This is a genomic window from Bacillus sp. FSL K6-0994 (genome assembly GCF_038630815.1).
Taxonomy (GTDB): domain Bacteria; phylum Bacillota; class Bacilli; order Bacillales; family Bacillaceae; genus Bacillus; species Bacillus safensis.
The window spans coordinates 170,608-285,950 of the sequence record NZ_CP152043.1; the positions used below are offsets into that span (position 1 = coordinate 170,608).

Here is a 115,343-nt window from a genome sequence, read left to right on the forward strand (position 1 = left end):
TCGCATCCTGGGGCTGTAGTCGGTCCCAAGGGTTGGGCTGTTCGCCCATTAAAGCGGTACGCGAGCTGGGTTCAGAACGTCGTGAGACAGTTCGGTCCCTATCCGTCGCGGGCGCAGGAAATTTGAGAGGAGCTGTCCTTAGTACGAGAGGACCGGGATGGACGCACCGCTGGTGTACCAGTTGTTCTGCCAAGGGCATCGCTGGGTAGCTATGTGCGGACGGGATAAGTGCTGAAAGCATCTAAGCATGAAGCCCCCCTCAAGATGAGATTTCCCATTCCGCAAGGAAGTAAGATCCCTGAAAGATGATCAGGTTGATAGGTCTGAGGTGGAAGCGTGGTGACACGTGGAGCTGACAGATACTAATAGATCGAGGACTTAACCTATATTCTAATGTGAAGCATGAACATTGTTATCTAGTTTTGAGAGAACATTCTCTCCATCAGGTTTGGTGGCGATAGCGAAGAGGTCACACCCGTTCCCATACCGAACACGGAAGTTAAGCTCTTCAGCGCCGATGGTAGTTGGGGGTTTCCCCCTGTGAGAGTAGGACGCCGCCAAGCTTTTTGTTTATATCCTTCCAATGGAAGAAGTTACTTTATCATTCCGCAGTAGCTCAGTGGTAGAGCTATCGGCTGTTAACCGATCGGTCGTAGGTTCGAGTCCTACCTGCGGAGCCATGCTTCCATAGCTCAGTAGGTAGAGCACTTCCATGGTAAGGAAGAGGTCAGCGGTTCGAGCCCGCTTGGAAGCTTACCTCTATATGTTGATATGACAAGGTTTCTCGATGATGAGAAGGCTTTTTTTGTTTGTTTACATATATATTAAATTGCTCGATGATCAATAGACTGATGACTTTAAGAAAGCGAATAAAACGGCTTGCACAGCATTGTTGCATCGCTTTTTTACTTATCTCCTTCTTATTGTTCTTGATTCTTCAGTCTCTTTCTTTTATTCTTACTAAAGTGCTATCCTCTATATCAAAAGACTCTGTACGTTCCTCTTTTCCCCCGAAAGTGAAGTATCGTTTGTTTTTCCTTTCTTCATCTCCAGGTATAGTTGATCTTCTTTTTCCATGTACGGAATGTATATAAAAAGGAGTAGATGGTTTGAAAGATTTATTTGTAAAGCAAGAATGGTTTGGACATGTACGTCAGGACGTTCTTGCGGGTATATTAGTCGCACTGGCTTTAATTCCTGAAGCCATTGCGTTTTCGATTATTGCGGGCGTTGATCCGAAAGTCGGGTTGTATGCATCGTTTTGTATTGCGATTGTGATTTCGTTTGTTGGTGGACGCCCAGGCATGATTTCGGCTGCAACAGGGGCTATGGCTCTCGTCATGGTTCACTTGGTTGCTGATCATGGGTTGCAATATTTGTTTGCAGCTACGATTTTGACGGGTTTGATTCAAATTGTGTTCGGATTGTGCCGAGTATCTCGTTTGATGAAATTTATTCCGAGGTCCGTCATGGTTGGCTTTGTCAATGCGTTGGCTATTATGATCTTCATGGCTCAGCTTCCACATTTCGTTGGGGAATCATTAGCCATGTATATGATGACAGGTGGTGCCCTGCTGATCATTTATTTATTGCCTATGGTGATAAAGGTGATACCTTCCCCACTCATTGCCATTATTGTAATGACGATATTGGCTGTATTTGGACATATTGATGTTAGAACAGTTGGAGATATGGGAGAGCTTCCTAGTTCTTTGCCTGTTTTTCTGATTCCTCAAGTTCCGTTTAGCTGGGAAACACTTGCTATCATTTTTCCTTATTCTTTAGCACTTGCGATGGTTGGTTTACTTGAGTCTCTTTTAACCGCACAGATTGTCGATGATATGACAGAGACGTCTAGTAATAAGAACAAGGAAGCGAGAGGTCAAGGGATTGCCAATGTGGTTGCGGGATTCTTTGGCGGTATGGCTGGTTGTGCGATGATTGGCCAATCTGTGATTAATACGAAGGCAGGAGGACGAGGCCGGCTTTCTACCTTTGTAGCGGGTGCTTTTTTAATGGTGCTGATTTTTGTACTAGGTGATGTCGTGGTTCAAATTCCGATGGCTGCTCTTGTGGCTGTGATGTTCATGGTTTCCATTGGCACATTTGATTGGAGTTCCTTTCAGCAGCTAAAAAAGAATCCGAAAACAGATTCTATTGTGATGGTTGTCACGGTCGTGACGGTGGTGTTGACTCATGATTTATCAAAAGGCGTTTTTGCAGGTGTACTGCTTAGTGCGGTATTCTTTGTCGCAAAGATATCGAAGCTTCATATTACGTCTAAAGAAAGCCAGGCAGGTACTTGGGAATATCGAGTTAAAGGACAAATTTTCTTTGCTTCTGTCACTGACTTGATCCAAGCTTTCCATCAGGGGAAAGAACTCCAATCTGTTGTGATTGATTTGTCTGAAGCACGTATATGGGATGAATCAGGTGTATCAGCGATAGAACGTATAAAGGAAAGGTATCAAGCAAATGGCGTCCAGGTGGACGTAGTTGGAATGGATACATCAAGTCAAAAGCTTATGAAACAGGTGAGTGGTTCTTAAAAAGGCCTTTCTGTCTGTTACAATAGAAAAGGTAAGAAAGTGAAGGGATGGAGGTGGCCGGCATGCTTGTGCGTTTGAATCAAGTACTCGGCCGGATGATGCCGCTCATTACACCTTTTAGTGTGTTACTCGGTGTTTTATTGGCGGCCTATTTAAAGGATTTTACGTTTTTGGTGCCATGGGTTTTTGCTGTTATGACCTTTGCAGGGAGTTTGTCTTCTACTTTTTCGGCTTTAAAGCATACAGTGATGCACCCATTGCCTTTGATTTTATCGTTTATGATTTTGCACGTGTTGATGCCTCTTTATGCTTGGTCAGCGGGACATCTCATATTTGCGGGTGATGCTATGACGATCACCGGTTTGACACTTGCAATGGTGATTCCCACAGGAGTTTCTAGTTTAATATGGGCGGCAATGTATAAGGGGAATGTTGGGTTAACGTTATCCATTATTTTAATTGATACATTGCTTTCGCCATTGATAGTGCCAGCCAGTTTGTCACTTTTGGCCGGTACACAGGTTCATATGGACATGGTGGCGATCATGAAAGGGCTGTTTGGGATGGTGGTGCTTCCATCTATTTTAGGGATGCTCGTTCGTCACTATGCAAAGCCTGCTGTGACGAAAATGATCAGTCAGACACTGTCACCTTTTTCAAAAATAGGCTTGTTTGTAGTGGTGTCGATTAACAGTTCTGTTGTTGCACCATACTTGCGTGAACTGGATGCCGTATTTTTTAGCAAGGCAGCGACTGTGTTTCTCATTGCGATGAGCGGATATGCGTTTGCATGGTTGATTGGAAAGACGATGAAATGTACTCAAGGAGAGATTGTGGCCATCGTGTATACGGGCGGTATGAGAAACATTAGTGCGGGGGCTGTGCTTGCCATTAGCTTTTTCCCGCCTGCTGTCGCTGTTCCTGTGGTGATTGGCATGCTGTTTCAGCAAGTGCTTGCTGCCTTGTTTGGTTTCTTACTCAATCGTTTTGAGCTGAAAGCACCTGCTGTGACCAAATCTTTCTCATGAAAAAACCTCCATCCTTTGATAGATGGAGGTTTTTTCTGTGATCTTAATAGATGAGATATTTTTTTCGTTTCTTTTCGAATGTTTTGAGTTCGTGATGATATCGTTTCATCATATGTTTGACGGAAGTTCCTTTATTGATTTCTTCTTTCATCCAGCCATTCCCGATGAGTTTGTCAAAGCTGCCTGTTTGAAGGAACTCAAAGTCATTAGGGTATAAATCATGTATTGCTTTGATGATGGATAACCCCGTTTTCACCGCTTCGAAGGATGAGCGGTCTGTGACATATAACTGCACACCATGAGATAGTGTACCGGCATGTTTAGAAAATGTGGGGGTGAATGACACAGGTCTAAATTGAACGCCTTTTAGTTTTAGCTGATTTAAATGATCTGCCAGCTCGCTGCTATTGATATATGGTGCACCAATGAGCTCGAATGGTTTTGTCGTTCCTCTGCCTTCAGAGACATTTGTGCCTTCAATTAATCCTGTGGCAGGATATACAAAGGTACTATCCACTGTTGGCATGTTAGGAGAAGGAAGGACGAACGGCAGCTTTGTATCATCGAATGTCATGGACCGCTTCCAATTTTTCATTTTGATGACTGTTACATCAGCATTGATATGAAACTCTTTGTTAAACAGTTTTGCAAGCTCACCAGTAGTCATTCCATGTCTTAATGGGATGGGATAGAGCCCTACAAATGAGGCGTGTTCAGGCTCTAAAACAGGTCCTTCTACTTTTAGTCCGCCAATGGGATTTGGGCGGTCTAGGACAACAAAGGGAATGTTGTTTTCTTTAGCGGCTTCCATCGCATAGGCCATCGTGTAAATATAGGTGTAATAACGAGTACCAACGTCTTGAATATCAAACAGCAGGACATCTACATTTTTCAGCATTTCAGGAGTTGGTTTTCTTGTTTTTCCATAAAGAGAGTAAACAGGAAGCCCTGTTTTTTCATCGGTATAGGATTCGACGCCTTCTCCTGCTTGTGCATCGCCGCGTACGCCGTGTTCAGGTCCATATAAAGCAGTGAGCTTGATATTTGGATGTTCAAATAGGAGATCGACACTGCTTTTCATATTTGCATCGATGCCAGTCGGGTTTGTAATGAGACCAACTCTTTTCCCTTTTAGCCATGAAAGATTGCTTGAGAGTAGTGTTTCGATCCCTGTTTTGACTGATGCTTTTTTCCCTTTTGTGACTGTTCGTTCTTCTGCGGGAGAGGCAGCGGTCAATGTGCTCATCATGAGAAAGCTTGCGAGTATGAAACTGACTGTTTTCTTCAAGAGAATCCCTCCTATTTGATCTGTTTCCCTTTCAAGTTGAGGCCATAGCCGAATGGGTAAAGGGTTTGATTTGGATGAGTGACAGATGGGATATCAACTGGCAGTTTCCCTTTAGGTGATGCAGCTCCAAATATCACTTCTAGTCCAGCAGGAATATTTGGCTGATTGAATTGTCCGTTTGAGTAGCCTTTAAAACCGTACACAGCTAGTAAGGCATCGGCTTCTTCAAAATTTGCCGCATCATAAGGATTTCTAAGACTCATGATGACCATTTTTTTGTTTTGTGCTGCTGCTTCTTTCATGACAGCACGAGGAAAGGCGGTTGCCCATTTTTTCGGATCCTGGACATTGTCATCAATTACGCCATCATTCACTGCTGGATCATTTTGGACAACGTAAGAGCCAGTGATGACATAGTCAGCTTCTTGAATCAGTTTGGCCGAGTCTTTGGTGAACGTTTTATCCGCAAAAGCATATGACTGGATGCGTACAGGCTTAATCTTTTTTTGTTTCATGAGAGATTCGACTGTGACAGACATTGCTTTTGTCTGATCTTCGTAAGGTGCCATGACCACGATTTTGTCATTCTTTTTAGGCTTGAAAGGTAAGGTTTTTTTGTTGTTTTTAAGCAGGGTGATCCCTTCACGTGCCATTTTTTGTTCTGCTTTAAGGTGCGACTTTTTCCCAACGACTTTAGTGGCTTTTTTGATTTTTTTCTCAAGATTGATTGGTTTTTTGGAGGAAATAATGCCGCGTTTGATTTTCAATTGAAGAATTTTTTCGACAGATTCGTTGATCTGCGACATCGGAATCTCTTTCTTTAAAATCGCTTGTTTGACAGCATTGAATACATTCTCTAGGTTTTTCTCTGTTTTTAATGAGGTGACTGGTGCTGGCATGAGAGCGATGTCGACGCCTGCTTTAATGGCCATCACGACGGCTTCTTCCTGTCCGAAATTATCTGCAATCGCTTTCATATTTAGAGCGTCTGTCACAACAACACCTTGAAAGCCCATCTCTTCTTTTAATAAGTGTGTGATGACTTTTTTTGATAAGGTTGCTGGAACCATGATGTCCTCGCCATCTTTTTTGCTTCGATACGTTGTGTCATCAATGGCAGGAAATTGCACATGAGCGGTCATGACCATATCTGCACCAGCATTGATCGCTTGTTGGAACGGATACAGCTCAACCTTTTTTAAACGATCTAGGTCATGCTCTACGAGCGGCAAGCCGTAGTGACTATCAACGGCTGTATCACCATGTCCCGGGAAATGTTTTAGTGTGGAAATGGTCTTTTCCTTTTGAAGTCCTTTCATGGTTTGAAGGCCAAGTCTAGAGACAAGAGCAGGATCAGAGCTAAAGGAACGGACACCAATGACAGGGTTGTTTGGGTTATTATTCACATCAAGCACAGGAGAGAAGTTTGTATTGATGCCTAAGGCGTTTAATTCTTTTCCGATGATTTTTCCTGTGTCATATGCATTTTTTTTGCTTCTAGAGGCACCAATCGACATATTTCCTGGGAAATGTGTTCCCTTTTGTAACCTTGTGACGATTCCGCCTTCTTGATCAATGGAAATGAGTAAAGGAATGTTTGGTGATGCTTTTTGAAATTCATGGGTTAGTTTCACGGTTTGTTTTGTATCAACGACATTCTCGGCAAATAAGATGACACCGCCTAGATGATATTTTTCTACAAGATGAGATACTTCGTTATTCATCTTTGTGAAGCCTGTAGGTGCGGATTCATCTTTTGTTTGCCAGTTGCGAAAGTCCGGCATGAGCATTTGACCTATCTTTTCATCCAGTGACATGTCTTGAACCATTTGTTTAGCGGTTGGCAGAGAGGCAGAGCTAACCTTTTCCGTTGGAATGGAAGAGGTTAGCAGGGCTAAAACCAGTGCAGCGGGGAAGAGAGCTTTCAACATCGAATTCCTCCTTTTACTGAAAAGATTCGTAGATTGCGGTCATGATGCTTCCATAAGTACCAGTTGGGAACAGGTCACCTTCAAATTGATTAGGATTTGTTTCTGGTGAAACAACGGGTGAATGTTTCTTATTCGTCAGCAACACGACACCTAAATTGTGTTTAGGATCAATCAACGTCATGGTGCCGGTCCAGCCAGTATGCCCATAGGCTTCGTTACTTGCATATTTTCCAAACATCCATTCCATGTCAGTATGACCGTTTTTTCGCCAGCCTAGCCCGTAAGTTGGGTTCGTATCAGATGAGGCTGTAAAGAGATCGATAGAAGCCTGATCAAAGATGGTTGTTTTTCCATAGCCTCCTTTATTAAGCATCAGCTGAAGCAGCACGGCCATATCTGAGGTATTCGAGAAAAGTCCAGCGTGGCCGGAGATACCTGCCATTGAGTAATATGCTTTCTCGTCGTGTACTTCACCTAGCAGGGTGTACCGTCGGATGTTTTCAAAATCGATGACACCGTCTCGTGAATTGCCTAAACGTTCAGTTGCTGCAAAATGCTTCGGCTTGAACCCTTTTTGCAGTGGATTGAACATTGTATGTTTGAGACCTAGCGGCCGATAAATCGTTGACTCGACATATTGATCAAGAGGCATGCCTGTTTTCTTTTCGATGATCATGCCTAGCAGCATGTAATCAATGTCACTATAAATGTGCTGAGTACCTGGCTTGTATTGCAGCGGTACCTTTGGCAGCCATTTCATCGTTGTTTTTCTGTCTTGAGAATAAAAAGAGCCAGCTGATTCTTTGCTATAAAATAAAACACTGGAAGGGAGACCCGCAGAATGGGTGAGAAGATCTTTTACCCTGAGCTGGTCTTTACCGGTTACTTTTGCATCAGGTTCATCCTGAAAATCTGGAAGGATGGTCTGTATTTTTTCGTTGACATCAAGTTTTTTCTCGTAGACAAGCTTTTGCAGGGCATAGTTGGTCGCATACATTTTTGTATTGGATGCCAGATCGAATAGTGTATCCTTTTTCATTTTTTTATACGATTTGAGCTCTGTTGTGCCATCATATTTTTGCCGATAGCCATAGGCTTTTTGATGGACGATCTTTCCGTCCTTGATAATGATGAGAGCGGCTCCTGGAAATCCTGCTTTGATGTCATTTTGAATCATTTGATCAACCTTCCTCAGCTGCCTGGAAGAAAAACCTACTTGTTCCGGTCGTTTTGCTTTTTTTAAAACGGGATATTCTTCAGGTGCTGTTTTAGACAAAGACGATACAGGATGGGAGCTAGTTGCAAATGTTTGTACTGGTAACCCAAGGAGCATGAGCAGACATGTGATCAAAAGAAAACATTTCTTCAAGGTCTAAACCTCCTTATTGATTGTGATCCTCGAATTCAACAGCCATATCATCATGAAATCCAAATAAGTATGTGAAGAAAAATCCAGCAACATATGCGATAAATAGTCCAATTAAGTAAAGAAGCATTTGATGTGTGTGAACAATAAAGGTTAATGGAAGACCGGATACCCCGATGGCTTTCGTCGCAATTTGGAAGTAGGCTTGAAATGCGCCGCCGATTCCTGCACCAAGACAAGCGGTGAGAAATGGTCGTCCCAGCGGGAGTGTGACACCGAAAATGAGTGGTTCGCCAATGCCCAGCATCCCTGAAGGAAGTCCGCCAGCGATGGCTCTTTTGAGCTTTTTCTTTTTTGTTTTCATATAAATGGCGAATGCAGCGCCGACCTGTCCTGCACCGCCCATAGCGAGAATTGGCAGAAGCGGGTCATCTCCAATTGAATTGATGAGTTCCATATGAATCGGTGTCAGCCCTTGGTGAAGTCCTGTTACAACAAGTGGGAGGAAGGTAGCACCAAGAACAAATCCTGCGAAAATTCCGCCCATATTCAATAGATAAGTCAGTCCTGAGGTGATGGCATCAGATATAAATCCGCCGACTGGCATGAAGACAACGTACGTGAAAATGCCTGTAATGAGCAGTGTGATGGTTGGTGTGACGATGATATCAAGTGATTGCGGGACGAAGCGTCTAATTCGGGTTTCCACAAGTGCCATAAAGATGGCGGCTAGAAGAACACCGATGAGTCCGCCTCTGCCTGGTAGAATATTTGTGCCAAATAACATAATGTCTGCGGAGGCTGGGTTAATAATGAGGATACCAGCTAATGCACCTAATGCAGGAGAGCCTCCAAATTCCTTTGCGGCATTTGTTCCGACTAATATCCCGAGATAAGCGAAAAGTCCAGAACCGATAACCGTTAAAATAATCGCAGCTTGAGATTTTTCGTCAAGCCAGCCTGCTTGCACGATTGCTTTTGTTATCCCGGTAATCAGACCAGAGGCAACAAGTGCCGGAATAATTGGAATAAAAATGCTGGCAATCCGCCTTAAGAACAGCTTGAACGGTGTGCGGTTCTTTTGTGAAATGGCTTGCTTGTTTTTTTGTGCTTCGTTGTTTAAATCATAAGAGCCAGAGGCATTTAGCAGCTGTTCAAACGCACTTGATACTTGGTTGACAACGCCAGTGCCTAAAATGATTTGAAGCGTTTCTGCTTCGACGACGCCAATGACGCCATCGAGTTCTTTGATTGCTGTGACGTGAACTTTTCCATTGTCGATCGGTGTAATTCGGAGCCTTGTCATACAATGTGTATGGGAAGAGATATTTTCAGAACCACCACAGAGTGAAAGAATGTCTTTCGCCAACTGCTGATATTTCTTTTGATGACTCATGTTGAATCCCCCTTTGATTTTCGTTTCATGGAGCGGATGGCATGCCTTGTCTTGTCAATATATTGCGCTGTCTCTTCATATTGACGAGAAGCTAAACTGAGGAACAAGACATCAATTAAGTAGAGCTGTGCCATTCTAGAGGAAGTGGCAGCACTGCGAAAAGGTGCTTCATTGGAACCGGACGTCGATAGGTGAACATCACATAAAGCAGAAACGCTTGTATGACCTGGATGTGTTAAAGCAATGGTTTTCACTTGGTTGTCTTTTGCAAGCTGAAGGGCTTGAATGATGTCTAACGTTTCTCCTGAAAAGGAGATCCCAAACACAATGTCATTCTCTCCCGCATTTGCAATGACCGTAGATGCAATGTGCATGTCAGTGAAGGCTGTCGCTGCATAGTTAATTCTGAGAAATTTCTGCTGGGCATCAGCTGCGACGATGCCAGATGCACCAACACCGATAAAATGAATTTGGTTTGCATGCAGCAGTAATTGAACAGCCTTTTCTAAAGCATCTGCATTTAAAATAGAAGCGGTGTCCTTAATCGATTGAATCGAGTTTCCTGCTGTTTTTTGAATAATGGATTGAAGCGGTTCATCTTGTTCGATATCTCTGTAGCCTTGTTTATCGTCATGCATCAAATCTCCAGCGATCCGCATTTTTAAATCGTGATAGCCATCCAGCCCGAGAGATTTACAAAGACGGATGACTGCAGAGCTGCTTGCGCCGGCTGCCTGACTGATTTCGTGTACTGTGCTTTTAATGACTTTGTCAGGATGGGCAAGGATATAGTCTGCAATGATTTTTTCAGATTGGGGAAGCTTTGATTTGATTGTGTGTAGTAGGGTAAGTCCACCTGCTGACATGAGCTCTGCCTCCTTTAGGATTGATAACGTGAGATCGCTTTGTCGATGTGGCCATTCGTTTTGTTGAGTAAATCTTTGGCTGTTTTCTTGTCTGTGTTTGTTTGGAGCATGACGATGGCCGTTTTGACTTCTAAGTCAGCTGCTTCAAGAGTCTTCACGGCTTGTTCGTAGGAAGCGTTTGTCACATGTTGAATGATGGTGATGGCGCGTTCTTTTAATTTATGATTGCTGACTTTTACATCAACCATCAGGTTTTCATATACTTTGCCTAGTCTGATCATGACTGAGGTGGAAAGCATATTTAAAATCATTTTATGAGCGGATGCTGCTTTCATTCTTGTTGACCCAGTGATGGCTTCTGGTCCTACAATAACCTCAATGGCGCAATCTGCAAGCTCGCTAATTTCTGCTTGTTCATTGCAGCTGAGTGCTACTGTTTTAGCTCCAATTGACTTTGCATAGTTTAAAGCGCCGATGATATAAGGTGTCCTGCCGCTTGCGGCAATACCGACGACTGTATCTTTTGATGTCAGGTGGATGTGTACTAAATCCTGTTTGCCGGCTTCTTCACTGTCTTCCACATCTTCGGCAGCTTGAGAAAAAGCTGAGTCTCCGCCTGCCATGATGCCAACAATGACATCAGGTGAGACGCTATAGGTTGGGGGACATTCGACAGCATCCATTACGCCAATTCTGCCGCTTGTTCCGGCGCCTAAATAAATGAGTCTGCCTCCATTTGAGATGGATTCATAAGCAAAGTCACTTGCTGTTTTGACATGTGGAAGTACAAGGTTGACTGCTTGAGCGACCTTCATATCTTCTTCATTGATCATCTGGAGTATTTCAAGCGGATCTGCTTGAGAAATTTCCATTGTGTTGGGGTTTCTTGATTCTGTTGTCAAAGAACGCAGTTGAGATGGCTGCATGTGACATACCTCCTTATTTCTTCATTTTCAGTATATTGAGTATGATATGAAATTTCAATATTATATTTGAATATTGAAATTATATTTCAGTCAAATTGTTGAACGAATAGGGAGTAAATAGTTAGAAAATAAAAAAAATAAAAATCCCCTTTACAAAAGGGGGACAACCTGTATATAATAACTTTTGTCAGCTTCACGGAAACAACAAACTTGACAAACTGGCCCGTTGGTCAAGCGGTTAAGACACCGCCCTTTCACGGCGGTAACACGGGTTCGAATCCCGTACGGGTCACCATGATGTGGAGGATTAGCTCAGCTGGGAGAGCATCTGCCTTACAAGCAGAGGGTCGGCGGTTCGAGCCCGTCATCCTCCACCATATGCCGGTGTAGCTCAACTGGTAGAGCAACTGACTTGTAATCAGTAGGTTGGGGGTTCAAGTCCTCTTGCCGGCACTGTTTTTTCTTTATCAATTCCATATGTGGAGGGGTAGCGAAGTGGCTAAACGCGGCGGACTGTAAATCCGCTCCCTCCGGGTTCGGCGGTTCGAATCCGTCCCCCTCCACCATTTTTGGGCTATAGCCAAGCGGTAAGGCAACGGACTTTGACTCCGTCATGCGTTGGTTCGAATCCAGCTAGCCCAGTTAAGACACCTTTTTGAAAAAGGTGTCTTTTTTTATGTTGGCAGAGGGACTGTATAACTATTCAAAATGTTGTCGAGTTGAGTCAGAAGGCATCAAGAAAGTAAAATATAAGCATGAACGGAAAGGGGATGTACATATGGGAGAGCAAAAGAAGGTCACGATTATTGGAGTTCCAATGGACTTGGGTCAAACGAGAAGGGGCGTCGATATGGGCCCGAGTGCGATTCGTTGTGCAGGCGTAAAAGAAAAATTGGAAACGCTCTCATTTGATGTGGAGGATCTTGGAGATATTCCAGTTGAACAAAGAGATGATGAGAAAGGTTTATATACAAGTGAAAAGCTGAAAAATTTGACGGAGAATGCTGGTGCAAATCAGCTGCTTGCTGAGAAGGTTGACAGTATTGTGCAATCTGGTTCGTTTCCGCTCATTTTAGGCGGTGATCACAGCATTGCGATTGGCACACTTGCTGGGGTAGCCAAGCATTATGAAAACTTAGGTGTCATTTGGTATGATGCACACGGGGATTTGAATACGGAGGAAACCTCTCCTTCTGGAAATATTCATGGCATGCCGCTTGCTGTCAGTCTCGGTTTTGGGCATGCAGATTTAACGAACATTGGCGGTTATTCGCCTAAATTGAAGCCTGAAAATGTCGTTATAATTGGTGCTCGATCCTTAGATGAAGGAGAGCGGGCATTGATCCGAGAGAAAGGCATTAAAGTGTATACGATGCATGAAATTGATCGTTTAGGGATGACAAGGGTGATGGAGGAAGCGATTGCGTATCTAAAGGAGAGAACCGATGGTGTCCATCTGTCGCTTGATTTAGATGGATTAGATCCAGCGGAATGCCCTGGTGTAGGTACTCCGGTAGCAGGCGGCATTAGTTACCGGGAAAGTCATCTCGCAATGGAGCTTTTAGAGGAGGCGGGTATTTTAACGTCTGCTGAATTTGTTGAAGTAAATCCGGTTTTAGATGAGAAAAACAAAACCGCTGAAGCGGCAGTTGCGTTAATTGGTTCATTAATGGGTGAAAAGCTATTGTAGAGCGGGACTTGTTCCCGTTCTTTTTTGTTTTGGGAAAATTTAAGGATATGTTAAGGTTTTTACCGGTTGATAAGCGTAACACACTGTCAAAAATTTGTTACACTATTTTTTAGAGGAGAATGAAACCTTTTGGAAAGAGGTTCGTATACATAAAGACCGGTGAAGGCAGAGGTTGAATATACTATGGACACAATGATTAAAAAGAGAATTAAGCAAGTGAAAAAAGGCGACCAGAACGCATTTGCAGACATCGTAGACCTGTATAAAGACAAAATTTATCAGCTGTGCTACCGTATGCTTGGGAATGCACACGAAGCGGAGGATATTGCGCAGGAGGCGTTTATTCGAGCCTATGTGAATATCGAAAGCTTTGATGTGAATCGTAAGTTTTCCACGTGGCTGTACCGCATTGCAACCAACCTGACCATCGATCGTATTCGCAAAAAAAAGCCGGATTATTATTTAGATGCAGAGGTGGCAGGAACAGAAGGATTAAATATGTATTCTCAAATTGCTGCTGATGGCATTTTGCCAGAGGATGAGGTGGTATCTCTTGAATTATCGAGTACCATTCAGCAAAAAATTCTAAGGTTACCCGACAAATATCGTTCGGTCATCGTATTAAAGTATATTGATGAACTCTCGTTAAAAGAAATAAGTGAGATTCTCAATATACCAGTTGGTACGGTGAAAACGAGAATACACAGGGGTAGAGAGGCTCTCCGGAAACAGTTGAGAGACCTTTGAGTGAGGTGATTTTGATGAGCTGTCAGGATAAAATCGTCCAGCTTATGCATCAGTATTTAGACGGGGACATTGAGCCCCAAGACGAAAAAGAATTAAAAAGCCATCTGCAATCGTGTGAGGAATGCCGTACTCATTTTCAACAAATTGAGAAATCCATCGCGCTAGTGCAGAGTACATCTCATATAGAAGCACCATCTGATTTCACTGCAAAGGTGATGGCAGGTCTTCCAAAGGAGAAAAAGCGTGTGTCGGTTCAAAGATGGATCAAAGCTCACCCGCTGATGGTAGCCGCTGCCCTCTTTCTCATTTTGATGGGAGGCAGTCTGTTTACAAGCTGGAATACCGATCATAATTTCAGTGTGTCAAAGCAGCCGAATCTCGTCGTTGAAAATGATACAGTGACCGTACCTAAAGGGGAAACCGTAAAAGGTGACATCACTGTCAAAAATGGCAAGCTGATTGTAGAAGGCAAGGTTGATGGAAATGTCACCGTCGTCAATGGGGAACAGCTGACTGCTTCTGCCGGACAAGTCACTGGTCAAATTAATGAAATTAATGAAGTGTTTGATTGGATCTGGTACAAAATGAAATCAACAGCACAAAACGTGATGCGGGTCATTGGTCCAGAGGAGCAAAAGTAACTCAAGCGGTTTAAGAGCAGTCTCTAAGGGGGGCTGCTCTTTTTCTATACATTGCTGAGATTCAAGCATACTAGCAACTTAGCCAGATATGGCAACTATTTTCCTTGCTGAAACAAAATGTGGTATAATAGCCACGCTATGTATTGATACATAGGCTCTTTTTTTATTAAAAAATGCATCAAACGAAGAATAACTGAAAATTCTGGAGGACGAGGAAATGGCTTTAGGGGATATTCCTTTTTTGCAGTACCTCGGTAATGCTGTTGATATTCTCGTTGTTTGGTATGTGATATATAAATTAATGATGGTCATCCGCGGAACAAAAGCGGTTCAGCTTTTAAAGGGAATTGTGGTCATTGTTCTCGTCAGGATGGGAAGTGCGTATCTCGGTCTTAACACACTTCAATGGCTGATGGATCAAGCGATTACGTGGGGATTCCTTGCGATCATTATTATTTTTCAGCCAGAGCTAAGGAGAGCGCTTGAGCAGCTTGGGCGCGGCCGTTTCTTCTCAAGAAGCGGGACACCTGTAGAGGAACAGCAGCAGAAAACGATCGAGGCAATTACAAAAGCAATTAACTATATGGCGAAACGCAGAATCGGCGCACTGCTGACAATTGAGCGCGATACCGGAATGAATGATTACATAGAGACAGGAATTCCTTTGAATGCAAAGGTGAGTTCAGAGCTGCTCATTAATATTTTCATTCCGAATACACCGCTTCATGACGGTGCTGTCATTATGAAGCGGGATGAGATTGCAGCTGCAGCTTGCTATTTACCGCTGTCAGAAAGCCCTTTTATCTCTAAGGAGCTGGGGACGCGTCATAGGGCGGCAGTCGGAATTAGTGAAGTGACAGACAGCTTAACTGTCATCGTTTCTGAGGAAACTGGCGGTATTTCTGTCGCAAGGAATGGTGATCTCCACCGAGAATTGACAGAAGAAGCGCTTGAAGAAATGCTGATTGCTGAATTTAGTAAGAACAGCAAAGATGCTTCCTCGACCAAATGGTATTGGAGGGGCAAGAAAAATGGATAAGATTTTGAATAATCGCTGGGCCGTTAAGCTTCTTGCATTGGTCTTCGCTTTATTGCTGTATGGTGCAGTCAATTCAGCGCAAGCGCCCACGCCGAAAAAAATCGGTGAATCCTTTTTCCCAACATCGACGACAGATGAAGCAACTTTAACCGACATTCCTGTTAAAGCGTATTATGATGACGAGAAGTACGTCGTCACTGGTGTGCCGCAGACAGTCAATGTCACGATTAAAGGATCAACTAGTGCTGTGAAAACAGCAAGACAAACAAAGAATTTTGAAATTTACGCAGACATGCAGAACTTATCGACAGGTACACATAAAGTGGAGCTGAAGGCAAGAGATGTATCGAAGGGACTCACACTATCGATTAATCCATCTGTGACGACTGTGACGATACAAGAAAAAACGACAGCCGAATTTCCTGTTGAAACCGAGTTTTATAATCAAAATAAAATCAAAGACGGCTATTCACCTGAACAGCCCATTGTGAATCCGAAAAAGGTCACAGTTACTGGATCAAAGGACGTCATCGACAAAATTTCTGTCATTAAAGCTTTTGTGAACTTAGAAGATGTCGATCAGCAAATTGAAAAAGAAGCGAAGCTCACTGTGTATGATAGCAGCGGGAATGAGCTGCCAGTTGAAGTAAGTCCGTCCGTGGTGGATATTACGGTCCCAATCTCTAGTCCAAGCAAAAAGGTCCCTTTTAAAATTGAGCGGACGGGCAGCTTGCCAGAAGGGATCAGCATCTCAAGCATTGAGACAAGCCCGAGTGAGGTCACAGTGTACGGCTCTCAAAAGGTGCTAGATGCACTTGATTTTATTGATGGCGTCAAGCTGGACTTAAGCAAGATCAAAGATGATACGGAGATTGATGCCGAAATTCCCCTGCCAGATGGTGTGAAAAAGGTATCACCCGAAACCGTTAAGATCAAAGTGAAGGTTGCAACAGCTGAAGAAAAAAAGATCGATAATGTACCGATTTCTGTCGTGGGTTTGAGCAAGGATCTCACTTCTGATTTTGTGAGCCCCTCTTCTGGACGGCTCACGTTAACAGCAAAGGGATCAAAGAGTGCGATTGATAAACTAAAGGCTTCAGATGTTGAAGCCTATATCAATGCAGGGGACTTGAACGAAGGAACTTATGAGGTCAAAGTTCAAGTGAATGGTCCTCAAAATGTGACTTGGACTTTATCGAGATCAAAGGTCAAAGTGAAACTCACTTCTACTGAAACAGAGGATCAGCCGGCTTCGACGAATGATCGGAAGAATCAAAAAGATCAACAAGATCCATCAACTGATGACGATGATCAGGATGAGAAGAGTAAAGAAGAATCCACGCAAGATAAAGCAAAGAAAGAATCGAGTCAAAGACAGCGGGTCAAAGAAGATAAAAAAGAGGACGAAGCGTCCTCTTGAATGGTAAAAAAGGAGCGATTGAAACATGGGCAAGTACTTTGGAACTGATGGTGTAAGGGGTGTAGCGAATAGCGAATTAACGCCAGAGCTCGCATTTAAGGTTGGGAGATTTGGCGGCTATGTGCTCACGAAGGATAAAGAACGTCCAAAGGTACTCGTTGGTCGAGACACACGTGTATCTGGTCATATGTTAGAAGGAGCGCTTGTTGCAGGCTTACTTTCAATTGGAGCTGAAGTGATGCGTCTAGGTGTGATCTCAACTCCTGGTGTGTCTTATTTAACGAAGGCAATGGATGCTGAAGCGGGTGTCATGATTTCTGCTTCACACAATCCAGTTCAAGACAACGGCATTAAATTCTTCGGCGGTGACGGCTTTAAGCTGTCAGATGAACAGGAAAACGAAATTGAGCAGCTGATGGATCAGCCAGTCGATCAATTACCACGCCCAGTTGGAGCCGATCTTGGAACGGTGAACGACTACTTTGAAGGCGGTCAGAAATACTTGCAATTCTTAAAGCAGACAGCGGACGAGGATTTTACAGGTATTCACGTGGCGCTTGACTGTGCACACGGTGCAACCTCTTCTCTAGCGACACATTTATTTGCAGATTTAGATGCTGATGTGTCCACAATGGGAACATCTCCAAACGGATTGAATATCAATGATGGTGTAGGTTCCACTCATCCAGAGGCACTTTCTGCTTTTGTGAAGGAGAAGGGTGCAGATATTGGTCTTGCGTTTGATGGTGACGGTGACCGTTTAATTGCAGTCGATGAAAAAGGTGATATCGTAGACGGCGATCAAATTATGTACATATGTGCACGTTATTTGAAGGATGAAGGCCGGTTAAAGGATGACACCGTCGTGTCAACGGTCATGAGTAACCTTGGTTTCTATAAAGCGCTTGAGAAACAAGGCATTAAGAGCATTCAAACAGCTGTTGGTGACCGCTATGTGGTCGAAGCGATGAAAAAGGATGGCTATAATGTCGGCGGTGAGCAGTCAGGCCATTTGATTTTCCTTGATTATAATACGACAGGTGATGGCATGCTTTCTGCGATCATGCTTGTGAATACGCTCAAAGCGACAGGGAAAACATTATCAGAGCTTGCAGCGGAAATGGAAAAATTCCCACAGCTTTTAGTGAATGTGAAAGTGTCTGATAAATATAAAGTAGAAGAAAATGAAAAAGTAAAAGCGGTGATCCAAGAGGTCGAAAAAGAGATGAATGGTGACGGCCGTATTCTTGTTCGTCCATCTGGAACAGAGCCGCTTGTACGTGTCATGGCAGAGGCGAAAACAAAAGAGCTGTGTAATGAATATGTGGCTCGAATTACAGCTGTTGTGAAAGAAGAAATGGGTATTGAGTAATAGATGAAAGCAAATCGCTAACAGCGGTTTGCTTTTTTTTCGAATAAGCGACATAAATGGATGGATTTGTACGAATCTTATAAGCGAGGGCAATTTCCCGCTGTCTTCATACATAGGAGAGCACATCAAAGGTAGAACGAGACAAGCCTCATCGCATATAGTGTATGGAGGTCTCACTTTCTCAAATGAAGGGGATTACCCGCACATTGTGATTGACGGAGGTCAGACCTTATAGTACAATCATCCTTGTGTTACTGGATTTTTATTCTATCAGGAAAGGCAGGGTAGATGTTCAGAAACTCTCTTATAATTATAGCGCCCGAACTAAGCGATCGGACGAAAGATGCTTAGTTGACGAGGATGGAGGTTATCGAATTTTCGGCGGATGCCTCCCGGCTGATCAAAAAAAGAGATCACAGCCGTAAGTGTTTCTTTAAAGCAAAGAGGTGACTCTTTGTACAAAGGGAATACACATGATCTCCCAAATTAAACATGTAGAGAGGGACGAAGAAATGTCCCTTCTATTTTAGTAGGCTTTCTTTGTCCCTTTCACATGATCGGGAGGAAGAATATTTATGTGTGGAATCGTAGGTTATATTGGTCAGAATGATGCGAAGGAAATCTTATTAAAAGGTTTAGAGAAGCTTGAGTACCGCGGGTATGATTCAGCAGGTATCGCTGTGGCAAACGAAGATGGCGTGCATGTGTTCAAAGAAAAAGGACGTATTGCTGAGCTTCGTGAAGTCGTAGATGCTAACGTGGCATCTTCAGCAGGAATCGGACATACACGCTGGGCAACTCACGGTGTACCAAGCCATCTAAATGCGCATCCGCATCAAAGTGCTTCTGGCCGTTTTACGCTTGTTCATAACGGTGTCATCGAGAACTATGTACAATTGACACGCGAATATTTACAAGACGTCACACTAAAAAGCGACACAGATACAGAGGTTGTTGTTCAAGTCATCGAACAATTTGTAAACAGAGGTCTTGATACAGAGGAAGCTTTCCGTCAAACGCTTCTTCAACTAAAAGGCTCTTACGCAATTGCCCTTTTCGATAACGAAAACAAAGAAACAATCTATGTGGCGAAAAACAAAAGCCCATTATTGGTTGGTTTCGGCGAAGATTTCAACGTTGTGGCTTCTGACGCAATGGCGATGCTTCAAGTAACAAACGAATATGCGGAATTAATGGATAAAGAAATGGTCATTGTTACTAAAGACGAGGTTATTATTAAAAACCTTGACGGTGATATCATGACACGTCCTTCTTATATCGCTGAGCTTGATGCAAGCGACATTGAGAAAGGCACATATCCTCACTACATGTTAAAAGAAACGGATGAACAGCCGCTTGTTATGCGTAAAATCATCCAAGAATATCAAGACGAAAACGGCAAGCTGTCAGTTGCTGGCGATATCGCAAGCGCAGTAGCAGAAGCAGACCGCATTTACATTGTGGCTTGCGGAACGAGCTACCATGCTGGACTTGTCGGTAAACAATACATTGAAGACTGGGCAAAAGTACCTGTAGAAGTCCATGTAGCAAGTGAATTCTCTTACAACATGCCGCTTCTATCGAAAAAACCGTTGTTCATCTTCCTTTCTCAATCTGGGGAGACTGCGGACAGCCGTGCTGTACTTGTTCAAGTCAAAGAACTTGGTCATAAAGCATTAACGATCACAAACGTACCAGGATCTACGCTTTCTCGTGAAGCGGACTTCACATTGCTTCTTCATGCAGGACCAGAAATCGCAGTGGCTTCAACAAAAGCCTACACAGCTCAAATCGCTGTACTTGCAATCCTTGCATCCGTTGCAGCTGAATTAAACGGTCAATCTCTTGACTTTGATCTTGTGAAAGAGCTTGGTATTGTAGCAAACGCAATGGAAGCCCTTGTCGATCAAAAGGATGAAATGGAACAAATCGCTCGTGACTTCTTCACAGTGACACGTAACGCATTCTTTATCGGAAGAGGACTTGACTACTATGTGTGCCTTGAAGGTTCACTAAAACTAAAAGAGATCTCTTACATCCAAGCAGAAGGCTTTGCTGGTGGAGAACTCAAACACGGCACAATTGCTTTAATTGAAGAAGGTACGCCGGTCATTGCCCTTGCAACACAAGAGCACGTGAACCTCAGCATTCGCGGTAACGTCAAAGAAGTCGTTGCACGCGGAGCAAACCCATGTGTCATCTCACTAAAAGGCCTAGAAGACGAAGGCGACCGTTTCGTCCTTCCAGCTGTACACCCAGCACTTGCACCACTTGCATCTGTTGTTCCATTACAGCTGATTGCTTATTACGCAGCCCTTCACCGCGGGTGTGATGTGGATAAACCACGTAACCTTGCGAAGAGTGTGACGGTGGAGTAGGGATTAAATAAAATTGAATTTTTGATACCCCTTTAGATATGGTTTTCTAAAGGGGTATTTTTGTGTCAAAAGAACTAAGGAATTATAGATTTGATCGTACGATGTTCATTGTTTCAGGGTACAGTATTAGAAGGCCGATTTCTTTATAAAAGATACATCCGTTATCAAGGGGGAGTTGTTATTTTTAATCGATACTTAAAAAAAGAAAAATGGGGAATTGTTTTTTTCTTAATTGGTTATATTGCATTGTTTATCATTTCTTATTGTTTAATTGGCGGTCCTGTCTCAAGCGGAGGACCAATTGGTGTATTCATTGGATTTTGCATCGTTCAATTTCTTAAATATAGGGCTTTCAAAAAAGACGAAGAGAATAAAAAGGGAAATAGTAAAGTTGTATCTCATCGTTTTTAAGTTGTATTAATAGCCTGGTTATCATGTGTAAGTACATTGCCAAAACAAAGCTTGCGCAAGCATTACAAGCTAATAGCTAATATAAAAGGAAGAGAGAAGAACTCATGACCAAACATAAAGTTTATACAATGGGCTTTTTCAAGGTTTATCCTCTCTATATCGCAAAAGCGGAAAGAAAGGGACGAACGAAAGCTGACGTCGATATGATTATTTGTTGGTTAACGGGATACAGTCCAGAAGAGCTGCAGGAACAGGTGGATCAACAGATAGACATTGAAACCTTCTTTGCTGAGGCTCCTGAGCTCCATCCTTCCCGCAGTTTAATCAAAGGAGTCATCTGTGGTGTTCGGGTAGAGGACATTGAGGAAGAAACCATGAAAAACATTCGTTATCTAGATAAGCTGATTGATGAGTTAGCGAAAGGAAAGATGATGGAAAAGATTTTGCGAGGTTCATCATGATCATCACAAGCAATCCCAGTGAACTTACTTTCACTGGGCTTTTTTATATTTATAGACCATTCGACCAATAAAAATAAAATCCATTTGAACGAATTCACTCTCCATGTCGTCAAAAGAAGTAATACCAAAACAAATTGGCGTTTGAAAAGGGAGTGGCGTGGATGGATATGAAGATGATATTACCTCTTATTTTGCTGCAAGCGATTTTGATGGTGATTGGTTTGTTTGATTTGCTTAAAAGAGATCCATCGAGGATCAGAGGAGAGGTGAAGTGGATTTGGGCTTTGGTGATTGTGTTTGTGGCCAGTGTCGGTCCTATTGTGTATTTCATTTTTGGTCGTAAACATTCTTAGTAGGGGGGATTCGCTTGAATATGTTGGAGTGTCATGGGCTGACGAAATCGTATGGCCCGAATGAAGTTTTAAAAAATGTTTCGTTTTCTGTTGGGGAGGTTGGATGTGTTGGTTTTTTAGGAGCCAATGGAGCGGGGAAGACAACGACGATCCGGATTTTGACGGGGCTTGCTCGTCCTACTTCTGGGGTTGTGAAGGTGGCGGGTATGGATGTCACAAAGGACATAGATGACATTAGTCATGTGATTGGGTATTGTCCGCAGCACCCTGCATTTTATCAGGATATGACGGGGCAGGAGTGGATGCATTGGGTTGGTGGGTTATTTCATTTAGAGAAAAAAATCATTCGCTCCAAAACAGAGGAGCTGTTGAAGCTTTGCCGTGTGTATGAGGCGAAGGATCGTGCCATTGGTAGCTATAGCGGAGGCATGAAGCAGAGGCTTGCCATTGCGCAGGCGCTTATCAACAGCCCGAAGGTTCTCATCTTGGATGAACCTGTGTCTGCACTTGATCCCATGGGGAGAAAAGACGTTCTGACATTGATTGAGCGTCTGAAACAAGAGATGTTGATCTTTATGTCGACCCATATTTTAGATGACATTGAACGAGTGGCGGATCATATTATTATGATCAACAGCGGAAAAATTGAGATGTCCTCTTCCATGAAACAGATCAAAGAAGACTATATCCAGCCGGTGATTGAATTTCAATTAGAACAACAGAATACGAAATTATTGGCTTTGTTAAAGGAGCGGGATTGGGTGGAGGAATGCATTGATGCAGGGGACGGTTATCAGGTGCGAGTAAACGATCAACAAAAGGCATTGAAGGAGCTGCCTCGTCTGATCACTGAATCTGGCGGTGTTATCCTCCATTATCGCCTATCTAAGCTGACGCTTGAAGATATTTTCATGAAGGTTGTGACTGCATGATGATGTTGAAAAAGGAATTTAGGGAGTTATTCACTAGTTATAAAATTTTATTTGTGCCGATTATTTTTACGATTTTAATGATCACACAGCCTATTACGCTCAAAATGCTTCCAGATCTTCTATCGAAATCAGCTAATTTACCTGAAGGATCTACATTTTATATACCAGAGCCTAGTGCAGGAGAGGCTTTGGCGAGTGCATTGAGTAAATTTGATTCGCTAGGTGTGTTTATCCTGATTATGATCGTGATGGGAACGATCGCAGGAGAGCGTGCCTCTGGAGTGACCGCGATGATTATGGTGAAACCGATCAGTCGAACGAGTTATTATGTTTCAAAAATATGCGCCTATGCCTGTTTGACTTTGTTTAGTTTGGTGGTGGCAGTGCTTGCCTCTGTTTATTATGTGGACATTCAATTTGGGCATGTGGATTGGGTGAATGTGTTAAAAGGAACACTTCTTTATTATCCAAATTTATTGTTGATTGTAGTATCGACCATTTGTGCTTCGGCGTTCTTTCAACGTTCTGTCACAGCTGGCGGTGTGTCGCTTTTGATCAACCTTATTCTGTTTACCGTCCCTTCATTTTACGAAGAGACATTAGGGAAGTTTGCGCCTAAAGGCGTGACAAGTGCAGCCGAAGAGATGATTCATAAGGGGACTTATTCGGATCAGGCACTTACTAGTTTTCTAGGTGTATCGGTATTGATTGTTTTCTTTTTTCTCATCGGATGGTTTCTTTTTAGAAAACAAGAATTATAGCAGGCTGTTGCGATTGTTTCTTCAGGTTTACTTTGAGCATAAAAATCTGAATATGGTAGAAAGTTTGATATGATGATAAAAATTGACTGTATTTTCAGAAAAGGGGTTTTTATTCATGAGAACATCACGTAATCCTGAGACCATTCACCCGCCAGTTGCACCATATACCCATCAAATAGAGACAACGGGACCACAGCGGTGGTTAACCTTATCAGGTCAAGTGGGGATGGAGGTGGATGGAACAATCCCCGAAAGTCCGTTGGAGCAGCTCGAATTAGCGTTAGAGAATGTGAAACGAAACGTAGAAGCGGCAGATATGGCCGTGGAAGATATAACGAAACTAGTATTTTATCTCGTGGGAGAATTCGATGCTGAGAGCAGGAAACAAATTATGGGGCAGTTTTTAGGCGATCATCTGCCTTGTATGACGATGATTTATGTGGTGGCATTGGCTTCTCCTGCTTTAAAGGTAGAGGTGGATGCTTGGGCGTGTCAGGAGATGGTATAGGGTTAATAGATAAAAGATTGGGATGCTGCAGCCCAATCTTTTTTTATTTTGTACATAATATAATTTCTTTTTCCGTTGTTTATAGAATAGATTATCTCATTCCTATTACCTTGTTATTCTCTATATGGTAATATTAGGTTGAGAGATTAGTGGGTCTAAAGACATTCGTTTTTTGATTTTATAACACACCATAGATAAGCATACATCACTCTAATCAAAGGGAGAGATTTGATGCCATTCATGGAGGTTCAGAATGTAAGCAAACGATATAGCAATGGTGATGGGGTAGAGGATTTGTCGTTTTCCATCGAAGCAGGTGAGGTTGTGGCACTGCTTGGGCCTAATGGTGCCGGGAAGACGACAACGATTCGGTGTGTAACAGGTCTATATAAACCAGATGGAGGGGAAATTCTCATAGAGGGTTTCCCGCCTGGTCATGCCCATGTCCAAAAACAAGTAGCGCTTATTCCTGATCACCCCTATTTGTATCCAGACCTAACGGTTGCTGAACATGTTCAATTCCGTGCACGTGGATATCATAAAGGCTTAAAACAGATCAAGGAAAAGGTATATGAAGCGTTGAAAGAAGTACATATGGAAAAGAAGATGAATGAACTGTGTGGAAGGCTGTCAAGAGGCCAAAAGCAGCGTGTCGTCTTAGCAGGAGCCATTGTTCAAGATGCCTCCCTTTTTATATTAGATGAACCGACTGTCGGGTTAGATATTCCATCAAAACAGTGGCTGTCGGATTGGCTGAGACAAAAAAGCAGTCAAGGTGGGGCGGTCTTTGTGTCGACTCATAGTCTGGAGTTTGTCCTTGATACGGCCAGCAGGGTGGTATTGATCCGAGACGGTGCCATCATGAAGAGTATGGATGTTCCTCAAATAAAGGAAGAACAGGTTGAGTGGAGGGCAGAAGTTATTCAACTTTTGGGGGAGTGGTCAAGTGAATAACACACTCTCCCTTTTATGGATGAAATCTCAAAGGCGCTTGATCAGTAAAAATCAAGAAAAGAAAATGCCTTTTCTGATCTTACTTCTCTTTATTGCGGCAATTGGTTTTCAGCTTAGCGCGGTTTCAAGTATGGGTGATTGGGATACGAGTGCAGCAGGATGGATCATTGTCTGTTTGTTTGTTCTTTATACGGGTTTTGGTTTGTTTACGAATCGGCTGCCTAGTCAGATGAACGATATCATTTGGTTATATGGAAATGGCGCTTCTCTATGGACAGTTGTCATCAGTGTATGGTTGTATCACATTTTTTGGCGAGGGGCACTTCTTATTGTCTCTGCTGTGGCTGCGGATCTACTTCTGCTTTTTATGACGCATCAGTACCCGTTTTTGCTTGGAAAATCACTCATCCTGACAGGGCTGTTATGTTTGGTTGAAACTTGGATGATTGCGATGTCTTGTGCTAGAACCATTCGAGTATACAAGCGTTTGCTCTTAATCAGCTTTTTATTGATGTTTTGCTGCTTTGCAGTGCTCGCTTTGAATCAGTTGATGATGAAACAGCCTTCATTGATGAACATTGCTGATTCTTTGATGTTTCAAGCTGGGCGTATGATCGAAGAGTTCTCCATTCTTTCTGTCTTCATTTTTATTGGAGTGATGTTTCTATCTTTCATGATGATGTACAAGGCTAGTCATCGTTTAGAGATGAAGGAGTCTTTAGTCAAGGAAGCAGTATTTTGGGAGGAATTTGAGGGGAAACATATTCAATCAAGTCCAATCGTTCAAAAAAAGAGCAGGACATGGTGGGGACTTCCGGCATTAACGGGCATTTGGGCTTTTCTTTGGATTGAATTATTGCTGATCAAAAAGTATAGGACCTTCCATTTGTTATCTGCCATGCTTTTAATTGGTACTTACTATGTCGTCTTTACTTATTTTTCAGATTGGCTGAATCTATTCTTGATCGTCATGGCGGCATCCGTTCTTTTTAGTTCATATTATGCAGGGATTGTAAGACACGCACAAACAGGAGTGCTCTACCTTTTTCCAGGAGCTTTATATCAAAAAATCATTCTGTTAGAAGTGTTTCAAACCTTTTGGCTGTATGCTTTCTACTTGATTTCTCTTTATTTGGTTGAGATTCAGGATGTATTGTATTGGATCTTATTTGGTGGAGGAGTTTATATATGGTTTTTGGCCATACGGCTCTTTGCCTTTATGCAGCCTCTGAGACGAGAAAGGAGTTTTGCTTTGGCCATCTATTATCGATCCTTGCTATTTGCGTCTGTGATCAGTGCTATGGTCATTATTATCGTTCATCTCATCACTGATGGCTTGTTGACTACAATTGTATCCCTAGTGGCTGGGGCTGGATTTTATGTGCTTTGTTATCGATACCGTGCGGTTCATTAAAAAGAGGAGTTGATTGTAAATGAAACCAGAAAATAAGCTGTCTCAATCAGTTCAACAATTGGCCAATACAAATGAAGTAACGATCGTTCAAGCAATAGGAGATTTAAGAAAATATGGAAAAGATGCAGTGCCCGTCCTTGTTGAGGCTTTAAAAGAAAAAGGCTCTCTGCGGAACATTGCAGCAGCTGTACTTGGTGAATTTGGAGCAGATGCGGGGGACGGCAGCAGAACCGCTAGCTCGGCTATTAGAAAGTGACGAAGAAGATACAAGAATGGCCGCTGCCATGTCACTCATGAGGATTGGGCAACCTAGCTTGCCATTTCTTCTGGCACTTGCTAAACGTTATGAGGGACCTATTTGTTTCTGGGCATCATGGTGTATCTCTTGGATTGATCCATCAAAAATTGAAAAAAACATGTACGAGTGCTTAAAACAAGAACAAGAAAATCCAACAGGCAGCGTCACTCCTTTTGCTGCTGAGGAAGCATTAGGAAAAATCATCGCCTTTCAGCTAAAAGATAAGGGGGATGTATAGTGGGAACGCAGAAACTCAACTGGCCTGAGAATCTTCCTTTGATTTACCCTTCAGATCAAAGGAGTGTACCTAAGGGACAGCATCAGCTTCTTTATTTTTGGTCAGTCAATTGTCCTCATTGTGAAGAATTAACCAATCATATCCTACAACGTGTGAATGAGCTGGGTATTCATTTAACCTGTGTCCATGTTCCATATACAGAAGAGGAAAAATCGGCAGGTGTTGTTTCAGAGTATGCAGAGGAAAAGAATATGAACGCTCCTATTGTATTGGATCAAGATTATGAGATTGTTGCAAAGTATAAGATTCAAGGATTACCTAGCTTTTGCCTCTTTGATCAAGAGGGGCAGTTAATAGATCGAAAAATGGGAGATACCGGCTGGGAAAGAATATTGAAAAAGTTAGAAAAACATTCAATTGGATAAACAGTGGAGGAGAGAGTGTTGTTTCAATCATACAAGGAATTAAAAAGAAACGTCATCTTTTTCGCAGGTGTTGGAGCGGTTTTGCTGATTTTAATGATGCTGAAATGGTTGCCGATTTCTGCAGACTTGGAAATGCGATGATTTTATTCGGCTTGGGAATGTTGTTTTATTTGAAGCGTGTGCTGCGGGAAGAAGAAAGTCATAAGTTATAAGTATTCAGTATGATACCTAGAATATAGATTCTAGGTTTTTTTATTAAATTTACCTTAAAACGCACTTTTTCACATGGGGATGGAAACCATTTTTTTAAAAGTGTGGTAGGATAAATATGCTTTATCTTTATATTGTCCGAAGGAGCTGTCGTGTTGAAGGGATCTAGGGTTGAGTTTATTGATAGTATACGTGGTTTTAGTTTATTAGGTATTTTGATTGTGAATATGCTTAATTTCCAATATGATTATGATTTTGAGAAAATGTTTGATTCGAGTTTTTGGGGACAGGAATTTGGTGTATATCTAACGGAAATTTTGTTCCAAGGGTCTTTCTATCCGATTTTTTCCTTTTTGTTTGGGTATTCTTTTATCAAGCTGATTGAATCGACGAAGGCCAAGGGACTAAATACGAATGCCATTGTCGTTCGCCGAGGGTTTGGTCTGATTGTGCTTGGGATGCTGCATTACATCTTTATTTGGAATGGTGACATTCTTCTTTATTATGGAGCTTGTATGTTTTTCTTAATGATGTTTTTGAGCAGCCGGATTAAAACAATGCTTATTTGGTCTGGTGTGTTAGGAGCGTTATCTTTAGTCGTTGTGCCATATATGATGAACCTCGTTTATGGGAACGATGAACTTTTAACTGATGTGTATGCGAAGGGTGCTTATGGGGATATTTTGCTCAGCCGGATTACGGTTGAAGACGATATGATGATTGTGACTATTATTCTGGCGATCGTGACCATTATGTTCATGCCAATACTAGGGTTTCTTTTCGGTACTATGATGGTGGGACCGTTCACCTTGCTAGGTATGGTGATTGGTAAACGAGGGCATCTCACAGAAGAAGATCGAGGGATGGCCTATCGCAAAGGCTGGGTCTGGGTCATTGTCGTCGGCCTTGCACTAAAATGTGCGACGTTCATTGATGCGCCTTGGAGTGAATTGGTGATGATTCTTGGTGGTTATGTGCTGGCGATCGGTTATATTCAGGCTTTTATTGTTTTCTACTATTCGAAGGCAGCCGAAGGCCTCAAACGTCTGCTTGCAGGGCTTGGCCGTTTGTCTCTCTCAAACTATTTGGCGCAGTCGATTATTTGTACAACGATTTTCTATTCTTATGGACTTGGTCTATTTGGACAATTGGGATCAATGTTTGGGCTGCTGCTTGCTGTCGGACTGTACACAGCACAGCTGTTCATCAGCTATCTCTATTTGAAAAAATGGAGAAGAGGTCCTGTGGAGTGGCTTATGGGAAAATGGGTATATTGGAAATAAAGCATTTTGTTAAACAACCGCATGGCTTAAGGGCTGTGCGGTTTTTTATTTTAAAAAAATGAGGAGAACATTTTTTAAAATGCTTGAATATTCTTTTAGTGTGTATATAATGTATATATAGTGTATATACAATATTTTGTTTCAACTATCTGAAAAAAGAGGTTTTTATATGCAAATTACGATTTCTAACCATTCTAAGGAGCCTATCTATGAGCAAATTACGAATCAAATCAAATCGATGATTTTAACGGGTGAGCTTGCGGAAGGTGCAGCGCTGCCGTCTATTAGAAAACTGGCGAAGGATCTACAAATTAGCGTGATTACAACAAAGCGAGCGTATGAAGAGTTAGAGAAAGCGGGATTTATTTATTCGATTGTAGGCAAGGGATCTTTTGTTGCGGAACAAAACCTAGAAGTGATGAGAGAGAAGAAGTTGAAGGTGATCGAGGAACAGCTTGGAGCAGTAGTCACAAACGGGAAAGAATTAGGCTTATCTTTTGATGAATTGCAGCAGTTATTAAAGTTCTTATATGAGGAGTGAGATGAGTGGAGCATGTGATTGAATTCAAAGGAGTATCGAAACGATTCAAGGATTTTTCCGTTCAGGATATTGATTTACAGGTCAAGAAAGGCTTTGTCACAGGGTTTATTGGAGAGAATGGAGCGGGTAAGTCGACCACCATTAAAATGATCATGAATTTGTTAAAACCCGATTCAGGTGACATAAAGGTCTTTGGATTGGATTATCATACTCATGAAAAAGAAATTAAGGAACGAATCGGATTTGTTTACGATGCCAATGTTTTTTTTCCAGGGCTGAATTTAAAGGACATCAAACGGATTGTGGCACCAGCCTATAAACGCTGGGATGACCGGCTTTTTGATCAATATATTGAACAGTTTGGTCTGCCGCTGAATAAAGCGATTAAAACATTTTCAAAAGGGATGCAGATGAAGGCTTCACTAGCGATTGCGCTGTCACATCATGCAGAGCTGATTATCATGGATGAACCAACTGCTGGTTTAGATCCGGTTTTTAGAAGAGAGCTGCTCAGCACGTTACAAGAATTGATGATTGATGGAAATAAGACGATCTTTTTCTCGACGCATGTGACGACTGATTTAGACCGGATTGCGGATTATATTGCGTTTATACAAAATGGAAGATTGGTCTTTCAACAGTCGATTCATGAAGTGGCAGAAAGTTATGCGCTTGTGAAAGGGAGCCTGGAGTTGTTGGATCGAGACACAGAAAAGGCGTTTGTCCATATCCAGCGTACAGCAGCCGGATTTGAAGCATTAACCGATCGTGTTGATGAGGTGAAACTTATTTTTGGGGATGCTGTTGTGATTGAACCGGCGTCGCTTGAGGATATCATGTTTTATTTGAAAGGCGGGGTTGCGCATGTTTCATTTAATTAAGCGTGATGTGATTTTGCAAAAGAAGCAGTTACTTATTTTTATTCCGTTTATCTTATTTTTTATTTTCATGGATGTCCATCCAGTATTGACGTTTCTAGTCGCTAGTGTCTTCATTCCATTTAACACATATGCGTATGATGAAAAGGCAGAAACGAATATTCTATTAAACTCCTTGCCCTATACACGTAAAGAAATTATCGCATCACGTTATCTTGGCGCCATTTTCTATATGAGTATTGCGATCGTGCTGACAAGTGCTGCATTACTTGTGTTTGGGAAGCTGTTTTCGCTGTCAGATATTGCGATTGGCAGCGGGTTGTTTTTATTGTTCGCGGCGTGTACGTTTCCATTGTTTTATATCTTAAAGCCTGGTTATATCACAACGGCAGTGATCATTGGCTTTATCGTATTATCTGCTATGGGACCGCCTGTTGTTCTCTATTTGGCAGAGCAATTTAGTGGGATCACTGATTTTATTATGAATTTATCGATCCCTGTTTTATATACGGGGTCAGCTGTGCTGATTATGCTCTTCTACTTGCTGTCTTGGGGACTTTCTACTGTGATTTATCAGAGGAAAGTGTTTTAGGAAAGCAATTGCTGATGTTCCTATAAATTTACAGTTTGAGCTTAGAAGACCGTGTGAGCGGTCTTTTTTTGAAGATTTTTCTGGTTATTGATTATATCAATATAAAACAATTTGAACTTAATTTTATGTCAGAATATTTTGTTAATAGTGTTTTCCTCAAAAAAACAATTGTTTTTTAAGGGTAGATTTATTATGATAATATACATCGAAAGATTGATGTTTCTCAATCAGAATGAAAATTCTGATTTTAATTTTTATGTTGTTTGTTGATGAGGGGGAAGAAAAGTGGCTCAAAAGGAATTAAAGAGAGGGTTAAGTGCCCGCCATATTCAAATGATCGCTCTTGGCGGCACAATCGGTGTTGGCTTATTTATGGGGTCAGCGAAGGCCATTCAGTGGACAGGTCCATCGGTTCTCCTAGCGTACGCGGTGTGTGGTATTTTTATCTTTTTTATTATGCGTGCGATGGGAGAAATGTTATATCTTGAGCCGAGTACAGGGTCATTTGCTACATTCGGGCATCAATATATTCATCCGCTTGCAGGGTATATGACGGCTTGGAGTAACTGGTTCCAGTGGGTCATTGTCGGAATGTCTGAAATTATTGCGGTTGGGGCTTATATGAAATATTGGTTCCCAGAGCTGCCTGCGTGGATTCCAGGGTTAATTGCGATGATCATTTTAGGAGCAGCCAACTTGATTTCGGTTAAGTCGTTCGGTGAGTTTGAATTTTGGTTTGCGATGATCAAAATTGTGACGATTATCTTGATGATTGTTGCAGGTTTAGGCATTATTTTCTTCGGTTTTGGAAATGGCGGAACTCCTATTGGGCTGTCTAACCTTTGGGCACATGGCGGGTTCTTTACAGGTGGGTTTAGCGGATTCCTGTTTGCATTGTCTCTAGTTATTGCTGCTTATCAAGGTGTCGAGCTGATTGGGATTACAGCGGGTGAGGCGCAAAATCCGCAAAAGACGCTGACAAATGCCATCAAAAGTATCATCTGGCGTATTTTGATTTTCTATATCGGTGCGATCTTTGTCATTGTGACTGTGTATCCTTGGGATCAGCTGAATACCCTTGGCAGTCCATTTGTGGCGACGTTTGCGAAGATCGGGATTACAGCAGCTGCTGGTATTATTAACTTTGTTGTCATTACAGCAGCGATGTCCGGCTGTAATAGTGGTATTTTCAGTGCGGGCCGTATGCTTTATACATTAGGTGTGAATGGTCAGGCGCCTGCTTTCTTTACGAAAATTTCGAAGAACGGTGTACCGTATTTTGGGACATTCGCTGTGCTGATTGGTTTAGCGATAGGAGTGGTCCTGAATTATGTTTCTCCGCCAAACATTTTCGTCTATGTGTATAGTGCGAGCGTCCTTCCTGGGATGGTGCCTTGGTTTGTCATTTTGATTAGTCATATTGGCTTCAGAAAGGCAAAGGGGGCAGCGCTTGAAAAGCATCCGTTCAAGATGCCGTTAGCACCGTTTTCTAACTATCTTACAATCGGATTTTTATTGATGGTTCTTGTGTTTATGCTCATTAATCAGGATACGCGTATTTCTCTTATTGTAGCAATTGGATTCTTGATTTTAGTGGCACTTAGCTTTTTTGTATTTGGAATTGGAAAACGAAAGCCGATTGAAACAGCTTCTTCTGATCAAACGGTGAAATAATCAAAAGCCTTGCGGGATGGACCGCAAGGCTTTTTTATTTAGAGTGAAGCTTTTACACGGTTAAAGACATCTGGAAAGTTGGTGAAAAGACCGGTGACGCCGTATTGCAGTAGACGGGTCATGTCTGCTTCGCTGTTGACTGTATATGGATGAAGGAGGAGTCCGTGGCTTCTGACCTGCTGGACGTTTTCAGGTGTTAATGCTCTGAAATTCGGTCCAACACCCACGGCGTACGTTTTGATAAAGTCGAGCTGATCGTCTGTGATGGATGTCATTTGGTTTCTGTCTAATAGCTGTACTTTTGGCAGGCGTGGAGCTAATTTCTGCAGCTTTATCAGGCTGTCCTGACTAAAGGATTGTATGATAACCTGCCCTTTTCTTGTGTGTTTCCCAAGAAGATGATGTTTCTTTAAGGCGGCCAATAGTTTTTCTTCCATTTGCGGATAAAGGTCTGGTTTTTTTGTTTCAATATAATAATTCTCTCGTTTGCCGAAATAGCGCAGCACCTCATCTAATGTAAGGACTCTCTGTCCGATATAGTTGGCATTTTGTCTGTCGGGATTGGCTTCGTTAAACCATGTACCAGCATCAAGCTGTTTAATTTCAGCAAGTGTGAGGTCTTTGACCCAGCCTGTTCCGTTTGTGGTCCGGTCAACGGTTTCATCATGCATCACGATGAGATGCCCATCCTTTGTCATTTGAAGGTCGAGTTCGAGGTAATCTGCATTCATCTTTGTGGCGAGCTTGTAGGAAGCCAGGGTATGCTCTGGTGCATACCCTGATGCTCCGCGGTGTGCAACGGTTAAGATGCGATCTGGAGATAAAAGGTTTTCATGTGCCGATACGGTGGCCGGCACCCACGCAAAAGACAGTAAAGCAAAAGAGAGCAACACGAAAGCAAGTAATCTACTTTTCTTCATATTTTATCCTCCTTTTACGGTAACTGCCTCCATCATAAGAAATAGATGTAAAGAGCATGTTGGGCGGATATGAATCTTTTATGTGATTTTCATTAAGCTTGCTCTACGCGCTTTCCTGTATTCCATGTCATGGCGAGGAAAACAATCGCAAGCACACAAGAACCAACCAGTAAAATGAAGCCTCCTGTCCAGTCATAGTGATCCACGACGACACCCATCATGGCATTGGCAAAGGCAGAGCCGCCAATGTAGCCGAAGAAGCCTGTCAGTCCGGCTGCAGTGCCAGCCGCTTTTTTCGGAGCGAGATCAATGGCTTGAAGTCCAATGAGCATGACAGGTCCGTAAATCAAAAAGCCGATGCTGATAAGGGCAATGTTATCGACCATTGGATTGCCTGCAGGGTTTAGCCAGTAAACGAGAACGGCAATTAACACCCCGGCCATAAAGATGACGCCAGCTGGTGCGCGGCGGCTTCTGAAGAAGCGGTCACTAATCCAGCCGCACAATAATGTACCGGGAATGCCTGCATATTCATAAAGAAAATAAGACCAGCGTGAATGCTCTGGTGAAAAGCCCTTTGCTTCTGTTAAGTAGGTCGGCGCCCAGTCAACAACACCGTAACGGACGAAGTATACAAACACGTTGGCAATGGCGATATACCATAGGAATTTATTGTTGAGTACATATTTAAATAAAATTTCTTTCACTGTTAATTCTTTTTCTTGATCCTCATAGTTTTGTGCCGGATAGTCATTTCGATATTCCTCGATTGGCGGAAGACCAGTGGATTGCGGGGTATCCCGTACAAGAAGAATGATCACGAAGGAGACGATAATGGCAATGATGGCAGGGAAGAAAAAGATGCTTTTCCACGTCGCAAACAGTACAATCCCTAATGTGATAAGCGGTGCAAGAATCCCTCCGCCGATATTGTGAGCGACGTTCCAAATGGACATTTTCGTACCACGTTCACTAACCGAAAACCAGTGCGCCATCGTACGTCCGCATGGCGGCCACCCCATGCCTTGAAACCAGCCGTTTAAGAACATGAATAAAAACATGATCCATACACTGGATGTGACCCATGGAAATGAGACAAATAGGATATTGATAAGAGCTGATAAAAAGAGTCCGGCGGCTAAAAAGTATCTGGGGTTACAGCGGTCTGAGATCATCCCCATGATGAATTTACTAAAGCCATAAGCAATGGATACGGCTGCGAGTACAAAGCCTAATTCACTTTTTGTGAACCCCTCTTCCTGTAGATATGGAATGGCAAAAGCGAAATTTTTGCGCAGCAAATAGTAGCCCGCATACCCGATAAAGATGCCTAGAAAGACTTGCAGCCGCAGCCGCTTATACGTCTCGTCTGTTTTGGCATCATCAAGCCTGTCGATATGCGGAGCAGGTTTAAACCATTTGAACATAATGATCCTCCTTTTGTAGATGTCCGATTGACTGAAGCAAAAGTACGAGAATTGCTTTTGATCCTGTACCTTTTCAGAGACAAAAGAATTGTTAGCGCTTTCTTTTGTACTCCCATCATATCGGATGGAAGAGACGTTTATGATGAGGCTTTTGTCATAAATTTGGAAAAATAGTTCATGAAGTAACAAAAAAATCCGCACAATGGCGGATTTTTTCTTAGCGGTTATAGAGAAACATTAATTTTCGCAGATTTCTTTAGTTTTTCAATTTCTTTTTGGATTTCTTTTTGCTTTTCTTGAGATTCTAGCTGTTTTTTAATTTGTGATTTAACCTCTTTGTATTCTGGTGCTTTTTGCTTTTGTTTTTTCATTTGGTCTGCGTATTGATCATAGTACGCTTTGACGTCTTTCTCAGAGACGGAGGCTGATTTGATTTCTTTATCGACATATTGGCTGTATTTGATGCTGTCGGCAATGTCACTCTTCAGCTGATCCAATGTGAGTCCGCTCTTTTTAAGTGCTTCTTCAAATTGAGCGTTGTCTTTGAACTGTTTCTTTTCTTCCTTTAGCTGCTTATCTACCTCTTTGTCAGAGGCTTTGAAGCCCTTCTTCTCAGCATCTTGCAGGATGAGCTCTTGTCCTACGAGCGCATCAATGGTTTGTTTCTTGACTGCTTTCTCGCCTTCTTTAGAAGTTGGGTCTTGCCCGGACTGCTGAAGCTGGCCTTGAATGGTAGATAAGGCGCTATTGTATTCACTGCCTGTGATTTTGTCTTTGTTGACGGTCGCAACGACCTTTTGATCATCGATTTTTTGTGCGTCTAATTTCTTTTGCATTTCTTCCATTTGCTTTTGCTGCTCTTTTTGATCAGCCTGTGTTGTTTCCTTGTTTTTGGCTGCGTCGTTTTGCTTATCTTGTTTGGCATCGTTTGACGAGCAGGCTGCAAGTCCAACAGATAACAAACAAGCGATGAGTGTGTATGATACCTTTTTCATCATTTTCTCTCCCTTCGGTATGAGAACGTCTAGTGCGCATTCTAACCGTTTTTTAGGAAAAATAAAACCGTACAGACAATTTGTTAGCGGATTGACATGTTTTTTATCTGTTTGTCCTCATTTTGTCTTCTCATAGTCATCTCATGACAAACTCAATTGTGGAATAATTGTTCCATCACTTCGTCGATATCGGTGATTGGCTGGCGGCAGCTGTAGTTTTCACAAATATACACGGTGGTTTTGCCATCGATTGTTTTGTAATCTTTTGTAAAGGGCGCGAGCTTCGCTAATTCTTTCCCTGTTTCGGCAGTCAATATGATATCAAATGGAACGAAGCGTTTTTGAAGCACCTGTAAAAGCTGTTCTTTTTGAGGGTCACCGTTTTTTCCGAGAATGATGATTTCTCTTTTCGCCGCATATTGACTTAGGAGCCCTTGTAGAAATGCTGTGTGTCCGCTTGGGTAGGAAGAGACATCCACATAAAAGGCTTTGAACATCTGTTCTAATGTTTTCAGCCAGTCTTGACGTCCTGTCATTGTGCTGAGTTTCAAAAGCTGATGGAGTGCGGTGCTGTTACCAGAAGGCATGGCGCCGTCGTACACTTCTTTTTCTCGAACGAGGAGCGCTTCCGCATCTGATCCCGAGAAGAAAAAGCCCCCTTTTTCCTTTCAAAACAGCTCAAACATGTTCTCGGCAATGGCTGCCGCCTTTTCCAGCCACGCTAACTCAAAGGTCGCTTCGTATAAAGACATATACGCTTTTAGCATATGCGCATAATCCTCGATAAAGCCGAGATGCTTCACGTCACCTTCTCTGTAGCGGACCATGAGCCGCTCATGTTGAACAAGATGTGTTTCTAGAAAAGACATCGCCTGCTTCGCCATATGGATCGCTTCCTCTGCATCAAAGACCCTTCCTGCTTTGGCGAGAGCTGCGATCATCAGCGCATTCCAAGATGTAAGCACCTTGTCATCGACAAGCGGCGCGGGTCGCTGCTGTCTGACTGATTGTAAAATATGCCGCGCTTCTTGCAGCTTGGATTGAAGGGTTTTATCGTCGATCGAAAAAGAGGCTTTGATGTCCTCAAAAGAGGTAGAAATGGTATGAGGGATGTTCTCCCCTTCAAAGTTCCCCTCTTCTGTGATGTGATAGACGTCGCAAAATAAAGCGCCAAGCTCCTCCCCTAAATGGGTGATGATCTCATCTTTTGCCCAGACGTAATATTGTCCTTCTTTCCCCTCAGAATCTGCATCTATCGCTGAATAAAAGGAGCCGCTAGAATTCATCATATCTTGTTTAATGAATTGAATCAGGCGTTGGACAAGTTTTTCATACTCAGGTTTTGAGGTGAGCTGATACGCTTCTGTGTAAGCTTCCATCAGCAAGGCGTTATCATACAGCATTTTTTCAAAATGCGGCACAAGCCATTTCTCGTCTGTTGAATAACGAGAAAAACCGGAACCAACATGGTCATATATACCGCCATTTGCTATCCCATCTAACGTTTTCGTGACCGCATATAGCGCATTCTCCTGCCCTGTCCATTCGTAATAGCGCATCAAAAATGAGAGCATATGAGGTGCAGGGAATTTTGGCGCGGAGCCGAATCCGCCATACAGCGTATCAAAGCTGCTCATGAGCTGATAATAGGCTTTGTGAATTGCTTCTTGAGACAGCGTGTTTTCTGTCTGTCCTGCTGCTTTAATCCGCAGATTATTTGTCGCTTTCTCTGCCAATGATTCAATATGATCTCGGTCGTTATGGTACGCATCCAGCAATTGTGTCAGTGCCTCAATGAAGCCAGGACGCCCGTAAGCACTTCTTTTCGGGAAATATGTCCCAGCATAAAAAGGCTTTTGATCCGGCGTGACAAACACGTTCAACGGCCAGCCGCCTTGCCCCGTCATCATCTGACAAACCGACATATACATAGAGTCGATATCTGGACGCTCCTCACGATCGACTTTGATGGAAATGAAATGCTCATTTAAGATGTCAGCGACTTGTTGATCTTCGAAGCTTTCGTGTGCCATGACGTGGCACCAGTGAAAAGTGGCGTAACCGATGCTGACAAGCACCGGTTTGTTTTCGCGTTTTGCTTTTTCGAATGCTTCTTCTCCCCAAGGAAACCAATTCACAGGGTTATGAGCATGTTGAAGTAAATATGGAGACTTCTCAGCGATTAATCTATTGGGTTTATTGTTAGTAGGCATGGGATCACCTTCTTTCGATAAAGTTTCTTATCAGTGTGGTCTTTCCAATATCTAATATACCAAACATCAAAAAAGAAGAGGTCTTTTAGGGTTAGCCTCTTCTTTTCTTTTTATAAGGTGATTCCAGACCTCAATTGGATAAAAGGCGACGTTCAATAATAGACATAAAAAAGTGAAGGATCATGCCTCCTAAACACACAGTTAAAATGGTTCCGATACCGACAGGGCCTTTACATATATAAGCCAATAATAAGAAAAAAGCATACAATACTGTTCTTGAAAGTAGGATGGTTCTTTTTGAAATATCTTGAATAATGAGTGTTAAATGATCGATAGGCGTAGATGCAAATTTTGTTTGAAGATAAATGGCTGTTCCAAGACTAATGAATACCAAACCAACTCCGAAACACGTCAGTTTGCTAAACCACATGCTTGTGTAGATGACATGTTTTATGAGGAACAACCACAGATCAATGCCTATTCCAGTCAAGAATGCTGTAATCAAACCTAAAAAAACAGGTTTTTTTCTTGTTAGTATAGAGTTACAGATTAAGGTGATGACAGAAATAAGGACCTCCCAGCTTCCTACGGTAAGACCGACTTCTTTGGAAAGGCCGACCAAAAGGGCATCGAATGGGGAAGTACCTAGTCCTGATTGTATTGTTAAAGAAATGCCTAAACTTAATACGAGTATACCTAGTCCGTAATAAACATACTTCTTTTTATTAGACATGATTTGTATTTCAAGATATTTCTTTTGTCATCAAGACGTGTGGAATTCCGTCTTCCAAAAATTCATCTGAAGTAGTTTGATAGCCCAGTTTTTTATAAAAGCTTTCTGCATGTGTTTGCCCATGGAGCTTCATCTTAGTAACGCCTTTTTCTTGCATGATTTTTTCTAGCTCTCCAATGATGATTTTGCCCAAACCATACTTACGATAAGGTTTTAGGATACAGATTCTTTCCAGTTTACCTGTATGATCAACGATGCGCACACGGCCTGTGCCGACAGGCTGATTCTCATGATATACCAAGACATGCTGGCATTGTTCATTGAGTGTATCGAATTGATCGAACTCATCGGATTCAGGTACTTGCTGTTCTTCAATGAATACCGATTTTCTAATATCTTGTGCAGCATGTAAATCATTCTCAGTTGTTATTCTTTTTATATTCATTATTTATCAATCCTTTTCTGATATTAGTCTGGACTCTACAGCATACGTGTGGTCTTATAAAAGTAAGGTTAAATTATTTTTGTTGTAATTGCAACGAAAATAGATGTAATTGCAACAAAAAATGCGAGGAGTTTTGAGTATGAACAACATTTTACGAGAGATCGGCATGATAGCCAGAGCTTTAGATTCCATAAGCAATATTGAATTTAAAGATTTGGACTTAACAAGAGGGCAGTATCTCTATCTTGTACGTATATACGAAAACCCTGGTGTTATTCAAGATAAATTGGCTGAAATGATAAAGGTTGACCGAACAACGGCTGCGCGAGCAATTAAGAAATTGGAAATACAAGGATTGATTGAAAAACAGCCGGACAGACAGAATAAAAAAATAAAAAAGCTGTTCACGACTGAGAAAGGGAAAAAAGTTTATCCTTTTTTAAAAAAAGAAGAAGAACATTCTATGAAAGTGGCCTGTTCTGATTTTTCACCTGAGGAAAAGGAAACCATTTTTAAACTTCTTCAAAGAGTCAGGAAAAATGTAGAACGGGATTGGGAAAATGTGAAGAAGGGAAACAAAAGGGACTACTAAAGTACAAATTTAAACTTTAAAAGTTTTAGAGCACATTATGTGGTATAGTCCCTTCAATAAAAATATGTAATGGTACCAGTGGCAAGTGGCGTAACCGATGCTGACAAGCACAGGTTTATCTTCACGTTTGGCTTTATCGAAGGCTTCTTGCCTCCACGGGTACCAGTGAACTGGGTTGTGGGCGTGCTGAAGGAGATATGGTGATTTTTCATTGATGAGGGGGTTGGGTGTTTGGTTGTTTGGCATGGGTCACCTTCTTTCTAAAGGTTTTTTTTAGTATTCTCTTTTCTCCATTTAATATATCAGATTGCTGAGGTCCGTCATCATTTGTCTGTGAGGTATTCCCAAAATGAAAAAAATCAAGGGCTATACACCCTTGATAGATTCATTATTTCACCTTTTCACTACATCATTCGTAATGCTTTAACAAGATGGCTGAATTATGTCCTCCAAAACCAAAGGAATTGGATAGCCCATATTTCAATGGAAGGTGTCTCGCTTCTAATACAACATCTAAGTTGCAATCTGGATCTTGATTCTCTACATTAATCGTTGGCGGAATCATACCTCGTCTCAAACTTTCCACTAAAGCAATGGCTTCTACACCGCCGGCAGCACCAAACATGTGCCCAGTCATTGACTTGTTCGCCGTTGTTGGAATTTCACCTGAACGTTCACCAAATAATTTCTTAATAGCTAGAACTTCTGAACGATCACCTACTTGTGTACTTGTTGCATGAGCACTAATAACGTCGATTTCATCTGTTGATATATTTGCACTTTTCAATGCTTTTTTCATGGCTAAGTAGGCACCTTTACCTTCTGGGTGGGATGCTACCATATGATGAGCGTCTGAACTAGCTCCGTATCCCACTACTTCACATAATATCGGCGCATCTCTAAGAATCGCGTTTTCTAATGATTCTAATACTAAGATACCTGCGCCTTCACTCATCACAAAGCCATCTCTATCTGTATCGAATGGACGGCTGGCTAGGCTTGGGTCTTGGTTTCTAGTAGATAGTGCATGTGCGTTTCCAAAACTAGCCAAAGATATCTGTGAGACGGCAGCTTCTGCTCCTCCGGCAAATATAATATCTGCATCATCATTTCGGATCGCATTGAAAGCTTCACCAATAGAGGTGTTCCCAATAGAACAAGCTGTGACTGGTGACAATGATGGCCCTTGTGCCCCTAATTTAATGCTGATTTGGGCCGCAGCTGCATTTGAAATCATCATGGGTACAAGGCTGGGGCTTACTCTTGAGGGACCTCTTTTATCTAATACATTCACTTGATCAACAAGCGATTGGATGCCCCCGATTCCTGAACCAACATATACGCCTAAACGTTCAAGGTCAATTTGATCTAACTGTAATTGTGAATTTTCTAATGCTTGTTCGGCTGCTGCTAAGGCAAACTGACTAAAACGATCTAATCGTTTTGCTTCTTTTCTCCCCAGTATTTCATCTGCATCGAAATCACGAACGATTCCAGCTATTTTTGTTTTATAATCAGTCGTATCAAAAGAATCAATGAGAGATATACCCGATTGTCCTTTTATTAGTTGATTCCAAAAGCTATTTACATCATTTCCTAGTGGAGAAATAACTCCCATTCCAGTAATGACAACTCTTTTCATGATCATTCCCTCCTTGTTTTTATTAACTTTAGCCATTGTGTTATCCTATTACAAGTTGTTGTTTATCCTAGTATAATTAATAATATTTTAAAGGGAGATCTTCATGAAACCTGAAACAAGACTTCAAGCATTATCAGAATTTCTAAAAAACCAACGTTCGAAAATCACGCCTCAAATGGTTGGTTTACCTGTAGGAACCCGCAGAAGAACACCAGGACTAAGAAGAGAAGAAGTGGCTCAACTAGCCGGTGTGAGTCTTACTTGGTATACATGGTTAGAACAAGGCAGAGATATAAAAGTATCCACTTCGGTATTAGATGCTATTTCTCGAGCATTACAATTAAATAATGATGAAAGGAGATATTTGTACGCTTTAGCGTTAGAGGAAGGAGTGAAACAATCCTTTATCATTGAGAATGAGAAGGAAATCAGTCCGGCTTTAGTGAAAATTTTGCAGGAACTTCGTTATTGCCCGACGATTGTATCTGATAGAAGAAGTCAGATTGTTGGCTGGAATCAAGCAGCAGCTAATGTATTTTTGGACTTTGAACAAATCATCCCGGCAGAAAGAAATATCATACGCTTACTATTCGCAAGAAAGAAATATCATACGCTTACTATTCGCAAGAAAGGAATTCAAAAGTTTAGCCGTGAATTGGGAGCATTTTGTTAGAGGATATATCGCCATATTTAGAACGTATTATGGACAGTATGTGGCTGATGACTGGTATGAGCAATTTATAGAAGAAATGGAGCAGGCATATCCTGAGTTTCGTAAAATTTGGAATGAAAATGAGATCAGCTATGCGCCTGAAGTATTAATTGAATTTCGTCATGCTAAGGCAGGTAAAATGTTGTTTAATCTCACTTCATTACAAGTGTATGGGGATACTGATTTAAGATGCAGCGTCTATACTCCAGTTGAGGATACTGAAACGGAGCTTAAGTTAAAACGTTTAATTGAAGGCTAGCTATCGTTTGGATGAAGTTATTGAGTGCATCTAATATAAAATAGATCCTATGCCATCAATGACAAGTTCCTTTGGTTATCCATACTCAATCGATACGAAAACTGGTTTGTTTTCGCGTTTCGCTTTCTTGAATCCTTCGTCTGACCATGTGTACCAGTTGACCGGATTATAGGCTTGTTGGAGAAGATATGGCGACTTTCAGTGATTAATCGGTTGAGCATTTTTTGTTTGTCATGAGTTCACCTGCTTTCATATAGTAATTTCCTGCGTACTTTACCTTTAGCGAAACTTCGTCTTTTTATATAAAAAAATCCTCTAAAAGTAGAAGAGGACAATAGGACATATTTCTTTTCTTTTAATATGAATAGTATATGTTACTTGTAGTAATCAATTTCCACAATGAATTTTTCAACTGATATTCCATCGCTCCCAATCATATGGAGTTTAGGAGTTTTTAAATTTTTCTCACCATTATTTCCAAATGTAAAGGTGACTGTACCATTTAAATATTGATGAGGATTTATATCTTTAATTCTTTTCCCCGTCTTATTATTAATAAAGTCTATGGTCTGGGTTTCTTCCTCTCCCCTCATCATTCTATAAAATTCAGGATGTAGGGGGAGTTTATCGTTTGTTTTATTTTTTAATGTAAATGGTATGCGGTATTCAGTTATTTTATTTCTCATTTCATCAATGGTATTAATTTTCTTAGCTTTTTTAAACGTATGACTTATTTTTAGGAATTCAAATGTTTCATTTGTCGTCAGGTTTTTTTCTGTTACTTTATAGTTGGAGTATTCACTATTCACTTGTTGATAGCGGAACATGCTGATTAAGATAAAAATTATAGTCATCACTGAAATTACTATTACTTTTTTTCTCATTTTTCTTTATCCCTATCAATAATCGTTTCTTTTATAATTTCCCCAGATTCAATATCATAAATCGTATCTGAAACCTTTTGAAGAGTTTCTTTATCATGGCTAGCAATTAAAATTGTTTTACCTTCATTTTTTAATGCTACGAGTAATTGATGTACTATTTCGACTGCTTTCTCATCTAAAGCATTAGTAGGTTCATCTAAAATGAGCAAATCTGGTTTTTCCATAATTGCTTGAGCTATTCCCAAACGTTGTTTCATCCCAAGAGAATACTTTTTAAACTTTCTTTTGTCATTTGGATCAAGTCCTACACGAGAAATCACAGCAGAAATTTCGTTATCGTTAATTTTATTCTGAATCATAGAGAGTAATTTTAGGTTAGCAAAACCAGTATATTCTGGGATGAAACCAGGATACTCTATTAATATTCCAACATTTTCGGGAAATGAGATGTCTCTGTGTAAGTGTTTCCCACCTACAGTTACTTTTCCATCACTTGGTTTTACTAATCCGGATAATACACGAAATAACATTGTTTTTCCGGATCCATTAGGTCCACGAAAACCATAAATATTCCCCTTTTTTAATGATAAGTTAATATTCTTAAGGACGTGGTTTTTTTTAATAAATTTGTTTAATGCCTCAATTTTAATATATTCTTCTGACATGAGTTTCACCTCGATTAACATTCTTTTTCATGATCAATACCGTATTCATTTAAAAAATCTTGTTTGATAAAAATTTTATATGCAAAAAAAGTAAAAAGTAATCCAAAACCACTAAATAAATAAATCATTCTAGAAAATAAACCTGGTATAAGCCAAGATGTCATTTCTAATGAAAGAGAGTCATTAATGAAAGAAAAACCAAAATAAATATTAAGCATTTTATCAAGAATGACAGTAGATGAAATGATAATAAAGCTGTATATATAATTTTTACTTAACAAATAGCAAACCACAACAAATAGTCCGATCAGATAGAATACCAATAAACTTGTAATCAGATATCTAATTAACATGATATTAGATGAAAAGTATTCATCTAAAGGTAGTTGATCGCCATATATTAAGTACGGAGCTCCTTTTGTAGACAGCCAAACGTTGTCCCACCTTCCTGACAGGAAGCCACCCATAAGGAAACCACCGATTAGGTATATGAGAGTGAATATTAGACAGATCCAAAAGACACGTAATAATAACGATAAAAATACTTTTTCTCTTTTTTGATAACGAACAAAACGAGAAGAGTCAAAAAAAGGTACGATTCCAAATGAAAAAAACATTAGAAAAAGGGGTAATACGGGAAAAATAAATGTATAGGAAGAGAAAAATAAATTTAAAGATTGTGGTATTCCCATTATTCCATGTTGCGGTATACTTTCTTTGACTAAATATAAAATACACAGCAAATAACAAAAAAACCAGATGAATAATCGCACTTTATAACGGTATATGTCGAGTAAAACGATATGTAGTTCTTTAACGAATAACATTCTTTTTAACCCCTAGAATGTATAATGAAAAACTTAGCATAAATCCGATAAACAAGTGTAAAACAAGACTTGCTAGACTCACACCATCTGTAGCCTGTTGTTGCAAGAAGCTTGTTGATATCATTTCCTGATGCCCTAGTGTTGAAAGTACCATGTTTATGACATATAAACTTGCAAAAGGTGTAATTAGAACAACAAATGATTTTTTAATAAACATTCCAAATCCCAAAGCTATACTTGCGAACATACCAGAGAAAATACCAATTAATATTACATATAAGAGCATATGAACAAAGGGATGTGTATAATATAGATCTGGTAAGAAAGTATTATCAGAGGCCAAAGGCATCTCATTGTTAATCGCTCTATCAGGTTTTATATTTGGAAGTCTCATGAAAGACAAATAAATATTTAATAATAAAGGAAAGACAGCTGTGATCATACCTGCTAAAAAGTTTATAAGAAACAAACTAAAGAAATATTGTTTTTGTTTTCCTCTAATAATTAAAAAGCGAATAAAACCAGTTGATCGATCTCTTGAGTACAGATCTGAAAATGGCAGTGTTGCTAAAATTGGTAATAAGAACATGTAAAGTGCTGGATAATCTGATATTCCACCAATCCCCATCCATTTTGTATAAGGGGTAAAAGAAATTCCTCCAGTAAGTTCTAAATGTTCTTTTAGTGGCATTTCTTCTGTCCAAAAATATGCAATTGCTAGAATTGCACCAATGGCTAATGATATGTAAAAAGATGGGCGTTTTATTAATCGTAATATAAGCAAATAAAACATGTATCTCTCCATTTCGTTTATTTAAAAATAAATATAGAAGCGACTCAGTTAATTCTGAGTCGCTGTGTCACATAGTTCTCTTGCCTAATAGAATCAAGGACTTTTTGGATCGTAATCGGGACTCCATTTGCCATAAGCGTGACCAGCTGCATTCTTCTTAGCACCTATCGTAACAGGTGGATATCCTAATCCCAAGAATGTTTTTTCAACTGCCAAATTGTATAGGAGTTTTTTTCCAGAATAATTTTTTTTAATTGTATAATAGTGGCCACCTGAAACATCTTTTCCTTTAGATCTGGCCCAAGCTTCATATGAAGTATTATTCTTTGTACTATACATATAATAGTAAGATTTAGTATATTTTGTTCTAGATGTTGTCTCATCATAGGGATTTCCTTTTAGAAATCTAAAATTATAATTAGTATCTTTATAGTTTCCAGTTGGTTCTCCTGCATAGACATGCACAATCCCTATAGTAGAAAAGGTTACTCCTAGAATTAAAGTTAGGGTAATGATTATTTTATTTTTCAACGGTCTTCTCCTCACTGTTTACTTACAACAAAATATTTATCTGCGACACCTATACAATCATTATCTTTATTTAGCCAAATCATCCTCAACGCTATTTTTGCTTTCTGACCTTTGAATGTTGGTAAATTAATTAAATATTCGTGATCAGCATCTGGGCTAGCATAAGGTTGCTCCCATTGATGAGTAACTCCTCTATCATCTTTCAATTTTCCCAAGATTTTTGATGGGGGAGGTTCTTTTTGACTAAAGGTCATCGCTAATTCATAATTTTTAGGAAGTGGCCCAACTTCGAGGTCCTCTCCTTTGAAAACATTCTCAATTGTGACATCATTATTCTTAATCTGACCTTGATAATAACGGTCCTCTTTCAAATTTTCCCAAAATATAACTTTAAAAAGACTTTGCTTTTGTTCAGTATCAAAATAGAATATTTTAGAATCATTCTTTGTGCTATTATCCAAATCTTTTATACTTACAGAAGGATCTGGAGCTTTGTCTTTAATTGTGTTATTGAAATTACTTGATTGACAAGCACTAATCAAAGATATCATTATTAAAATTGAAAAAAATGTAAATAACTTTTTCACTATTTTCCCCACTAAAACCATAATTTGTACCGGTACATAAAGATTATACAATAAAATAAAGAAAAATACACCTTTTTCTGCATTTTTTTAACTTAAACGTTATGTTATGCTATGTTCTAGTTAGTTGATAAGAGAGGGTTTTATACATGATTAGTTTATTATTACTTTTTAAAAGAGATATGATTCTTGGGTTTCGTAGAACTGCAAAGATTTTTATCATTATATTTATTCTAGGGTTGTTTAATTTTCTATACTACCTTTATTTTCTGCATATTAGTTTATCCAAAAGTAATGTTGCGTTTTGGGATGTTATTGGTAAAACCTTTGCGGGAGTTCCCTTTGAACTTGTTCAACAACAAACAATTGAATTTCCCTTTGGATGGATTATATTTCAATTAAGTGGTGCAATATTGGTCAATACTTTTATAAAAGAAGATCTATTTGCCCATAGTGCATTTATTAGAGTTAGAACAAAGTCAATATTTAAATTGTGGGTAAGCAAACTATTATTTTGTTGTACTGCAATATTGTTCTTTTACATATTAATATTTTCCCTAACCTGGGTTGTATGGAAATTGAGTGGAGGTACAGTAAATAACTTGACAGATTACGGTGAAAGTATTTTAAGATATTCCTCATTCCAATTCTCTTATAGTCAAATTATTGTTTATTCAATTCTCTTAAATATAGCTGGGACATTTCTTTTCACCTTTATCTATGCCTTATTATCATTAATTGTTAAAACAATTTATAGTTTCATAGTTTGTATCTGTATTTTATTCCTTTCAATTTTCTCAGACAACCCACTGCTGCTTGGAAATGAATTTATGCTGATTAGGCACCCTATGTTTGGTTTATCTCCAGTTGTCTCTATTAGTATTACACTAATTATAGTACCTATTCTTTGTACTATTATCTTGATAGTTGGGGGAATATATCTATCTAAGTATGATTTAATAAGTAATATGGAAACGGAATGATTTTGTAAATGTGTATATTATCCTGTAGGTTTTGAAATCTACACATTTATCCGCTATAAGAAAGGAAACAAGTTTAAAAAAGAGAAGATGTTGTAACATTTCATCTCAACAGTTTTTCTTTTTTATTGATCATCTTGATTGACTAAATACCTCTTAGGGTATACTATCTGTTCATAGAAAGAATAGAAAGGAGTACCTGTGAATGGAGTATAATCAACAGATGAAGAACCGTCTTCGCCGGATTGAGGGGCAGATTAAAGGGGTTCTTGCGATGATGGAGCAGGGAAAGGATTGCCGCGAGGTGGTGACGCAGCTGTCTGCATCACGCAATGCCATTGATCGGGCAATGGGTGTGATTGTGAGTACAAATCTTGAGCAATGTGTTCGTGAAAGTCTTGAACAAGGCAAGGATACGGAGGGTCTTGTGAAAGAAGCGGTTGAGCTATTGGTGAAAAGCCGGTAAGAAATTCCTCAGCCTTTGAAGGTTGACGGATTTTTTTACTTGTTATAATATACCCTTACCGGTATGTGTATATATTTTTTGTTTTTTATATACCCCCATGGGTAATAATGAAGGAGGAGCAGAATGGAAGAACAGAAAAAACGCACGACGATTGTGCTATTTAGTGGAGATTATGATAAAGCGATGGCGGCTTACATTATTGCAAATGGTGCAGCGGCCTATGATCATGAGGTGACGATTTTTCATACCTTTTGGGGGCTGAATGCCTTGCGCAAGGATGAGATGGTACCGATGAAGAAAGGATTTTTAGAAAAAATGTTTGGCAAGATGATGCCGCGCGGGGCTGATCGAATGGGCATTTCAAAGATGAATTTTGCTGGAATGGGCCCGAAGATGATTAAGCACGTCATCAAAAAGCATAATGCCATGACCTTGCCGCAGCTTATTGATATGGCGAAGGAACAGGAGATTAATCTCGTAGCATGTACAATGACGATGGACCTTTTAGGGCTGCAGGAGAAAGAATTATTAGATGACATTCAATATGCTGGTGTGGCGGCGTATTTAGCAGAGGCTGAAATCGGGAATGTGAATTTATTTATTTAGTGAGGTGATGAAATGATTCAAACGATTTTGTTCATCCTGGTGATTGGCTTATTTATGAGCCGTTTCCTGCCGGCACGAGGTGTGAACCAAATAGATGCAGCCGATATGAAAAAAAAGCTGAAAAGCAAAGATCAACAGCTCATTGACGTACGATCTCCAGTAGAATTTCAAACAAACCATATAAAAGGATTTCGAAACATTCCTTTACCTCAGTTAAAAGAACGAGTTTCTCAGCTTGAGAAAAATGAAGAGATCTATGTCATATGTCAAAGTGGAATGAGAAGTATGCAGGCAGCGAAAATATTGAAAAAGCAAGGATTTACTCATATTACAAACATCAAGGGTGGTATGAATGCTTGGGATTAAGCACGCATAAAAATATACCCCCACCCCTATATAAAGGAGGACATCACATGCAGCAACCAACAGTCATTTTAGATGCAAAAGGATTGGCATGCCCGATGCCGATTGTGAAAACAAAAAAACAAATGAATGAGCTTTTGCCAGGAGATGTGCTTGAAGTGCAAGCTACCGATAAAGGATCAGCAGCGGATTTAGCGGCTTGGTCAAAAAGTGCCGGTCATGAGTTTTTAGGAACAAGAGTAGAAGGACAGGTGCTTCATCATTTGATTCGTAAGGGCGGAGCGCAAGAAGAGGGGGAGCCCATGATTTCGGAAATATCTTTGAATGCCTTTCAACAGAAGGTAAAAGAAGATCAATCTCTGTTTATTTTGGATGTAAGGGAGCTGGATGAATACGAAGCGGGGCATATCCCAGGAGCCGTTCATATCCCGCTTGGTGAGGTGGAAGATCGTGCAGAGGAGTTAACAAGAGAATCGGACATTTATCTCATCTGTCATTCAGGCAGAAGAAGTGAATTAGCTGCGCAAAAGCTAAAAGAGAGAGGATTTCAACAATTATTCAATGTGGTGCCAGGCATGAATAGCTGGACAGGAGCCATTGAAAAATAGGAGCTGAATAAAACATGACGGTAAAAGCCATGACTGCAGAGCAGTTAACAAAAAAGATCGTGGGCAAAGAGCCGCTCTTTTTGCTAGATGTGCGAAACCAAGCAGATGTGCAGGACTGGAAGATTGAAGGGGAAGCAATCGTTGATATGAATGTGCCTTATTTTGATCTGCTTGACGGAGTAGAGGGCCTTTTACAGCACATTCCTAGTGACCGTGAAGTGCTGGTGGTTTGTGCCAAGGAAGGTTCCTCTATCCTGGTGGCGGAGATGCTGTCAGAGGCTGGCGTGCCTGTTCGTTATTTACAGGGCGGCATGAAGGCATGGAGTGAGCATCTAGAGCCAGTGAAAATAGGTGATTTAAGCGGCGGCGGAGAGCTGTATCAATTTGTACGGATGGGCAAAGGGTGTCTGTCCTATATGATCATGTCCAATGGAGAAGCCGCGGTTGTGGATGCAGCTCGAATGACGGAGGTCTATATTGATTTTGCGAAAAAGCATGATGTCTCTGTGACGCATGTGATGGATACTCACCTTCATGCAGATCATATTTCTGGTGGGAAAAAGCTGGCTGAACAAACTGGTGCTGCCTACTGGCTGCCGCCAAAAGATGCAGAAGAGGTAACCTTTGAATATGAACGTCTTGAAGAAGGACAGCGGATAACGATTGGAACAGCTTCTATTGATATTCAACCCATTTATTCCCCGGGACATACGATCGGCTCAACATCTTTTATCGTAGACAATCAATATCTTCTTTCAGGTGATATTTTGTTTATTGATTCAATTGGAAGACCTGATCTTGCTGGAATGGCGGAGGACTGGGTAGATGATTTGAGAGAGACGCTTTATGAACGGTATATGGCGTTTTCAAAGGAATACATCGTTCTGCCTGCGCACTTCATGACCAAAGAAGAAATGAATGAAGACGGCAGTGTTTGGAAGGAGCTCGGCTCACTTTTAAAAGAAAATCATGGGCTTCATATTGAAGATCAACATGTGTTTAGAAAGATGGTGACGGAAGGTCTGCCTGCACAGCCGCATGCCTTTCAAGAGATTCGTCAAGCCAATATGGGGAAGCTGAACCCAGGTGTGGAAGAGCAGCGGGAAATGGAAATGGGTCCAAACCGTTGTGCGATTCGGTAATGTCCAATAAAATAAGAGAAGAGGAACAATCAAATGACATCAGATCAAATTTTAGACGTAACAGGGCTCGCATGCCCAATGCCGATTATTCGAACGAAGAAAAAAATGAACGACTTGGCGAAAGGTCAAGTTTTAGAAATACATGCAACAGATAAAGGGGCTAAAGCTGACTTGGCCGCATGGGCGAAGTCAAGCGGACATGAATTGATCACGCAGACAGAAGAAGGTCACGTGCTGAAGTTCTGGGTGAGAAAAGGGTCCTAAAGGATGTAGGGGTATCTGCTGAAGATCCCCTTTTCCTTTTGCAAAGGAGGAGACCAGCGTGGATTTTGCGTTATTGATTACACTTTTTATCATCGGATGTATTGGTTCCTTCTTATCAGGAATGGTGGGGATTGGGGGATCGGTGATCAACTATCCCATGCTGCTTTATATCCCGCCTCTTTTTGGTGTGATGGCACTATCAGCACACGAGGTATCAGGGATTGGCGCCATTCAAGTGCTTTTTTCGACGCTGGGTGGTGTACTCGCTTATCGGAAAAGCGGATTTTTACATCGCTCGCTGATTTTATATATGGGAAGCAGTATATTGGCGGGCAGCTTATTAGGCAGTTATGTATCACATTTTATGCCGGAGAAAGGGATGAACCTTATCTATGGATTACTCGCCATTGTGGCGGTTATTCTCATGTTGATTCCGAAAAAAGGACAGCGTGCAGACGCAGAGGGAGAAGTTACTTTTCATAAAGGGCTGGCATCAGCTATTGCCTTTGTGATTGGCAGTGTTTCCGGGGTATTAGGTGCAGGCGGCGCATTTATTTTAGTGCCTGTGATGCTGTCTATTTTAAAAATTCCTGTACGGATGACGATTGCATCGTCACTTGCGATTACGTTTCTTTCTGCGATAGGCGCATCGACTGGAAAGGTATTGACGGGTCAGGTCATGCTTCTTCCTGCGATTGTGCTGATGGCGGCAAGTTTGATGGCAGCTCCGATTGGTGCGAAGGTCGGTCAGAAAATCAATGCCGTCTATTTGCAATGGGCCCTTGCTGTAATGATTACAGCGACAGCGGTCAAAATTTGGCTGGATATTTTATAAAAGAAAGACCAACAGAGCAAACGTGTTGGTCTTTTTTATTTGACGTCATCGTGCTCGATATACGTTTCTAGTGCGGGGTGGTACTCTTTTTGATAATGAAGGTTGGGACATGTTTTCACGACTTTGCCTTGAAGGGCATTGGATTTTGAGACTTCTAATGCTGATTTACATTTAGGACAGCGTTCGGCAAAGAATGAGGGCCAGCGTTTCATGTATCACCACTCCAGTTAAAGTCTTAAAAACCGATTATATTAATAAGAATTATAGGGGATCGTGCAGGTGAGGTCAATGGGTGTTTGGGTCTTTTTAACAAAAAAAGAAGCATCATGAGAGATGCTTCTTTATCGTTCATATTCTTAATAGGCTTTCGCCCAGAACACCATATCAGATGCAGGCTTTCCGCAGCAGACACATGTGTCAGAAATGGTTTCCTGTTCGAATGGAATACAGCGTGAGGTCGCACCTGTTCTTTCTTTAATGTCGTTTTCACAGGCTTCGTCACCACACCACATGGCTTTAATCAATCGGTTTTCTTCCGCAAGAATTTGCTCGATGTCTTCGATTGTGAGGGCTTGTGATGTTTTTTCATGTAATCGTTCCTTCGCCTTTTCGTACATGGTCCGCTGGATGTCTTCAAGCGTTGCTGTGATGGTTTGTTCAAGTGCATCTAATGTGACAGCTTGCTTTTCACCAGTGTCTCGTCGTGCGAGCATCACTTGTCCTTTTTCGATGTCCTTTGGTCCTACTTCTACACGCAGCGGAATACCCTGCATTTCACATTCGTTGAATTTCCAGCCTGGCTGTTTATCGCTTGCATCGATGTCAGCACGTGCGATGCGGGCGAGGCGATCCTTCAATTCGTAGGCATGATCCAGCACCCCTTCTTTATGAGAAGCGATTGGCACGATACGCACTTGGGTTGGTGCAATATTTGGCGGGAGGACGAGCCCTCTGTCATCGCCATGCACCATGATCATAGCGCCGATAATTCTTGTTGTGAAACCCCAAGAGGTTTGCTGGACATGCTCTAGTTTTCCTTCACGGTTTAAGAATTCGATGCCAAATGCTTTGGCAAATCCGTTCCCGAAGAAATGAGAAGTGGCAGTTTGAAGCGCTTTTCCGTCATGCATCAAGCTTTCAACCGTATAGGTGAAGCGAGCGCCGGCGAATTTTTCCTTCTCTGTTTTTCTCCCTTTAATGACAGGAATGGCAAGGAGATCTTCGCAAAGAGAAGCGTAAGTGTGAAGCATTCTTTCTGTTTCTTCAATCGCTTCTTGCTCAGTCTCATGGCACGTGTGTCCCTCCTGCCATAGGAATTCAAGGGTTCTGAGGAAGGGACGAGTTGTTTTTTCCCAGCGGACGACATTGGCCCATTGGTTATATAGCTTTGGTAAATCGCGGTAGGAATGAATAATGTTTTTGTAATGCTCAGCGAACAGCACTTCAGAGGTTGGTCTGACGCAGAGCCTTTCTTGTAATTTGGATTCACCGCCATGTGTGACCCACGCCACTTCAGGAGCAAAGCCTTCGATATGATCTTTTTCCTGCTGCAGCAGGCTCTCTGGGATAAAGAGCGGCATATAGACATTCTCATGACCCGTTTCTTTAATCTGGCGGTCAAGTTCGTCGCGAATATTCTCCCAGATTTTAAAGCCGTACGGCTGAATGATCATACTGCCTCTTACGCTTGAATAATCGACGAGCCGCGCCTTTGTGACAACATCTGTATACCACTGGGCAAAGTCGTCTTCCATGCTTGTAATTTTCTCAACAAATTGTTTTTTTGACATTGCAGGTTCCTCCTTTTTTAAAACAAAAAAGCTGTACTTTAAGTTAGGGACCATTCCTGGTGGTACCACCCTAATTTAAAGCACAGCTTTACACTCAATCATGATAACGGTATGAACCGCTGTATGAAACAGAACTAAATCGGCAGGTTCACTTGAAGATGTCAGTAGGAACTTCTCAGCAACGTTCCCTCTCTGTTAAAGATCGATTCAAGCTACTATTCCAGATCTACGTTGATCCTTGTTCGTTGATTTTTCATCAGTTTACCTGTAAATGGGGGAGAAAGCAAGCTGTTCTGATTCCTTTTACAGCGCCTTTTGTTTAGGTAACGGAATGGCAGTATTTTTCTATTTTTACAGCTTGCGAGTTATGTAAGGCTATGCTAATATATGTGAAGAAAAAAATAGACTTGTATAACCTCAATAATATGGTTTGAGGGTTTCTACCAGGATCCGATAAATCCTGATTACAAAAGCGCGCTTTCCTTTTTTGTAATCAGGGTTTTTTTGTTTGTCTGCACCCTGTATCAAAAGTGAAAGCGATGATATACAGAAGGGATGTTAGACATGAACTGGAGAGTATATTTATTAGCCGTTTCTACTTTTGCGGTTGGATTAGTTGAGCTTGTGGTTGGTGGCATTCTGCCAAGTCTTGCAGAGGATTTGAATGTGTCTCTTGCAACAGCCGGACAGCTCATTACGGTATTTGCGATTGTGTATGCCATTTCAGCACCCGTGCTGCTGACTGCGACAGCCAAAATCGAACGAAAGCGCCTTTACTTAATCGCGTTATTGGTGTTTACAATAGGAAATGTGTTCACTTATTTTAGTTCGACCTTTGCCCTTGTCATGATATCTAGGGTGTTGATTGCGATGAGTACAGCGCTTGTGGTGGTGTTGTCTTTGACGATCACTGCCAAATTGGTGGAACCAGCGCATCGTGCGAAAGCATTAGGGCTGATTTTTATTGGTATTAGCTCCTCACTTGTTCTCGGTGTACCGATCGGTATTTTTATTACAGAGAGCTTTGGCTGGAGAGTGATGTTTTTAGGAATCAGTATTCTTTCTGCCATATCGATGGTGCTGATCTATTTTCTATTGGAAAAAATGCCTGTTGAAAAAGTGACGCCTCTTAGAGAGCAGATTCGTTCTTTAGGGCATCCGAAAATTTTTAGTGCACACTTGATCAGTTTGTTTATGCTTGCAGGCCATTATATGCTTTATTCTTATTTCACTCCATTTCTGATGGAAGTTCTGCATATGACCCCGTTTTGGATTAGTATTTGTTATTTGATCTTCGGACTTGCGTCTATAGGCGGGAATGGGTTTGGCGGCTGGCTCAGTGACAAACTGGGTTCAGGAAAAGCCATTTTGCTTGTGACTATGGCGTTTGCGATCGTCATGTTTATCCTTCCTTATACAGCGGGGGTGTTCGCGCTCTTTATGGTCATGGTTGTCCTTTGGGGAGCGCTCAGCTGGGCACTGACGCCTGCTTTGCAGAGTTATTTGATTCAAACAGATCCTGTCACGTCTGATATTCAGCAGAGCTTAAATACATCTGCCTTGCAAATCGGCATTTCGATTGGATCTGCGGTTGGCGGAGTCATGTTTACGATGACCGGTTCCTCTGTTGATCTGGCTAAATTCGGTGCTGTGTTTGTACTGATTGCCTTTAGCTGTGCGGTGATTTCGCTGAAGAGACCGCCGCTTTATATGGATCGTCAGCATCATGCTGAATAGCTGCCTATCTTTAGGCAGCTTTTTTATGTTCATTTCAAATTCACAAGAAAAGTACCTTTCTATTCAAAGACGGCCATTTCACCGATTGCTTGGAAGCCGGCACGTTGATAAATATTTTTGCCGTCTGCTGATGCTTGTAAGATGACACATTTTTGTTTATTCTCTGTCTTGGTCAGAAGGTAATGGAACATGTCACTGCCAAGTCCTTTTCCGCGGTGTTCTGCCCTCGTCATGACATCATAAATACCGTAGCTGTCGTTTGTCTCGAATAATAAGCCTGTTGTGACCGGCTTGTGGTGTTCATACCCCACGAACATGCGAGCTTTTGAGTGTAATTTTTTAATCGAAAAATACTGGAAATAGTCTTCTAAGGCGGCGGCCTCAGTCGATCCTTTGAATAGTTCAATAAAGATATGTTTGTAATCAAATAGTGTCTGCTCATCAAGTACTTCCTTGATTGTAAGTGATGAGGATGTGACTGGATCAATGTCACCTGTATGCTCAAGCATCATGATGGTATTGCGTTCGACCTCTTGAAGGTGATAGTCCTTTAATAAATCAGCCCAATCAGGATGGAGTAAACGGTGATCGACCCATGTGCTGAAGATGAGTTTCTGTGACCGCATGTGTTCAATGGCAGCTTTCACTTTTTTTGGATCTTGGATTTGAGCTGATGTCGGTAAGAGCAAATTGAACGTGTCAGTCGATATTTGAGTATTGGATAGAACGAAATCGTCCGATGCAAGGAAGGTTCCGTTTACAGCAGAGGAAAACAGATGTATCTTTTCTTCTAATTGGCGAATGGCCATTAGTTGTTCAGGTTTCATTTAGCTCACCTTTTCATTATGATAAATTGAATGACATCCCCATGATTATAGCATGTGACAGGATGAGGGGAATCTAGTATAAAAGTACATATACAATTTTAAGGTCTGATGACCTATTATTTTACTAACAACCACATTTCTTTTGACTCCTTTCTTCATTATTAGTACCATTTTATTAACCAGTTAAGAGTGGAGGTTCAGATGGAAACAAAAGAGCAGATTGTATTAAAAGCGATTCAAGATCTGATTATGCATAGGGAAAAGAGACGGAATGATCCAACAGATCCACTGATTACCACGACTGATACACTCAAACAAGAATGGACACTCACACAGCTTCACATTTTATCGATGATTCAAGCCAATCCAAACGAATCAAACAATACATTTCTATCTCAACAACTAAAACTATCAAAGCCAGCTATTACAAAGGCTGTGAAAAAACTAATTGAAAAAGGCATGGTGGACTATTGCCACCGGCAGGGTGATAAGAAATCAGTCTATTATTCTTTGACAGAGGAAGGCAAGCAATTGGCAGCGCTTCATGACGAGCTGCATGAAAAAGCAGTCACGTCCTATTTAGAATTTCTTCAGCAGTTTCATGAAGATGAATTACAAGTAATTGAGCGCTTCTTAAAAGCTTGGAAAGAAAAGATATAGATAAAAAACCGAAACCATCGTAAAAAGGAGATGATTTCGGTTTTTTATGGTAAAATTAACATATATTGATGTTGTTTGAAGCCATGATGAAAGGGAGGGAGCTCATTGGAGAAAGAAATGATAGAAAATTATAAAAAATACGTATTCGTCATGCCATTTGTGGGATTGTTTGTCAGCGTGCTATTATTTGTTTATTTTTTTGGTATTGCAGGAGCTGGAGAACCGATTTGGGCTGCTGCTTTGTATTGTGCTCTGCCCTTTTTGGTGAATACGATATGTTTCTTGCCTGTATGTATTTATTTTAAAGTCAGCAAAAAAAGTGAGGAACATACATGATTGTCGTCAGTGCTTGTCTTGCTGGATTGAAGGTTCGTTATAATGGCAGCCATCGATTAGATCAGCGAATTGAGGAGCTTGTTGAGGAGGGAAAGGCAGTCACAGTTTGTCCTGAGCTGCTTGGCGGCCTTTCCACGCCAAGACCTCCCGCGGAAATCATTGGCGGAGACGGACATGATGTATTACAGGGCCTCGCCTCCGTGATTGATGTACATGGAAATGATGTCACGGAGATGTATGTAAAAGGTGCGAAGGCCGCGCTGGAACAGGTTCAGTCTTTGAAAGCGACGGCGGTTGTGTTAAAAGAGTACAGCCCCTCCTGCGGCAGCCGGATGATTTATCGCGGAGATTTTAACGGGGGGACAAAAGCTGGAGATGGAGTGACATCCGCCTTGCTTAAACAGCACGGAATTCAGGTATTTTCTGAGGAGGATGATTGGACTTCACTGTTTTTATAAGTGTGGTGTGAATAGAAGGAGGAGTTAGGTTGAAAAAGTGGATGATTGGTTTAGTCGTCATTATTTTATTAGGAATTGGTATTTATTTTCTAATCAATGCAAAAACATACTCTTTTGATAATGTGGCCTCAATTGATCAAAACAAGGTGACTTCGATTCAAATTGAGCATGATAATGAGCGTGTTATGGTGGAAAAGAAAGCGGATATTCAAAAGTTACTCAAGGAATTTTCGGGTATGAAATTAAAGAAAACGAATGAAACTAAAAAAACTTCAAAAGAGTCTTATTGGATCAGAGTGTATGAGAATGAGAAGGAAACATATGGTCTGACTTTTTACGATCAAACATTTTTAGAAACATATGATTTTTCTAAAACAAAAGATCAAACCAGCGAATATCAAATCGTTGACACCAATCAAGTTGATATAGGAAAATATATCAAATAGCTCAGCCAGAATGTCATGCATGATCAATCGAAAATTCGGGTATAGTGCTTGGTAAGTAAAAAGGAAGCGGAGGTTTGTTTGATGAGTGGATTAACAGATACAGTCACATTAGCAAACGGAGTAAAAATGCCGAAGCTAGGCTTTGGTGTATGGCAGGTAAAAGATGGGGATGAGGCTGTAAATGCCGTCAAAGACGCTCTTGAAGCGGGCTACCGCAGCATTGATACAGCAGCCGCCTATCAAAATGAAGAAGGGGTAGGCAAAGCCATTCAGCAATCAGGTATCTCGCGCGATGATCTATTCATTACGACAAAGGTCTGGAATAATGATCAAGGCTATGAATCAACACTCGAAGCCTTTGAAACAAGTATGAACAAGCTGGGATTAGATGTATTAGATCTTTATTTAATTCATTGGCCAGTTGAAGGCAAATATAAAGAAACATGGAAAGCGCTAGAGAAACTATATAAGGATGGACGCGTTCGAGCGATCGGAGTGTGTAATTTCCATCAGCATCATTTAGAGGATTTATTGGAAGAGGCAGAAGTTGTGCCAATGGTGAATCAAATCGAGCTGCATCCGAAGCTGACGCAGGAGCCTTTACGAGACTACTGCAAATCGAAAGGAATTCATGTAGAGGCGTGGTCGCCATTAGGCAGCGGGAAGCTTCTAAACCATCCTGTTCTCCAGGATATCGCGAAAAAACATGATAAGTCAGTAGCGCAAGTGATTCTTCGCTGGGACTTGCAGCATGGCATTATCACCATTCCAAAATCTGTGACGAAGAGCCGAATCATCGAAAACACACAAGTCTTCGATTTCGAGCTGTCCGCACGTGAGATGGGTGTCATTGATCAGCTCAATGAAGATGAGCGCACAGGTCCAGATCCAGATAACTTTGATTTTTAATCGAAAGAAAAGCACAGGTGCGATGCCTGTGCTTTTTTATTTCCCTCATCTTTAGACAGATTTTTGGGGGTGATAGGTCTCAATGATTTGAATGGCGTCAACAATCTGTTCTTTAGAATAGTCTCCAATCAAACAAAAGGTTTCATCTTTACGTGCCGCATGGTTTGCTACCGTAAGTGCCGCTTCTTCCAGTTGAGTTGTCATACCAAGATCGCGCATATTTCTAGGTAATCCGAGAGTTTGGTAGAGTTCAAGTAATTCCTCAACCTCGGACATTCGGTTTTCTGCGGCAAGCTGGACGAGGATGCCATAAGCTACTTTTTGTCCATGTAACACATGATGCGTTTCTTCAATAAATGTCAATCCATTATGAACGGCATGGGCTCCTGCCATTCTTCCATAGCGTCCCCCATAGCCGCCGACTGTTCCTGCTAACGTAATAATCGTATCTGTCACATCTGCGAATGCTTGTGAAAGCTGACCTGTTTTTAAGCTGTTGACAGCTTCTTCACTATGAGAAAGAAGAATGTCTCGAACATATACCGCCTGCTTTAGTGCTGCATGTACCATGAGCGGCAAGGCGCCTTTTGTGTTACGAATAATCGCTTCTGCTTCATACCATTTTGCCAGCGTATCACCAATTCCGCTTTGAAAGTAGGAAAGAGGAGAGGAAAGCAAAAAAGTATGATCAATTAAGGTGAGATAGCTGGATCGTTTATGATAATCAACTCTCATGAAATTTCCTTTGTCATCATAAATGACGCTGAGAGGTGTAGACGCAGCACATGTGCCGGGAATCGTTGGCACCATGATGACTTCGATTTGAAGAACGTCTGCAACTGATTTTGCGGTATCTAAAATCGTTCCGCCCCCGATGCCGATGATCACATCTGACCCGTTAAGCTCTTCTGCGATCTGTGTGACCGCATTAGGCGAACTGTATCCTTTGTGCTGAATGAAAGGCCACTCGGACGGCAGCTTTGTGTATTGTGAAAAAGCTTGGTATGAATCATATCCTGTCACTACAGCAGGTGACTGAAAAGGAGAAACAAGGGATTCAAGTTCATGATAGATTCCCTTTTGAGAAATAAATTGGTTAGGGCCGCTTCTGACAATATCTTCTGGCTGGATCATGGATCATTGCTCCTTTACACATCATATTGTTCATAAATCATCTCATTTTACAGAAATTTCTGTCAAATAGTCAAATCTATGAGAAGAAAGGCCCTTCCGTTTTATGGAATTGAGCCGCCGACATTGCCTTTAGGTATGTATTTCCTGTATGATAAAGAATGGTATGTTTTGATTAAATTTAAGAGGTGTTTATATAGATGGAAAAACAATATCGCGTTTTACTTTACTATCAATATGTCCCCATTGAGGACCCAGAGACGTTTACAGCAGAGCATTTAGCATTCTGTAAGGAGCTTGGTTTGTTAGGCCGTATCCTCGTATCAGCAGAAGGCTTGAACGGAACGGTTTCTGGAACTATTGAGCAAACGGACAAGTACATGCAAGCGTTAAAAGAAGATCCGCGCTTTGCGTCTATGCCGATCAAAATTGACGAAGCAGATGGTCATGCGTTTAAAAAAATGCACGTCCGTCATCGGAATGAACTAGTGAACCTCAGCCTTGAGGATGATGTGAATCCGTTGGAATTAACGGGGAAACATCTTAGCCCGGTTGAATTTTACGAGCAAATGCAATCACCTGATACTGTTGTGATTGATGCGCGTAATGATTACGAGTTTGATGTTGGTCACTTCAGAGGGGCAGTTCGTCCTGATATTGAGACATTCCGTGAATTACCTGAGTGGATTCGTGACAATAAAGAGATTCTTGAAGGCAAAAAAATCCTGACTTATTGCACAGGCGGCGTACGCTGTGAGAAGTTTTCAGGCTGGTTAAAGCGTGAAGGCTTTGAAGATGTCTCTCAGCTTGACGGCGGAATTGTCACTTACGGAAAAGACCCAGAAGTACAAGGGAAGCTATGGGACGGTCAATGCTATGTGTTTGATAATCGCTTAACAGTACCAGTGAATCAAACAGAGCATGTGGTTGTCGGAAAAGATTTCTTCACTGGTGAGCCTTGCGAGCGTTATGTGAACTGTGCGAACCCTGCATGTAACCGTAAGATGATTGCCACTGAAGAGAGTGAGCATAAGTATATGCGCAGCTGCAGTCATGAATGCCGCACAAGTGAACGGAACTTGTATGTGAAACAGCACAATTTATCTGAAGAAGAAGTTCAAGAAAGACTAGCTGTTATTGAAAAAGAACAAGCGATTTCACAAGGATAGAGGGAACCCCCCTTTATCCTTTTTTTCTTTACATGGCGTGGGTTAGAAGGGAGAGGAAGTCATTTCCTCTATCTTTTTTGTTTTGTTTTTTTCAAAATAAGGGTAAAGGTAGTTATTCAGTCTAATAGATTGAACAGGTGAAAAAGCGCTTTCTTTTGAAATAAGCATGTTCGACTATTTCAGAAAATGAAGAATTGAGAGATAATATAACAGGCGAAAAAATGAACAAGAGTAAAGGTTCATTAGAAGAAATATTTGCCAGTAAAATGAAAAGTGAGCTGCTTTGAAAGAAAGACGCTTGCTTGACACATGCTCTGTATTTTAATCGAAAGGTGTTATGAACATGAATCATTTGCATCGTAGGATGGGAACTTTCGCTTTAATGATGGTAGGTCTTGGCTCAATCATTGGTTCAGGATGGCTCTTCGGTGCTTGGCGTGCGGCTCAAATCGCCGGTCCTGCTGCTATTTTATCCTGGTTGATTGGGATGGTTGTGATTTTATTTATCGCTTTGTCTTATAGTGAACTCGGATCGATGTTTCCAGAGGCAGGCGGAATGGTGAAATATACGCAATATTCACACGGATCTTTTATTGGGTTTATTGCAGCTTGGGCGAACTGGATCGCCATTGTCTCCGTGATACCAGTGGAGGCGGTTGCTTCCGTCCAGTACATGAGCTCATGGCCTTGGGAGTGGGCAAAGTGGACATCTCATTTGGTTACAAAAGGGGTATTGACGACAGAAGGTCTTATGGTTGCCAGTGTGCTGCTTGTGATTTACTTTCTGCTTAATTATTGGACAGTTGGGTTATTTTCAAAAGCAAATACATTCATTACCGTGTTTAAAATTGTCATTCCAGGATTAACAATTGGTGCGCTCTTATTCGTAGGTTTTCATAGTGAGAATTTTACTTCTGGAACAAGTATTGCTCCTAACGGCTGGGCGAGTGTGCTGACAGCTGTTGCGACATCTGGGATTGTGTTTGCCTTCAATGGCTTCCAAAGCCCGATTAATATGGCCGGTGAGGCAAAAAATCCAGGCCGGTCGATTCCAATTGCCATTGTCGGATCGATTTTCATTGCGACTGTGATTTATGTCCTTTTACAAGTCGCCTTTATCGGTGCTGTTGATCCATCTATGATCGTGAACGGATGGGGTCATTTGAATTTCAACTCGCCATTTGCGGACCTTGCCATTGCGCTTGGTATTAACTGGCTTGTTCTGATTTTATATGCGGATGCGTTTGTGTCGCCTTCTGGTACGGGAATTACGTATACCGCAACGACGTCTCGTATGATTTATGGAATGGAAAAAAACAAATACATGCCAAGTGTGCTTGGCCGTCTGCACCCTATTTACGGCGTGCCTCGTCCAGCAATGTTTTTTAACTTAGCCGTATCGTTTATCTTTCTGTTTTTATTTAGAGGCTGGGGTGTACTTGCTGAAATTATCTCTGTCGCAACACTCATTTCTTATCTGACTGGACCAGTGACCGTCATGACGCTGAGAAAGACAGGGACAGATTTATATCGACCGCTCCGAATAAAAGGACTCAGCATCATTGCTCCTCTCGGTTTTGTCTTTGCCTCATTGACGCTGTATTGGGCAAGATGGCCGTTAACAGGTCAGGTGCTGTTCATTATTCTCATTGGTCTTCCTATCTATTTTTACTATCAAGCAAAAGCGAAGTGGAAAGGCTTCGGCCGCAACTTTAAGGCGGGTGCTTGGATGGTTGTGTACCTGCTTGTGATGATGACGATTTCCTGTCTTGGCAGTGATAAATTCGGCGGTTATAACATCATTCATTATGGCTGGGACATGGCACTGATTACGGTGGTAGCTCTGCTATTTTATATGTGGGCACTCAAAAGTGGATATGAAACAGAGTTTTTAGAGGATGCGAAAAAAATCAATGATGAGCTGCGTGCTTCTCAGAAGGAAGCTGCAGCAACCAAAGAATAAAGAAACGGCTGCCTGAACACTCGGGCAGCCGTTTTTATTTGGAGGAAAGGTGCATCACATGCCGTTTCAGCCAAGTGGTGACGCCGCGCAAAACGGCCGCTGTGACAAGTGAAATGAGCACATATCTCCAAAGCTGGCCTAAGCCTTGTCCACTCAGCCAGAATACGATGCCTAGAATGATGAGGGTAAACATGAGCAAGAATAAAAATGATGCAGACCAGAAAAAAGATTTCACAGAAGGTCACCTCCTCAGGAGTATTGTATGCAGGCAATTGAAGGAACAGACCAGCTATGAAAGGGTAGAATCATGGTGAAATCTATTGCAAAAGTCAGATAAAAGCACCAAGTGATTTGACAATTGTGTTAAGATGAGAGCATATTTTGAGTAAAGTTGTTGGTCATAGACGGAGGTGTTTGGAAATGCAGATTCAAAAGGTTCTAAACAATAATGTCATTAGTGTCATAGATGAACATGGAAAAGAAATCGTTGTCATGGGGAGAGGCATCGCTTTCCAGCGACGTCCCGGGGACCCGGTGGACGAATCGTTGATTGATAAAGTCTTCCGCCTGGAGGATCATTCCGTTCACGAGCGGATGAAAATGCTGCTTCAAGAGGTTCCGTATGATGTGGTCAAGGTGACCGAGGAAATGATCCAATATGCACATACAAAGCTGAACCGAAGATTAAACGAAAGTCTGCATGTATCGCTGGCAGACCATATTCATTACGCCATCGAACGGCTGAAGAAAAATCATCTGATTGAGAATTCGCTTATTTGGGAGATTAAACGCTTATACAAAGATGAATTTCTTGTGGCAAAGGACTGTCTTGAGATGATTGAAGAGCGTCTTCATATTGAACTGCCTGAGGATGAAGCGGGTTTTATTGCCATGCATATCATTAACGCAGAGCTCAATGAGGATATGAATACGACGGTCAATATCACAAAGGAAGTTAATGCCATTCTCACCATTGTGAAATATCACCTCAACATGGAATTTGATGAGGACTCGCTTAACTTTTACCGTTTTCTCACGCATTTGCGCTTTTTCGTCCAGCGTCTGATCAATGAAACACTCCTTGTCAGCGAAGATCAGGACTTATATCAGCTCATCAAAGTGAAATATCCGAAAGCTTACGATTGCGCAAAGAAAATCGCAGAATATGTCTATCAAACCTATCACCGGGATCTTACATCAGAGGAGATGCTGTATCTATCAATTCATTTGAATCGACTGATCAAACGAGAAAAATAAAGATAGATTTTAAAAGAAAGCGTTGACATGAGAAAAGGTGAGTGGTACTATTTGCTCATAAACATAAAAGAATACGGTTTCACAATGATCGTCTTAGAGGATTGTGACTGTTCGGCAGGCAAAACCTAAACGTTCACTGAAAAAGCGCAACAGCAAGCTGCGACTATTTTTGGTGCCCGTTTAGGTTTTTATTTTGCCCAAAAACGTATTTTTTTGAAAAAAAGGGGGTTTTTGCATGAGTTATCGTCAATTAGCAGAAGACATTATTAAACACATTGGTACAGAGAAAAACGTCCATTCATTGGTGCATTGCGCCACAAGGCTTCGTTTCACCTTAAATGACAGATCAAAAGCAGATAAAGCGGCCATTGAAAAATTAAATGGCGTCGTTACCGTTATGGAAAGCGGCGGCCAATTTCAAGTGGTCATTGGCAATACCGTACCAGAGGTATATCGAGAAATTGGAGAGTTTACGAATCTATTAGAGGATTCCTCTGCTTCATCTGCAAAATCAGGTGAAGAGAGCACAAGCCTTTTCGGGAAATTCGTCGACATTGTATCGGGGATTTTCACACCACTTCTCGGTGTCATGGCGGGTGCAGGTATTTTAAAAGGTCTCTTAGGCATCTGTATCAACGCAAAATGGTTATCTCCTGAAGATACGTCGTATCAAATTTTATTTGCTGCATCTGACAGCTTGTTCTACTTCCTGCCATTATTGCTCGCATTCACTTCTGCTAGGAAGTTTAAAGCGAATCCGTTTGTCGCTGTGACGATAGCAGGTGCACTGATTTACCCAACCATTCAAGAATTGTCAAAAGGCGGCGGAGATGTGACATTCTTCGGGATTCCAGTCGTCTTAATGTCTTATACATCTACGGTCATCCCAATCATTTTGGCAGTGTTTGTCATGGGATATATCGAACGTTTCTTTAACAAAGTCATTCATGAAAGTGTCAAAAACTTTATTACTCCACTGATTTTGCTTGTCACGGTTGTTCCGCTGACACTCATCATATTTGGACCATTTGGTGTGTATGCAGGAAATGGCATTGCAGCTGTTTTGCTGAAAGTATTCTCCTTTAGTCCTACACTTGCAGGTGCTTTAATTGCGATGGCTTGGCAGATTCTTGTCATCTTCGGTATCCACTGGGGACTTGTGCCAGTGATTTTAAATAATATCGCAGTCCATGGGAAAGATCATATCAAGCCGGCCACTGCGCCAGCTGTATTCTCACAAGCCGGTGCTTCAATCGGTGTTATGCTGAAAACAAAGAATAAAAAACTGAAATCACTGGCTGGATCGACAGCAGTTTCTGCTGTGTTTGGGATCACAGAGCCAGCTGTATACGGGGTCACGCTTCGTTTGAAAAAACCATTTATTGCAGCCGTTATCTCTGCTGGGGTCGGCGGTGCGATTATCGGTTATTCACAAAGTATTGCAATTGCGTCAGGCCTTCCAAGTTTACTGACACTGCCGATTTTCTACGGTCAAGGATTTACAGGGTTCATCATCGGAATTTCGGTCTCGTTTGTCCTTTCTATCATCTTAACTTATTTGATTGGATTTAAAGATCCAGTAGATGAAGATGAAACGCCGGCCGCTTCTGCACCGGTAATTGAAAACGAACATGGGGTCAAAGCCGCTCATGTGAAAAGTCCTTTAAAGGGCGAGGTCATCAAGCTGGAGGAAGTGCAGGATAAGGCATTCTCATCTGGTGCACTAGGAAAGGGCGCAGCCATCATTCCATCAGAAGGCAAGCTGTTTGCACCAGTATCAGGAGTTGTGACAACGGTTTTCCCAACAGGCCATGCGTATGGTCTAACCTCTGAAAGCGGAGCAGAAGTACTCATTCACATTGGACTGGATACCGTACAATTAGGTGGAAAGCATTTTACCCCGAAGGTTGTTCAGGGGCAAACCATCACAGAAGGCGAACTGCTTGCTGAGTTTGACATAGAAGCCATCCAAGCAGCCGGCTTGTCCGTCACAACACCAGTGATTATTACCAATTCAGGTGAGTTTAGCGATATCATTGAAACAGAAGAGAAACAAATCACACCAGGGCAATCATTTTTACATCTAGTTTAATCAAGAGGAGGAAGAAATCATGAGATATTCAACACTAGCATCATTTCCAAAAGACTTTTTCTGGGGCGGATCTACTTCCGCCTATCAGGTAGAAGGTGCGTGGAACGAGGATGGCAAGGGGCCTTCTGTCATTGACATGAGAGCAAGTTATCCTGAAGGGACAACGGATTTTAAAGTCGCAAGCGATCACTATCACCGTTATAAAGAGGATGTGAAGATGTTTGCGGAAATGGGCTTGAAGGCTTATCGCTTTTCCATTGCGTGGACACGGATCATTCCAGATGGAGATGGGGAGATCAATCAAAAGGGGATTGAATTCTATCATTCTCTCATCGATGAATTGCGCCGCTATGACATTGAACCAATCGTGACAATGTATCATTTTGATCTGCCTCATGCGCTTCAAGTAAAGGGCGGGTGGTCTAACCGCGGGACAGTGGATGCGTTTGAACGCTATGCAGAGGTGCTATTCAAGGAGTATGGTCAGAAGGTAAACTATTGGCTGACCATTAATGAACAAAACATGATGATCTTACATGGATCAGCGCTCGGTACACTTGATCCAAATTTAGAAAATCCGAAAAAAGAACTGTATCAGCAGAATCATCATATGCTCGTTGCACAGGCAAAAGCCATGACGCTTTGTCATCAAATGCTGCCTGAAGCGAAAATTGGACCAGCGCCAAACATCGCGCTCATTTATCCGGCTTCTCCAAAGCCTGAAGATGTGCTTGCTGCGGCGAATTACAATGCGATCCGAAACTGGCTTTATCTTGATATGGCGGTGTTCGGCCGTTATAACAACCTTGCTTGGGCGTACATGAAAGAAAAAGACATTCTTCCTGTCATCGAAGAGGGAGATATGGATATATTGAAAAGCGCGAAGCCAGACTTCATTGCCTTTAACTACTACACTTCTCAAACGGTTGAAGCGAGTAAAGGAGATGGCAACGACGAATTTGCACGCGGCGGAGATCAGCATTTGAAATCCGGTGAAGATGGCGTCTACAAAGGCGGCAACAACCCATTCTTAAGCAAAAATGCGTTTGGCTGGGAGATTGACCCTGTCGGCTTCCGTTCAACGATGCGCGAGATTTATGACCGCTATCAGCTGCCGCTTATTATCACGGAAAACGGATTGGGTGCTTTCGACAAGTTAGAAGAAGATGGATCAATTCAGGATGATTATCGAATTGATTATTTAGAAAAACATATCGAGCAAATCAAATGGGCGATCACAGACGGCGTCGAGGTATTCGGATACTGCCCGTGGTCAGCCATCGACTTAATCAGCACACACCAAGGATGCTCCAAGCGCTACGGGTTCATCTATGTCAATCGCGACGAATTTGACCTAAAAGACCTCAAAAGAATTCGCAAAAAGAGCTCTTATTGGTATGAAACCTTGATTCAGCAAAATGGAGACAACATCGGGAAGTAAATGATGAAAAAGCCAATCACCTTATGCGGGTGGTTGGCTTTTTTTCTGTTCACTTTATTGGCAAGATCATATTGTTCGAGTTGTTCTAACATGATAGTCTGATGATATATTGTAAAAATTGGATAAAAATCCATTATCAGAAAGGGGTTGTTTATATGATGACGATTTTTTTTATGTTCTTCACATTGTTTTTGATTTTTTATGGTTTGAATTATATAGGACAGAAATTAATTGCGAAGGAATATCCAATGAACCATAGATTGATTGTGATACTGTCAGCTGTGGAAGGTATTCTTGTTTTCGTCATTGTTGGTGTGAATGCGAAATTTCCGTTTTTATTTACAGTACTTATGTCTGTTCACATCTAACTCTCTACTATCATTATACCCCGAATTTAATTAAATTTATAGACTGTTTCTCGCCCATCTCTAGCCGTATACTGTTATACGCAAGTCAAAAACGATAAGGGGTGTGGCTGTATGAATGACAAGCAAAAGGTGTTAGATCCCGGGCCGTTTTTTCATGGGACAAAAGCGGAATTGAAGATTGGAGATCTGCTTGAACCGCTTTATTTATCCAATTATCAGGATAAAAAATCGAACCATATCTATTTCACCGGAACACTAAACGCGGCCAAATGGGGTGCTGAATTAGCTAGGTCTGATGCGAAAGAAAGAATTTATATTGTAGAACCGTTAGGCGATTTTGAAAATGATCCAAATGTGACTGACAAAAGATTTCCCGGCAACCCAACACGTTCTTATCGATCGAAATCTCCGTTGAAAATAGTCGCAGAATTAGGTTCATGGGAAAGACATTCCGATGAAGAAATCAATCATATGCTGAGCTCCTTAAAAAAATTAAGTGAAGAAGGAAAAAATGTCATCTACGATTGATGACGTTTATCTCAATAACACAAAGGCCGCCTCATGAACTGGGCGGCCTTTTGTTTGATCTTATTGAAATAGCGCATCCATCAGCTCATTAAATGTTTTGGCTTGCTTGAGGGAGTGAATGCGGTCTGGATTGTCTAGTAAATCGACGGCCTGTTCAAAGAATTGGTTCATACAGGCAGCGTCATCCTTATGAATCGCTAATAAAAAGACAAGTGAAACTTGGTCGCCCTGCCAGTCAATTGGCTGTTTTAAGTGTGCGATGGCTACAGAGGAGGTGCCTTCATTTGTGATAAGCGGATGCGGCATTGCAATACCGCTGCCAAGATAGGTAGACGACATTTGCTCACGCTCAAACACCGAGGGCCGAAAAGAAGACGATACTAGCTGATGCGCCTCTAAACGGCTGCATAATATATCTAATACCTCATCCTTGCTGCTTAGATCAGCATTCATGAAAGTCAATCGCTTTTGAAAAAACGCCATCAGCTCTTTTGAGGGTGCCCCGTGCCCATTTAATAAATGAATGACTTCATTCACACGTTGTATATCATGATGTTCAAAAAAGGCGCTGACCTGAATGACTGGTTTCCCCTTTGATGTGAGTGGAACGGTTGTGATGATGACGTCACACGGCAAAGAGGTGCTCATGAGATAATCCTGATAGGAATAGAGCTCAACGATGTCAAGCTCGTGCTGAAAGGCTGCCTTCAATTTAATTTCAAGCAGTCTGGCCGTCCCTAGTCCAGACCCGCATACGATAATCGCTTTCTTTTTTTGCGAGGTGTCGAGCTGACTTCTTTCAATTGAAGCAGCGATATGCAGGGCAACATATGCCGCTTCATCTTCATTTGGCGTCCGCACCAGCTGTAAGGCATTCAGCCCGCTGACAGCCAAATCAAACGGGTAAGGATAGGACGTTTTGATCTCATGCAAAAGCGGATTTTGTAATGATACGCCATATTGGATGCGATTTAATAACGGCTTCATATGAAGCATCAAGTCTTGCTGCAGGATGCTGTCATCAGCAAAACGATGGCCGCTTGTTTTTTCAATGTGCTGTAGAAAGACTGTAACCGCCTGTTGAACTTCCGCTGTCGTCTGATGCTGGGCGGCTTCTTTCCACGTTTGGTTCGCCAATAGATGCATGACTAAGTAATCTGTTTCATCCTCTGGTAAGGTCACATAAAAAGTGTCACTCACCTGCTGTATGATTTTTTGTGCAATTCTCATCAAAACGGGTGATCTTTGTGTGCGGACGCTACTGGCGGATATCCGCTGGTTTTTTCGTGTTTGCTGAATCGCAATGGCTAAGTGAATGACTAAATTTTTTAAGGCAATGTCTTTAATGAGCAATGACTCTTGATGCAGGTTCGTCAACACAATAGATCGAATGGTTTCAAGAGATATATCAGGAAAATGGAGCTGCTCCCGCTCGGTGATATGAGAGAGAGCAGGCTCTTCTTCAAGAAGTAAGTCTGCATAGCACGTTCTTTTTTGCAGCTCATCTCCTTCAATCTTTAAGCCAAATCCAGGCTTTGACACAAGGGTCATGCCGTAACGGGCTAACATCTCTCGTCCTTTTTTTAAATCACTGCTGACCGTCATGCGGCTGATAAACAGTTCTTCAGCCAGCTGGTCAATTTTTAAGTAATCTGATTGAAGCAGCAGCTTTCTCATCATAAATCGTACACGCTCTTCTGGCATGACGGGGACAAGAGAGCGGGCAGGAAGCTTTTGCTGATGAAGCCAAAGTAAGAAAGCGTCTTGATCACTCGTTAAAAGAGTATATCCCTTTCCTCGGATCGTTTTAATCATGGCTCCTGCTTCCTTTAAATACTCATTTGCTTCCTTGATTAAATTGCGGATAGAGCGGTCAGATAAGCGAAAAGAGGAAGTGAGCTCCTCCAGCTTCACGAACCCCTTCGTTTCAAAAAGCCGCTGAATCAGCTGATAGGTTCGAGGATCTGCCGTCATCATCATTGCGCGGCTCCTTGCGCCTGCAAGGCATCAGTTCCAAGAGCGATGGCGCCCATTAAACCAGATAATCCATCAAAGGATGGTTTTGTGATAATTTCTTGTAAAGGCTTTGGCAGCTGCAAATAGCCGCGAAGCCGCTTGTCTGTTTCATCAAGAATAAGCGGCAGCATAGCCGGCTGTTTCATCACACCTCCACCTAGAATGATGCGTTCTGGTGAAAGGGTGAGCAGCAGGTTAGCGGTCATTTGCCCGAGATAGTAAGCATGAAGTGACCAAGCAGGATGATCCTCTGGCAGCATGGGTGCCAGTGTATGATAGCGTCCTTCTATGGCAGGTCCAGATGCCAGTCCCTCTAAACAGTCATGATGTATAGGGCAGCAGCCTCCGTAAGTGTCATGAGGATGCCGCTGAACGGTGATATGACCCATTTCTGGATGCAGCAATCCGTGAATCAGGCGATGTTCAATATAGGCACCGCCGCCTATTCCAGTCCCAACAGTAATATAGACCAAGGAGGCAGGCTTTTCTGCTTCAGTTGAAAAACGGGCTTCTCCGAGTGCTGCACAGTTTACATCGGTATCAAGCTTCATCGGGGTTCCGAGGGCTTGTTTTAAGGTAGAGAGGAAAGGGAATTGGCGCCAGGCTGTTTTTGGTGTGTCTAAAATCGTCCCGTAGCTTGGGCTTTGCTCTTTCACATCGACAGGCCCGAATGCCCCAATTCCAATGGCATCGACACGATGCTTTGTAAAGTAATCGATCACTTGCCGGCATGTTTCATCTGGATTCCCTGTTGCAAAGGAAGTCATGTGTTCAATCGTTCCGTCTGTAGTTCCGTAGCCGCAGACAAATTTCGTTCCGCCTGCTTCAATGCCTCCAATTCGCATGATCAATGCCCTCCATTAAAGAGGGGCGGAATCCATTGGATCCCGCCCCTACATGTTCATTTTTTCTTTACAATGTAGGTTTGTACCTGACAAGGTGTAAGCGGTTCAATGTGTAATGATCCATGTTGTGCTTTGAGTATATGTCCTTCAGGTGTTTCTCCTAAATTCGCTGTTTCTCCGTGTTGTAGAGATGAACTATTGATTGAAGCGGCTGTTTGACGCGTTAAATATGGATTGAAGAGACGAATGACAATGCCTGTTCCGTGCTCTTCTTTTTTCAGAGCGCTTAGAATGGCTCCATCTGTCTCGATGTCAAGCAGGCTATAAGTAGATTGTAAGTCTTCTTTTTCATCTCGGAAAGAGAAAATTAAACGACCGTTTAAAAAGTCTGCCCGCTCGTAGCATTGAACAGGTGTGGTATACCGTTTGGCAAGCTGCGCTAGGTGTCCCTCGCTGACTGCATCCTTGCTATAGTGCATACCAAATGTGAATGACAGTGCACCTTGCAGCTGAGCGTCAGGCGTATCCACAATTTTTTCCCCAGATGCGCGTCCTGGACGGTAAAGAAGGTTTTCTTTCCCCATTTTCCCGAAACAGCGGAAGAGCGTATATGCAATCGTTGTATAGCCTTCTCCTGTGATCTGATATTCTCTCACGCAGTCGGTCAACAGAGCGGCACCATATGCTTCATCACGAAGTGCGACAAAGGATTGCATCGGTTCAATGGTGATCGGTTTTTCTTCCCAATGTTCATTGTTCCACCATTCAAGCTCTTGTGTTAGCTCTGTTGGGCGTTCGATTGTACCAAACTGTTGATCGCTCAGTGATACGTTTGATGCGATGCCTGTATCAAAAAGAACGCGCAGGCGATGATCTAACGCATGGTTGTCCACATCTACATGAAAACGGATGACAGCATCGTCTTTGTTTAATGCCACCTTCGCTGTGATCTGAAGTGAAGTCCCAGCCAATTGCTTAGAGCGCTCCTCTAGGTCGTAAGGGACAGTGAGCTGAAGCTTGATGGTCAGCTCTTGCTGCAGGCCGCTTTTAGCCACTGAGATGTCTGCTGATGAAAGATCCTTGGATGACACATACAGGTCCTCACGAGGGGGGGAATAGTTGTAGGAATCCCCATCATCTCCGTTGTCTTCAAAGATCATTTGCTCAGAGAATGTCCGGCCAGTTTGCTTATCTGTGATGTCCAGTGATCCGTTGTCATTTGCCGCAATGCGGTAATACGTATTTTCAATCACTCGTCCTTCAGTTTGTTCCCATGCCGATTCGCTTGATTCATCGAAGACCATGCTGACCTGTGTATAACCAACTGACGGTAAGTTGATGGCTTCAATCAGCAGAATGGCTTTCCATACTTGCTTTGGCATGTACACTTCTTTACTTGGGTTAAGAGAAATTTGCTGTGCCAGCACATAATCTGTGACATCGGTTTTGCTTTTCACTGTGTACTGAAGCGTTCGTCCATTTGCATCCTTTAGCGTAAATGGACGTTCCGTGATAAAGGTTTCGACTTCAATGACTTCAGAACGCTTTGAAGGCAGTGTATTGAACAACGTGAATGTGATTTCTTGCTCTGTTTGCAGTCGAATTGTGATGAGACGCATGTGCAAGTCCACAAGATTCTCGGCGATTTCCTTTGCCTGCTTGTAGCGGAAGAAGACATCTTGGTTTGTCGTGTCACTATTACAGCCGCCAATGCTGTCATGCGCTGCATTTTCAAACATGAGGTACCAAATATCACGAACCGTATCATGCGGATAGTCGTGTCCAAGCGAATAGCTAATCGTGAGGATGGGCTCCATCACATTCACGAGATAGTTTTCAATTTGGTTGTTTAAGATTTTTAAATCCGCTCGTGTTGAAAAGATAGATTTATGAATCCGCATATGCTTCGCATGAATGAGCTCTCCGTGTAATGTCTCGAAAGATGTCCGCTCTTTTTTTACTGCTGCAATATAATCTTCTAAGCTGCTGATTTGATAGTGGTGCTTGTCAAGTTCATTGGCTTTTTCTAATAAGTCAGGCAGGTTTTTACGGATGGGTGCTTGGTCAAAGCCATTCGGGAAATAGACATTCTTTGTGGTTGCCTTTGCTTGCAGCGCACCAATCTTTTCAGATAAAAAGGCTTGTAAGTCCTCATCTTTCTCAGGGATATTTCCACCGTAGTAGTAGCCGAATGGCAGATTCACAGCAAAGACTTCACTGCCGTCAGCACCGCGCCAATTGAATTCAGTATGGTTCGTCATATGGTCAGAAACGCCGCGCCAAAATGCCGTATCGACAATGCCGAAGCCGCGATAAATTTGAGGCATTTGTGCGGATTGACCGAAGGAATCAGGGACATAGCCGACTTTCATCACGTGGCCGAACTGCTGACAGCGTTCAATCCCATATTGCAGGTTCCGCACAATCGATTCACCTGAAATGACGAGCTGGTCGGTTTGGGTATACCATGGGCCGATGATGAGACGTTTCGCTGTGACAAGCTTTTTGATTCGATTCTCATCCTCTGGCCGCCATTTCAGATAATCATCTAATAAGGAAGCCTGGGCATCGAGCATGAAGTAATGGAACCTTTCATCTGTTTCAAGGGTATCTAAGATGTCCATTACGCTTTTCATTAAGTAAATACGGGAGCGGGAGGTGGTGAAATACCATTCCCGGTCCCAGTGAGTATGTGGAATCACATGTACATTGACAGTCATTGATCAACGACACCTTTCTTCGTTCAAATTATCCTTCTAGCACAAGGTCAAAATCGTCTTCTTCTTTCTGCTTCTGATCATGTTCCGGCGTTTTTGGCTCTTTTTTCTCAGAGAAATTCACAAGCAGGTTGGCGCCAATACCGATGACGAGTGCGCCAGTAAGGGCTCCGATTAAATAAGCCCACCAGTTTCCGACTGAGAAGAAGCCGTATAGCCCGCCAATTGGCGGCATGATGTCATGAACTCCTAATAATGCAGCGACCCCGCTTCCAGCAGCACATGCGACAACATTGAGCGGAATCAATTTCAAAGGATTGACGAGGGTAAAAGGGATCGCCCCTTCCGTAATACCGATAATCCCCATGACAAGGCCGCCTCGTCCGGCTTCTCTAAAGGTTGGGGAGAAGTTGCGTTTTCGAATCAATGTCGCAAGCCCGTATCCAAGCGGTGGAATGACAATCGCAATATTGACGAGAATGGCAGGGAGGTAGACACCTGATAGGAAGAGGGCGTTACCAGCCATCCACGCTGATTTATTCACCGGTCCGCCAAGATCGAATCCAATCATCGCCCCTAAAATGAGAGCGAGCGCGAGTGTGCTTGTTCCATCAGCGACCATACCTTTAATCCATTCAATTAATGCCGTGTTCAAAGCGCCTAATGGTCCGCCCAGCAGAACTGACATAAGAAGTCCGGTTAAGCCAACGGTAATGAGCGGCAGGATGAGCAGAGGGACGAGCCCGGCTGCAGAGCCTTGAATTTGAATTTTTCTTTTTACAAAAAGAGCAACATATCCTGCGAAGAAGCCTGCAATGACGGCACCAATAAATCCAGCATTGGTTGAGCTGGCGAGGGCACCGCCGATAAAACCGGCTGCAAGGCCTGATTTATCCGCTATGGAATAGGCGATAAATCCAGCAAGCAGGACGTTCATTAAGCCAATACCTGTCCAGCCGACCTGCTCCATTAAATAGGCGCCGTGCAGTATGCCGCCAGCTTCCTTATAGGGGTTTAAATCTGAAACGCCAAACCCTAATCCGACCAGTTTTGCTAAACCAACGATAAGTGAGGCGCCGATGATTACAGGAAGAATATAAGAAATACCGGTCATAAGATGGCCTTCAATGACTTTTAATTTTGCTTTCATTTTCTTTGCTCCTTTCTATATGGCATTGCTCATGTTTATTGAGATTCAGACTTTTTCTTTTCAACAAGTGCTACAGCTTTGGTGATAATTTGCTCGGCATTTTTTAAGGCACGTCCGATCTCGACACGTACAGTGGGAATGCCTGAGAAGCGTTCCGCATCGTTGATATGCTGATTTGAGGCAATGATGCAGAGGTCTGCCTGCTGCGCTTCCTCTGCTGTAATGCCGTTCACCTGTCCCATAATCCCCTGCTGTTCGATTTTGATCTCGTGTCCGAGCTGTTTACCTGCATTTTCTAACGCTTTGGCTGCCATTGGAGTATGAGCTAACCCTGCTGGACATGAAGTGACACCGACAATTTTCATTGTGTAATCCCCTCTTTCAATTGTTGTTCAATGACGTCGTAATAGTAATCAGCTGTTTGACCTGGTTGAATCTTCTCGATAAAAGCAGGTTCCATTAGACTGGTCGCAATACCTGACAGTAATTTCAGATGTGTGACATTAGCTTCTTCTAGTGGAACGAGCAGTGTAAATAAATAGCTTGTGGGCAAATCGTCGAAGCTTCCCCATTCAATGGGTTGTTCAAGTTCTAAAAAAAGAAGTGAAGCCGTTTGTACAGCGGAGCTTTTTGTATGTGGAATGGCGAAGCCTTGCTGAAGTCCTGTTGAGACTTCGTCTTCGCGTGTCAACAAATCTGCTAATAGCCCCGCCTGATTGTTTGTAATCTGAAGGTCTTCAGCTTTCTCGGAAATGTATTGTAAAATCTCATTCTTTGATCGTCCGTTTACTTGTGTGAAAACATGATCTTTTTGGAACAAGCTGATCCCTTCTCTCTTGTTTGTTAAGCGCTTACAAGTTGATTGTAATGTACTTTTCCGCATGGTTAAATAGCATCATTTTCCGTTTGAAATGGCAAAAAGTTTATGAAGCTATCCGTCTTGCTGACTGAATATCTCAAATCCTAGCTTAAAACGAGTTTAATTATGTAAAAAACAGATTCTACTAAATGTATTTCTGTGATATTCTTCCAAGGTATCATAAAAGATAAGGGGGTCTTTTCATGTTCAAAAAGCAGGTCAAATCCTGTGTGATCGTACTCATGGCCATCATTCTATGTATGGCAGCATTACCTGGATACGAGGCAGCAGCTGCCACTCATGGAACAAGTGTCAATGAAGCCATTGGGTTAAAAAATGGTGAAGTCATCTCAGGTACATTACAGAATGAAAAGGAAGAGTCGTGGTATCAAATCACGCCATCTGCACAAGAGGTGGCAAAACATACCCACATGCAAATTTCTGTGAAAAGTAAACAAGTGCTGTCCGTATCGGTCTATCCAAGTAAGGACAGAGCGATGAAGGATGACACATATTCAAGATATCGCGTGGACACAGCAAGCGGAGAGACAGAGATCAACTTCCCGCATGCATGGTCAGGTCCCTATTATGTCAAAGTGCTCTACTTAGGGTCGGAGGAAGACAGCCGTGATGAGGAAGAGGATGCGGCATATACAATCGGATATAAAGGAGCTAACCTTCCGCCTTCTGAACCTGTTTTTCCTGAAGAAGATGAGCCTGAAATCATCATTATTGAGAAAAAATACGGGCGTGAAATTCTTCAATCGATTCGTACAATTGAAGATAAACGATTCAATGAAACGGCAGAAGGTCAAAAGCTTTCACGTCTGCTCCAAAAGACAAAGCCGTTTCTCAAATCAAAGCTCATCAAACATCAAAAAGAGCAGCAAAAGGTATACAACCATCTGCTCACATTAAAAACACTGCTAAATGACGTAGAGAAAAATGGTGCATTTAGCGGTCATGTCGTAACAAAAAAAGAACAACAGGCGATCGGCTCCCTTTTTGATATGCTCAAAGAAGCAAGTCCGGCATATTTAAAAAAGGAATTAGAAGCCGTCAGTCAAAAAATGGGCATCGATCAGCTTGAAGGAAAGTCAGTTGGTTATGTATTAGAGAAACAAAAGCTTGTAAAAGAAGAGAAGGTTAAAACGAATAAGATCATTTTTAAATTAAAGGATGGCCAAACACTTCAATCTGCGAAAAAGAAAATGAAAAGCTACGGCATCCAAGAAAACCGTGTGACCTCACAGTCAGTTAGTCCTTTATTCAAAGGAATGTATGTCTATGATGTGCCAGCAGGGCAAGAATCAGCTGGAAAGACACTAAAAGCAGGCAAAGCGGTCATCAAAAGCACGGCAAGAAAGCTTTCCAGCATGCCGAATGTTGAATTTGCAGAGCCTGTTCAAACCTATCGTGCGCTAAGCAGCGACGCGCAGTATGGTTATCAGTGGCCGTTGAAAAACAGTGCGCAAAACAGCGGGAAAAAAGGCGCTGACGTCAAATTTGAACAAATGAATACACTGATTGGCACAAGCAAAATGAAGCAGACATTAATTGCTGTTGTGGATACAGGTGTAGACAGCCGTTTGACAGATTTAAACGGGACTGTTCGTACAGACTTAGGTGCGAATCTCATTGGACGAAACAAAGATGCGATTGATGACAATGGACACGGTACGCATGTGGCAGGCATCATTGCCGCAAAATCCGATAATCATTACTCAATGGCAGGCCTTAACCAACATACGGGCATCATTCCGGTGAAGGTGCTGGATGCCTATGGCTTTGGCGATACAGAGCATATTGCACTTGGGATCAAACATGCAGTGGACAAAGGCGCAAAGGTGATCAACATGAGCCTTGGCGGCTATTACAGCAGAGTGATTGAATATGCAATGAATTATGCTGCACAAAGAAATGTACTAGTGGTCGTGGCAAGTGGAAATGATGGCGTACCAGAAATGGGCTACCCTGCGACGTCAAAATACGCAATGGCGGTTGGCGCAAGCAACCGTATGGATATTGCCGCTGAGTTTTCAAGCTATGGCAAAGGACTGAGCATGTCAGCACCAGGGTCGGATATTCCGAGCCTCATGCCTGATGGGAATGTCTCATACCTGAGCGGGACATCAATGGCGACACCATATGTAGCAGCAGCAGCAGGGTTACTGCTTTCTAAAAATCCATCCTTAAAGCCAAATCAAGTGAGAAATCTTTTGCAAAGTACAGCAGATGACATCTCATTTAAATCGATTGATGGAAAAGACGACGTTTTCTATGATGAAAACGAGGAGCCAATTGTCGATCCGAAAATCCCAGGAATTGATTGGATGACAGGACATGGCAGACTGAATGCATTTGCTGCATTAAGTGCTGTCGAATTGAATGCATCAGTGAACAAAGTGGAAGATCAGCATCAAAAGGTGACAGGTAAAGCAAAAGCCGGTGCTGCTATTTCTGTGTATAGAGGCAAAACGCTGCTTGGAAAAGGCACAGCAGGCAAAAAAGGAACCTTTAGTGTGAAGATTAAGCATCAGAACAAAAACAAGGTCCTTCACATTAAAATGTCAAAAGGAAAGGCCGCTACGACGCTCAAAACCGTCGTGAAAAAAGGCAAAGCACCAGCTAAGCCGAAAGTGAGCAAAGTAACCATTAAAAGTAAAGCGGTCAAAGGGACTGCGGGTGCAGGCTTGACCATTAAAGTGAAAAACAAATCAAAGAAAGTCATCAAAACAGTCAAAACCAATAGCAAGGGCGCATTTACTGCCCAAATCAAGCCGCAAAAAGCCAAAACAGTTTTGTATGTGACCGCATCAGATGTGAGAAAAAGAGAAAGCAAAGCGGTAAAAGTGGTTGTGAAAAAATAAAAAAAGGACTTCCCTTTCTAAAAAAAGGGAGGTTTTTTTGTTTTTAACTGGAAAAATACCAATTAATGTCGATAGTAATATAGTAGGAAAAAAAAGGAGGATTTATCGATGAAAAAAATCATGTTTGCTTTCTTTCTATCATTGCTTCTCGTATTCCCAAGCTTTGCACATGCTGAAGAAACAGGTGCAGTACCAGCATCCGTTCAAGTAACAAGTGTCACAGCAGCCGATAGTGGAATAGTGAATTACGGCTATGGCAGTAAATATCGCGTGGGTTCTTATTATCCAGCTACGTTTAAAGGGACACTCAAAGATGCAAGCGGAAACCTCATGCCTAATCAGCCGATCAAGCTTTATTTTGAAGCAGCCATCAAATCTTATGCTCAAACAGCGACAGGCACAACAGACGAGAATGGACAGTTTTCACTGACGTTTCAAGTTCCTGCAGGTGCAGGCTACCAATCATACAATAATGCAGGCTGGTCAACACATTACTACGATATCGTTCCAGTGACGTTCACGTCAAACGACATCAAACTATCTTCAAATGTCACAAGTGTGTACCATTTGGCATATACTTCACGTTATTAATCTCATAGAAAAAAAGGATGTCATCAGGTGACATCCTTTTCTTTTTGTTAGCAAACCTGCTGGGCGGCAACCGAATGAGTCGATAAACAAACACTCATCAGCCGTTATTCCCAGATTCGATCGAGCATTTAACTTTTAACCTTGAGCTTTGATAGATAAGAACTTTCACACTTGAACTTTGATCCTTGAACGTTCAGCTTTGAGCTTTTATCAAGGATCATCCTAAGATGATCATCAGATGAGGAGGGAATGACCTTTCCCTCGGAGGTGTTTAGTCCTATCGATTTTCGGCTCACTAACAAAATCAATTAATCCATCTGTATTTTCGTTAGTGTATTGCTTTCAGACAAGGAAAAATCAACTTCCATTTGGAAATCTTCAATTTCTTTCGAAAGCTGTTCAATTTTCACTCGAAGGCGAAGCGGATCGATGATCACCGCCTCATTTTCAGCTAGAAAAGACTTCACGATCTCTTGGTTGGCGGCCGCTTGTGTCTTTCCATCTTTCCCAAACAAGGTCTCTAAATGCTGATCAAGTCTCATTTTCACATCTTCATTCGTTTGTTCAGCTTTGTCGACCAGCTCTTTGTACACCTGTTTCATTTTCCGTAAATAACGAATATCGTAGTCTATCGACGTCTTTCGTTCAATCGCCTCTGCCACCGTCATACGGACACCCGCCACATCAATCATTGTGGTTGCATTTGATACAACGATGGCTGATTTGATGGCATTCCGGCGTTTGATTAAAGCTCGAATCGATTGATCATCAGCCTTTGCCTTTTTTTCAATCTCTTCTTGATTCTGAAATCCGTGCTGTATATGTTTCCCGATCATCAATCCACCGAGTACGGCTTCATCAACGGTTCGGTTGATTCTTTTATCTAACATTTTCAGTTCACTTAATGCTCTTGTAATGGTCATTTCCATATTCACGACAACTCCCTTGGTTCATCCTGAAATCATAGATTCCTATCATATACCAAAGTGTGCTTCTTTTACTAGCGATATCCTTTTTTGTCAGATGAAAAAACCCTGATGTTTATACACCAGGTTTTTCTCGTTTTTTCTGAATCCAAGCTGTCACGTAATAGGCAGCATAGCAGAGCGCAATGAAAGGAATGCCGCAGATGAGGGCAATCCGCTGATTTGGATCAAAGGCAATGCCGATGACAGATGCAAGACATAGGAGGAAGGCTGCAATCGGAACTACTGGATAGAGCGGTGTTCGAAAGGATAAATCATGAAGCTGTCCGCCTTCCTGTAAAAATCTTTTCCGGAACATAAACTGTGAGGCAGCAATCCCCATCCATACAACCACAACGGCCAGTCCAGAGATTGACACTAGGACAAGGTATACCGTTTCTGGTGCGATCACGCTCGATAGCAAAGAAAGAATACCACCGATCATACTTAAAATGAGTGCATTCAAAGGAATGCCTTTTGACGTCAGCTTCGCCAGTTTTTTAGGAAGTGTCCGTTCCTCAGAAAGCGACCAAAGCATACGAGATGATGCGTATAATCCTGAGTTTGCGGCAGATAAGATCGCGGTCAGGATGACAAAATTCATGAAATCTGCGGCATAAGGAATCCCGATACGATCAAATACCACGACAAATGGGCTTTTGATCACCCCGGCTTCTTCTACTGGAATCAAGCCAGCCAACACAACAATCGTTCCAACGAAAAACAGGACGAGACGCAGGACGGTTGTGCGAATTGCTCTTGGAATGGTCTCGTCAGGATTGACGCTTTCACCCGCAGCAATCCCAATCAACTCCGTACCTGAAAAAGCAAAGTTGACCGCAAGCATCGTCATTAAAATTGGTAAAAAGCCGTTTGGGAAAAGTCCGCCTTCGCCAGTGAAATTAGAAAACAACGGAGCGGCCTCACCGCCCTTTAATGGGATCAAACCAAACATGGCAGCTCCGCCAAGAATAATAAAGAGAATAATAGCCATCACTTTAATACTGGAAAACCAAAACTCTGATTCTGCAAAAAACTTGACTGTAAATGCATTCAGTAAAAAGATGAGAAGAGCAAAAACACCACTCCACATCCAAACTGAAGTGTCTGGAAACCAGCGCTGCATTAATAGTCCTGCGGCTGTAAATTCCGAACCGAGTGCCACTGTCCATGTCAGCCAGTATAGCCAAGCAACCGTATAGCCTGTACCAGGTCCAATGTATTTTGTTGCATACGTATGAAAAGCCCCTGTGACCGGCATTGCGACAGACAGCTCACCTAAACAAAGCATCACGAGGTAGACAATTAAAGCCCCGACAAGATAGGCAAGAATGGTCCCCGCAGGTCCGGCCTGATTGATGGTATACCCAGAGCTTAAAAAGAGCCCTGTTCCAATGACGCCGCCTAGAGAAAGCATGAACAGGTGCCGGCTCGTCATTTTTCGTTGATATTGTTGTGACTGATCTTTTGCTTGTTCCATGTCTTCCCGCCCTTTTGCTTAGAAGTATGTGTGATGATTCATGATGCTACGATGTGGTTCGTTTTAAGATGTCATTGATATCTTCTGGGGTCGTCCGGCAGCAGCCGCCGATGATATTCGCGCCGTCTTTGTACCATTGATGCGCACATTCCCCAAAAGTAAGATGAGACGTATCTCCGTTCCATACTTTTTCTTCAGGATCATATATTTCACCTGAGTTTGGATATACCACAATCGGTTTGCTCGTTCCCTTTTTCATTTCTTGAATAAGAGAAGTAATAAATTGCGGCGGCGTACAGTTCACGCCGACGGCAGCGATTTGTTCATAAGGCTCAAGCGCTTGTACACATTCTCGAATGGAATCACCTTCACTAATGTGCAGGCCATCCTTTGCGCTGAATGTGATCCAAGCAGATACCCCGCTGAATTCATCCTGCAGCAGCTTTGCAATGGCAGTTGCTTCAATCAGACAAGGAATCGTTTCGCATGCAAGAATATCTGCACCCGCTTCTACTAATGCCTGAATTCTTGGTCTGTGAAAATCAATAAGAGCCTGCTCTGAGAGTCCATAATTTCCTTTATATTCTGAACCATCAGATAAATAAGCGCCGAATGGCCCCACAGATCCAGCGACAAATGGTTTTGTCCGTCCTTCACGACGCGCTTCATCCTGCCAAAAAAGATCGCGTGCCTCTTTCGCAAGAGTGACAGAGCGTTTCATGAGTTCAATCGCTTCTTCTTTTGTATAGCCTTTTTCAGCAAAGCCTTCAATCGTTGTTTGGTAGCTGGCGGTTGTTGCGCAGTCAGCACCTGCTTGGAAGTAGTCCAAGTGTACTTGCTGAATCAATTGTGGCTGTTCAATAAGTATTTTGGCTGACCATAAACGATCGTTTAAGTTACAGCCCTTTCGTTCAAGCTCTGTTGCTAATGCACCGTCTAAAATCAAAGGTGCGTGAGCCTGTAAACGGCTTTGAATAGGATTCATCGGAATCAAACAGCCTCCTTTTTAGATCGGAAATGATGGATATGATATGAGGCAGTAGTTTAAATGACTAAAGTGTTTTTGTCAAGGAGAGGAAAAAGCATCATAGGGCGGAAAAACCCTGAAAACATGCGGGTTTTGATGCATAAAAATGCAGTCAAAATAATAGAAAACCAAGTCATTGACAGCCTCTGAAAAGAGATATATATTATGGAAAGATTGATTTCAGAAAGCTTCATCAAAAGGCGCCGTCTTTTGATTTTTATGTTGTCCAACGACTGTCTTCTTTCGTGCAGAAAGAGGGTTTTTTATATGCTTAAAAAAGGAGGAAAGAAGAAATTGAAAAAATGTGTAAAAGATATAGCGATGATTCTAGTTGGTTCTTTTTTATTTGCCGCAGCAGTGAACATGTTTGTCATTCCGCTTGAATTTGGTGAAGGCGGCGTCACGGGGCTGTCCATTATTTTTTATTATTTGTTTGAGATTGCACCGTGGCTGACGAACCTCGTGTTTAATGCCATCTTACTGCTTGTCGGCTATAAGTATTTAGACAAGAAGACCACGATTTATACTGTGGTTGCCGTCGCAAGTAACTCTCTATTTTTGCACCTGACCACAACATGGGTCGTGAATGTTCATGAATTGATCATTGGAGCGATTTTTGCAGGAATTATCATCGGAATTGGGATTGGTCTTGTGCTCAGAGCAGGTGGAACAACGGCGGGTTCTGCCATTCTCGGAAGAATTGCCAACAAGTATTTAGACTGGAACGTGAGCTATGCCATTTTGTTCTTTGATCTGATCGTTGTATTTGCTTCCTATTTTATTATTGGTGCGGAAAAATTAATGTTTACCATTGTGATGCTGTACGTGGCGACAAAGGTGATGGACTTCGTGATAGAAGGACTTAACACGAAAAAGGCAGTGACGATTATTTCTTCATGCAAAGATGATATTGCGGAAGAAATCAATCACACCTTAGATCGAGGCGTAACGATTTTAAACGGACGCGGTCATTATTCAAAGGAATCGAAGGAAATTCTTTACGCGGTCATTCAAAAGCAGGAGCTCATGCGCCTTAAGAAAATTATTAAGAAAATAGATCGAGACGCATTCGTTGTTGTCCATGACGTACGCGATGTGTTCGGAGAAGGATTTGTGAATATATAAAAATGAAAAGACCCTAAAAAGGGTCTTTTTTTTATTCTCTATACCTCTTGTCACACAATACTATGTAATGTATAGTATAAATAGTTAGGAGTTGTAAACATGAATGCACAATTAAAAAAAGGATTACTGGAATTTTGTGTACTGGCGGTATTAAAGAAAGGCGATTCCTATGGTTATCAAATCATTAAAGATATGTCCCATTGTATTGAGATTTCAGAATCGACATTGTATCCGATTTTAAAGCGTTTAGAGCAAAACAATTATGTGGAGACCTATTCCCAGGAACATAACAGTCGATTAAGAAAATACTACCGCATGACAGAAAGCGGGCGGGAGCATATGGCGCAGTTTTTAGAGGAATGGGATCAGGTGATGGCGATTTACGACTTTATTTCTGGAGGACAGGGCAATGAATAAAAAAGAATTTTTGAGCAGCCTAAAGAAGCATCTGCATCTTCTAGGCGAAAAAGACAGTGATCGGTTTATCGAATACTACGATGAAATGATTGAGGATTATCAGGAAGATGGCTATAGTGAACAGGAAGCGGTTCAGCAAGTCGGACAGCCTGCTATGATCGCTGAAGGGATTATGAAGGAACAAGGTATAAAAACCGTTCAGGTGCCGACGTTTGGAGAAAAAGCCACAAGACTCTCCATTCTCATTTTAGGCTTTCCGTTATGGGGCAGTATTCTAGCAACAGTCTTCCTGCTGATTCTTTCTGTGTATATGGTGATTTGGTGCATTCCACTCGTGACAGGTGCATTGACGCTTACTGGTCTGCTCGGCGGTTTTTGGAGCATCATTGGTTCTCCATTTATTTTTCAGGACGGTTTGCATGTGGTGGTGACGCAGGTTGGCGTTGGTATTCTTCTATTAGGTGTCGGATTATTAAGCGGCATAGCCACGGCGTATTTGACAAAGCTATTTGTGCAAATGACTATTCAAACAACTAAGGCATTCATGGGAATGTTTAAAAAGAAGGTCGTGAGAGTATGAACGTGAATGATTTAAAAAAGCAATGCATCAAATGGGGGATCATCTTCACCGTTGCCGGAGGAATTGTCATGACAATTGGTTTTGGACTATCAGGCTTTGATTTAGATGCATATCACAACAATGACCAGAGTAACGTGTTCCGCACCATCAATTGGAGCAAGCCATAATAAATGAAAAAACCCGCTTATGCGGGTCTCAGCGTGTAGACAAACCCTGGCAAGATTGCCAATACATTTAAGGTGAACAAATCTGTGTTCATGATGGATCTTGTAAAGTGAAATTATAGAATATGAAGACAACAAAAAAAGAGCTTGCATAAGCTCTTTTTTATTCTGCCTTGACTGAAGGCAGATAACCTGTCTTTTTTTGTTTGTTTACTTACTTTAGTATTGCTGGTGTTAGGATTAAATACCAAGAAGGGATAGTTGAATTTGACGACGAATTTATCAAAATAAAACACTTTGTGAATTCCAAGATAGGCAGTCATGGGAGGAGGGGAATAGTGATGAGTGAGGAATTGAATAGTGAACAGATACTATATCTTAAGAGCTACGAAAGAGAAAAGAGATTATTAGCCTTTAACAGTGTGCAGGCTGGGGAAGAGTTCGAAGGGAACTCTAGTTTAAAGCTTGAATCACTAATAGGCAGATGGGTACTCATTGATTACATTGACAATGGTTTTGTCAATTCAGATACCCGGTGTGAATGTGGAAGACCATTAAGGTATCAGTACATTGTAAAACACAACCAGACTGGTAAAAGCAAAAGGCTAGGAATAAAACATTTTGAAGATCATATTGGATTGAAGAAAGCTGTTGTCAATCGAATTAAGAAAGAGTTTGCTTCCATACAAAAAGAGGTTGAAGAAATTTCTAATAGAAGAACACAATTAACTTGGTCCTTGGTGAATGAATTGGGTTATGTTCCAAGCATGAGTGAAGATATGAAGAAACAAGTCAAACTGGGTTTATCTCTTTCCAACAAGCAAATGAAAAAAATTAAACTGGAAATGGAACAGAAACATCAGTACAAAGAGAATGATCAATATAAAACTAATTTTGATCGAGATCTGTTCAGCTTTGATTCAGTCATTGAAACTGGTGAGCTAACGACAATCCAAAAGGAGAATATCCTGGCTTATATGGGAAAGGGAATAGAAAGTCCAAAAATCATTACTGACATGCTAATCGAGTATAACTTGATTAGTAATGAAAGATATTCTTCGGGTACACCCAAGGCTTATCCTTATGTATGCAAGTTCATGGGGAAAAAGGGTTTTTATTAAATTAAACGAGAAAAATGGTATTTAGGAAGTAGAATCGAAAATGAAAGAAGTGGCCGACAAACTAATCACTTGAAGTGTGAAAGAAGGTCAAGTACTAACATTATAATGTGTTACCGTTGAATGATCCCTCTGGTGTCTTTTTTTATTGTAAAAATGTTATTGAAATACAGGTCACTGTACAATACCTGAATTCAATTGAAACTAAACAGCCAGTCATCGAAAGATTTTCGACAACTGGCTGTTTTTATAAAGGTATATTTATCCCTTAGAGAGGATTTACTTTTTATCACTTAAGTGATTCAAACGTTTTCGAAGAACTAGGGATGAGACAGTGAAAACTGTGAATGCGCCAGCTGAACCAGCAGCAAACATCAGCACAAAGTTTTCGTTTGGGTCTTTGAATAACAAAGAGACCGAGAGAACTAAAGCCGCACCACTAATTCCTAATCCTAATATTGACATCGCTAATAATTTATTCATAGAAACACCCTCAGACTCACAATTTGAAACAAGCAACTACTGCACCCATCCCACCAGCTCCAAGAACTGCATATGCGCCAATACATGCTGCACATATTGGAGCAGTAACCGGCGTTGGAGCTGCACATGAACCAGCACAACCAACCGCAATTAAATAAGCCGCACCACTACCAATTCCAAGCACTGATGCAATGCAAGCTGCTTTTGCTTTTACGCCCTGTGTTTGAATTTCAGGAGGATTTTCTGCAAGTAATTCTTCATCTGACATATAAGATAGCTCAGTATCAACTGACTTTACAAGAGAACCATCCACATAAGTCTCAACCTTGAAATTACCCTTATCATTCTTTGTCACCAACATTTCATTTGCCTGTAAGACGGTATGATCCTCATCAATGAAAAGAGTGATATTACTAGGAAGGCTATAATCTCCATTTATAGGAACTGTAACAGCTGTAACTCCACCACCCACTTTATAAACACTGGATTTTTTCAATCCGTATGTATCTACAGGTGCTATAGCTTTAACTCCCCCGTTCTCTATAGTATCAAGCGCTATATTGACCATTTCAGCGGCAGCATCTCCCTTGATTGGAACAATTGAAGAATCACCTTCTTTCGCAGAAACCCCTGCAGTTGAAGAAAAACTAAAACAAATCAGGGAAAAAATCAATATTAATTGCAAGAATGATTTTTTCTTCTTAGACATAAAAATTTCCTCCTCTTTAATATTTTTGTTGCATTTAACTATTTATATGTAAATATTACATTTACCTTCCTTATTTGGTATTTTTGCAAAAATGAGTAATAACACCTAATTATTGTCCGTACAATCGACATTATTAATAGTTTTTGCTTTTAAGAGAATAATTCTAAATCACTAGTAAAAGGTGTAGAGGTCACAAAAATTATGTGGGGAATATAATTTGTAATGATTCAGAAGAGTTGTGGAAAGAGAAAAGAGCGCTGTAAAAAAAGACATGTTTATGAAGTACTTAGACATGTTAGGGGTGTATCGATAAATACCATGATATTTCTTTAAAGAGAAGTAAAAGGAGACTTTTAAACTTCACAGCTGCAAAATGGAGATCAAAACTCGCTATATTCTTTCTTCAGACGCAATTTTAAATTGCGACCTAAATTAGCGAGATAGCTATTGATTTGCCAGTAGAAACTCAGTATCCGTATATGATATATGGTGTTTCGCATTCTTTGTCAGTTCTGCGCTCCGATGCTCGTCCTTCCTAGACTTCAAAGGTTTTCTATCACGCTGAAAAGAAGACAAAGAGCTAAAATCAAGATCATTTTAGCCCTTTGTCAATAGTCTTTAAACCCGCTTATTCGGGTCTTTTTTTCGCTCGGGCCACAAAGAAGAAATAACAGCAAAGTGCGCCTAGATCACAAAGCATAATGATCAGACCCATTGGAAAGGCTGTTTGGCTTCCGGCTAGTCCGACAAGAGGTGTCATGCAGGCGCCTAGCAGCATTTGCGCCACACCGATCAGTGCAGCTGCACTTCCTGCATGCGCTCCGTGATGCTGCATCGCAAGAGACGGGGCAGAGGTGCCGACAATTCCAACGCTTGAGACAACAAAAAACAGTGGAATCAGAATACCGTACAATCCTGCATCAATTGAGATCATGAAAAATAAAGTGACTCCCCCTAATGCAGCTGTCAGCAATCCAATGCGAAGGACTTTCTCTTCACCAATTTTCGCAGCAACTCGGGCAAATACTTGTCCAGCCGTGATGATCCCAAGACTATTTACCGCAAAGGCCGCACTAAATCCTTGTGGAGAAAGGTTGAAAATATCTTGAAGCACAAACGGTGAACCAGAAATATAGGCAAACATCGCTGCGAAGACTAGACCTTGTGATAGGGCATATCCAACAAAGAGACGATCGCTCGCTAGAATTTTCATCGCACCTAGGATCTGTTTGAAGCCCCCAGTCTGTCTGCGTTCCGCAGGTAAGCTTTCTTTCAATGAAAACATTGATCTTAGGAGCATTAGCGCTCCGAGGATTCCTAGAAGAACAAACACACCCTGCCACGTCGTGAACCGTAACATTTGTCCGCCCACGATAGGTGCCGCTGCCGGAGCAACCCCATTGACTAACATCAGCAATGCAAAGAATTTCGTCATTTCTGATCCTTCATAATGATCTCGTACGATGGCTCGTGCAATGACAATGCCTGCTGATCCAGCAAGTCCTTGAATCAATCTAAGAAGAATGAACGTCCAAATCGATGTGACCACTGTACAAAGAAGGGATGCCGCAATAAAGATGGTCAAGCCAATCATCAGCGGTTTTCTTCTGCCGATCGTATCGCTGATCGGGCCTGCAATCAGCTGGCCAAGCGCCAGTCCAATGAGACAAGCCATCAGACTTAATTGAGACAACGCCGTGCTTGCTTCAAAGTCACGGGCGATATTAGGTAAAGCAGGTAAATACATATCCATTGCCAGCGGAGCAAGGGCGGTTAAAGATCCGAGCAATGCGGCAAGGAGAAATCGATTTTTTTTCGATTCTTGGGGATAAGATAAAGAACTCATATGATGACAACACTCCTCGTATACTTCCTCAACACAGCATAATGAATCAAGCGTTCCTTTTCAATGAAAATTTTTCAAAGATGATTTCGTGCAAAATGATTGATCTTTCGAATGAGACTCTTTACATTGAATGAGTAGAGAAAAGAGTAAGGTGATCGCATGCAGTGATTGCATGATACGTATATCCACTAATAGAGAGCAGGAGGTGCTGACATGAAGCAGCAAGAGCTGATCATTCGTCAAGCAGTCAAAGAAGATCATGAGGCTATCACACGCGTGCTGATCAAATCCTATGCACAGTATGAGCCTCAATTTACAGAGGAAGGCTGGCAAAATTATTCTGCCGCGCTTGCAGCAGCTGTAGATAATCCGAACATGGAGCTGATGCTTGTGGCGGAGCTTGGCGGCAAAGTCGTAGGGACGCTTCAAATGTTCCGCTCATCAGAGCAAGCGTATGATAAACCCGAAATGGGCATTACATCAGCCATCGTCCGGTTTTTAGGAGTAGATCCCGATGTGAGGGGAAAAGGCATTGCAGAGTCATTGCTGCGTAAAAGTATTGAACTGACGCAATCATGGGGCGAAAATGTCCTGTATCTTCATACATCTGATAAAATGCAGGCCGCCATTCGCTTATATGAACGAATGGGCTTTGAGCGTGCGCTTGATAAAGAATTTGTGAACCAAAATGGGACACATGTCAAGAGCTATCAATATGTGATCAAGAAAGAACAGCCGGCAGGTTCATCAAATCACGCGTAAAAAAAGGAAGAGCAAGTCCTGCACGGGAAGCTCTTCCTTTTTTCAATTTACGCCCACAGTGCCAGCGCCCAATAGGATACCACCCACGAGATGAAACCGAACATGACAAAGAATTTTAACATGCGCTCGTAAGGAGACAGCTTTCGTTCTCTCTTCGTTTTCACCAGCTGCCAATAAAGGACATAGCCGCAAATCATGAGGATGATTTGTCCAAGCTGTGTAAAGTTTTCAAGAATCGTGATTCCGTTCATTTCTTTCACCTCATCATAGGTCTTCCATAAGTAAATACGGCAATCCTTTATTTCTTCAGAAAAAATCGGTGTATACTGGAAAGAAACGAGATGTTTAGAGGGAGTTGTGACATGTTGTTTTCGCTGCATGCGGATCGTTGGGATGAAGTCATCGAGAGAAAAATCAAATACGATCAGAAAGTTGTGGAACATACCTGTCAGCTGTTAGATGCACAGGGACAGCAGGCTGTGCTGTTTCACAAGATTGAAGACCCATTTACGATGAGGGCAGGTGCTGGTTTTCTGACCATTCCAAAAGGGAGCTATACGACCGCCTATTATTGGAAGGATCGTCCTTATAACATATATTTCTGGAGAGATGATCAAGGAAAGGAACTAGGATCTTATTTGAATATGGTGGGAGATACACAGTTCAACGGGCAGCTGGTCATGTTTGAAGACCTCATTATTGATCTTCTCGTTCTTCCGAATGGTGATGTCTTTGTGCTGGATGAAGATGAATTGCCGGAGAGTTTAGTGGATTTTGAGAACGGCGCAGTACGGCGGGCATTAGAAGGCGTGACGGCTTCGTTAGAAAGCATTCTCGATCAAGTGAGGGCAGATGCCGAAGGGAAATATCATCACAGCTTGTTTGAGCCAATGTTGAAATAGAAAAAAACGATTCCTCGCTGAAAGGAATCGTTTTTTCTGTTAGACCTTAATACGGTTTAATCGTTTTTGTAAATTGGTTTTTGTTTTGGAGGCTTTTAGCTGTTTGACAGCGCTTTGAGCCGCTGCTTTTGTTTTCTTTGTTCGTTTGGTTTCCGCTTTTTTGACCTTTTGTTTAGCATCTGTCACTTTCTTTTGATAAGCGACTTGTTTTTTTACTTTGTCAAGCCGGTTTTGCAGGCTTGTTTTTTCTTTGCCTTTGTTTAGTTTTTTGATGGCCGTTTGAGCACTTTTAATAGCGCTCTGTGTTTTGTTCTTTTCGGCTGCTTTGACCTTTGCACGTGCCGAGCGGATATCAATGGCTGCTTGGACTTTCTTCACCCGTTCTGTGAGTGCTGTTTTTTGCTTGCTTGCAGTGAGCCGGCCAATTCTCGTTTTGGCTTGATTGACATCTGCCTGCTTTTTAGATGTTTCGGCTTTTTTGACAGCACTTGCCGCAGCCTTTAAAAAGGTGGATTGCGGCACATATTGCACGCGGCCATAGCCGAATTGCGGATCCTTCCCTTTTGCACCAAGATCCACTGTATAGCTGCGCAATAAAGTGCGAAGCTGTGCATTTGTTTTCTTCGGATGAAGCTGCTTTAACAGTGCCAGCATTCCTGTGACATGCGGTGCAGCTTGTGATGTCCCCGTTGCATACCAATATTCATTTTTTAAATAAGTGCTGATGACGTTCTCGCCAGGGGCAGAAAATTCAATCCCTTTCCCTGTATTCGAGATAGACGCAAGTTTGTCTTTGTCAGTCGTTGCAGATACGGCAATGACACTATTGTAAGCGGCAGGGTAGCTAATATGATTCTTTTTTCCATCATTTCCGCTTGCAGCAACCACGAGCAGTCCTTTTTTATAGGCTTCATCTACTGCTGAACGCAAGATGGGGATATTGTCTTCAAAGCCTAAACTTAAATTAATAATGTCCATCTTGTTGGTAATCGCCCAATCGATGCCTCGAAGCAGACTATACAGGTCGCCTTCTCCCTTTTTATCTAACACTTTCACAGCATACAGCTTCACACCAGAAGCAACGCCGACTGTTCCATAATCGTTATTAAGCGCACCAATCGTGCCGGCGACATGTGTGCCATGTCCTTCATCATCTTTATAAGAGGATGTGTAGTTCACGAATGATTTACCGCCGGATACCTTTAAATCCTCGTGTGAGAAAATGCCAGTATCTAAAACGGCTACTTTTACATTTTTACCAGTGACGCCTTCTTTTATTGCTTGCTTGATATTTAGTTTTTGCAGATTGTAAGATTTTTGTACCAATGCATCCTGATTAGTAGCAGCGGCTGTTTTCTTCACAGTAGAAGCCGCGAGTTTAACCTTTACGTTTTTTGAGACGTAAGCGATGTTTGGGTCTTTTTTGAGTGAGGTGACCGCTTGTTCATCTGCTGTCACAGCGACAGCGGGAAGATGTATGTACTGTGCGTTCACTTTCTCACTTTCCTCAATCGCTGTTTGTTTTCCTTTTTGATTTTTATAGACGATGATGACATCTGTTTCTTTTGGCGGTGCAGCTGCCTGCGAATGGAAGGGCAAAGCAGTCGTCAACGCAAGAAGAAACGCAATGACGATAAGTAATTTCCTTTTCAATGCGTGGCTCCTCTCATCCGATGATCTCGGTCTTTTTTTCTCTATTATATCGGAGAAAGCAGAGGGATGGGATAGTAGAATTGTCGTCTTGTTCAGAAAGTTATTTTTACAAGTAACCTGAAATTGAAATTCATAGAATTCTAGTAGACAATAGAGACATCATGATAAGAGAAAGAAGGACATGCTGATGAACGTAAAAGAGTATATGACGTATGATGCGGCTGGCTTGGCAGCACTTGTGCAGAATAAGCAGGTAAAGCCCGAGGAGCTTATGCAGGCTGCATTTGATAGATTGAATGAGGTCAATCCAGAACTAAACGCTGTGATACGGACGAGACAAGAACAAGTTTTAAAAGACATCAAGGAGTTACATGAGTATCAGCCATTTGCTGGTGTTCCGTTTGTGCTGAAAAATATATCGCAAGGGATTAAAAATGAATCGCTGACAGCAGGAGCTTTGCTGTTAAAGGATGTAAAAGCAAATTCGGATTCGCACTTTGTTGATCGGTTGAAGCAGGCTGGTTTTCTCATGATCGGACATACAAATACACCGGAATTCGGTTTAAGAAATGTGACAGAGCCTGCTTTACATGGTCCAACGAGAAATCCTTGGAATACGGACTATTCTCCGGGCGGCTCAAGCGGCGGGACAGCAGCAGCTGTTGCAAGCGGCATTGTACCTGCTGGCGGAGCAAGTGATGGCGGTGGTTCCATCCGGATCCCAGCATCCTTTACCGGTTTGTTCGGCCTTAAGCCCACGCGGGGAAGAACGCCGGTAGGCCCAGGCGCAGGAAGGCAGTGGCAAGGGGCTTCCATCGACTTTACACTCACAAAAACAGTACGGGACAGTGCAGCCCTTCTTGATCTACTTCAAGTCATTCAACCTGAAGCTGCTTTCCAAACTCCGTTATACGATGGCAGTTACCAAGAGGATCTGGCGAAACGTACATCTTCTATGCGAATTGCTTACAGCGTAGAATCTCCAGTTGGCACGAAGGTCAGTGAGGAGGCGAAGCGGGCGGTTCAGCAAACAGTGAAATGGTTGAGTGAGCAGGGTCATCAAGTAGAAGAAGCCAAGCCAGAAATTGATGGGGTTCATCTCATGCAGCAATATTACGTGATGAACAGCGGAGAAATGTCTGCGTTATTCACTTCCTTGGCTCGTTCGTTAGGGCGTCCAGTAAAGCCGGAGGAAACGGACATCGTGGCATGGGTGCTGGCGGAGGCTGGCAAGAATGTGACCGCTGCTGCTTATACAGAAAGTCTTGATGCGTGGGATCGGGCTGCTGCACAAATGGCATCATTTCATCAAACCTACGATCTCTATGTGACACCAGCTACTGCCTATTCAGCTCCAAAGGTAGGTGAGCTTATGCATTCAGATCAGGAAACAGCCGCACTTTTACGTGTGTCATCCCTTTCAATGCAAGCACAGCAGGATCTTATTTATGACATGTTCCTCAAGAGCTTGACCTACACCCCATTTACACAGCTTGCCAACTTAACAGGTCAGCCATCAATGAGTGTTCCTGTTCATCTGACTAGCGCGGGCATGCCTTTAGGGGTACAGGTGACAGCACCTAAAGGAAAAGAGGACTGGCTGCTCAGGCTTGCGGCGGAAATGGAGACATCCTCGATTTGGAAAGGAACTAGTCAATTAAATCGATAACGCATGATAAGCGACTTTGGTCTATGGAGGGAAAAGAGTGTCACACGTGAGTACGAAGGACAAAATCATTCAAACGGCAGCACTTCTTTTACGTAAACAGGGATACCATGCGACAGGATTGAATCAAATTATCAGAGAGAGCGGCACACCTAAAGGCTCTCTTTATTATTACTTTCCAAATGGAAAAGAAGAGCTGGCTATTGCATCTGTTGAACACATTAGTCAAAAGGTCATTAATCAAATTGAAGAAGGCTTTGCCTATTCGGATGACCCATATATCGCCATCGATCGTTTTATGACAAAGATCATTCGAGGATTTATGGAGAAAGAAAGTGAAAGAGGGATTCCAATTGTCTTGCTGGCGGCAGAGTCCAAGCCTGAAAACGCGCAGCTTCATGCTGCATGCAAACAAGAAATGATCCGCTGGCAGGAGCTTGTAAAAGAAAAGCTAATGAACAGCGGGTATGAAGAAAACAAAGCGGATGAGCTGGCTTCTCTCCTTCACTCAATGGTCATCGGGGGTTTATCGATGACCACTGCACTCAAACAAACGACCCCTTTAGAACACGTAAAAAGTTACCTTAGACATTTATTTATGCGAGATGAGTAAAATCTCTCGCATATTGTCTATCTATTATATCAATTGGTCTATATAATATAGATAGTCAATTTGTCACGAGGAGTGATGGGATGTCGGAGCAACCGCAATCGATGAAGCAATCCAAAGGTACCTCTTTTTATACCGTGTCTGGTTCCGGAAAGCTGTATGGGCTGGAGAATCAGCTTGTTCATATGCTGGCAGAAGCAAATCAAACGAATCAGCTGTTTGAGCTTGCCTTAATCACAGGGGGGAAAGGAGCTTATTTCCCGCTGCACTGTCATGAGCACTTATTTGAAACTATTTTTGTACTGGAAGGAAAGCTTGAAGTGATGCTGGACGGTAAAAAATACATGGCCACAGCCTTTGATTATATTCATATCCCGCCCAAAACGATTCATGGCTACAGAATGCATAGTCATAAAACAAGATTTATTTCATATACGCTGGGCGGAAAAATGACAGATGTCTATCAGCAAATTGGAAAGAGGCTTTTTCAGAATGAATGGTCTATGACTCATCATGCTTTCGATGCAGCCAGTTTTCAGCAGGCTGAAAAAGAAAGCGATATCATCCTGATGCATGGAATCAGAGAACTGTCTAATACAACGAGGCCCTCCGTTTTATTTCATAGTCAGCTTCCTCACGAGGTACAGCCTTATGTATTAGAGGCTGGTGAAGGGAAGCAATACATCATTGATGGTCAGATTCATGAGCTGATTGCAACAGTAGAAACAACAGGAGGCGGATTCAGTCATTTTGTGGTTGAAGGAGCGAAGAAGAAATATTTCCCGCCGCATTATCATCAAGTTCATACAGAAGCAATCTATTGTGTTGAAGGGAAGATGAACCTTCATTTGAACGGAGAGGATATTTGCTTGATGCCGGGTGACTTTGCCTATATACCGCCGGATACGATTCATTCTTATGAATTTGTGTCTCATTCAAATAAAATGTTGGTTTTGCTGCTTCCAGGAGAAATTGAGCAGGTGTATGAACAGTTTGAAGAATCTCCAAGCCCAAGTATATGTCCTTATTTTATTCAAGAAGGGAACTTCATGTTCGATCGGGAGACTTCAACTCAATATGATTTGTTTTTTGTCGAAAAGGAATAAGTGTGTAACGCGTTACACAACGTCATGAGTCTGTCGAAACAATCGACAGGCTTTTTTTGTTTTTTGCCTCCTCCACATAAATTGTTCCTTTGATGAATGAACCATTCATTCAAGGTGAAGCTATGTAAAGATGATTTGAGCTAAAGGAGGAAGTGCATGTGAGAGCTGTTACTTATCAAGGGAAAAATAGCATTGCAGTGAAGAAAGTAGATGCACCGTCGATTCAAGATCGGGAAGATGTGATCATACGTATTACATCAACAGCAATTTGTGGATCAGATTTACATTTGTATCAGGGGAATTTCCCGCTTCCAATCGGCTATGTGATTGGGCATGAACCAATGGGGGTTGTGGAGGAAGTTGGCCCGGATGTCACAGCCGTAAAAAAGGGAGACCGTGTCGTCATTCCATTTACAGTTGCATGTGGTAAATGCCAATATTGCGATCATCACTTAGAAAGCCAATGTGACAACTCAAACCCGCACTACGATTCGGGTGGACTCTTTGGCTATAGTGAGAAATATGGGAATTACCCCGGAGGACAGGCAGAGTATTTACGCGTACCTTTTGGCAACTACACCCCGTTTAAGATTCCGGAGGATTGTGAGCTGGAGGATGAACAATTGCTCTTCTTATCAGATGTCCTGCCAACCGCCTATTGGAGCGTAGAGCACGCAGGTGTGAAAAAAGGCGATACGGTCATTGTGCTAGGCTGCGGACCTGTTGGGTTAATGGCGCAGCAATTTGCTTGGCAAAAAGGAGCAGAACGTGTGATTGCCGTCGATTACATTGATTACCGCCTGCGGCATGCAAAACGAATGAGCGGCGTTGAGGTCTTTGACTTTACAGAAGATCCCGACATGGGAGAAACGTTAAAGGAGCTTACCAAGGGCGGGGCTGATGTTGTGATTGATTGTGTGGGAATGGATGGAAAGAAGTCGCCGCTTGAAAAAATTGAGCAAAAGCTCAAACTCCAAGGCGGAACGATCGGACCCATTCAAATTGCCACAAAAGCCGTTCGCAAATGTGGAACAGTGCAGATGACGGGTGTATACGGCGGCCTGTACAACATGTTTCCATTAGGCGCTTTTTTCGCAAGAAACGTCACCCTGAAAATGGGCCAAGCCCCGGCGAGAGGATACATGTCAAAGCTCTATCAAAAAGTGACAAGCGGTGAAATTGATCCTAGAGCGATTATTACTCACAAATTGCCATTAGATGAAGCTGCTCATGCGTACCACATCTTCAATGACAAACAGGATGATTGTATAAAGGTCGTTTTAAAGCCATAAAAAAAGAAGGCTTAGGAGTATTCCTAAGCCTTTAATGTGTGCTCGTCCATCATTTTTTCGATTAATTCAAAAAATGTTTTTTTATCTTCCTCTGAAAGGTGGTTGAACAATTGATTCACAAGCAGCTGGCGATTGTCGATCATTTGTTTAGCAATTTGTTCACCCGATTCAGAGAGTTCAATCCACACAGTACGGCGGTCATTATTATTTCGAGAGCGGATGATCAGCCCTTCGTCTTCTAAGTGATTGAGAGCGGTTGTTGTTGCAGAGGGAGATAATGAAACTTCCTGCAGAATATTTTTCACAGTACATGATTGATGGCGGTAGATGATACGTAAAATAAACCCTTTAACATTCGTGACGTTTTTCGGAATATTTTCTTCATCTATTTGTTTCGTCGCTTTTAAATACTTTGTCAGTGCATGGTCTAACAAACTTGCCTCTAGCTCGAAATGTTGCATTCTCCATACCTCTTTTCCTATTGCATTCGCATTTCCGATCAATTACTAGGTCTATCTTATCATAATAATCAACATGATTTAAACCAAAATGGAAGACGGCTATAAAATTACCTATATTATCAATTAATATAAAGAACAATTCCAAAATGAAATGATTTTACTTTCAGCTGTTTTTATTTTAGAATGTGAATGAGATAAAATCTGCCAACCCAATTCGCTGGAAATTGGCTATTGGAAATCAAACGTTTGGAGATGAAGATATTGAATACTTTACAGGCATTACTCAACGACAGAATGGAACGCTCTTCACAAATTGAGGCGGTAACTGGCGGAGGGGTGTCTTATACATTTGAAGAATATGCAAAACGCATCGACCAGCTTGCTCATTACTTACATCAAAAAGGAATTCGAAAAGGTGACCGCGTTTGCTTTATTTGTCAAAACCATCATCACTTTTCAACGATTATGCTGGCAGCCATTAAAGCAGGTGCAGTCGCAGTTCCGCTTAGCTGGCAGCTTACTTCTTTTGAGCTGGAAGGTATTTTGAAAAAAGCAGAGCCAAAGGCTTTATTTTTTGACCGAGAATTCCGTGACATGATTGCTGCGGTGAATGTGTCTTTAGACAACTGTCTCATGGTGGAATCTGGTGTAAATGCGAAAACAACGCAGCTGTTTGAAGACATATTGGCTTCAAATGATGGCAGTGATCTTGCGGAAGAGGTAACAGAAGAGGATCTAGCGATGATCTTATTTACCTCTGGGACAACGGGGAATCCAAAAGGCTGTATGGTCGGACATGGACGAATCTATCAATTTTTAACAAGACGCGGGAATCGAGGATTTGACTTGAAAGGGAAACGGTACTTGGCGAGTCACCCTCTCTATCATATGAGTTCAATTAATCATCTGATCGCCGCTGCCATTGAGGGGTATACGCTAGTTTTCTTACATGATGCAACACCGAAGCGCATTTTAGAAACGATCGAAAAAGAAAGAATAACGTTCATGATGGCTTTCCCATCAGCTTATACGTACATGCTGGAAGAAATGAAACGCGGTTCGTATGACCTTTCATCCTTTGAAATTGCGATTTCTGGCGGTACGAAGGTGCCGGTCCGTTTGATTAAGGACTACAAAGAAGCAGGCATTCAGATGATGCATGGCTACGGAAGCACGGAAGCATGGGTTGTCAGTGCGTGGCATCCTGCGATGGGCGAGGATAAAATGGGCTCTGCTGGTAAAGTGGATCCAGATGTAGAAGTGAAAATCGTTCATCCTGAGACTGAGGAAACACTGCCAGCTGGAGAAATTGGCGAAGTCGTCATGAGAAGCCCATTTTATTTCTTAGGCTATTATCATCAGCCTGATGCTACTGCGAAGGTGCTCAAAGATGGCTGGTTCCATATGGGAGATGCAGGCTATCTAGATAAAGACGGGTTTCTATTTATCACAGGCAGATACAAAGATGTGATTTTATACGGTGGAGATAATATCTATCCTGATCAAGTAGAAGAAGTCATTGAACAAATTCCAGGTGTGATTGAATCAGCTGTCATCGGGGTGCCGGACGAATTGTATGGTGAAGTGCCAAGTGCATATATCGTAAAAGACGAATCCGCCGATTTCTGCGAAGAAGATGTGGTGAACTATTGTCAGGAACGCTTGGCAGATTACAAAGTGCCATCCATTCATTTCATCAGTGAGCTGCCAAAAAACAAGCTTGGTAAAATCATGAAGAAAGATTTACGTGAATTGGTTGTGAATGCTTAGTACCTATTCTGCTATAATGAAATTTGAATGATTTTTTGTTTTTCTAACGTTTTGGAGGGAAAGGGTTTGCGACATATTCTTCGTAAGAAACACATTCACGATTTGTTGGAACAGAGCAGACAGCAAAAGGTAAAGAAAACGCTGGGCGGGCTCGATCTCACGCTTCTTGGTATAGGGGCAGTGATTGGTACAGGGGTTATGGTGTTAACTGGAATTACAGCGGCTAAGGATGCAGGACCAGCTGTCATTTTCTCCTTTGCGATTGCAGCCATTGTGTGCAGTTTGGCAGCACTTTGTTATGCAGAAATGGCTTCAGCGCTTCCTGTATTCGGCAGTGCATACATTTATTCATATACGACCATGGGCGAGCTTGTAGGCCATTTAATGGGATGGACCTTATTATCCGTCTATATGCTGACTGCTTCAGCTGTTGCCAGCGGCTGGTCGAGTTATTTCAACAGCCTGCTCGAGGGATTTGGAATTTCGATTCCGCATCAATTTTTAGCGGGGCCGGAGCAAGGCGGATATATGAATCTGCCGGCGATTATCATTGCTTTACTGATTGCGTGGATCTTATCTAGAGGAACGAAGGAAAGTAAAAAATTTAATAATATCATGGTGTTTGTGAAACTCGGTATTATTGTTCTTTTCATTGTAGTAGGCGGCTTTTATGTACAGCCATCCAATTGGCAGCCGTTTATGCCGTTTGGCGCAGAAGGTGTCATTGCCGGTGCTGCTGCTGTGTTTTTTGCCTTTTTAGGGTTTGATGCAATTTCTGCTTCAGCAGAAGAGGTGAAAAATCCGCAGCGGAACCTGCCAATTGGGATCATAGGTTCATTACTTATTTGTACGATCATTTACATTGTCGTTTGTTTGGTCATGACAGGCATGGTGCACTATACACAGCTGAATGTCACAGAGGCTATGTCATATGTTCTGCAAAGTGTACATCAAAATAGTGTGGCTGGTATTATTTCGGTTGGTGCGGTCATTGGATTGATGGCTGTGATTTTCGCCAATAATTATGCGGCAACTCGAATTGCCTATGCGATGGGCCGAGACGGACTTTTGCCTAAAGTGTTTTCAAAAACAAACAAAAGTGATACGCCTGTTGCTAGCATATGGATGATTGGCGGAATGACAGCTGTTATTTCAGGCTTTATTGATTTGAAGGATCTGTCCAACTTAGCGAATATCGGTGCGTTATTAACGTTTGCCATGGTCAGTTTATCTGTGCTTATTTTGAGAAAGACACATCAGCAGCTTGAGAGGGGCTTCAGGGTTCCTTTTGTGCCGGTTTTGCCGATTATATCAATGGGCTGCTGCTTGTTCCTTATGCTCAACTTACCAGGCCGGACATGGCTTTACTTTGGGGTTTGGCTGTTAATCGGTGTCGTCATGTATGCAGCGTATTCAAACAAACACAGTGAATTAGCGAAATCTTCATGAGAAAAAGGTGCAAATCCGTTGACGATTTGTGCCTTTTTTCATACGATTTGGGATAAGCTATAAAAGAGATAATGGACGGAACAAGAGGAGGATGAGGGATATGATTAGTGTTAGTCCTTATATTGTTGTAGAAGATGTGAAAGAATCTCTTCAATATTATCAAGGGATTTTTGGTGGGGATATTCAGATCTTAAATGAACACCAGGACCGTGTCCTGCATGCTGAATTGCATCTTGGGGAATCACTGCTTCATTTTTCAGATACATTTGGACGCACGCCAAAGCCAGAGAATCTCAGATTGATCATGCAGTTTGACAATGAAGAAGAACTAAAGGCTGTCTATGAAGCGCTGGAAGCTGATGGAGATGTACTGGTCGAATTACAGGATACCTTCTTTGGCGCACTTCACGGACAAGTACAGGACCGGAAAAATGGGTTGATCTGGGTGCTGAATTATATGAAATAGACGAAGACCTTCACGAGTGTGAAGTTTCAGCGTGTAGACAAACCCTCGCATTCGGTGTCAGGTCTGCGCTCCGATGCTCACGAATGTCCAATTCGCTCCGGTACTCGCCCTTCCTAGACTGCAAAGGTTTTCTATCACGCTGAAAAGAAGACAAAGGGCTAAATTCAAGATCATTTTAGCCCTTTGTCAACAATCTGTACCTTCACGAGTGTGAAGGTTTTTTTGTGAGTGTTTTTATTTTCTGAAAAATGGAAAATATGCTATGTTGGAAGAATAAGGACAAGGAGAAGGGTGGCAAAGGAATGGAACAAATTGAGTTTCAATCAATCCAAACAAATGGTGTAACACTTCATACAGCAATGGCTGGACCGGAAAATGGCCCGCTGCTTGTGCTGCTCCACGGGTTTCCTGAGTTTTGGTACGGCTGGAAAAATCAAATCATCCCCTTGGCTGAGGCAGGCTATCGTGTTGTTGTTCCTGATCAAAGAGGCTACCATCTAAGTGACAAGCCAGAAGGAGTCGAATCCTACGTATTAGATAAACTGAGAGATGATATTGTGGGTTTGATCAAGACGCTGAGCCCGAACCAAAAGGCGATTGTCGGCGGACATGACTGGGGCGGAGCTGTTGCTTGGCATTTGGCTTCAACCCGTTCTCAATATGTCGAGAAATTAATCATTGTCAATATGCCGCATCCGCGGGTGATGATGAAGGTTCTTCCTTTTTATCCGCCGCAGTGGAAGAAAAGCTCCTATATCGCTTTTTTTCAGCTTCCGAATGTTCCAGAGGCAGCACTTCAAGAAAATCACTTTCAAAAGCTGGATGAAGCCATTGGGCTGACGGCAAGACCGCATTTGTTCACGAAGGAAGATGTCTCAAGCTACAAGCTCGCTTGGACGCAGCCAGGCGCCTTGACCTCAATGCTGAATTGGTATCGAGCCATCAAAAAAGGCGGCTTTGAAAAGCCGATTTCCAAACGAATTCTCGTCCCTGTTCGCATGATCTGGGGGATGGAGGACAAATTTTTAAGCAGAAAGCTGGCGAAGGAAACGATCAAGATCTGTCCAAATGGCCAGCTGATCTTTGTCGATGATGCTTCTCATTGGATCAATCATGAGAAACCAGAGGTCGTCAACAAACTTATACTTGAATTTTTGACATAAAGAAAAAAGCTCTGATCAGTTGACCAGAGCTTTTTTGATTTATCCGATTTGATTCTTTTTCAATGTAGCAGGTTCGTCGTCCCAGCATTCAATTTTCTCATTGTTTGGAACGGCATTTTTATAGAAAACAGGATCTTTGCCTTCTTTTTTCTGTCTCGTGTAGTCCTTCAGTGCTGCGAAGGCGACCTTAGACAGCATGGTAATGGCGATTAGGTTGACGATGACCATGAGTCCCATGAAGAGATCGGCTAGACCCCAAACGAGAGGAACAGTGGCAACCGCACCGAACAGAACCATTCCAATAACGGCAATTCGATAGATGTTCAGCCAAATTTTATTCGCTCCAAGGAATTCAATGTTCGTTTCCCCATAGTAATAGTTACCGATCAATGTACTGAACGCGAATAGGAAAATCATGATGGCAAGGAAGCCAGAGGCCCATGGTCCAATATGCTGACTAAGAGAAGCCTGCGTTAATTCAATTCCTTGCAGGTTTGTTGTTTTATACGCATCAGAAAACAGAACAAGGAAGGCAGTGCTTGTACAAATAATTAACGTATCTGTTAACACGCCGAATGCTTGGATTAATCCTTGTTTAACAGGGTGGCTGGTGACAGCCGTTGCTGCTGCGTTAGGTGCACTACCCATACCGGCTTCATTCGAGAAAAGACCGCGTTTAATTCCTTGTAATAAGGCACCGCCTAGCGTACCGCCAGCGAACTGTTCAAAACCGAAGGCGTGTTTCACAATCGTGCTGATGACACCAGGAAGTTCCGTGATATTTGTGACAATGACAAAGAACGCAATTCCGATATAAGCAACCGCAAGCACAACGACAATGTATTCAGAAGCCTTTGCGATCGCTTGGATTCCTTTGAAAATGATCGCTGCAAAAATGACAGCCATCACAATACCGACGGTTAAACGGTCTAAACCAAAGGAGTTTTTAAAAGCGACAGTGATCGTATTTGATTGAACCGCATTAAAGACGATTCCAAAAGAAATCGTAATCAGGATCGCAAATAAAATCCCCATCCAGCGCTTGTTTAACCCTTTTTCCATGTAATAAGCAGGTCCACCGCGGAAGCCTGTTTTGTCTTTTACTTTATATACTTGAGCTAGTGTACTTTCAACGAAACTTGAGGCAGATCCAATAATGGCTACGATCCACATCCAAAAAATTGCGCCAGGGCCGCCAATGGCAATAGCGATAGCAATCCCTGTGATATTCCCTGTCCCTACACGTGCTGCCATACTGATGGCAAATGCTTGGAACGGTGATATTCCCTCTTTTTCTTTTCTTCCTTCCTTCAGGACACGCAACATTTCTTTGATCATTCTTACTTGCAGGAAGCGTGTTCTATATGTGAAGTACACCCCAACACCAAGTAACAGAGCAATCACAATATAAGTCCAAATAAAATCATTTGTATGTGTTAAATAAGATAGCAAAGCTTTTTCGTTCATAACATCACCTCTTCGAATTCATCACTGTTCTTTTTAAAAAATACTGAGATCCCACTCTTTGGCGAGCTTTTTCAGCATCATGACACCGGTAATACTATTTCCGCAATCGTCAATGGCGGGACCGTAAATGCCAATTCCACAGCCTGTCTGAAACGGGAACTCTCTTCTTGCGCTTGGCGGAACGCAAGCCATAATGCCTCCAGACACGCCACTTTTGGCTGGAACGCCTACGAAAGCAGCAAAATTCCCAGACGCATTATACATGCCGCATGTCAGCATCAATGCCTTTGTTAGTCTGGCGATATCCTTTGGGATGACTTGGACTTGTTTAAAGGGATGGTAGCCATCACTTGATATAATCAGTCCAATCAAGGCGATGTCCTCTGTTGTGACCTCGATGGAACATTGCTTTAAATACACTTCTAACGTGTCCTCGACATCCGATTCTAAATAATTGGTTTCTTTTAAATAATAAGCAAGTGCCCGATTTCGGTGTGCAGTTGCCCATTCTGATTGATAAACCTCTTCATTAACAGAAGGACGCTTACCTATTAAGTTTTCGATTAAATCGAAAATATATGCTAGCTTTTCTGTAGAAGTCTTTCCGGGAAGGATGGAGGATACGGTAATAGCTCCAGCATTAATCATTGGATTAAAGGGCTTCCCTGGTTTGTGCATCTCAAGACGGTAGATGGAATTAAATGCATCACCAGTTGGCTCTACATCTACCCGATCCAAGACGTAAGGTACGCCTCTTCCTAAACAGGCAGCTATAAAGCTGATGACTTTTGAGATACTTTGTAGGGTAAAGGGAACGTCCCAATCACCATATCGTACAGATGATCCATCTGGGCCTATCACGCTGATACCAAGTTGAGAGGAATTCACTTTTCCAAGTGCTGGAATGTAGCCAGCATTCTGCCCGTTTGTGTAATACGGACGTATTTCTTCTGCCCATTGATCAACAGAAGACTGGCATGCGTGTTGTGTATTTTTAGAAATTGCTGTTTTCATACGATTCCTCCAATCAAAAATCAAAAAGTACCCTATTGAATTGGCGGATGACAAAAAATGCGATCAAATAGGCACGAAAACATGTTACACATCTTCAAAGAACTTGTCATGCGCTGCTTGCACCACTCCTTTACACCTAAATATATGTACAAATGAAGGCATTGTCGGCGGAAAAACAAAAAGGGTTTTTAGTGAAAATTCAGAAAACGCTTACATATAGTTTCACTAAAATTGTTCATTCAATTTATCTTGGAAACTACACAATCTGACGTAAATCTACAGAAAAACTTACAAATAAAAATCAGTCTGTCGATTATTGTCGTCAATGCTCAAAACACTGAATAGCTGAAAGGTCACCTTGCTGCCCCGGAGAATAGTCATAAAAAAGGGTTTTGAGGATAAAAGGAGCAGTGAAAATTATTTTTTTGTACATTGTGGAGAAAAGAGACTCCTTGTATACTGTGGCTATGCAAATAGGGGAAGGGATGTCAGTCATTTGAGTTTAAATCAGCTTGTCAAAAAGGACGCATTCATTTTAATTTTTATGATGGTCATTGTGCCGCTTGCAGGAGAGCTGAAGTTTTATCCTGTGAATGAGACGTTTCGCATCAGCTTTGGCGCACCTGCGTTTTTCTTTTGCTTATTACTCTTAAGAAAATCTAGACCGCTATTGCCGGGATTTTTAACAGGCGCAGCTATTGTGCTTTTTCGGGTAGGCTTAGATTTGATTCAGCAGAATGCTGATCTAGCTTCTTCATTTTATCAGCAATTCCCAAGCTTCTTTTTCTATTTCACTTATGCTTTCCTGTTTTTTGCCGTCCGTACGGGACGCTTTAAACAGCGCTCTATTTTCATTGGGATCATCGGTTTGATGATCGAATTAGTTGCTGATTTTGTCGAGCTGTTTGTACAATTTTTAGTGTTTGATACAACGATGACCTTATCAAAGCTGAGCGATATGTTCCTCATTGCGTTTGCTCACAGCTTTGTGGTGATCAGTTTTTTTAATATGATGAAGCTGTATGAGGCGCAATCAAGAGAAAAGCAGATCATGAAACAAAATGAGCATATGATGATGGTCATTTCGAATTTATACGAAGAAACGGTGCATTTAAAGAAAACGTTAAAACATACAGAGCATATTACACAGGAATCATACCGGCTTTACCGTCTGCTGCATGAACACGAAGCAGGGAAAAAATTGAGTCAGGAGCTGTTAAAGCTTGCAGGAGAAATTCATGAAGTGAAAAAGGATAATCAGCGTATTTATGCTGGGCTTTCAAAGCTGATTTCGAAGGAAAATATGCAAGACTATATGAAGGCGGAAGAGCTCGTTCAAATTGTGATCCGCATTCAAGAGAAGTATGCTCTATCTCTTGGGAAAAACATCTCCTTTACATCTGATATAAAGGGCATTCATCTGCATGATTATCATGTGTTTATTTTCTTATCGCTGATTAATAATTTAATGGCCAATGCAGTCGAAGCAATAAAAGATACCGGGATGATCTCACTCGAATTGAAAGGAAGTCATGATAAAATAGAGATTCGGATTGAAGATGATGGACCAGGGATTCCTAAAAAAATGAGAGAGATTGTGTTTGATCCAGGGTATACCTCCAAATTTGATGCATTTGGAACACCGTCTACTGGGATTGGCTTATCCTATGTGAGAGAGCTGGTACAAGAGCTTGGCGGTCATATTCAAATCGAACCAAAAGAAACAAAAGGTACAGCATTTCTGCTTGTCCTTCCTATACAAAATTTAATACAGAGAGGGTGAGTGTATGCGATTCTTCATTGCAGATGATGATCGTGCAATACGCTCGATTTTAGGTCAAATCATAGAGGATGAGGATTTGGGAGAGGTCGTAGATGAAGCGGGTGACGGAGTTGGATTAGAGGCACATTCACTGAACCTCAAGAAAGTAGACATCCTTTTGATTGATCTTTTAATGCCTGCTAGAGATGGCATTCAAACCATCCGCCATATCCACCCTGAATTCAAAGGCAAGGTCATTATGATTTCCCAAGTAGAGGCGAAAGAGATGATGGCAGAAGCCTATGAACTAGGGATTGAATATTATATCCATAAGCCTGTCAATCGCATTGAAATCGTCAGTGTGATTCGAAAAGTTATGGAGCGTATCAAGCTGGAAAAATCGATTTACGATATACAAGCCTCTCTTCGCCACGTGTTGCCATTAGAGCCTGTGATTTCTCAAGGTGCGGGCGCTGAGGCGAAGAGAAGGACGATGAAAGAAGCTGGGGAGTTCCTCTTATCTGAGCTGGGAATTGTCGGCGAGAGCGGCTCTAAAGATTTACTGGAGATACTCATCTACTTACATGAAACACAGTCAGCCAATTCTCATGAGGTCAATTTCCCGCCGCTAAAGCAGCTGTTTATCAAAACAGCAGAAAGAAAACTGGCTCATGATGCAACCGATGTAGAGGTGATGCGGGAAGTGAAAGCGGCGGAGCAGCGGATTAGACGAGCTATTCATCATTCCTTGAATCATTTTGCCTCACTAGGATTAACAGATTTCTCAAATCCTAAGTTTGAGCACTACGCGTCGAAGTTTTTCGATTTTACCGATGTCAGCCAAAGAATGAAAGAAATGCAGAAGACATCTTCTCCCGCAGGATCGACGGGCAGAGTCAATACAAAGAAATTCGTACAAATTTTTTATTTTGAGGCAAAGCAGTTATTCGAAGGAATGAGCTGAGGAAAATCTGTTGGTATGATTGGAGAAAATAAACAGAGGAAGTCTGTCTTTCCTATGATCTATCGTGATCTTCAGGTGTTTTTATAATTTAACTGATCATTCTGATTTTTCTTTTTTCTTGAAAATGAAACCCTCCTGTGCAATCGTTTGTTAAAATAGTGAGGTTAGACTAGAATGTCGGAGGTTTTATTTTGGGGAAAATTAAACGAAATGCGCTCTGCCCTTGCGGAAGCGGAAAAAAATATAAACATTGCTGTGGTCAAAAATCAGGCGGAGAACAAACGTCTGAGCTTGTGTTTAAGGAAGCTGTACAAGTCCAAAAGGATTTAATGAATTATGCTTTTTCTAAGCATCAAAGAGCGATCAATCAATTCATTAATGAGTTTTCTTTCCTTGCAGATATGGATAAAGAAACGCAACAAATCTCAGTTTTCCATTTGAGTGTATGGGGCATCTTCTTCCGTCCATTAACTGATCAGAAAGAGAACATTTTCCAAGAATTCCTGACGAAGAAGGCAGAGGATATTACCCGTCCGAAAACAAGACAAGTGGTCCAGTCTTGGACAGACATGGAGCCATCATTGCTTTTATTAAATGAAAAAACGGACGAGTCTCTTTACTTTGAGAATATGATAACAGCGGAGAAGGTTGAAGTAGATGTAAAACCTGATCAAACGGTACTGCCTGAAAAGGGAAGTCTCGTGCTTGGTTTTCCTGTTCAATTTGAAGAAAAGGCAGAGTTTTTCATTCAATATACGATGTTTGCGAAAGAGTTTACAGATACTCTTCTTCTTCAGGTCCGCCAGCTTGTTGACGCATATGAAGCAAATGGAGGAGCGCGCAGCACATTTATGAGAGAATCATTCCCTGATGTGCTGAAGTGTATGTTTGCGAAGCAAGAAGTAGAAGAATCAGAGACACCTGCTCAAACAGAAGGCGATGCAGGTCTATCAGCAGATCGTATGGACTGGGCAAGTGACGTCCAGCTGGAAACAGCTAAGCTGATTGAAGACGGAATGAAGGAGCACGGTGACCAAAGCCTGACAGATGGTGCTTTAACGGTTTGGAAAGCCTACTGTGATCAGAAATCACCTGTGATCCGAAAAGCAGCGTCATTTGCTGCCGGAATCGAATACTACATTCATTCACTTGCAAGCGATGCCCCGCTATCTCAAGCACAAGTAGCGAAGAAGTATGGTATTAGTGCGTCGACTGTATCAAGCCGTTTTAAAGATATCGAAAAAGCGGTGAAAGAAGAGCAAGAGGCGACAGTATAATATAAAAAAGACGCGGCTTCTTCAGAGGCCAGCGTCTTTTTTTAGATTATCTCGTTTTAATAAAACCACTCATGTACTGCTCTGTATTATAATCATTGAGGTCAATTTTCCATTGACCCTCCCCATTACGTTTCATTTTCACTTCATATTCAGCTGGGCTGGAAACGGGAGGAAGTTTTTCAAATTCAGATGCGTACATGTTTAAGCTTTTTTTATACAATTCTTCTTTTGAACGGATTTTTCCGTTGTAAAACTCGTCTCTTTGCTTGTCTAGCTTGTCTTTTAAGTTAGAAGCATCAATGCCTGTTACTTGAGCGACAACCTTTGCTTCGTCATCAGAGATGGTTTTCACACTTGTTTCTACTTTCGCTTTATCCTTCATGGTGTTTTGAATGCGTTTGTACATCGACAGAATATCTCGGTCACTCACTTCATTTCCGTATATTCCTGCACTTCTTTTGAAGTCTTTTACAAACATCTCATGGTATTTATTGACGACATCCGATTGGTTGTCACCCGTTAAATCTGCGAATTCATCGTTCTTTTTATCAAAAACAATAATATCGGTATAAGCGGATAACGCTTTTGCTGGGTTATCCAGCTTTTTTGCTGAATCGAGTATTTTGTTTCCATCTAGGTCGATTTGGATGGAATCACTGTTTTTCTTGATGCTGTCCTGATAAACAAACTGATATTTTTTCCCTTTGTCTACTAGGAAATAAAGTGCTCCTGAAAGTGACTTGCCTTTGTTCAATGAACCAAGGTCAAGACGGTCTTTGCTGCCGTAGAATTTTAAATCAGATACTTTGGCATCGTCCTGATAAAGGGAGAAGTCAGAGTTATATAATGAAAGGGCTTTGTCACCTTTATTTGTGATCGTCAGATTGACTTTTAGTACCAATTCATTGTCTCTCAGGGTAGTTGTTGAGTCTTCTGGTAACGTATATTCGTAGCTATTAACTTTTACCTCTGCTGTTTTCGTTGACTTTTGATCAGCGTCGGTTGATTTGGCTGAGCTCTGGCAGGCTGCAGAGATGATCATCACGAATGAAATCATGAGGAGTGCACTTATTTTTTTAAGATTCACAGTTGATGCTCCTTTGCTTTTCTTTCGTCATTTCATTCCCGCTATCTGACTAAGAAAAAAGAAACAGATAGAATGGTATATTCGGGTGTTAAAGGGGAAAATATCCTAATGACGATTTGCACTATTCATTCTATCGAAATTCATTCATGATGAGGAATAGGTTTTAGTCCCTATTTTTGATCATTTTTAACACAATCATCTATAAAATAAGGAATTAAATAAGCACAATATACTAGTTAATAAGTATTGATTTATAGATTTATTTTAGGTTTTAAATGTTTTTTGTATAAAAATCTTGAAGTGAAGGTAGTTTTTATTTCACGAGGCGGTGCCGGATGGCGAAGACGACAGCCTGTGTACGGTCTTGTGCATTGAGCTTTTGTAAAATACGGTGCACATGCGTTTTTACCGTACTTTTGCTGATAAATAATTGATCAGCAATGTCTTCATTCTTTAAGCCATAGGCCATTTGCTGTAATACATCGCGTTCACGTTCTGTGAATGATTCGTGAAGCAGATGAGTGTGATGTGTATCGTTTGCCTGCTGAAGAGCTCGTGCCATCATGTGCTCAGAGGCTGCCGTTCGAAAGACAGATTCACCAGCAAAGGCGGTGCGGATGGCCTCAATTAATTCCTCAGGCATTGTATCCTTCAGCAAATAACCGACTGCCCCTGCACGAATTCCGTCAAAGACGTATTCTTCCGTATCAAAGGTCGTGAGAATCACAACTTTTACATCTGGATGCTTTTTTAAAATGTGCTCTGTTGCTGTGATGCCATCCATTCCAGGCATTTGTACATCCATCAGCAGTACGTCTGGAGTGTTGGTCGAGCAAAGCGCAACCGCCTCCTGACCGTCTGACGCCTCCCATATGACGTTAATATCCTCTTGAGCGCTTGCAATATAACGAAATCCTTGGCGGATCAGCGGCTGATCATCAATAATGCCAATTTTAATAGGGTTTGTCATGCCTTGGAGTCCTCCTTGATAGGAATTTGAATATGAATACAGAAGCCGTGCGGGTCGCGTATGGACGTCTTGAGGGAACCGCCTGCTGCGTCACACCGTGCTTTCATGCCTGACAGCCCAAAGCCAAATGAAAGATCTTTTTCGCTGGTCAAATATCCATCGTCTTCAATGTTCATCATCAGCTCATGCTGGTGGTTATATAGTGTAATGGTCATCACGGTCGCCTTGGCATGGCGAATTGTATTGGTGATGGCTTCTTGTAAAATGCGGTAAAGCAGTTCAGATACGGAGAGCGGCCATTTTTTATACGTAAGCTGCTCTGTATGAAAGTGAATGTCAAGCTCACCCGATATCTCTCCTTGCTTGATGAGGCTGCGAAGTCCGGCAAGTCCGAGACCTGCATCATCTGACGCCATATGATGAACCACAGAACGAACCTCGGTGAGACAATTTTTGGAAATATTGATCAGCTCCTGAAACGTCTGCTCCATCTGCTCTGGTTCTTCCTGCTTTAAACGGTAGGGCAAAGACTGCAGCTGGACAATCATCGAGGTTAATTGGTGTCCGATGCTGTCATGCAGGTCACGTGCAATTCTGCTTCGCTCCTCCAGCACTGCAAATTGGAGAGATTGAACGGTCGCTTCTTCAAGCTCCATATGCGCCTTTTTCAATTGTTCATGGGCTTCTGATAATTCCTTGTGAACCAATTGCAATTCTCCGAAGTGTTCTTCCTTTAATTCCTGTTCACGCCGCCGCATTCTAGAAATCAAAACAAGTGTATACACAAGCAGCTGGAATAGCGGGAGAGTGATCACCATGTTCCAAGAAAAATCGTTTACATAATAGCTGATCCCACTAGTGAAAAAGATGATAGCAAATAGATAGGGGTGATGCGCCTCTGAAAAACGAAAAGCGATAAAGCCAATCATAAAAAAGGTCAGCCCAATACTGTCTTGAATCTGACCTGTCACCAGCCACAAGAGATGTGTCAGAATCCACATTAAGAAGAGCATAGAAAATTGCTTTTTAGGTGACAGCTTGCTTTTTGGAAAAAGACAAAGGAGAAACACCAAATAGACGAAGGTTCGAAACACCAATTCGCCTATTGAAAGGGGCTCATACATTTGAATATACATATAGATCAATACAAGGCCTAATACGAATTTTCGCCTTATTTGACCTAAAAGCTTGAGTGGCTGCTGAAGGTTCATATCAAAAACTCCTGTCTGTCAGTTTATAGCAGCAGATGCCTTGATGTTCATATATTTTTTTAAAAGAATAAAACGTAATCCGATCATACTGCCGATTGGAAGGAAGGTCAGGCCATTTGCGAAAATAATCAGGGAATGACCGCCATCCTGTACAATTGAACCTACTGTCATCCGGATAAGGATGATTCCGATGAAAAAAAGTGTTCCATAGAGTGAGCTGGCGGCGGTGATACGCCCCGACTGTTGATCATATGTTACTTTGTATAGTTTACCTCTCCATAGCCCGATTGCAAAACCTGTGAGTGCAAAGACAATCATTGCAAGCAGGCTCATCGCCGTAATTTCAATATGCTGGGTAAAGGAATAAGAGAGTGTGCCTAATAAAATGAGCGGTCCTATGAGAAGCCTGATGGGGCGGATTTCTTTTTCCTTGCCCGTTCTTAAAAGCAGAATAATTATAATGATGACAATTTGAATGGTCATGAGAAGATCTCCTTTTCATTTTAGTCTATCTTCATCATACGCATCTTCTATTTTCGCAGCGTCCACCTGCAGGTTGATTTTTAGAGAGCGGTATACTTGAATGTTGGAAATGATTCGTGGGAAAATAAGGATGATTATGTAGATAAGGGAGATGAGCTTTTGAAAAAGGTAACGCTTGGACGAACTGATTTGCAGGTAAATCCGATAGGGCTTGGTACGAATGCAGTAGGGGGGCATAATTTATTCCCGAATCTAAGTGAGGATGCTGGACGGGAGCTTGTGGAGACGGCTCTTGATCAAGGTGTCAATTTCCTAGATTCTGCTTTTATTTATGGGCTGGGCCGTTCAGAGGAATTAATCGGTGAGATCATTGCCAAAAGAGGCGGCAGAGAAAAGCTTGTCCTTGCGACAAAAGGGGCTCATAAAGAAGTAAACGGCCAAATTGAACTTGATAACAGCCGTGATTTCTTAAGAGGGCAGGTCGAAAATAGCCTGAAACGGCTGCAAACTGATTATATTGACTTGTACTATATGCATTTCCCGGACGGACGCACGCCGCTCGAAGAAGTAGCAGGCACATTAAAGGAATTGAAGGATGAAGGAAAAATCAGGGCAATCGGTGCATCAAACCTTGATTTTGAACAGCTTCAAGCCTTTAACCGAGATGGCTACTTAGACGTGCTTCAATCGGAGTATTCTCTGCTGAAACGTCAGGCAGAGCAGGATCTTCTTCCGTACTGCGTCGAGCATGGGATCTCCTTTATTCCTTATTTCCCATTGGCATCAGGCTTGTTGACCGGGAAATTTACAAAGGATGCGACATTTGATGATATTCGAGCAAAGGACCCGCTTTTCCAAGGCGATGCATTCCTTTCAAATCTCGAAAAAGTAGACAAGCTAAAAGCCATTGCTCAATCAAAGAATGCAGAAACAGCACACGTCGCACTCGCTTGGCTCTTAGCGCAGGATGGCATTGATGCTATTATTCCAGGGGCAAAACGAGCAGACCAAGTGCTGCAAAACCTAAAAACAAACGATGTTCAATTAACAGAAGAAGAAATCAATCAAATTGATAAAATCTTCTCTTAACACTAAAAAAAGGTGCAGCTATGCACCTTTTTTTTATGACATGGTGAGAGGGATTTTGATGACGAGCCGCAAATTTGGAGAACGGTAAGTGAAATCAAGTGTACCGTCTGCCTTTTCAACAAGCTGTTGAATGATATACGTCCCCATGCCTTGATGATCGCCGCCTTTTGTCGAACGGCCAAAAGTTTTGAATAAATGATCTAGCACGTGTTTTTCCATACCTTTTGTGCTGTTTTCACAATGGATTAAAAATAATCCGCTCCGAATAGAGGTCGTGACCGAGATGCTGCCCTCTTTTCCGGCTTGCTTCGCTTCAATCGCTGCATCTAGGGCATTATCAAGCAGGTTGCCAGTAAAACTAACCTGATCCGCCTTTGAAAAGGGAAGCGATGAAAAGGGTGCTTGAAGGTCTAGTGAAAGTGCAATGTCCTCTTTCTCAGCCCGCTCCAAAAAGGAGTGTAGGGTAGAGGCCAAATAAGCATTTTCGCCTTTCATCCATGGGAAATGTTTGACGTATTGCTGAATCAAATCTTTGATCTCACGCTCGTCGTTCGACGAGGAAAAGGCATTTAAATGTCTGGCTGTTTCA

General features: G+C 42.0%; 114 protein-coding genes, 7 tRNA genes, 2 rRNA genes, 4 pseudogenes and 1 riboswitch (2 of these 128 only partly in view). Of the genes and pseudogenes, 78 read left to right on the forward strand and 49 right to left on the reverse strand.

What is annotated here, in order from left to right:
• The 6 genes from MHB69_RS00970 to MHB69_RS00995 form a co-directional block, all read left to right on the forward strand.
• Positions 1 to 386, forward strand: a 23S ribosomal RNA gene (locus MHB69_RS00970); it begins 2,545 nt to the left of the window's first position.
• A 61-nt stretch (positions 387 to 447) separates the two neighbouring features.
• A 5S ribosomal RNA gene (rrf, locus tag MHB69_RS00975) occupies positions 448 to 563 on the forward strand.
• A gap of 42 nt (positions 564 to 605) precedes the next feature.
• Positions 606 to 680: transfer RNA gene (locus tag MHB69_RS00980), tRNA-Asn, on the forward strand.
• Between the two features lies 1 nt (position 681).
• Positions 682 to 754, forward strand: a tRNA-Thr gene (locus MHB69_RS00985).
• A gap of 355 nt (positions 755 to 1,109) precedes the next feature.
• Positions 1,110 to 2,549 (forward strand): SulP family inorganic anion transporter, encoded by a 1,440-nt coding sequence (locus MHB69_RS00990; RefSeq protein WP_034283931.1) that lies wholly within the window; start codon positions 1,110 to 1,112, stop codon positions 2,547 to 2,549.
• A 62-nt stretch (positions 2,550 to 2,611) separates the two neighbouring features.
• A complete protein-coding gene (locus MHB69_RS00995) occupies positions 2,612 to 3,577 on the forward strand; it encodes a bile acid:sodium symporter family protein (protein WP_251232570.1) in 966 nt (321 codons plus the stop codon).
• 43 nt (positions 3,578 to 3,620) lie between these two features.
• Here the strand turns inward: MHB69_RS00995 and MHB69_RS01000 are convergent, their stop codons facing one another.
• The 6 genes from MHB69_RS01000 to murQ are packed head-to-tail and all read right to left on the reverse strand — an operon-like array spanning position 3,621 to position 11,350.
• Complete coding sequence (locus MHB69_RS01000; protein WP_342495896.1) at positions 3,621 to 4,865, reverse strand: DUF1343 domain-containing protein; 1,245 nt, start codon at positions 4,863 to 4,865, stop codon at positions 3,621 to 3,623.
• 11 nt (positions 4,866 to 4,876) lie between these two features.
• Positions 4,877 to 6,796, reverse strand: coding sequence for a glycoside hydrolase family 3 protein (locus MHB69_RS01005; RefSeq protein ID WP_081123887.1), 1,920 nt, complete (start codon positions 6,794 to 6,796; stop codon positions 4,877 to 4,879).
• Between the two features lie 13 nt (positions 6,797 to 6,809).
• Positions 6,810 to 8,165: a penicillin binding protein PBP4B gene (gene pbp4b / locus MHB69_RS01010; RefSeq protein WP_065215426.1), complete on the reverse strand. Its 1,356-nt coding sequence runs from the start codon at positions 8,163 to 8,165 to the stop codon at positions 6,810 to 6,812.
• Between the two features lie 13 nt (positions 8,166 to 8,178).
• Positions 8,179 to 9,558: a PTS transporter subunit EIIC gene (locus MHB69_RS01015; protein ID WP_342495897.1), complete on the reverse strand. Its 1,380-nt coding sequence runs from the start codon at positions 9,556 to 9,558 to the stop codon at positions 8,179 to 8,181.
• Entirely contained in the window at positions 9,555 to 10,424 is an 870-nt protein-coding gene (locus MHB69_RS01020; protein WP_034283920.1) for a MurR/RpiR family transcriptional regulator, read from the reverse strand. The genes MHB69_RS01015 and MHB69_RS01020 overlap by 4 nt, the downstream gene beginning before the upstream one ends.
• Before the next feature lie 14 nt (positions 10,425 to 10,438).
• Positions 10,439 to 11,350, reverse strand: a complete 912-nt coding sequence (murQ, locus tag MHB69_RS01025) for an N-acetylmuramic acid 6-phosphate etherase (RefSeq protein ID WP_342495898.1) — start codon at positions 11,348 to 11,350, stop codon at positions 10,439 to 10,441.
• A 220-nt stretch (positions 11,351 to 11,570) separates the two neighbouring features.
• On the opposite strand from murQ, the gene MHB69_RS01030 reads away from it, so the two are divergent.
• The 28 genes and pseudogenes from MHB69_RS01030 (at position 11,571) to MHB69_RS01165 (ending at position 32,570) form a co-directional block, all read left to right on the forward strand.
• Positions 11,571 to 11,645, forward strand: a tRNA-Glu gene (locus tag MHB69_RS01030).
• A gap of 6 nt (positions 11,646 to 11,651) precedes the next feature.
• Positions 11,652 to 11,727: transfer RNA gene (locus tag MHB69_RS01035), tRNA-Val, on the forward strand.
• Positions 11,728 to 11,730: 3 nt separating this feature from the next.
• Positions 11,731 to 11,803 (forward strand) — tRNA-Thr (locus MHB69_RS01040).
• A 28-nt stretch (positions 11,804 to 11,831) separates the two neighbouring features.
• Positions 11,832 to 11,916: transfer RNA gene (locus tag MHB69_RS01045), tRNA-Tyr, on the forward strand.
• A 4-nt stretch (positions 11,917 to 11,920) separates the two neighbouring features.
• A tRNA-Gln gene (locus tag MHB69_RS01050) sits at positions 11,921 to 11,992 on the forward strand.
• Between the two features lie 136 nt (positions 11,993 to 12,128).
• Positions 12,129 to 13,040, forward strand: coding sequence for an arginase (gene rocF, locus MHB69_RS01055; protein WP_024424450.1), 912 nt, complete (start codon positions 12,129 to 12,131; stop codon positions 13,038 to 13,040).
• A gap of 183 nt (positions 13,041 to 13,223) precedes the next feature.
• Positions 13,224 to 13,787 carry an RNA polymerase sigma factor SigW gene (gene sigW, locus MHB69_RS01060; RefSeq protein ID WP_024424449.1) on the forward strand — a complete coding sequence of 188 codons (564 nt, stop codon included), beginning with the start codon at positions 13,224 to 13,226 and terminating at the stop codon, positions 13,785 to 13,787.
• A 14-nt stretch (positions 13,788 to 13,801) separates the two neighbouring features.
• Positions 13,802 to 14,428, forward strand: a complete 627-nt coding sequence (gene rsiW / locus MHB69_RS01065; RefSeq protein ID WP_034284245.1) for an anti-sigma-W factor RsiW — start codon at positions 13,802 to 13,804, stop codon at positions 14,426 to 14,428.
• 217 nt (positions 14,429 to 14,645) lie between these two features.
• Positions 14,646 to 15,467 carry a diadenylate cyclase CdaA gene (gene cdaA / locus MHB69_RS01070; RefSeq protein WP_008344027.1) on the forward strand — a complete coding sequence of 274 codons (822 nt, stop codon included), beginning with the start codon at positions 14,646 to 14,648 and terminating at the stop codon, positions 15,465 to 15,467.
• Positions 15,460 to 16,887, forward strand: coding sequence for a YbbR-like domain-containing protein (locus MHB69_RS01075; RefSeq protein ID WP_342495899.1), 1,428 nt, complete (start codon positions 15,460 to 15,462; stop codon positions 16,885 to 16,887). The genes cdaA and MHB69_RS01075 overlap by 8 nt, the downstream gene beginning before the upstream one ends.
• A 25-nt stretch (positions 16,888 to 16,912) precedes the next feature.
• On the forward strand, positions 16,913 to 18,259 hold the full coding sequence (gene glmM, locus MHB69_RS01080) for a phosphoglucosamine mutase (RefSeq protein ID WP_034284242.1): 1,347 nt from the start codon (positions 16,913 to 16,915) through the stop codon (positions 18,257 to 18,259).
• A 575-nt stretch (positions 18,260 to 18,834) separates the two neighbouring features.
• Positions 18,835 to 20,637: a glutamine--fructose-6-phosphate transaminase (isomerizing) gene (gene glmS / locus MHB69_RS01085; RefSeq protein WP_007498541.1), complete on the forward strand. Its 1,803-nt coding sequence runs from the start codon at positions 18,835 to 18,837 to the stop codon at positions 20,635 to 20,637.
• A gap of 90 nt (positions 20,638 to 20,727) precedes the next feature.
• Positions 20,728 to 21,048: a hypothetical protein gene (locus tag MHB69_RS01090; protein ID WP_342495900.1), complete on the forward strand. Its 321-nt coding sequence runs from the start codon at positions 20,728 to 20,730 to the stop codon at positions 21,046 to 21,048.
• Between the two features lie 104 nt (positions 21,049 to 21,152).
• Positions 21,153 to 21,509: a DUF2200 domain-containing protein gene (locus MHB69_RS01095; protein ID WP_327825414.1), complete on the forward strand. Its 357-nt coding sequence runs from the start codon at positions 21,153 to 21,155 to the stop codon at positions 21,507 to 21,509.
• Between the two features lie 161 nt (positions 21,510 to 21,670).
• Positions 21,671 to 21,862: a PLD nuclease N-terminal domain-containing protein gene (locus MHB69_RS01100; RefSeq protein ID WP_342495901.1), complete on the forward strand. Its 192-nt coding sequence runs from the start codon at positions 21,671 to 21,673 to the stop codon at positions 21,860 to 21,862.
• Between the two features lie 14 nt (positions 21,863 to 21,876).
• Positions 21,877 to 22,794 carry an ABC transporter ATP-binding protein gene (locus MHB69_RS01105; RefSeq protein WP_342495902.1) on the forward strand — a complete coding sequence of 306 codons (918 nt, stop codon included), beginning with the start codon at positions 21,877 to 21,879 and terminating at the stop codon, positions 22,792 to 22,794.
• Positions 22,791 to 23,555 carry an ABC transporter permease subunit gene (locus tag MHB69_RS01110; RefSeq protein ID WP_081123893.1) on the forward strand — a complete coding sequence of 255 codons (765 nt, stop codon included), beginning with the start codon at positions 22,791 to 22,793 and terminating at the stop codon, positions 23,553 to 23,555. The genes MHB69_RS01105 and MHB69_RS01110 overlap by 4 nt, the downstream gene beginning before the upstream one ends.
• A 115-nt stretch (positions 23,556 to 23,670) precedes the next feature.
• Complete coding sequence (locus tag MHB69_RS01115; RefSeq protein ID WP_342495903.1) at positions 23,671 to 24,063, forward strand: RidA family protein; 393 nt, start codon at positions 23,671 to 23,673, stop codon at positions 24,061 to 24,063.
• 231 nt (positions 24,064 to 24,294) lie between these two features.
• Positions 24,295 to 25,017, forward strand: a complete 723-nt coding sequence (locus MHB69_RS01120) for an ABC transporter ATP-binding protein (protein ID WP_342495904.1) — start codon at positions 24,295 to 24,297, stop codon at positions 25,015 to 25,017.
• Positions 25,010 to 26,431: a sporulation killing factor system integral membrane protein gene (gene skfF, locus MHB69_RS01125; protein ID WP_342495905.1), complete on the forward strand. Its 1,422-nt coding sequence runs from the start codon at positions 25,010 to 25,012 to the stop codon at positions 26,429 to 26,431. The genes MHB69_RS01120 and skfF overlap by 8 nt, the downstream gene beginning before the upstream one ends.
• Positions 26,432 to 26,450: 19 nt before the next feature.
• Positions 26,451 to 26,967 (forward strand): annotated as a pseudogene (locus MHB69_RS01130) (HEAT repeat domain-containing protein).
• Positions 26,967 to 27,392 carry a TlpA disulfide reductase family protein gene (locus tag MHB69_RS01135; RefSeq protein ID WP_342495906.1) on the forward strand — a complete coding sequence of 142 codons (426 nt, stop codon included), beginning with the start codon at positions 26,967 to 26,969 and terminating at the stop codon, positions 27,390 to 27,392. The pseudogene MHB69_RS01130 and the gene MHB69_RS01135 overlap by 1 nt, the downstream one beginning before the upstream one ends.
• 18 nt (positions 27,393 to 27,410) lie before the next feature.
• Complete coding sequence (locus tag MHB69_RS01140) at positions 27,411 to 27,533, forward strand: hypothetical protein (RefSeq protein ID WP_342495907.1); 123 nt, start codon at positions 27,411 to 27,413, stop codon at positions 27,531 to 27,533.
• A gap of 224 nt (positions 27,534 to 27,757) precedes the next feature.
• Positions 27,758 to 28,885, forward strand: a complete 1,128-nt coding sequence (locus tag MHB69_RS01145; RefSeq protein WP_342495908.1) for a DUF418 domain-containing protein — start codon at positions 27,758 to 27,760, stop codon at positions 28,883 to 28,885.
• Positions 28,886 to 29,054: 169 nt separating this feature from the next.
• Complete coding sequence (locus tag MHB69_RS01150) at positions 29,055 to 29,426, forward strand: GntR family transcriptional regulator (RefSeq protein ID WP_003217079.1); 372 nt, start codon at positions 29,055 to 29,057, stop codon at positions 29,424 to 29,426.
• Between the two features lie 5 nt (positions 29,427 to 29,431).
• Entirely contained in the window at positions 29,432 to 30,307 is an 876-nt protein-coding gene (locus MHB69_RS01155) for an ABC transporter ATP-binding protein (protein ID WP_268480610.1), read from the forward strand.
• Entirely contained in the window at positions 30,291 to 30,896 is a 606-nt protein-coding gene (locus MHB69_RS01160; RefSeq protein ID WP_065215413.1) for an ABC-2 transporter permease, read from the forward strand. Before MHB69_RS01155 ends, MHB69_RS01160 begins: the two co-directional genes overlap by 17 nt.
• A 285-nt stretch (positions 30,897 to 31,181) precedes the next feature.
• The gene (locus MHB69_RS01165; RefSeq protein WP_046313629.1) at positions 31,182 to 32,570 is read left to right on the forward strand and encodes an amino acid permease; all 1,389 of its coding nucleotides are present in this window, start codon (positions 31,182 to 31,184) and stop codon (positions 32,568 to 32,570) included.
• Positions 32,571 to 32,608: 38 nt separating this feature from the next.
• On the opposite strand, the gene MHB69_RS01170 is transcribed toward MHB69_RS01165, so the two are convergent.
• The 7 genes from MHB69_RS01170 to MHB69_RS01200 all read right to left on the reverse strand — a co-directional run bounded on the left by MHB69_RS01170 (position 32,609) and on the right by MHB69_RS01200 (position 39,303).
• Positions 32,609 to 33,490, reverse strand: coding sequence for a glycerophosphodiester phosphodiesterase (locus tag MHB69_RS01170; RefSeq protein WP_041115336.1), 882 nt, complete (start codon positions 33,488 to 33,490; stop codon positions 32,609 to 32,611).
• Positions 33,491 to 33,582: 92 nt separating this feature from the next.
• Entirely contained in the window at positions 33,583 to 34,917 is a 1,335-nt protein-coding gene (glpT, locus tag MHB69_RS01175) for a glycerol-3-phosphate transporter (protein ID WP_024424430.1), read from the reverse strand.
• Between the two features lie 224 nt (positions 34,918 to 35,141).
• Positions 35,142 to 35,912 (reverse strand): SurA N-terminal domain-containing protein, encoded by a 771-nt coding sequence (locus MHB69_RS01180; protein ID WP_065215412.1) that lies wholly within the window; start codon positions 35,910 to 35,912, stop codon positions 35,142 to 35,144.
• A 152-nt stretch (positions 35,913 to 36,064) separates the two neighbouring features.
• A complete protein-coding gene (locus tag MHB69_RS01185) occupies positions 36,065 to 36,499 on the reverse strand; it encodes a hypothetical protein (protein ID WP_342495909.1) in 435 nt (144 codons plus the stop codon).
• Between the two features lie 81 nt (positions 36,500 to 36,580).
• The gene (locus MHB69_RS01190; protein WP_342495910.1) at positions 36,581 to 38,125 is read right to left on the reverse strand and encodes a thioredoxin domain-containing protein; all 1,545 of its coding nucleotides are present in this window, start codon (positions 38,123 to 38,125) and stop codon (positions 36,581 to 36,583) included.
• 130 nt (positions 38,126 to 38,255) lie between these two features.
• The gene (locus MHB69_RS01195; protein ID WP_342495911.1) at positions 38,256 to 38,858 is read right to left on the reverse strand and encodes a YitT family protein; all 603 of its coding nucleotides are present in this window, start codon (positions 38,856 to 38,858) and stop codon (positions 38,256 to 38,258) included.
• A 10-nt stretch (positions 38,859 to 38,868) separates the two neighbouring features.
• The gene (locus tag MHB69_RS01200; protein WP_342495912.1) at positions 38,869 to 39,303 is read right to left on the reverse strand and encodes a GNAT family N-acetyltransferase; all 435 of its coding nucleotides are present in this window, start codon (positions 39,301 to 39,303) and stop codon (positions 38,869 to 38,871) included.
• 139 nt (positions 39,304 to 39,442) lie between these two features.
• Here MHB69_RS01200 and MHB69_RS01205 point away from each other — a divergent pair, with 139 nt between their 5' ends.
• A complete protein-coding gene (locus MHB69_RS01205) occupies positions 39,443 to 39,895 on the forward strand; it encodes a MarR family transcriptional regulator (RefSeq protein ID WP_342495913.1) in 453 nt (150 codons plus the stop codon).
• 72 nt (positions 39,896 to 39,967) lie between these two features.
• Here MHB69_RS01205 and MHB69_RS01210 read toward each other — a convergent pair.
• Both MHB69_RS01210 and fabF read right to left on the reverse strand, forming a co-directional pair.
• A pseudogene (locus MHB69_RS01210) lies at positions 39,968 to 40,141 on the reverse strand (DUF255 domain-containing protein); the annotation flags it as partial.
• 163 nt (positions 40,142 to 40,304) lie between these two features.
• Positions 40,305 to 41,537 carry a beta-ketoacyl-ACP synthase II gene (gene fabF / locus MHB69_RS01215; protein ID WP_342495914.1) on the reverse strand — a complete coding sequence of 411 codons (1,233 nt, stop codon included), beginning with the start codon at positions 41,535 to 41,537 and terminating at the stop codon, positions 40,305 to 40,307.
• 103 nt (positions 41,538 to 41,640) lie between these two features.
• Between fabF and MHB69_RS01220 the strand changes: the two are divergent.
• Positions 41,641 to 42,508 (forward strand): annotated as a pseudogene (locus MHB69_RS01220) (helix-turn-helix transcriptional regulator).
• A 75-nt stretch (positions 42,509 to 42,583) separates the two neighbouring features.
• Here the strand turns inward: MHB69_RS01220 and MHB69_RS01225 are convergent.
• From MHB69_RS01225 to MHB69_RS01255, 7 genes and pseudogenes are all read right to left on the reverse strand, one after another.
• Positions 42,584 to 42,694: pseudogene (locus tag MHB69_RS01225) on the reverse strand (DUF255 domain-containing protein); the annotation flags it as partial.
• 188 nt (positions 42,695 to 42,882) lie between these two features.
• Entirely contained in the window at positions 42,883 to 43,392 is a 510-nt protein-coding gene (locus MHB69_RS01230; RefSeq protein ID WP_342495915.1) for a hypothetical protein, read from the reverse strand.
• Entirely contained in the window at positions 43,389 to 44,057 is a 669-nt protein-coding gene (locus MHB69_RS01235; RefSeq protein ID WP_342495916.1) for an ATP-binding cassette domain-containing protein, read from the reverse strand. The genes MHB69_RS01230 and MHB69_RS01235 overlap by 4 nt, the downstream gene beginning before the upstream one ends.
• A gap of 14 nt (positions 44,058 to 44,071) precedes the next feature.
• Positions 44,072 to 44,884, reverse strand: a complete 813-nt coding sequence (locus tag MHB69_RS01240; protein ID WP_342495917.1) for a hypothetical protein — start codon at positions 44,882 to 44,884, stop codon at positions 44,072 to 44,074.
• Positions 44,871 to 45,677 carry a hypothetical protein gene (locus MHB69_RS01245; RefSeq protein ID WP_342495918.1) on the reverse strand — a complete coding sequence of 269 codons (807 nt, stop codon included), beginning with the start codon at positions 45,675 to 45,677 and terminating at the stop codon, positions 44,871 to 44,873. Before MHB69_RS01245 ends, MHB69_RS01240 begins: the two co-directional genes overlap by 14 nt.
• Before the next feature lie 93 nt (positions 45,678 to 45,770).
• On the reverse strand, positions 45,771 to 46,208 hold the full coding sequence (locus MHB69_RS01250) for a hypothetical protein (RefSeq protein ID WP_151021530.1): 438 nt from the start codon (positions 46,206 to 46,208) through the stop codon (positions 45,771 to 45,773).
• Positions 46,209 to 46,219: 11 nt separating this feature from the next.
• The gene (locus MHB69_RS01255) at positions 46,220 to 46,795 is read right to left on the reverse strand and encodes a hypothetical protein (RefSeq protein WP_342495919.1); all 576 of its coding nucleotides are present in this window, start codon (positions 46,793 to 46,795) and stop codon (positions 46,220 to 46,222) included.
• Positions 46,796 to 46,941: 146 nt separating this feature from the next.
• Between MHB69_RS01255 and MHB69_RS01260 the strand changes: the two genes are divergently transcribed.
• The 8 genes from MHB69_RS01260 (at position 46,942) to MHB69_RS01295 (ending at position 52,056) form a co-directional block, all read left to right on the forward strand.
• Positions 46,942 to 47,775, forward strand: coding sequence for a hypothetical protein (locus tag MHB69_RS01260; RefSeq protein ID WP_342495920.1), 834 nt, complete (start codon positions 46,942 to 46,944; stop codon positions 47,773 to 47,775).
• Between the two features lie 202 nt (positions 47,776 to 47,977).
• Positions 47,978 to 48,238, forward strand: coding sequence for a metal-sensitive transcriptional regulator (locus tag MHB69_RS01265; protein WP_003217059.1), 261 nt, complete (start codon positions 47,978 to 47,980; stop codon positions 48,236 to 48,238).
• Positions 48,239 to 48,361: 123 nt separating this feature from the next.
• The gene (locus MHB69_RS01270; RefSeq protein WP_041088802.1) at positions 48,362 to 48,844 is read left to right on the forward strand and encodes a DsrE/DsrF/DrsH-like family protein; all 483 of its coding nucleotides are present in this window, start codon (positions 48,362 to 48,364) and stop codon (positions 48,842 to 48,844) included.
• Between the two features lie 12 nt (positions 48,845 to 48,856).
• Positions 48,857 to 49,210 carry a rhodanese-like domain-containing protein gene (locus MHB69_RS01275; protein WP_342495921.1) on the forward strand — a complete coding sequence of 118 codons (354 nt, stop codon included), beginning with the start codon at positions 48,857 to 48,859 and terminating at the stop codon, positions 49,208 to 49,210.
• 47 nt (positions 49,211 to 49,257) lie between these two features.
• Positions 49,258 to 49,815 carry a sulfurtransferase TusA family protein gene (locus tag MHB69_RS01280; protein WP_342495922.1) on the forward strand — a complete coding sequence of 186 codons (558 nt, stop codon included), beginning with the start codon at positions 49,258 to 49,260 and terminating at the stop codon, positions 49,813 to 49,815.
• 14 nt (positions 49,816 to 49,829) lie between these two features.
• Complete coding sequence (locus tag MHB69_RS01285) at positions 49,830 to 50,957, forward strand: MBL fold metallo-hydrolase (protein WP_342495923.1); 1,128 nt, start codon at positions 49,830 to 49,832, stop codon at positions 50,955 to 50,957.
• 33 nt (positions 50,958 to 50,990) lie between these two features.
• Positions 50,991 to 51,221, forward strand: coding sequence for a sulfurtransferase TusA family protein (locus MHB69_RS01290; protein WP_041115252.1), 231 nt, complete (start codon positions 50,991 to 50,993; stop codon positions 51,219 to 51,221).
• Positions 51,222 to 51,279: 58 nt separating this feature from the next.
• Complete coding sequence (locus MHB69_RS01295; RefSeq protein WP_342495924.1) at positions 51,280 to 52,056, forward strand: sulfite exporter TauE/SafE family protein; 777 nt, start codon at positions 51,280 to 51,282, stop codon at positions 52,054 to 52,056.
• 35 nt (positions 52,057 to 52,091) lie between these two features.
• Here the strand turns inward: MHB69_RS01295 and MHB69_RS01300 are convergent, their stop codons facing one another.
• Both MHB69_RS01300 and proS read right to left on the reverse strand, forming a co-directional pair.
• Positions 52,092 to 52,268, reverse strand: a complete 177-nt coding sequence (locus tag MHB69_RS01300) for a hypothetical protein (RefSeq protein ID WP_165585036.1) — start codon at positions 52,266 to 52,268, stop codon at positions 52,092 to 52,094.
• Positions 52,269 to 52,412: 144 nt separating this feature from the next.
• Positions 52,413 to 53,846: a proline--tRNA ligase gene (proS, locus tag MHB69_RS01305; protein ID WP_342495925.1), complete on the reverse strand. Its 1,434-nt coding sequence runs from the start codon at positions 53,844 to 53,846 to the stop codon at positions 52,413 to 52,415.
• 387 nt (positions 53,847 to 54,233) lie between these two features.
• Positions 54,234 to 54,333: riboswitch (purine riboswitch) on the forward strand.
• 77 nt (positions 54,334 to 54,410) lie between these two features.
• Between proS and MHB69_RS01310 the strand changes: the two genes are divergently transcribed.
• Positions 54,411 to 55,583 (forward strand): MFS transporter, encoded by a 1,173-nt coding sequence (locus MHB69_RS01310; protein ID WP_041115248.1) that lies wholly within the window; start codon positions 54,411 to 54,413, stop codon positions 55,581 to 55,583.
• Positions 55,584 to 55,642: 59 nt separating this feature from the next.
• On the opposite strand, the gene MHB69_RS01315 is transcribed toward MHB69_RS01310, so the two are convergent.
• Entirely contained in the window at positions 55,643 to 56,410 is a 768-nt protein-coding gene (locus tag MHB69_RS01315) for a GNAT family N-acetyltransferase (protein ID WP_305933834.1), read from the reverse strand.
• Positions 56,411 to 56,611: 201 nt separating this feature from the next.
• On the opposite strand from MHB69_RS01315, the gene MHB69_RS01320 reads away from it, so the two are divergent.
• The 5 genes from MHB69_RS01320 (at position 56,612) to MHB69_RS01340 (ending at position 59,219) form a co-directional block, all read left to right on the forward strand.
• The gene (locus MHB69_RS01320) at positions 56,612 to 57,070 is read left to right on the forward strand and encodes a MarR family transcriptional regulator (RefSeq protein ID WP_034283105.1); all 459 of its coding nucleotides are present in this window, start codon (positions 56,612 to 56,614) and stop codon (positions 57,068 to 57,070) included.
• A gap of 105 nt (positions 57,071 to 57,175) precedes the next feature.
• Positions 57,176 to 57,406 carry a hypothetical protein gene (locus MHB69_RS01325; protein WP_305933833.1) on the forward strand — a complete coding sequence of 77 codons (231 nt, stop codon included), beginning with the start codon at positions 57,176 to 57,178 and terminating at the stop codon, positions 57,404 to 57,406.
• Positions 57,403 to 57,864 carry a DUF523 domain-containing protein gene (locus MHB69_RS01330; protein ID WP_081123919.1) on the forward strand — a complete coding sequence of 154 codons (462 nt, stop codon included), beginning with the start codon at positions 57,403 to 57,405 and terminating at the stop codon, positions 57,862 to 57,864. The genes MHB69_RS01325 and MHB69_RS01330 overlap by 4 nt, the downstream gene beginning before the upstream one ends.
• A 29-nt stretch (positions 57,865 to 57,893) precedes the next feature.
• Positions 57,894 to 58,310 (forward strand): DUF5301 domain-containing protein, encoded by a 417-nt coding sequence (locus MHB69_RS01335; RefSeq protein WP_034283111.1) that lies wholly within the window; start codon positions 57,894 to 57,896, stop codon positions 58,308 to 58,310.
• 81 nt (positions 58,311 to 58,391) lie between these two features.
• On the forward strand, positions 58,392 to 59,219 hold the full coding sequence (locus MHB69_RS01340) for an aldo/keto reductase (protein WP_034283114.1): 828 nt from the start codon (positions 58,392 to 58,394) through the stop codon (positions 59,217 to 59,219).
• A gap of 51 nt (positions 59,220 to 59,270) precedes the next feature.
• Here the strand turns inward: MHB69_RS01340 and MHB69_RS01345 are convergent, their stop codons facing one another.
• Positions 59,271 to 60,353 carry an iron-containing alcohol dehydrogenase family protein gene (locus tag MHB69_RS01345; protein WP_034283117.1) on the reverse strand — a complete coding sequence of 361 codons (1,083 nt, stop codon included), beginning with the start codon at positions 60,351 to 60,353 and terminating at the stop codon, positions 59,271 to 59,273.
• A gap of 197 nt (positions 60,354 to 60,550) precedes the next feature.
• Here MHB69_RS01345 and MHB69_RS01350 point away from each other — a divergent pair, with 197 nt between their 5' ends.
• Together MHB69_RS01350 and MHB69_RS01355 are read left to right on the forward strand one after the other, a co-directional pair.
• Complete coding sequence (locus tag MHB69_RS01350; RefSeq protein WP_039176148.1) at positions 60,551 to 61,519, forward strand: rhodanese-related sulfurtransferase; 969 nt, start codon at positions 60,551 to 60,553, stop codon at positions 61,517 to 61,519.
• 343 nt (positions 61,520 to 61,862) lie between these two features.
• On the forward strand, positions 61,863 to 63,482 hold the full coding sequence (locus tag MHB69_RS01355) for an APC family permease (protein WP_034283122.1): 1,620 nt from the start codon (positions 61,863 to 61,865) through the stop codon (positions 63,480 to 63,482).
• A 34-nt stretch (positions 63,483 to 63,516) separates the two neighbouring features.
• Here the strand turns inward: MHB69_RS01355 and MHB69_RS01360 are convergent, their stop codons facing one another.
• On the reverse strand, positions 63,517 to 63,717 hold the full coding sequence (locus MHB69_RS01360) for a hypothetical protein (RefSeq protein ID WP_034283125.1): 201 nt from the start codon (positions 63,715 to 63,717) through the stop codon (positions 63,517 to 63,519).
• A gap of 185 nt (positions 63,718 to 63,902) precedes the next feature.
• Here MHB69_RS01360 and MHB69_RS01365 point away from each other — a divergent pair, with 185 nt between their 5' ends.
• The 5 genes from MHB69_RS01365 to arr all read left to right on the forward strand — a co-directional run bounded on the left by MHB69_RS01365 (position 63,903) and on the right by arr (position 69,168).
• Positions 63,903 to 64,739 carry a PRD domain-containing protein gene (locus MHB69_RS01365; protein WP_024424409.1) on the forward strand — a complete coding sequence of 279 codons (837 nt, stop codon included), beginning with the start codon at positions 63,903 to 63,905 and terminating at the stop codon, positions 64,737 to 64,739.
• A gap of 235 nt (positions 64,740 to 64,974) precedes the next feature.
• Complete coding sequence (locus tag MHB69_RS01370; RefSeq protein WP_326133445.1) at positions 64,975 to 66,831, forward strand: beta-glucoside-specific PTS transporter subunit IIABC; 1,857 nt, start codon at positions 64,975 to 64,977, stop codon at positions 66,829 to 66,831.
• A 19-nt stretch (positions 66,832 to 66,850) separates the two neighbouring features.
• The gene (locus tag MHB69_RS01375) at positions 66,851 to 68,272 is read left to right on the forward strand and encodes a glycoside hydrolase family 1 protein (RefSeq protein WP_044333462.1); all 1,422 of its coding nucleotides are present in this window, start codon (positions 66,851 to 66,853) and stop codon (positions 68,270 to 68,272) included.
• 155 nt (positions 68,273 to 68,427) lie between these two features.
• The gene (locus MHB69_RS01380; protein WP_326133447.1) at positions 68,428 to 68,640 is read left to right on the forward strand and encodes a hypothetical protein; all 213 of its coding nucleotides are present in this window, start codon (positions 68,428 to 68,430) and stop codon (positions 68,638 to 68,640) included.
• A gap of 111 nt (positions 68,641 to 68,751) precedes the next feature.
• On the forward strand, positions 68,752 to 69,168 hold the full coding sequence (gene arr, locus MHB69_RS01385) for an NAD(+)--rifampin ADP-ribosyltransferase (RefSeq protein WP_034283133.1): 417 nt from the start codon (positions 68,752 to 68,754) through the stop codon (positions 69,166 to 69,168).
• Positions 69,169 to 69,228: 60 nt separating this feature from the next.
• Here arr and MHB69_RS01390 read toward each other — a convergent pair whose 3' ends face one another.
• Genes MHB69_RS01390 through MHB69_RS01415 form a run of 6 tightly spaced genes read right to left on the reverse strand, consistent with a single transcriptional unit; the run spans position 69,229 to position 76,716 of the window.
• Positions 69,229 to 71,148: a PRD domain-containing protein gene (locus tag MHB69_RS01390; RefSeq protein WP_326134891.1), complete on the reverse strand. Its 1,920-nt coding sequence runs from the start codon at positions 71,146 to 71,148 to the stop codon at positions 69,229 to 69,231.
• Entirely contained in the window at positions 71,145 to 72,029 is an 885-nt protein-coding gene (locus MHB69_RS01395) for an ROK family protein (RefSeq protein WP_098677757.1), read from the reverse strand. Before MHB69_RS01395 ends, MHB69_RS01390 begins: the two co-directional genes overlap by 4 nt.
• A 56-nt stretch (positions 72,030 to 72,085) precedes the next feature.
• Positions 72,086 to 74,749 carry a mannosylglycerate hydrolase gene (gene mngB / locus MHB69_RS01400; protein WP_326134892.1) on the reverse strand — a complete coding sequence of 888 codons (2,664 nt, stop codon included), beginning with the start codon at positions 74,747 to 74,749 and terminating at the stop codon, positions 72,086 to 72,088.
• Positions 74,750 to 74,777: 28 nt separating this feature from the next.
• Positions 74,778 to 75,896: a PTS fructose transporter subunit IIC gene (locus MHB69_RS01405; RefSeq protein WP_046313686.1), complete on the reverse strand. Its 1,119-nt coding sequence runs from the start codon at positions 75,894 to 75,896 to the stop codon at positions 74,778 to 74,780.
• A 35-nt stretch (positions 75,897 to 75,931) separates the two neighbouring features.
• Positions 75,932 to 76,261, reverse strand: coding sequence for a fructose PTS transporter subunit IIB (locus MHB69_RS01410; RefSeq protein WP_024424400.1), 330 nt, complete (start codon positions 76,259 to 76,261; stop codon positions 75,932 to 75,934).
• Positions 76,258 to 76,716 carry a PTS sugar transporter subunit IIA gene (locus MHB69_RS01415; RefSeq protein WP_046313691.1) on the reverse strand — a complete coding sequence of 153 codons (459 nt, stop codon included), beginning with the start codon at positions 76,714 to 76,716 and terminating at the stop codon, positions 76,258 to 76,260. The genes MHB69_RS01410 and MHB69_RS01415 overlap by 4 nt, the downstream gene beginning before the upstream one ends.
• A gap of 242 nt (positions 76,717 to 76,958) precedes the next feature.
• On the opposite strand from MHB69_RS01415, the gene MHB69_RS01420 reads away from it, so the two are divergent.
• Positions 76,959 to 79,625: a S8 family serine peptidase gene (locus MHB69_RS01420; RefSeq protein ID WP_342495926.1), complete on the forward strand. Its 2,667-nt coding sequence runs from the start codon at positions 76,959 to 76,961 to the stop codon at positions 79,623 to 79,625.
• A 108-nt stretch (positions 79,626 to 79,733) separates the two neighbouring features.
• Positions 79,734 to 80,216 (forward strand): Ig-like domain-containing protein, encoded by a 483-nt coding sequence (locus MHB69_RS01425; RefSeq protein ID WP_061110437.1) that lies wholly within the window; start codon positions 79,734 to 79,736, stop codon positions 80,214 to 80,216.
• Between the two features lie 308 nt (positions 80,217 to 80,524).
• Here the strand turns inward: MHB69_RS01425 and MHB69_RS01430 are convergent, their stop codons facing one another.
• The 3 genes from MHB69_RS01430 to mmuM all read right to left on the reverse strand — a co-directional run bounded on the left by MHB69_RS01430 (position 80,525) and on the right by mmuM (position 83,646).
• The gene (locus MHB69_RS01430; protein ID WP_070326635.1) at positions 80,525 to 81,145 is read right to left on the reverse strand and encodes a hypothetical protein; all 621 of its coding nucleotides are present in this window, start codon (positions 81,143 to 81,145) and stop codon (positions 80,525 to 80,527) included.
• A 112-nt stretch (positions 81,146 to 81,257) separates the two neighbouring features.
• On the reverse strand, positions 81,258 to 82,661 hold the full coding sequence (mmuP, locus tag MHB69_RS01435; RefSeq protein ID WP_070326636.1) for an S-methylmethionine permease: 1,404 nt from the start codon (positions 82,659 to 82,661) through the stop codon (positions 81,258 to 81,260).
• A 46-nt stretch (positions 82,662 to 82,707) separates the two neighbouring features.
• Positions 82,708 to 83,646, reverse strand: a complete 939-nt coding sequence (mmuM, locus tag MHB69_RS01440) for a homocysteine S-methyltransferase (protein ID WP_070326735.1) — start codon at positions 83,644 to 83,646, stop codon at positions 82,708 to 82,710.
• A 336-nt stretch (positions 83,647 to 83,982) separates the two neighbouring features.
• On the opposite strand from mmuM, the gene MHB69_RS01445 reads away from it, so the two are divergent.
• The 5 genes from MHB69_RS01445 to MHB69_RS01465 all read left to right on the forward strand — a co-directional run bounded on the left by MHB69_RS01445 (position 83,983) and on the right by MHB69_RS01465 (position 87,095).
• Positions 83,983 to 84,813, forward strand: coding sequence for a YitT family protein (locus MHB69_RS01445; protein WP_034283328.1), 831 nt, complete (start codon positions 83,983 to 83,985; stop codon positions 84,811 to 84,813).
• Between the two features lie 99 nt (positions 84,814 to 84,912).
• Complete coding sequence (locus MHB69_RS01450; RefSeq protein ID WP_024424392.1) at positions 84,913 to 85,230, forward strand: PadR family transcriptional regulator; 318 nt, start codon at positions 84,913 to 84,915, stop codon at positions 85,228 to 85,230.
• Positions 85,223 to 85,810, forward strand: a complete 588-nt coding sequence (locus tag MHB69_RS01455) for a DUF1700 domain-containing protein (protein ID WP_070326637.1) — start codon at positions 85,223 to 85,225, stop codon at positions 85,808 to 85,810. The genes MHB69_RS01450 and MHB69_RS01455 overlap by 8 nt, the downstream gene beginning before the upstream one ends.
• Positions 85,807 to 85,977 carry a hypothetical protein gene (locus MHB69_RS01460; RefSeq protein ID WP_167364606.1) on the forward strand — a complete coding sequence of 57 codons (171 nt, stop codon included), beginning with the start codon at positions 85,807 to 85,809 and terminating at the stop codon, positions 85,975 to 85,977. Before MHB69_RS01455 ends, MHB69_RS01460 begins: the two co-directional genes overlap by 4 nt.
• 338 nt (positions 85,978 to 86,315) lie before the next feature.
• A complete protein-coding gene (locus tag MHB69_RS01465; protein WP_098677762.1) occupies positions 86,316 to 87,095 on the forward strand; it encodes a hypothetical protein in 780 nt (259 codons plus the stop codon).
• Between the two features lie 276 nt (positions 87,096 to 87,371).
• Here MHB69_RS01465 and MHB69_RS01470 read toward each other — a convergent pair whose 3' ends face one another.
• From MHB69_RS01470 to MHB69_RS01480, 3 genes are all read right to left on the reverse strand, one after another.
• Complete coding sequence (locus tag MHB69_RS01470; RefSeq protein ID WP_034283153.1) at positions 87,372 to 87,575, reverse strand: hypothetical protein; 204 nt, start codon at positions 87,573 to 87,575, stop codon at positions 87,372 to 87,374.
• A 16-nt stretch (positions 87,576 to 87,591) separates the two neighbouring features.
• Positions 87,592 to 88,284, reverse strand: coding sequence for a hypothetical protein (locus MHB69_RS01475; protein WP_197172481.1), 693 nt, complete (start codon positions 88,282 to 88,284; stop codon positions 87,592 to 87,594).
• A gap of 628 nt (positions 88,285 to 88,912) precedes the next feature.
• Entirely contained in the window at positions 88,913 to 90,130 is a 1,218-nt protein-coding gene (locus MHB69_RS01480) for a multidrug effflux MFS transporter (RefSeq protein WP_340899453.1), read from the reverse strand.
• Between the two features lie 213 nt (positions 90,131 to 90,343).
• Between MHB69_RS01480 and MHB69_RS01485 the strand changes: the two genes are divergently transcribed.
• Positions 90,344 to 90,892, forward strand: coding sequence for a GNAT family N-acetyltransferase (locus MHB69_RS01485; protein WP_034283161.1), 549 nt, complete (start codon positions 90,344 to 90,346; stop codon positions 90,890 to 90,892).
• Between the two features lie 47 nt (positions 90,893 to 90,939).
• Here MHB69_RS01485 and MHB69_RS01490 read toward each other — a convergent pair whose 3' ends face one another.
• Positions 90,940 to 91,143 (reverse strand): hypothetical protein, encoded by a 204-nt coding sequence (locus MHB69_RS01490; RefSeq protein ID WP_034621634.1) that lies wholly within the window; start codon positions 91,141 to 91,143, stop codon positions 90,940 to 90,942.
• Between the two features lie 111 nt (positions 91,144 to 91,254).
• On the opposite strand from MHB69_RS01490, the gene MHB69_RS01495 reads away from it, so the two are divergent.
• Entirely contained in the window at positions 91,255 to 91,794 is a 540-nt protein-coding gene (locus MHB69_RS01495) for a DUF402 domain-containing protein (RefSeq protein ID WP_340899451.1), read from the forward strand.
• A gap of 39 nt (positions 91,795 to 91,833) precedes the next feature.
• On the opposite strand, the gene MHB69_RS01500 is transcribed toward MHB69_RS01495, so the two are convergent.
• A complete protein-coding gene (locus MHB69_RS01500) occupies positions 91,834 to 93,447 on the reverse strand; it encodes a S8 family serine peptidase (protein WP_340899449.1) in 1,614 nt (537 codons plus the stop codon).
• A 187-nt stretch (positions 93,448 to 93,634) separates the two neighbouring features.
• Here MHB69_RS01500 and MHB69_RS01505 point away from each other — a divergent pair, with 187 nt between their 5' ends.
• The 4 genes from MHB69_RS01505 (at position 93,635) to MHB69_RS01520 (ending at position 98,121) form a co-directional block, all read left to right on the forward strand.
• The gene (locus tag MHB69_RS01505) at positions 93,635 to 95,116 is read left to right on the forward strand and encodes an amidase (protein WP_070326736.1); all 1,482 of its coding nucleotides are present in this window, start codon (positions 93,635 to 93,637) and stop codon (positions 95,114 to 95,116) included.
• Between the two features lie 37 nt (positions 95,117 to 95,153).
• Positions 95,154 to 95,726, forward strand: a complete 573-nt coding sequence (locus tag MHB69_RS01510) for a TetR/AcrR family transcriptional regulator (protein ID WP_240491084.1) — start codon at positions 95,154 to 95,156, stop codon at positions 95,724 to 95,726.
• Positions 95,727 to 95,806: 80 nt separating this feature from the next.
• On the forward strand, positions 95,807 to 96,829 hold the full coding sequence (locus MHB69_RS01515; RefSeq protein WP_340899445.1) for a quercetin 2,3-dioxygenase: 1,023 nt from the start codon (positions 95,807 to 95,809) through the stop codon (positions 96,827 to 96,829).
• Between the two features lie 158 nt (positions 96,830 to 96,987).
• The gene (locus MHB69_RS01520; protein ID WP_098677766.1) at positions 96,988 to 98,121 is read left to right on the forward strand and encodes a zinc-dependent alcohol dehydrogenase; all 1,134 of its coding nucleotides are present in this window, start codon (positions 96,988 to 96,990) and stop codon (positions 98,119 to 98,121) included.
• A gap of 23 nt (positions 98,122 to 98,144) precedes the next feature.
• Here the strand turns inward: MHB69_RS01520 and MHB69_RS01525 are convergent, their stop codons facing one another.
• A complete protein-coding gene (locus MHB69_RS01525) occupies positions 98,145 to 98,582 on the reverse strand; it encodes a MarR family transcriptional regulator (protein ID WP_012008812.1) in 438 nt (145 codons plus the stop codon).
• A gap of 261 nt (positions 98,583 to 98,843) precedes the next feature.
• Between MHB69_RS01525 and MHB69_RS01530 the strand changes: the two genes are divergently transcribed.
• The 4 genes from MHB69_RS01530 to MHB69_RS01545 all read left to right on the forward strand — a co-directional run bounded on the left by MHB69_RS01530 (position 98,844) and on the right by MHB69_RS01545 (position 103,430).
• Complete coding sequence (locus tag MHB69_RS01530) at positions 98,844 to 100,352, forward strand: AMP-binding protein (RefSeq protein ID WP_041116520.1); 1,509 nt, start codon at positions 98,844 to 98,846, stop codon at positions 100,350 to 100,352.
• 66 nt (positions 100,353 to 100,418) lie between these two features.
• A complete protein-coding gene (locus tag MHB69_RS01535) occupies positions 100,419 to 101,801 on the forward strand; it encodes an amino acid permease (RefSeq protein ID WP_034283178.1) in 1,383 nt (460 codons plus the stop codon).
• A gap of 100 nt (positions 101,802 to 101,901) precedes the next feature.
• Positions 101,902 to 102,267 carry a VOC family protein gene (locus MHB69_RS01540; protein WP_025092526.1) on the forward strand — a complete coding sequence of 122 codons (366 nt, stop codon included), beginning with the start codon at positions 101,902 to 101,904 and terminating at the stop codon, positions 102,265 to 102,267.
• Positions 102,268 to 102,569: 302 nt separating this feature from the next.
• Positions 102,570 to 103,430, forward strand: a complete 861-nt coding sequence (locus MHB69_RS01545; RefSeq protein ID WP_034283180.1) for an alpha/beta hydrolase — start codon at positions 102,570 to 102,572, stop codon at positions 103,428 to 103,430.
• A gap of 39 nt (positions 103,431 to 103,469) precedes the next feature.
• Here MHB69_RS01545 and MHB69_RS01550 read toward each other — a convergent pair whose 3' ends face one another.
• Together MHB69_RS01550 and MHB69_RS01555 are read right to left on the reverse strand one after the other, a co-directional pair.
• Positions 103,470 to 104,897, reverse strand: coding sequence for an alanine/glycine:cation symporter family protein (locus MHB69_RS01550; RefSeq protein WP_070326641.1), 1,428 nt, complete (start codon positions 104,895 to 104,897; stop codon positions 103,470 to 103,472).
• A gap of 33 nt (positions 104,898 to 104,930) precedes the next feature.
• Positions 104,931 to 105,911, reverse strand: coding sequence for a glutaminase (locus tag MHB69_RS01555; RefSeq protein ID WP_024427212.1), 981 nt, complete (start codon positions 105,909 to 105,911; stop codon positions 104,931 to 104,933).
• A gap of 496 nt (positions 105,912 to 106,407) precedes the next feature.
• Here MHB69_RS01555 and MHB69_RS01560 point away from each other — a divergent pair, with 496 nt between their 5' ends.
• The 3 genes from MHB69_RS01560 to MHB69_RS01570 all read left to right on the forward strand — a co-directional run bounded on the left by MHB69_RS01560 (position 106,408) and on the right by MHB69_RS01570 (position 109,914).
• Positions 106,408 to 107,694, forward strand: coding sequence for a sensor histidine kinase (locus MHB69_RS01560; protein WP_034283184.1), 1,287 nt, complete (start codon positions 106,408 to 106,410; stop codon positions 107,692 to 107,694).
• Positions 107,695 to 107,698: 4 nt separating this feature from the next.
• Entirely contained in the window at positions 107,699 to 108,637 is a 939-nt protein-coding gene (locus MHB69_RS01565; protein WP_034283187.1) for a response regulator, read from the forward strand.
• A 191-nt stretch (positions 108,638 to 108,828) separates the two neighbouring features.
• On the forward strand, positions 108,829 to 109,914 hold the full coding sequence (locus MHB69_RS01570; RefSeq protein WP_046313718.1) for an SEC-C metal-binding domain-containing protein: 1,086 nt from the start codon (positions 108,829 to 108,831) through the stop codon (positions 109,912 to 109,914).
• Between the two features lie 46 nt (positions 109,915 to 109,960).
• On the opposite strand, the gene MHB69_RS01575 is transcribed toward MHB69_RS01570, so the two are convergent.
• From MHB69_RS01575 to MHB69_RS01590, 4 genes are all read right to left on the reverse strand, one after another.
• Positions 109,961 to 111,001: a DUF4352 domain-containing protein gene (locus MHB69_RS01575; RefSeq protein WP_034283192.1), complete on the reverse strand. Its 1,041-nt coding sequence runs from the start codon at positions 110,999 to 111,001 to the stop codon at positions 109,961 to 109,963.
• Between the two features lie 313 nt (positions 111,002 to 111,314).
• Entirely contained in the window at positions 111,315 to 111,971 is a 657-nt protein-coding gene (locus MHB69_RS01580; RefSeq protein WP_061110424.1) for a response regulator transcription factor, read from the reverse strand.
• On the reverse strand, positions 111,968 to 113,182 hold the full coding sequence (locus tag MHB69_RS01585) for a sensor histidine kinase (protein WP_061110423.1): 1,215 nt from the start codon (positions 113,180 to 113,182) through the stop codon (positions 111,968 to 111,970). The genes MHB69_RS01580 and MHB69_RS01585 overlap by 4 nt, the downstream gene beginning before the upstream one ends.
• An 18-nt stretch (positions 113,183 to 113,200) precedes the next feature.
• Positions 113,201 to 113,665 carry a DUF1453 domain-containing protein gene (locus tag MHB69_RS01590; protein ID WP_240491085.1) on the reverse strand — a complete coding sequence of 155 codons (465 nt, stop codon included), beginning with the start codon at positions 113,663 to 113,665 and terminating at the stop codon, positions 113,201 to 113,203.
• A gap of 159 nt (positions 113,666 to 113,824) precedes the next feature.
• On the opposite strand from MHB69_RS01590, the gene MHB69_RS01595 reads away from it, so the two are divergent.
• Complete coding sequence (locus MHB69_RS01595) at positions 113,825 to 114,754, forward strand: aldo/keto reductase (RefSeq protein WP_034283198.1); 930 nt, start codon at positions 113,825 to 113,827, stop codon at positions 114,752 to 114,754.
• A 33-nt stretch (positions 114,755 to 114,787) separates the two neighbouring features.
• On the opposite strand, the gene MHB69_RS01600 is transcribed toward MHB69_RS01595, so the two are convergent.
• Positions 114,788 to 115,343 carry the 3' portion of a GHKL domain-containing protein gene (locus MHB69_RS01600; RefSeq protein ID WP_098677391.1) on the reverse strand. It continues 410 nt past the right edge of the window, so the window shows 556 of its 966 coding nt (coding positions 411–966); its start codon lies off the right edge, out of view; it ends in the stop codon at positions 114,788 to 114,790.

Coding starts and splice junctions, on each gene's coding strand:
- rsiW (WP_034284245.1), top strand. CDS start 13,802: ATGAGCTGTCAGGATAAAATCGTCCAGCTTATGCATCAGTATTTAGAC.
- MHB69_RS01315 (WP_305933834.1), bottom strand. CDS start 56,410: ATGAAACCTGAACAACTAATGGCCATTCGCCAATTAGAAGAAAAGATA.
- MHB69_RS01460 (WP_167364606.1), top strand. CDS start 85,807: ATGAACGTGAATGATTTAAAAAAGCAATGCATCAAATGGGGGATCATC.
- MHB69_RS01075 (WP_342495899.1), top strand. CDS start 15,460: ATGGATAAGATTTTGAATAATCGCTGGGCCGTTAAGCTTCTTGCATTG.
- MHB69_RS01505 (WP_070326736.1), top strand. CDS start 93,635: ATGAACGTAAAAGAGTATATGACGTATGATGCGGCTGGCTTGGCAGCA.
- MHB69_RS01190 (WP_342495910.1), bottom strand. CDS start 38,125: ATGCCTACTAACAATAAACCCAATAGATTAATCGCTGAGAAGTCTCCA.
- MHB69_RS01345 (WP_034283117.1), bottom strand. CDS start 60,353: ATGATCCAGCCAGAAGATATTGTCAGAAGCGGCCCTAACCAATTTATT.
- MHB69_RS01480 (WP_340899453.1), bottom strand. CDS start 90,130: ATGAGTTCTTTATCTTATCCCCAAGAATCGAAAAAAAATCGATTTCTC.
- MHB69_RS01375 (WP_044333462.1), top strand. CDS start 66,851: ATGAGATATTCAACACTAGCATCATTTCCAAAAGACTTTTTCTGGGGC.
- mngB (WP_326134892.1), bottom strand. CDS start 74,749: ATGACTGTCAATGTACATGTGATTCCACATACTCACTGGGACCGGGAA.
- MHB69_RS01395 (WP_098677757.1), bottom strand. CDS start 72,029: ATGCGAATTGGAGGCATTGAAGCAGGCGGAACGAAATTTGTCTGCGGC.
- MHB69_RS01355 (WP_034283122.1), top strand. CDS start 61,863: ATGAATCATTTGCATCGTAGGATGGGAACTTTCGCTTTAATGATGGTA.
- MHB69_RS01420 (WP_342495926.1), top strand. CDS start 76,959: ATGTTCAAAAAGCAGGTCAAATCCTGTGTGATCGTACTCATGGCCATC.
- MHB69_RS01230 (WP_342495915.1), bottom strand. CDS start 43,392: ATGAGAAAAAAAGTAATAGTAATTTCAGTGATGACTATAATTTTTATC.
- MHB69_RS01290 (WP_041115252.1), top strand. CDS start 50,991: ATGACATCAGATCAAATTTTAGACGTAACAGGGCTCGCATGCCCAATG.
- MHB69_RS01590 (WP_240491085.1), bottom strand. CDS start 113,665: ATGACCATTCAAATTGTCATCATTATAATTATTCTGCTTTTAAGAACG.
- MHB69_RS01485 (WP_034283161.1), top strand. CDS start 90,344: ATGAAGCAGCAAGAGCTGATCATTCGTCAAGCAGTCAAAGAAGATCAT.
- MHB69_RS01160 (WP_065215413.1), top strand. CDS start 30,291: ATGTTTCATTTAATTAAGCGTGATGTGATTTTGCAAAAGAAGCAGTTA.
- MHB69_RS01020 (WP_034283920.1), bottom strand. CDS start 10,424: ATGTCAGCAGGTGGACTTACCCTACTACACACAATCAAATCAAAGCTT.
- MHB69_RS01280 (WP_342495922.1), top strand. CDS start 49,258: ATGCAGCAACCAACAGTCATTTTAGATGCAAAAGGATTGGCATGCCCG.
- MHB69_RS01340 (WP_034283114.1), top strand. CDS start 58,392: ATGAGTGGATTAACAGATACAGTCACATTAGCAAACGGAGTAAAAATG.
- glmS (WP_007498541.1), top strand. CDS start 18,835: ATGTGTGGAATCGTAGGTTATATTGGTCAGAATGATGCGAAGGAAATC.
- MHB69_RS01320 (WP_034283105.1), top strand. CDS start 56,612: ATGGAAACAAAAGAGCAGATTGTATTAAAAGCGATTCAAGATCTGATT.
- MHB69_RS01450 (WP_024424392.1), top strand. CDS start 84,913: ATGAATGCACAATTAAAAAAAGGATTACTGGAATTTTGTGTACTGGCG.
- MHB69_RS01410 (WP_024424400.1), bottom strand. CDS start 76,261: ATGAAAATTGTCGGTGTCACTTCATGTCCAGCAGGGTTAGCTCATACT.
- MHB69_RS01555 (WP_024427212.1), bottom strand. CDS start 105,911: ATGAAAACAGCAATTTCTAAAAATACACAACACGCATGCCAGTCTTCT.
- MHB69_RS00995 (WP_251232570.1), top strand. CDS start 2,612: ATGCTTGTGCGTTTGAATCAAGTACTCGGCCGGATGATGCCGCTCATT.
- MHB69_RS01100 (WP_342495901.1), top strand. CDS start 21,671: ATGGATATGAAGATGATATTACCTCTTATTTTGCTGCAAGCGATTTTG.
- MHB69_RS01365 (WP_024424409.1), top strand. CDS start 63,903: ATGCAGATTCAAAAGGTTCTAAACAATAATGTCATTAGTGTCATAGAT.
- MHB69_RS01585 (WP_061110423.1), bottom strand. CDS start 113,182: ATGAACCTTCAGCAGCCACTCAAGCTTTTAGGTCAAATAAGGCGAAAA.
- MHB69_RS01545 (WP_034283180.1), top strand. CDS start 102,570: ATGGAACAAATTGAGTTTCAATCAATCCAAACAAATGGTGTAACACTT.
- MHB69_RS01470 (WP_034283153.1), bottom strand. CDS start 87,575: ATGAATAAATTATTAGCGATGTCAATATTAGGATTAGGAATTAGTGGT.
- MHB69_RS01310 (WP_041115248.1), top strand. CDS start 54,411: ATGAACTGGAGAGTATATTTATTAGCCGTTTCTACTTTTGCGGTTGGA.
- MHB69_RS01005 (WP_081123887.1), bottom strand. CDS start 6,796: ATGTTGAAAGCTCTCTTCCCCGCTGCACTGGTTTTAGCCCTGCTAACC.
- MHB69_RS01200 (WP_342495912.1), bottom strand. CDS start 39,303: ATGAATATAAAAAGAATAACAACTGAGAATGATTTACATGCTGCACAA.
- MHB69_RS01350 (WP_039176148.1), top strand. CDS start 60,551: ATGGAAAAACAATATCGCGTTTTACTTTACTATCAATATGTCCCCATT.
- MHB69_RS01260 (WP_342495920.1), top strand. CDS start 46,942: ATGATTAGTTTATTATTACTTTTTAAAAGAGATATGATTCTTGGGTTT.
- MHB69_RS01015 (WP_342495897.1), bottom strand. CDS start 9,558: ATGAGTCATCAAAAGAAATATCAGCAGTTGGCGAAAGACATTCTTTCA.
- MHB69_RS01405 (WP_046313686.1), bottom strand. CDS start 75,896: ATGAAAGCAAAATTAAAAGTCATTGAAGGCCATCTTATGACCGGTATT.
- MHB69_RS01185 (WP_342495909.1), bottom strand. CDS start 36,499: ATGCCTTCTGGTAACAGCACCGCACTCCATCAGCTTTTGAAACTCAGC.
- MHB69_RS01330 (WP_081123919.1), top strand. CDS start 57,403: ATGATTGTCGTCAGTGCTTGTCTTGCTGGATTGAAGGTTCGTTATAAT.
- MHB69_RS01430 (WP_070326635.1), bottom strand. CDS start 81,145: ATGGAAATGACCATTACAAGAGCATTAAGTGAACTGAAAATGTTAGAT.
- MHB69_RS01120 (WP_342495904.1), top strand. CDS start 24,295: ATGCCATTCATGGAGGTTCAGAATGTAAGCAAACGATATAGCAATGGT.
- cdaA (WP_008344027.1), top strand. CDS start 14,646: ATGGCTTTAGGGGATATTCCTTTTTTGCAGTACCTCGGTAATGCTGTT.
- MHB69_RS01240 (WP_342495917.1), bottom strand. CDS start 44,884: ATGTTATTCGTTAAAGAACTACATATCGTTTTACTCGACATATACCGT.
- MHB69_RS01370 (WP_326133445.1), top strand. CDS start 64,975: ATGAGTTATCGTCAATTAGCAGAAGACATTATTAAACACATTGGTACA.
- MHB69_RS01205 (WP_342495913.1), top strand. CDS start 39,443: ATGAACAACATTTTACGAGAGATCGGCATGATAGCCAGAGCTTTAGAT.
- MHB69_RS01580 (WP_061110424.1), bottom strand. CDS start 111,971: ATGACAAACCCTATTAAAATTGGCATTATTGATGATCAGCCGCTGATC.
- MHB69_RS01515 (WP_340899445.1), top strand. CDS start 95,807: ATGTCGGAGCAACCGCAATCGATGAAGCAATCCAAAGGTACCTCTTTT.
- MHB69_RS01390 (WP_326134891.1), bottom strand. CDS start 71,148: ATGATGATGACGGCAGATCCTCGAACCTATCAGCTGATTCAGCGGCTT.
- glmM (WP_034284242.1), top strand. CDS start 16,913: ATGGGCAAGTACTTTGGAACTGATGGTGTAAGGGGTGTAGCGAATAGC.
- MHB69_RS01245 (WP_342495918.1), bottom strand. CDS start 45,677: ATGTTTTATTTGCTTATATTACGATTAATAAAACGCCCATCTTTTTAC.
- MHB69_RS01525 (WP_012008812.1), bottom strand. CDS start 98,582: ATGCAACATTTCGAGCTAGAGGCAAGTTTGTTAGACCATGCACTGACA.
- MHB69_RS01235 (WP_342495916.1), bottom strand. CDS start 44,057: ATGTCAGAAGAATATATTAAAATTGAGGCATTAAACAAATTTATTAAA.
- MHB69_RS01285 (WP_342495923.1), top strand. CDS start 49,830: ATGACGGTAAAAGCCATGACTGCAGAGCAGTTAACAAAAAAGATCGTG.
- proS (WP_342495925.1), bottom strand. CDS start 53,846: ATGTCAAAAAAACAATTTGTTGAGAAAATTACAAGCATGGAAGACGAC.
- MHB69_RS01455 (WP_070326637.1), top strand. CDS start 85,223: ATGAATAAAAAAGAATTTTTGAGCAGCCTAAAGAAGCATCTGCATCTT.
- MHB69_RS01110 (WP_081123893.1), top strand. CDS start 22,791: ATGATGATGTTGAAAAAGGAATTTAGGGAGTTATTCACTAGTTATAAA.
- rocF (WP_024424450.1), top strand. CDS start 12,129: ATGGGAGAGCAAAAGAAGGTCACGATTATTGGAGTTCCAATGGACTTG.
- MHB69_RS01170 (WP_041115336.1), bottom strand. CDS start 33,490: ATGAAGAAAAGTAGATTACTTGCTTTCGTGTTGCTCTCTTTTGCTTTA.
- MHB69_RS01270 (WP_041088802.1), top strand. CDS start 48,362: ATGGAAGAACAGAAAAAACGCACGACGATTGTGCTATTTAGTGGAGAT.
- MHB69_RS01275 (WP_342495921.1), top strand. CDS start 48,857: ATGATTCAAACGATTTTGTTCATCCTGGTGATTGGCTTATTTATGAGC.
- MHB69_RS01380 (WP_326133447.1), top strand. CDS start 68,428: ATGATGACGATTTTTTTTATGTTCTTCACATTGTTTTTGATTTTTTAT.
- MHB69_RS01195 (WP_342495911.1), bottom strand. CDS start 38,858: ATGTCTAATAAAAAGAAGTATGTTTATTACGGACTAGGTATACTCGTA.
- MHB69_RS01540 (WP_025092526.1), top strand. CDS start 101,902: ATGATTAGTGTTAGTCCTTATATTGTTGTAGAAGATGTGAAAGAATCT.
- MHB69_RS01565 (WP_034283187.1), top strand. CDS start 107,699: ATGCGATTCTTCATTGCAGATGATGATCGTGCAATACGCTCGATTTTA.
- glpT (WP_024424430.1), bottom strand. CDS start 34,917: ATGTTCAAATGGTTTAAACCTGCTCCGCATATCGACAGGCTTGATGAT.
- MHB69_RS01095 (WP_327825414.1), top strand. CDS start 21,153: ATGACCAAACATAAAGTTTATACAATGGGCTTTTTCAAGGTTTATCCT.
- mmuP (WP_070326636.1), bottom strand. CDS start 82,661: ATGGAACAAGCAAAAGATCAGTCACAACAATATCAACGAAAAATGACG.
- sigW (WP_024424449.1), top strand. CDS start 13,224: ATGGACACAATGATTAAAAAGAGAATTAAGCAAGTGAAAAAAGGCGAC.
- MHB69_RS01180 (WP_065215412.1), bottom strand. CDS start 35,912: ATGAAAAAGGTATCATACACACTCATCGCTTGTTTGTTATCTGTTGGA.
- MHB69_RS01550 (WP_070326641.1), bottom strand. CDS start 104,897: ATGAACGAAAAAGCTTTGCTATCTTATTTAACACATACAAATGATTTT.
- MHB69_RS01300 (WP_165585036.1), bottom strand. CDS start 52,268: ATGAAACGCTGGCCCTCATTCTTTGCCGAACGCTGTCCTAAATGTAAA.
- fabF (WP_342495914.1), bottom strand. CDS start 41,537: ATGAAAAGAGTTGTCATTACTGGAATGGGAGTTATTTCTCCACTAGGA.
- MHB69_RS01475 (WP_197172481.1), bottom strand. CDS start 88,284: ATGTCTAAGAAGAAAAAATCATTCTTGCAATTAATATTGATTTTTTCC.
- arr (WP_034283133.1), top strand. CDS start 68,752: ATGAATGACAAGCAAAAGGTGTTAGATCCCGGGCCGTTTTTTCATGGG.
- murQ (WP_342495898.1), bottom strand. CDS start 11,350: ATGCAGCCATCTCAACTGCGTTCTTTGACAACAGAATCAAGAAACCCC.
- mmuM (WP_070326735.1), bottom strand. CDS start 83,646: ATGAATCCTATTCAAAGCCGTTTACAGGCTCACGCACCTTTGATTTTA.
- MHB69_RS01495 (WP_340899451.1), top strand. CDS start 91,255: ATGTTGTTTTCGCTGCATGCGGATCGTTGGGATGAAGTCATCGAGAGA.
- MHB69_RS01465 (WP_098677762.1), top strand. CDS start 86,316: ATGAGTGAGGAATTGAATAGTGAACAGATACTATATCTTAAGAGCTAC.
- MHB69_RS01150 (WP_003217079.1), top strand. CDS start 29,055: ATGCAAATTACGATTTCTAACCATTCTAAGGAGCCTATCTATGAGCAA.
- MHB69_RS01115 (WP_342495903.1), top strand. CDS start 23,671: ATGAGAACATCACGTAATCCTGAGACCATTCACCCGCCAGTTGCACCA.
- MHB69_RS01425 (WP_061110437.1), top strand. CDS start 79,734: ATGAAAAAAATCATGTTTGCTTTCTTTCTATCATTGCTTCTCGTATTC.
- MHB69_RS01490 (WP_034621634.1), bottom strand. CDS start 91,143: ATGAACGGAATCACGATTCTTGAAAACTTTACACAGCTTGGACAAATC.
- MHB69_RS01265 (WP_003217059.1), top strand. CDS start 47,978: ATGGAGTATAATCAACAGATGAAGAACCGTCTTCGCCGGATTGAGGGG.